75 protein-coding genes and 1 pseudogene are annotated in these 91,326 nt (G+C 47.8%); 68 read left to right on the plus strand and 8 right to left on the minus strand.

Features of this window, described 5'->3' with window-relative positions; translation table 11 throughout:
* Positions 1-495 precede the first annotated feature (495 nt).
* From clpB to B5G11_RS11885, 13 genes are all read left to right on the plus strand, one after another.
* Positions 496-3,111: an ATP-dependent chaperone ClpB gene (clpB, locus tag B5G11_RS11825; RefSeq protein ID WP_087253956.1), complete on the plus strand. Its 2,616-nt coding sequence runs from the start codon at positions 496-498 to the stop codon at positions 3,109-3,111.
* Positions 3,112-3,242: 131 nt separating this feature from the next.
* On the plus strand, positions 3,243-4,124 hold the full coding sequence (locus B5G11_RS11830) for a uroporphyrinogen decarboxylase family protein (protein ID WP_087253959.1): 882 nt from the start codon (positions 3,243-3,245) through the stop codon (positions 4,122-4,124).
* A gap of 36 nt (positions 4,125-4,160) precedes the next feature.
* The gene (locus tag B5G11_RS11835; protein ID WP_087169274.1) at positions 4,161-4,811 is read left to right on the plus strand and encodes a corrinoid protein; all 651 of its coding nucleotides are present in this window, start codon (positions 4,161-4,163) and stop codon (positions 4,809-4,811) included.
* A 21-nt stretch (positions 4,812-4,832) separates the two neighbouring features.
* Positions 4,833-5,858: a methylcobamide:CoM methyltransferase MtbA gene (locus B5G11_RS11840; RefSeq protein ID WP_087253962.1), complete on the plus strand. Its 1,026-nt coding sequence runs from the start codon at positions 4,833-4,835 to the stop codon at positions 5,856-5,858.
* Positions 5,851-7,395 carry an ASKHA domain-containing protein gene (locus B5G11_RS11845; protein WP_087253966.1) on the plus strand — a complete coding sequence of 515 codons (1,545 nt, stop codon included), beginning with the start codon at positions 5,851-5,853 and terminating at the stop codon, positions 7,393-7,395. Before B5G11_RS11840 ends, B5G11_RS11845 begins: the two co-directional genes overlap by 8 nt.
* A 16-nt stretch (positions 7,396-7,411) precedes the next feature.
* Entirely contained in the window at positions 7,412-8,467 is a 1,056-nt protein-coding gene (locus B5G11_RS11850) for a uroporphyrinogen decarboxylase family protein (RefSeq protein ID WP_087253969.1), read from the plus strand.
* 111 nt (positions 8,468-8,578) lie between these two features.
* Complete coding sequence (locus B5G11_RS11855; RefSeq protein ID WP_087169278.1) at positions 8,579-9,883, plus strand: sugar ABC transporter substrate-binding protein; 1,305 nt, start codon at positions 8,579-8,581, stop codon at positions 9,881-9,883.
* Positions 9,884-9,916: 33 nt separating this feature from the next.
* Positions 9,917-10,804 carry a sugar ABC transporter permease gene (locus B5G11_RS11860; RefSeq protein ID WP_087253972.1) on the plus strand — a complete coding sequence of 296 codons (888 nt, stop codon included), beginning with the start codon at positions 9,917-9,919 and terminating at the stop codon, positions 10,802-10,804.
* Positions 10,805-10,818: 14 nt separating this feature from the next.
* Positions 10,819-11,637 (plus strand): carbohydrate ABC transporter permease, encoded by an 819-nt coding sequence (locus B5G11_RS11865; RefSeq protein WP_087253975.1) that lies wholly within the window; start codon positions 10,819-10,821, stop codon positions 11,635-11,637.
* 96 nt (positions 11,638-11,733) lie between these two features.
* Positions 11,734-12,984, plus strand: coding sequence for a DNA polymerase IV (locus B5G11_RS11870; RefSeq protein WP_087253978.1), 1,251 nt, complete (start codon positions 11,734-11,736; stop codon positions 12,982-12,984).
* A gap of 68 nt (positions 12,985-13,052) precedes the next feature.
* Entirely contained in the window at positions 13,053-14,264 is a 1,212-nt protein-coding gene (locus B5G11_RS11875) for an ATP-grasp domain-containing protein (RefSeq protein ID WP_087169282.1), read from the plus strand.
* Between the two features lie 25 nt (positions 14,265-14,289).
* On the plus strand, positions 14,290-14,991 hold the full coding sequence (locus tag B5G11_RS11880; protein ID WP_087169283.1) for an amino acid racemase: 702 nt from the start codon (positions 14,290-14,292) through the stop codon (positions 14,989-14,991).
* Between the two features lie 17 nt (positions 14,992-15,008).
* The gene (locus B5G11_RS11885) at positions 15,009-16,532 is read left to right on the plus strand and encodes a UDP-N-acetylmuramoyl-L-alanyl-D-glutamate--2,6-diaminopimelate ligase (protein WP_087253980.1); all 1,524 of its coding nucleotides are present in this window, start codon (positions 15,009-15,011) and stop codon (positions 16,530-16,532) included.
* 38 nt (positions 16,533-16,570) lie between these two features.
* Here the strand turns inward: B5G11_RS11885 and B5G11_RS11890 are convergent, their stop codons facing one another.
* The gene (locus B5G11_RS11890) at positions 16,571-17,446 is read right to left on the minus strand and encodes an arginase (protein WP_087253983.1); all 876 of its coding nucleotides are present in this window, start codon (positions 17,444-17,446) and stop codon (positions 16,571-16,573) included.
* An 84-nt stretch (positions 17,447-17,530) separates the two neighbouring features.
* Between B5G11_RS11890 and B5G11_RS11895 the strand changes: the two genes are divergently transcribed.
* From B5G11_RS11895 to nifJ, 14 genes are all read left to right on the plus strand, one after another.
* Complete coding sequence (locus B5G11_RS11895) at positions 17,531-19,090, plus strand: UDP-N-acetylmuramoyl-L-alanyl-D-glutamate--2,6-diaminopimelate ligase (RefSeq protein WP_087253988.1); 1,560 nt, start codon at positions 17,531-17,533, stop codon at positions 19,088-19,090.
* Entirely contained in the window at positions 19,069-21,297 is a 2,229-nt protein-coding gene (priA, locus tag B5G11_RS11900; protein WP_087253991.1) for a primosomal protein N', read from the plus strand. The genes B5G11_RS11895 and priA overlap by 22 nt, the downstream gene beginning before the upstream one ends.
* Before the next feature lie 21 nt (positions 21,298-21,318).
* Positions 21,319-21,789 carry a peptide deformylase gene (def, locus tag B5G11_RS11905; RefSeq protein WP_087169288.1) on the plus strand — a complete coding sequence of 157 codons (471 nt, stop codon included), beginning with the start codon at positions 21,319-21,321 and terminating at the stop codon, positions 21,787-21,789.
* Between the two features lie 18 nt (positions 21,790-21,807).
* Positions 21,808-22,752 (plus strand): methionyl-tRNA formyltransferase, encoded by a 945-nt coding sequence (gene fmt / locus B5G11_RS11910; protein WP_087253994.1) that lies wholly within the window; start codon positions 21,808-21,810, stop codon positions 22,750-22,752.
* A 27-nt stretch (positions 22,753-22,779) separates the two neighbouring features.
* Entirely contained in the window at positions 22,780-23,484 is a 705-nt protein-coding gene (locus B5G11_RS11915; RefSeq protein WP_087253997.1) for a zinc metallopeptidase, read from the plus strand.
* The gene (gene rsmB, locus B5G11_RS11920) at positions 23,477-24,787 is read left to right on the plus strand and encodes a 16S rRNA (cytosine(967)-C(5))-methyltransferase RsmB (RefSeq protein ID WP_087169291.1); all 1,311 of its coding nucleotides are present in this window, start codon (positions 23,477-23,479) and stop codon (positions 24,785-24,787) included. The genes B5G11_RS11915 and rsmB overlap by 8 nt, the downstream gene beginning before the upstream one ends.
* Positions 24,788-25,858 (plus strand): 23S rRNA (adenine(2503)-C(2))-methyltransferase RlmN, encoded by a 1,071-nt coding sequence (gene rlmN, locus B5G11_RS11925; RefSeq protein WP_087254000.1) that lies wholly within the window; start codon positions 24,788-24,790, stop codon positions 25,856-25,858.
* Positions 25,836-26,579, plus strand: a complete 744-nt coding sequence (locus tag B5G11_RS11930; RefSeq protein WP_087254003.1) for a Stp1/IreP family PP2C-type Ser/Thr phosphatase — start codon at positions 25,836-25,838, stop codon at positions 26,577-26,579. Before rlmN ends, B5G11_RS11930 begins: the two co-directional genes overlap by 23 nt.
* On the plus strand, positions 26,573-28,678 hold the full coding sequence (gene pknB, locus B5G11_RS11935) for a Stk1 family PASTA domain-containing Ser/Thr kinase (protein WP_087254007.1): 2,106 nt from the start codon (positions 26,573-26,575) through the stop codon (positions 28,676-28,678). The genes B5G11_RS11930 and pknB overlap by 7 nt, the downstream gene beginning before the upstream one ends.
* A gap of 35 nt (positions 28,679-28,713) precedes the next feature.
* The gene (gene rsgA / locus B5G11_RS11940; protein WP_087254010.1) at positions 28,714-29,592 is read left to right on the plus strand and encodes a ribosome small subunit-dependent GTPase A; all 879 of its coding nucleotides are present in this window, start codon (positions 28,714-28,716) and stop codon (positions 29,590-29,592) included.
* A gap of 11 nt (positions 29,593-29,603) precedes the next feature.
* Positions 29,604-30,266, plus strand: coding sequence for a ribulose-phosphate 3-epimerase (gene rpe, locus B5G11_RS11945; RefSeq protein ID WP_087169296.1), 663 nt, complete (start codon positions 29,604-29,606; stop codon positions 30,264-30,266).
* Positions 30,259-30,915: a thiamine diphosphokinase gene (locus B5G11_RS11950; protein ID WP_087169297.1), complete on the plus strand. Its 657-nt coding sequence runs from the start codon at positions 30,259-30,261 to the stop codon at positions 30,913-30,915. The genes rpe and B5G11_RS11950 overlap by 8 nt, the downstream gene beginning before the upstream one ends.
* A gap of 31 nt (positions 30,916-30,946) precedes the next feature.
* Complete coding sequence (gene ychF, locus B5G11_RS11955) at positions 30,947-32,047, plus strand: redox-regulated ATPase YchF (RefSeq protein ID WP_087254013.1); 1,101 nt, start codon at positions 30,947-30,949, stop codon at positions 32,045-32,047.
* A gap of 182 nt (positions 32,048-32,229) precedes the next feature.
* Positions 32,230-35,763, plus strand: coding sequence for a pyruvate:ferredoxin (flavodoxin) oxidoreductase (gene nifJ, locus B5G11_RS11960; RefSeq protein ID WP_087254014.1), 3,534 nt, complete (start codon positions 32,230-32,232; stop codon positions 35,761-35,763).
* A gap of 690 nt (positions 35,764-36,453) precedes the next feature.
* Here nifJ and B5G11_RS11965 read toward each other — a convergent pair.
* Positions 36,454-38,169, minus strand: a complete 1,716-nt coding sequence (locus B5G11_RS11965; RefSeq protein ID WP_087254017.1) for an IS1634 family transposase — start codon at positions 38,167-38,169, stop codon at positions 36,454-36,456.
* 171 nt (positions 38,170-38,340) lie between these two features.
* Between B5G11_RS11965 and B5G11_RS11970 the strand changes: the two genes are divergently transcribed.
* The 6 genes from B5G11_RS11970 to B5G11_RS11995 all read left to right on the plus strand — a co-directional run bounded on the left by B5G11_RS11970 (position 38,341) and on the right by B5G11_RS11995 (position 45,103).
* On the plus strand, positions 38,341-39,411 hold the full coding sequence (locus B5G11_RS11970) for a Xaa-Pro peptidase family protein (protein ID WP_087254021.1): 1,071 nt from the start codon (positions 38,341-38,343) through the stop codon (positions 39,409-39,411).
* A gap of 16 nt (positions 39,412-39,427) precedes the next feature.
* Positions 39,428-41,065: a peptide ABC transporter substrate-binding protein gene (locus tag B5G11_RS11975; RefSeq protein ID WP_087254024.1), complete on the plus strand. Its 1,638-nt coding sequence runs from the start codon at positions 39,428-39,430 to the stop codon at positions 41,063-41,065.
* 149 nt (positions 41,066-41,214) lie between these two features.
* Positions 41,215-42,135, plus strand: a complete 921-nt coding sequence (locus B5G11_RS11980) for an ABC transporter permease (RefSeq protein ID WP_087254027.1) — start codon at positions 41,215-41,217, stop codon at positions 42,133-42,135.
* A 14-nt stretch (positions 42,136-42,149) separates the two neighbouring features.
* Entirely contained in the window at positions 42,150-43,073 is a 924-nt protein-coding gene (locus B5G11_RS11985; protein ID WP_087254030.1) for an ABC transporter permease, read from the plus strand.
* A 13-nt stretch (positions 43,074-43,086) separates the two neighbouring features.
* A complete protein-coding gene (locus tag B5G11_RS11990; protein ID WP_087254035.1) occupies positions 43,087-44,142 on the plus strand; it encodes an ABC transporter ATP-binding protein in 1,056 nt (351 codons plus the stop codon).
* Positions 44,132-45,103, plus strand: coding sequence for an ABC transporter ATP-binding protein (locus B5G11_RS11995; protein ID WP_087254038.1), 972 nt, complete (start codon positions 44,132-44,134; stop codon positions 45,101-45,103). Before B5G11_RS11990 ends, B5G11_RS11995 begins: the two co-directional genes overlap by 11 nt.
* 126 nt (positions 45,104-45,229) lie before the next feature.
* On the opposite strand, the gene B5G11_RS12000 is transcribed toward B5G11_RS11995, so the two are convergent.
* Positions 45,230-45,898 (minus strand): cupin domain-containing protein, encoded by a 669-nt coding sequence (locus B5G11_RS12000; protein ID WP_087254041.1) that lies wholly within the window; start codon positions 45,896-45,898, stop codon positions 45,230-45,232.
* A gap of 305 nt (positions 45,899-46,203) precedes the next feature.
* On the opposite strand from B5G11_RS12000, the gene B5G11_RS12005 reads away from it, so the two are divergent.
* The 8 genes from B5G11_RS12005 (at position 46,204) to B5G11_RS12040 (ending at position 54,160) form a co-directional block, all read left to right on the plus strand.
* Positions 46,204-47,211, plus strand: coding sequence for a proline racemase family protein (locus B5G11_RS12005; protein ID WP_087169475.1), 1,008 nt, complete (start codon positions 46,204-46,206; stop codon positions 47,209-47,211).
* A gap of 36 nt (positions 47,212-47,247) precedes the next feature.
* Complete coding sequence (locus B5G11_RS12010; protein WP_087169487.1) at positions 47,248-47,565, plus strand: (2Fe-2S)-binding protein; 318 nt, start codon at positions 47,248-47,250, stop codon at positions 47,563-47,565.
* The gene (locus B5G11_RS12015) at positions 47,562-48,641 is read left to right on the plus strand and encodes an NAD(P)/FAD-dependent oxidoreductase (protein WP_087169474.1); all 1,080 of its coding nucleotides are present in this window, start codon (positions 47,562-47,564) and stop codon (positions 48,639-48,641) included. Before B5G11_RS12010 ends, B5G11_RS12015 begins: the two co-directional genes overlap by 4 nt.
* Positions 48,642-48,646: 5 nt before the next feature.
* On the plus strand, positions 48,647-49,480 hold the full coding sequence (locus B5G11_RS17015; protein ID WP_204229606.1) for a (2Fe-2S)-binding protein: 834 nt from the start codon (positions 48,647-48,649) through the stop codon (positions 49,478-49,480).
* Positions 49,481-49,484: 4 nt separating this feature from the next.
* On the plus strand, positions 49,485-50,660 hold the full coding sequence (locus B5G11_RS12025) for an FAD-dependent oxidoreductase (RefSeq protein WP_158099278.1): 1,176 nt from the start codon (positions 49,485-49,487) through the stop codon (positions 50,658-50,660).
* A 28-nt stretch (positions 50,661-50,688) separates the two neighbouring features.
* Positions 50,689-51,579 carry a dihydrodipicolinate synthase family protein gene (locus B5G11_RS12030; protein ID WP_087169471.1) on the plus strand — a complete coding sequence of 297 codons (891 nt, stop codon included), beginning with the start codon at positions 50,689-50,691 and terminating at the stop codon, positions 51,577-51,579.
* Between the two features lie 45 nt (positions 51,580-51,624).
* Positions 51,625-53,031 (plus strand): aldehyde dehydrogenase family protein, encoded by a 1,407-nt coding sequence (locus B5G11_RS12035; RefSeq protein ID WP_087254044.1) that lies wholly within the window; start codon positions 51,625-51,627, stop codon positions 53,029-53,031.
* Positions 53,032-53,416: 385 nt separating this feature from the next.
* Positions 53,417-54,160 (plus strand): Rpn family recombination-promoting nuclease/putative transposase, encoded by a 744-nt coding sequence (locus B5G11_RS12040; RefSeq protein WP_204229608.1) that lies wholly within the window; start codon positions 53,417-53,419, stop codon positions 54,158-54,160.
* Positions 54,161-54,226: 66 nt separating this feature from the next.
* Here B5G11_RS12040 and B5G11_RS12045 read toward each other — a convergent pair whose 3' ends face one another.
* Positions 54,227-55,069 carry a glycerophosphodiester phosphodiesterase gene (locus B5G11_RS12045; RefSeq protein WP_087254050.1) on the minus strand — a complete coding sequence of 281 codons (843 nt, stop codon included), beginning with the start codon at positions 55,067-55,069 and terminating at the stop codon, positions 54,227-54,229.
* A 166-nt stretch (positions 55,070-55,235) separates the two neighbouring features.
* On the opposite strand from B5G11_RS12045, the gene B5G11_RS12050 reads away from it, so the two are divergent.
* From B5G11_RS12050 to ppdK, 16 genes and pseudogenes are all read left to right on the plus strand, one after another.
* The gene (locus B5G11_RS12050) at positions 55,236-55,922 is read left to right on the plus strand and encodes a GTP pyrophosphokinase family protein (protein WP_087254053.1); all 687 of its coding nucleotides are present in this window, start codon (positions 55,236-55,238) and stop codon (positions 55,920-55,922) included.
* Positions 55,923-56,005: 83 nt separating this feature from the next.
* The gene (locus B5G11_RS12055; RefSeq protein WP_087254056.1) at positions 56,006-58,930 is read left to right on the plus strand and encodes an insulinase family protein; all 2,925 of its coding nucleotides are present in this window, start codon (positions 56,006-56,008) and stop codon (positions 58,928-58,930) included.
* A gap of 51 nt (positions 58,931-58,981) precedes the next feature.
* On the plus strand, positions 58,982-59,896 hold the full coding sequence (gene era / locus B5G11_RS12060) for a GTPase Era (protein ID WP_087254058.1): 915 nt from the start codon (positions 58,982-58,984) through the stop codon (positions 59,894-59,896).
* A gap of 54 nt (positions 59,897-59,950) precedes the next feature.
* Entirely contained in the window at positions 59,951-60,145 is a 195-nt protein-coding gene (locus tag B5G11_RS16215) for a hypothetical protein (protein ID WP_138372364.1), read from the plus strand.
* Positions 60,072-60,821: a DNA repair protein RecO gene (gene recO, locus B5G11_RS12065; RefSeq protein WP_087169465.1), complete on the plus strand. Its 750-nt coding sequence runs from the start codon at positions 60,072-60,074 to the stop codon at positions 60,819-60,821. The genes B5G11_RS16215 and recO overlap by 74 nt, the downstream gene beginning before the upstream one ends.
* Positions 60,822-60,952: 131 nt before the next feature.
* The gene (locus B5G11_RS12070) at positions 60,953-62,344 is read left to right on the plus strand and encodes a glycine--tRNA ligase (protein ID WP_087169464.1); all 1,392 of its coding nucleotides are present in this window, start codon (positions 60,953-60,955) and stop codon (positions 62,342-62,344) included.
* A gap of 69 nt (positions 62,345-62,413) precedes the next feature.
* The gene (locus B5G11_RS12075) at positions 62,414-63,376 is read left to right on the plus strand and encodes a leucine-rich repeat domain-containing protein (protein WP_087254061.1); all 963 of its coding nucleotides are present in this window, start codon (positions 62,414-62,416) and stop codon (positions 63,374-63,376) included.
* Positions 63,377-63,388: 12 nt separating this feature from the next.
* Positions 63,389-64,741 carry a VWA-like domain-containing protein gene (locus B5G11_RS12080; RefSeq protein WP_242959053.1) on the plus strand — a complete coding sequence of 451 codons (1,353 nt, stop codon included), beginning with the start codon at positions 63,389-63,391 and terminating at the stop codon, positions 64,739-64,741.
* Between the two features lie 3 nt (positions 64,742-64,744).
* Positions 64,745-66,277, plus strand: a complete 1,533-nt coding sequence (locus B5G11_RS12085) for an AAA family ATPase (protein ID WP_087169462.1) — start codon at positions 64,745-64,747, stop codon at positions 66,275-66,277.
* Positions 66,278-66,678: 401 nt separating this feature from the next.
* A pseudogene (locus B5G11_RS12090) lies at positions 66,679-67,490 on the plus strand (anthranilate phosphoribosyltransferase).
* Positions 67,487-68,281 (plus strand): indole-3-glycerol phosphate synthase TrpC, encoded by a 795-nt coding sequence (gene trpC / locus B5G11_RS12095; protein ID WP_087169460.1) that lies wholly within the window; start codon positions 67,487-67,489, stop codon positions 68,279-68,281. Before B5G11_RS12090 ends, trpC begins: the two are co-directional and overlap by 4 nt.
* Entirely contained in the window at positions 68,278-68,889 is a 612-nt protein-coding gene (locus B5G11_RS12100) for a phosphoribosylanthranilate isomerase (RefSeq protein WP_087254062.1), read from the plus strand. Before trpC ends, B5G11_RS12100 begins: the two co-directional genes overlap by 4 nt.
* Positions 68,890-68,923: 34 nt before the next feature.
* Complete coding sequence (gene trpB / locus B5G11_RS12105) at positions 68,924-70,108, plus strand: tryptophan synthase subunit beta (RefSeq protein WP_087254065.1); 1,185 nt, start codon at positions 68,924-68,926, stop codon at positions 70,106-70,108.
* On the plus strand, positions 70,101-70,868 hold the full coding sequence (gene trpA / locus B5G11_RS12110) for a tryptophan synthase subunit alpha (protein ID WP_087254068.1): 768 nt from the start codon (positions 70,101-70,103) through the stop codon (positions 70,866-70,868). Before trpB ends, trpA begins: the two co-directional genes overlap by 8 nt.
* 84 nt (positions 70,869-70,952) lie before the next feature.
* Positions 70,953-72,359: an aminopeptidase gene (locus B5G11_RS12115; protein ID WP_087254072.1), complete on the plus strand. Its 1,407-nt coding sequence runs from the start codon at positions 70,953-70,955 to the stop codon at positions 72,357-72,359.
* A 267-nt stretch (positions 72,360-72,626) separates the two neighbouring features.
* Positions 72,627-75,254, plus strand: coding sequence for a pyruvate, phosphate dikinase (gene ppdK, locus B5G11_RS12120; RefSeq protein ID WP_087169455.1), 2,628 nt, complete (start codon positions 72,627-72,629; stop codon positions 75,252-75,254).
* Between the two features lie 445 nt (positions 75,255-75,699).
* Here the strand turns inward: ppdK and B5G11_RS12125 are convergent, their stop codons facing one another.
* The gene (locus tag B5G11_RS12125) at positions 75,700-76,440 is read right to left on the minus strand and encodes a DUF3592 domain-containing protein (RefSeq protein WP_087169454.1); all 741 of its coding nucleotides are present in this window, start codon (positions 76,438-76,440) and stop codon (positions 75,700-75,702) included.
* Between the two features lie 251 nt (positions 76,441-76,691).
* Here B5G11_RS12125 and B5G11_RS12130 point away from each other — a divergent pair, with 251 nt between their 5' ends.
* Together B5G11_RS12130 and B5G11_RS12135 are read left to right on the plus strand one after the other, a co-directional pair.
* The gene (locus B5G11_RS12130) at positions 76,692-78,065 is read left to right on the plus strand and encodes a PhoH family protein (RefSeq protein ID WP_087254077.1); all 1,374 of its coding nucleotides are present in this window, start codon (positions 76,692-76,694) and stop codon (positions 78,063-78,065) included.
* Between the two features lie 23 nt (positions 78,066-78,088).
* Positions 78,089-78,769 carry an HD domain-containing protein gene (locus B5G11_RS12135; RefSeq protein ID WP_087254079.1) on the plus strand — a complete coding sequence of 227 codons (681 nt, stop codon included), beginning with the start codon at positions 78,089-78,091 and terminating at the stop codon, positions 78,767-78,769.
* Between the two features lie 48 nt (positions 78,770-78,817).
* Here the strand turns inward: B5G11_RS12135 and B5G11_RS12140 are convergent, their stop codons facing one another.
* From B5G11_RS12140 to B5G11_RS12150, 3 genes are all read right to left on the minus strand, one after another.
* Positions 78,818-80,200 carry a VWA domain-containing protein gene (locus B5G11_RS12140; RefSeq protein WP_087169451.1) on the minus strand — a complete coding sequence of 461 codons (1,383 nt, stop codon included), beginning with the start codon at positions 80,198-80,200 and terminating at the stop codon, positions 78,818-78,820.
* A gap of 138 nt (positions 80,201-80,338) precedes the next feature.
* Positions 80,339-81,100: an ABC transporter permease gene (locus tag B5G11_RS12145; RefSeq protein WP_087169450.1), complete on the minus strand. Its 762-nt coding sequence runs from the start codon at positions 81,098-81,100 to the stop codon at positions 80,339-80,341.
* Positions 81,097-81,789, minus strand: coding sequence for an ABC transporter ATP-binding protein (locus B5G11_RS12150; protein WP_087254082.1), 693 nt, complete (start codon positions 81,787-81,789; stop codon positions 81,097-81,099). Before B5G11_RS12150 ends, B5G11_RS12145 begins: the two co-directional genes overlap by 4 nt.
* A 298-nt stretch (positions 81,790-82,087) precedes the next feature.
* Between B5G11_RS12150 and B5G11_RS12155 the strand changes: the two genes are divergently transcribed.
* The 9 genes from B5G11_RS12155 (at position 82,088) to B5G11_RS12195 (ending at position 91,072) form a co-directional block, all read left to right on the plus strand.
* A complete protein-coding gene (locus tag B5G11_RS12155; RefSeq protein ID WP_087254086.1) occupies positions 82,088-83,353 on the plus strand; it encodes an extracellular solute-binding protein in 1,266 nt (421 codons plus the stop codon).
* Positions 83,354-83,385: 32 nt separating this feature from the next.
* On the plus strand, positions 83,386-84,672 hold the full coding sequence (locus B5G11_RS12160; protein ID WP_087254089.1) for an extracellular solute-binding protein: 1,287 nt from the start codon (positions 83,386-83,388) through the stop codon (positions 84,670-84,672).
* Positions 84,673-84,703: 31 nt separating this feature from the next.
* Positions 84,704-85,990: an extracellular solute-binding protein gene (locus B5G11_RS12165; protein WP_087254091.1), complete on the plus strand. Its 1,287-nt coding sequence runs from the start codon at positions 84,704-84,706 to the stop codon at positions 85,988-85,990.
* Between the two features lie 37 nt (positions 85,991-86,027).
* Positions 86,028-86,885, plus strand: a complete 858-nt coding sequence (locus B5G11_RS12170) for a sugar ABC transporter permease (RefSeq protein WP_087254094.1) — start codon at positions 86,028-86,030, stop codon at positions 86,883-86,885.
* Positions 86,878-87,654 (plus strand): carbohydrate ABC transporter permease, encoded by a 777-nt coding sequence (locus B5G11_RS12175; protein WP_087169443.1) that lies wholly within the window; start codon positions 86,878-86,880, stop codon positions 87,652-87,654. Before B5G11_RS12170 ends, B5G11_RS12175 begins: the two co-directional genes overlap by 8 nt.
* Positions 87,655-87,659: 5 nt before the next feature.
* Positions 87,660-88,073, plus strand: coding sequence for a hypothetical protein (locus tag B5G11_RS12180; RefSeq protein WP_144289696.1), 414 nt, complete (start codon positions 87,660-87,662; stop codon positions 88,071-88,073).
* Positions 88,073-88,882 (plus strand): hypothetical protein, encoded by an 810-nt coding sequence (locus tag B5G11_RS12185; RefSeq protein ID WP_087254101.1) that lies wholly within the window; start codon positions 88,073-88,075, stop codon positions 88,880-88,882. Before B5G11_RS12180 ends, B5G11_RS12185 begins: the two co-directional genes overlap by 1 nt.
* 20 nt (positions 88,883-88,902) lie before the next feature.
* Positions 88,903-89,781 (plus strand): DMT family transporter, encoded by an 879-nt coding sequence (locus B5G11_RS12190; protein WP_087254104.1) that lies wholly within the window; start codon positions 88,903-88,905, stop codon positions 89,779-89,781.
* Between the two features lie 64 nt (positions 89,782-89,845).
* Positions 89,846-91,072 (plus strand): MFS transporter, encoded by a 1,227-nt coding sequence (locus B5G11_RS12195; protein ID WP_158099279.1) that lies wholly within the window; start codon positions 89,846-89,848, stop codon positions 91,070-91,072.
* The last annotated feature ends 254 nt before the right edge of the window (positions 91,073-91,326 follow it).

Consider the following 91,326-nt stretch of genomic DNA (forward strand, 5'->3'; position numbering starts at 1 on the left):
GTTTTCAAAGCTATCAACATAATAACAGCAGTCAAATCTGTGTCCACAATATAGGATTAAATCTCAAAATACGTACAAAAAGGATTTTACCCGTGTCCTCTTTATAGGGCTCATTTTAAGGGGGTTAGTACGGTTCCCGGGGCAATTTTCGTTGTAAGCACCGTAGTCATGAGCGATTTAGTACGGTTAGCCGGTCAATTTTTGTTGTAAGCACCGTAGTCACCCACATTTTACTACGGTTCTAAAAGAGAGTTCCCTTGACAGAACCGTAGTTTTATCGCACAGGCGGATAACTGGCGATGATCTTCTAAGTCAGGTAAGAACTAGATAGTGAAAGAGCAGGAAATATAGAAAATTGAAACGAGAAAATTCAGAAAATTAGCACTCAAGTGTTGACAGTGCTAATAAAAAATGCTATTGTTATATCGTCGATAGAACAGACAAACAGAAACTGGAAATAGATTAAGAGAATCATTCGTAAGGAGGAAGAAAGGTATGAATATTAACAAATTCACACAAAATTCTATGCTTGCGGTACAGGGATGCGAGAAGATCGCAGATGATTACGGAAATCAGGAGATCGAGCAGGAGCATCTGCTTTATTCCCTGCTGACACAGGATGGGAGCCTGATTCTGAAGCTGATGGAAAAGCTCGGGATTCAGAAAGAACTGCTGATTGAGCGTGTAGAGCAGGCGCTCAGGAAGCGTCCGAAGGTACAGGGCGGACAGCTCTATATCGGTCAGAATCTGAATAAGGTGCTAATCCATGCGGAGGATGAGGCAAAGCAGATGGGGGACGAATATGTTTCAGTAGAGCATATTTTCCTGGCACTTCTGAAGTACGCAAACCGTGAGGTAAAAGAGATTTTTAAAGAGTTCAGCATCAATCGGGAGAATTTTCTGCGGGTGCTTTCCGAAGTCAGAGGAAACCAGAGAGTAACAAGTGACAATCCGGAAGCAACCTATGATACGCTGAACAAATACGGGTATGATCTGGTGGAACGAGCCAGAGAGCAGAAACTGGATCCGGTCATCGGACGTGACGCCGAGATCCGGAATGTAGTCCGGATTCTTTCCCGTAAAACGAAGAATAACCCGGTACTCATCGGTGAGCCGGGTGTCGGAAAGACCGCAGTTGTCGAAGGGCTGGCACAGCGGATCGTCCGGGGCGATGTTCCGGAAGGACTGAAAAATAAGCAGCTGTTTGCACTGGATATGGGTGCGTTGGTAGCAGGAGCAAAATACAGAGGTGAATTTGAGGAACGTTTAAAAGCGGTTCTCGAGGAAGTCAAAAACAGCGACGGAGAGATCATTCTCTTCATCGATGAGCTGCACACGATCGTGGGAGCAGGAAAGACGGAAGGCTCCATGGATGCCGGCAATATGTTAAAGCCGATGCTGGCAAGAGGCGAGCTTCACTGTATCGGAGCCACCACGCTGGATGAATATCGGGAGTACATTGAAAAAGACGCTGCTCTGGAGCGGCGGTTCCAGCCGGTAATGGTAGATGAGCCGACAGTGGAGGATGCCATTTCCATTCTTCGTGGACTGAAAGAGCGGTATGAAGTCTTCCATGGTGTAAAGATTACAGACAGTGCCTTGGTAGCGGCGGCAACCTTGTCAAATCGTTATATCTCCGACCGTTTCCTGCCGGACAAGGCGATCGACCTGGTGGATGAGGCATGTGCATTGATCAAGACAGAACTGGATTCCATGCCGACCGAGCTTGACGAGCTTAGAAGAAGGACGATGCAGCTGGAGATCGAGGAAGCAGCTCTTAAGAAAGAAGACGACCGGTTAAGTCAGGAGCGTCTTGTAAAACTGCAGCAAGAGCTGGCGGAAAACAGAGAAGAATTTGCCAAACAGAAAGCCCAGTGGGATAATGAAAAATCATCTCTGGAGCGGGTACACCGTCTCCGTGAAGAGATTGAAAGTGTCAACCAGGAGATTCAGAAAGCACAGAGCAGCTACGATCTGGAGAAGGCGGCAGAGCTTCAGTACGGCCGTCTCCCGCAGCTGAAAAAACAGCTGGAGGAAGAAGAAGCAAAGGTCAAAGATGAAGACATGTCCCTGGTACACGAAAGTGTGACAGAAGAAGAAATTGCGAAGATTGTTTCCAGATGGACCGGAATTCCGGTAGCCAAGTTAAATGAAAGTGAGCGGAGCAAGACTCTTCACCTGGATGAGCAGCTTCATAAACGGGTGATCGGACAGGACGAAGGTGTTACCAAAGTGACAGAAGCTATCATCCGTTCCAAAGCGGGTATCAAAGACCCGACAAAGCCGATCGGATCCTTCCTGTTCCTTGGACCTACCGGAGTCGGAAAGACGGAGCTTGCCAAGGCACTGGCGGAAAGCCTGTTTGACGATGAAAAGAACATGGTTCGTATTGATATGAGTGAGTATATGGAGAAATATTCCGTGTCCAGACTGATCGGAGCACCTCCGGGATATGTCGGATATGACGAAGGCGGACAGCTCACAGAGGCAGTCCGGAGAAAACCGTATTCGGTTGTCCTCTTTGATGAGGTGGAAAAGGCACATCCGGATGTATTCAACGTCCTCCTGCAGGTACTGGATGACGGGCGGATCACGGACTCTCAGGGACGGACGGTAGACTTTAAGAATACCATCCTGATCATGACATCCAATATCGGTTCTGCCCACCTGCTGGAAGGAATCGATGAGAACGGAAATATCCGCCCGGAAAATGAAGAGCTTGTTATGAACGAACTGAAAGCGCATTTCCGTCCGGAATTTCTGAACCGTCTGGATGAGATCATCATGTTCCGTCCGCTGACGAAAGAAAACATTACCGGAATTGTTGATCTGCTTGTCAAAGATGTCAATAAACGTCTGGCAGACCGGGATCTGCACATTGAACTGACAAAGGATGCCAAGAAGCACATTGTCGAGGGCGGCTACGATCCGATGTACGGCGCAAGACCGCTGAAACGGTATCTGCAGAAATATGTGGAAACCCTTGCAGCCAAGCTGATCCTGGAAGGAAATGTCGGATCCGGCGATACGATCATTATCGATGAAAAGGACGGAGAACTGATTGCCAGCACCGGCGGACGGGTGCCGATGGAATATCAGGAAACAGAATAATAAAAGAAACCGGGTAGTACTCATAGAGCACTGCCCTGTTTTTTTGCTTTTTTATAGAAAATATCTATTAGAGCAGAAGACATATTTATGATACTTTAAAATAGATACTTAGAAAGCGAGTACGGGAAACGATGATACAGGATTACATGTGCAGACCGGAAGCATCGGATCAGGGGATTGCCGGTCTGATCCGGGAATACGATCTTCCGGTTCCGGAAATATATAAAAAGAGAGAACAGATGATCAAAGCTGCAGTGCTGGAAAGAGAGAAACGGAAGAAACCATTCTGTACGTTGCCTTTTGACCATACGCTGGAGGCAGAGAATATGGGCGGGAGCATCCGTTATGGAAATGAGAAAGCAGGACCGAGGGCGGCTGCCCCGGTCTGCAGTTCTTTGGAGGAACTTTCTTTTCTCTCCCGGATGGATCCGGAAAGCGGCAGAATGGCAGAAACACTGGCGGCGTGCCGAATGCTCAGAGAGCAGGGAGAGGAAGTGGTATTTCAGATGTCCGGACCTTACACGATCTGGAATACGCTGATTGAACTGAAACAGGTCTTTAAGGCCGCCAGAAAAACACCGGAACAGGTGGAAGCGCTGTTTCAGAAGCTGGAGGAGGATCTGCTCGGCCTGCTTCTGGAAGTGAAGAAAAACGGTGTACGGATGGTCAGTTACGCAGATTCCGCAGGAGGGCTTTCTATTCTTGGCCCCCGTATGTTAGAATGGACGACAGACGTGTTTACGGCACCATTTCTGCGAAAAGCAGAGCACATCCTTGGACAGGAGATGGTGATGATTCTTTGTCCGAAGACAGCCTGTGCGCTGGAAGACACCGGATCTGCGGTGAGAGAGGAGATTGCCCTGCCGGAAGAGATGACGTATCAGAAAGCCTGCATCTATGCAGCAGGGAAAGCCCGGTTTCCGGCTCAGATGTGTATCAATGGCGGCGGGAGCGTGCTGAAAAACAAAACATTACAGGTGATCAGGCTTTGCCGGAATGAAATAGAGGAGTAATAGCGAAGACGCCGGGAGGCGAAAAGGAGGAACAACATGAGTTCAAAGGAAGAATTATTAAAACGGATGTCCGACGGCGTGGTGGACATGGAAGAAGATGATGTGGCTGAGGCCGCGCAGGAATTTATCGATGCGGGATACCCGGCACTGGAAGGAATCATGGACGGGCTGATTGACGGAATGAACCGGACAAGCGTTCTGTTTGAAGAGGAAGAGTATTTCGTGACCGATGTCCTGCTCTGCTCGGACGCCATGTACGCAGGATTAAACGTATTAAAACCGCATCTCCCGGAGGAAGACCCGGAGAGCAAAAAGAAAGCGGTGATCGGTGTTGTAGAAGGAGATACCCACGATATTGGAAAAAATCTGGTTAAGATTATGATGGAGACGGCCGGTTTTGAGATGGTGGATCTTGGAAGAGACGTGCCGCTCCAGAAGTTTGTGGATACGGCAAAGGAGACCCGCGCGGATCTGGTCTGTCTGTCCACGCTGATGACAACGACCATGAGCGGAATGAAGACAGTTATTGATCTGCTCAAAGAGGCCGGTATCCGGGATGAGGTCAAAGTAATGATCGGAGGGGGACCGGTATCCAAGAACTTCGCGGATAAAATCGGTGCCGACGGCTATTCGCAGAATGCAGTGGAGGCAGTGCGCCTTGCGAAAAGTCTGCTCAACATCGCATAACAGAAAGAAGAGGGAAAAGAAATGCTGACACCAAAAGAACGACTGAAAACGGTACTTTCCGGAAAGAAGGCGGACCGTACGCCGTGTATCTGCCCGGGCGGTATGATGAATATGATTACCGAAGAGCTGATGAAAACGGTTCAGATCTATCTGCCGCAGGCGCATACAGATGCCAGGATGATGGCGGGTCTTGCAAAGGCGGTCTACGAACAGGGATGCTTTGAAAATTACGGCGTGCCGTTCTGTATGACGATTGAGGCGGAGGAGCTGGGGGCCGGGGTGGATATGGGATCCAGTGCCTACGAGCCGCATGTGACAGAATACGTGATCGGGACAGTGAGTGACTGGGAAAAGCTCCCAAAACTCGATGTGACGAAAGGAAGGGCAAAGGTAGTTCTGGATGCTCTGGGGATTCTGAAAGAAGAGGGAGACGCTGTGCCGATCGTAGGAAATCTCACCGGTCCGGTCAGTACGGCAAGCTCGGTGATGGAACCGGTCGTCTTTTATAAAGAACTTCGGAAAAAGAACGCGGACGCGCATGCGTTCATGCAGTTTGTGACAGACCAGCTGATCCGGTTCGGGCAGGCACAGATTGAAGCGGGGGCGGACGTGATTGCCATTTCCGACCCAAGCGCAACCGGGGAAATTCTGGGGCCAAAATATTTTCGGGAATTTACAGTCCGGTACGTAAACCAGATTGTGGATGCCATGAAGGAGGCAGGTGCGCAGACGATTGTGCATATCTGCGGCCACATGAATCCGGTGTACAAAGAGGTGGACGAAATCCACAGCGATGCACTGAGCTTTGATTCCGTCGTACCGATGAAAGAAGCAAGAGAAGAGCTGAAAGGCCGGACACTGATGGGAAATGTCAGCACCTACACACTGGAATTCGGGGATCCGGACAAGGTGGAGACACTGGCGAAAAACTGTGTCAAAAACGGATCTGACATCATTGCCCCGGCATGCGGACTGGGAATGCGCTCACCCCTTGTCAACATCCGCGCCATCCTCCAGGCGGTGAGAGAGGAGGAGAATCATGCCTGAAATCAGAGTAAAAGGAAGCGAAAAAGCCATTCTTTGTGAGAACGGAGCCAATCTGTTACAGACCCTCTTAAAGGAGGGCTTTTTTGTGGACAATCCATGCAACGGAAATGGGACATGTGGAAAGTGTAAAGTCAGAATCCTTTCCGGAGACGAGCCTGGCATCCGGCTTTCCTGCCTGGTAGAGGTGACGGAAGATATGGAGGTGGAGCTTCTTGGAACAGAAAAGGAAGGAAAGGTGCTCACTTCCGGCTATGTTCCGGAATTTGAAAAGGAATTCCGGGACGGATACGGAATTGCGATGGATATCGGTACGACAACGGCGGCGTTGGATCTGGTGAGACTCTCCGATGGAGAAGTACTGGGCCAGGCGTCCATGCTGAATGCCCAGAAGCAGTTTGGCCAGGACGTGCTGACACGGATCACCTATGAGTACGACCACCCGGATACCGGGATTGCGGACCTTCAGCGGGCAGTCGTGGAGTCTTTGAATGAAGAGATCCGGCAGCTCTGCGAAAAAGCCGGTATCGAAAAAGAGGAGATCCGGGAGATAGATGTGGCGGCAAACTGTACGATGATGCATATGCTGCTCGGAGTAGATGCAAGATCCATCGGACGCGCGCCGTACCGGCCGGAATTTACAAAAGCACAGAAATTAAAGGCGGCCGGGATCGGCCTGTGGGCAGGGGAAGAGACCATGCTCTACTGCCTGCCGTCGGTTTCTGCCTATATCGGTGCGGATATCGTGGCAGGCGTGCGGGTCTGCGGCCTGCATGAGGAAACGGAGAAGGTGCTTTTTATCGATATCGGCACGAACGGAGAGATTGTCCTTGCAGGCGGAGGACATCTGCTCAGCTGTTCCTGCGCGGCGGGGCCTGCGCTGGAAGGAATGAATATCAGCTGCGGAATGAGGGCGGCGGACGGAGCGGTGGAGGATGTCCGGATCACCGAAGACGGAATCCGGCTTACTACAATCGGAGACGGAGAGCCGGAAGGACTTTGCGGAAGCGGAATCCTGGCAGCGGTCAAAGAGCTTCTCCGTACCGGACTTGTCAAAAAGACCGGAGTTTTTGTCAAAAAGGATGCTCTGGATCCGGAAGATTACCGCTATGATCTGATCCGTCTGAACGGTACCAAACGGGAGCTGATTCTTGATGACGAACGGGATCTGTTCATCACACAGGGGGATGTCCGCCAGGTACAGCTTGCAAAAGGAGCGATTCTCTCCGGGTTTACCGCCCTTTTGAAAAAGGCGGGGATCGAGATGAAGGATCTGCAAAAAGTACTGATTGCCGGGCAGTTCGGAGCCCATCTTCCGGCAGAGTTCCTCACCGGTGTGGGAATCCTGCCAGAAGAGGTGGAGGACCGCCTTGTCTATGTGGGCAATTCTTCCAAGACCGGAGCCTACATGACATTGATGTCAGAGACGATGAAGCAGGAGATGGAAGCACTGGCGGAGAAAATCGAATATATGGAACTTGCCGAGACAGAAAATTACGAACGGATTTTTACGGAAAGCATGATCTTTCCGGGAAACTGACGGAGGTGAAAAGCAGATGAAAGCAGAACCGAACAGACGGGATCAGATGACACCCCATGAAAGAAGGCTTGCCATGGAGAAAGGGGAAAGGACAGACCGGATTCCGGTGATTCCTTTTATCGGAGAGATTTCCGGCCGCCTGACAGGGACATCGAGCCGGGAGTACTGGCACGATGCAGGGAAAATGGTGGAGGCGGAGATTGCGGCCTTTAACCGGCTGGGACACGACGAACTCAGCCTCGGCCCGAATACGTGCGGGATTCTGGAGGCCCTTGGAGGGAACGTTGTCTACCCGGAGGAGGGAATGCCTTACTTTGAAGGAAGATATCTGACAGACTACCGGATGCTGGACGGGATGGAGCCGGTACGTCCGGAACAGTCGAAGCGCCTGCTGTTTTTCCGGGAGGCGCTGGAACGGATGAAAAAGGCGGCGGACGGAGTCGTGGATGTGGCCCCGAGTATCGGCGGCCCGTTTACGATTGCTGCCAATTTACGAGGCGTGGAATATTTTCTTCGTGATTTGAGAAAGGAGCCGGAACAGGTGAAGCGTCTGCTGCGCCTTGTGACCGATTCCATGAAGAACTGCGTGGACATGATCGCGCCTTATGCAGACGGTCTTCGGATGGCAGATCCGGTGGCATCCCCGGCACTGATCTCTCCGAAATATTTCCGGGAGATGGTTTATCCTTATCTTGTAGAGATCATGGAGTATGCCGACGGGAAAATCGGGCAAAAGCCGTCCCTTCACATCTGCGGAAATACGAGAAAAGTATGGGATTATTTCCGGGAGATGCCGATCCGTGCCATCAGTCTTGACAACATTATGGATCTGGAAGAAGCAAAACAGGAACTGGGCGGCCGGATGACGATTGTAGGAAATATCCCTCCGGTGGAATGTCTCCTGCATGGCTCGGAAGAGGAACTTCGTAAAGAAATCCGGGAAGAGGTACAAAAAGCAGCGGGAAGTTCGAAAGGATATATCAGTGCCAGCGGATGCGATGTGCCGTACCAGACCGATTTTGCCATGCTGGATAGCTGGATGGATGAAATCCGTAAGATTTCCGGCTTATAGAAAATGCCTATGTCCATATAGACATTATTGATTTGTGGAAATAACAAACTGCGTGATATAATAAACGATGATATATATTGTAACTTTTTATAAGATACAGGAGGAGAGAACATGAAAAAGAAATTAGTGAGTGTACTGCTTTGTACAGCCATGGTCACAGGACTTCTCGCAGGATGCGGAGGGGGATCCGATGATAAGGGCGGAAGCAGCGACGGAGGAAAAGAGACGATCACCATGTGGTGCCCTCCGCTTGATGACAACATGCTGGAAAATTGGGAGCCGCTTTTAGAAGACTTCAAAGAGGAAAATAACTGTGAAATCGATATCCAGATTCAGCCTTGGGAAAACTATGAAGAAAAATGGTCCACAGGCGCGGCATCAGGTGAACTGCCGGACATCGGATATATGTATGCGGAGATGTTCCCTACTTACATTGATTCCGGAGCCGTGGCGGACATGAGTGAATACATTACGGATGAAGACAGAGAAGAATATCTCTATCTGGATCATGGGTATATGATGGACGGACAGTACGGATTTCCGATTGTAACAGGAGTACCGTTTGTTCTTTACTATAACGAAGACATTCTGAATTCCCTTGGCGAACAGCCGCCGGAGACATGGGAAGACTTCGCGCGCATCTGTGAAAAAGCAACACAGGATACAGACGGTGACGGCAAGGTTGATCAGTACGGATATGCAGTCGGATTCAATAATGGAAGCATGAACATGCTTTACCTTCTGAACGCATATTTTTACAGCTTATTGTGGCAGGCAGGAACAGATATCTACAACGATGACTATAAGACTGTGAAATTCAACGATGAAGCAGGTGTAGAGGCAGCGGAATTCTTTTACAGCCTGAAAGACTATATGCCGGAGAACATGATGTCTCTTGCGGCTGAGGATGCATTTTCTACAATCTTCGGACAGGGGAAAGCGGCGTTCGGAGTAACACGTTCTTCCGCAATTCAGGAGACACTGTTTGCAGAGTCCTATCCGGATCTGAACTGGAACTATGTTACATCCTTAAAGAATAAAGATTATGGTACATTCGGAGCAACAGACTGTCTGACTTTATCTTCACAGGCGGAAAATCCGGAACTTTGCATGAAGCTGATCAAGTACATCACAGGATCCGAGTTCATGACAGAGTACCACAAGATTGCTTCCGGCGCTCCGCTGACAAAGAGTGAGCAGTACCAGGGAGATCCGAAGATGGAACGAATTGTAACTGAAGACAGAGATAAATACCGTCCGCTTCAGGTAGGACCTTGCGGAAGCGATATTCTTCAGAACCTTGCAAGCGAGCTTCAGGGAATGATGGAAGGAAGCAAGAGCCCTCAGGAAGCAATGGACGATGCTGCCCAGTACGCGAATCAGGCTCTGGATGAATATTGGGCTGATAAAGAATAAACCGGCTTTGGCGGTTACAGAAAAGGAGCAGAGATGAAAAAAAGGAGAAAGTTTTTATCCACCATCGCGCCCTACGGGTACGTGATGCCGATCAGCCTGATTCTTCTGACCTTCGTGGTCGGATCTGTCGTGATCTCTCTGATCTTCAGTTTTACAAAATACAACCTGCTTCTGGATCCGGAGTTCATTCAGTTTGATAATTATAAAAGGATGCTGACAGATCCGAAGATGCATCTGGCTGTTATAAATACACTGAAAGTCATGGTACTGGTAGTTCCTCTGCAGGTAGTATTATCTGTACTGTTTTCCGTGCTGGTAGCATCCAGAAAGCATACTCTGATCGGTAAAATTGCCAAGGCGGCAATCTTTATTCCGGTGATTTCATCCAATGCGGTCGTCGGTACTGTATGGAAAACAATGTTGAATGCAAGAATTCCGGTACTTTCGGATCTGCTGGATCTTTTCGGTATCGATACCGCAATGCTTCTTGGAAGCAGTACCACTGCAATCGTTACGGTGTCAATGATCATGGTGTGGAAAAGCTTTGGATACTATATGGTACTGAATCTCGCGACACTTCTGTCCATACCGGACAGTTACTATGAGGCTGCAAAGGTGGATGGAGGCGGAACACTTCAGCGGTTCCGGTACATTACTCTTCCACTGATGAAACCGGCGATTATCATGGATGTATTTTTAAGCGTGGTCAGCTCACTGCAGAGCTTTGAACTGATTTATACAATGACCGGAGGCGGTCCGGCAAATTCCACTATGACGATGGTATTTTATGCGTACAATCTGACATTTAAAACCGGAAAGGCCGGATATGCCATGGCGGTATCCAATGTGCTGTTCCTGCTTGTTCTGGCAGTCATGGTGCTGCAAAAAGGATTCATGAAGCGGGAAGCTTCGGAAATATAGAGGGGAGGAAGAGCATGAAAGGAAAGAAAAAAATACCGGGATTTCTTGGTGATCTTCTTCTGCTTGCGACAGCGGTGTTCTGTGTGCTTCCATTTATCTACATGATTCTGATGTCATTGAAAAGCACGGTGAATGCCTATGATTTCAGTTTCAGTTTGTCCGAAGCAACACTGGAACAGTATATTAAGATTTTTACCAAAAACAATTTTTTGCAGTATCTGACTAACAGTGTGATTGTGTCATTTGGGGGAGTTGCCCTGACACTGCTCTGCAGCTGTCTGGCTGGATATTCATTTGCAAAGCTGAAGTTTAGAGGAAATGACAAGATTTTCTTTTTTCTGATGATGACGATGGTTGTACCTTCGGAAGTGATTATTGTACCACTGTACCTGATTGTCCGTGGATTTGACTGGATTAATACATTCCGGGCACTGATCCTGCCGCTCCCGACGGCGTTTGGGGTTTTTATCATGCGGCAGGCAATCATCGGGGTTCCAAAAGAGCTGATTGAGTCTGCAAAACTGGACGGCGCCGGTGATATGAAGATTTTATGGAGAGTGATCCTTCCGCTTGTGAAGTCTTCCATGATGACACTTGCCATTTTCACTTTTGTAGGTGCATGGAATAACTTTATCTGGCCGCTGGTTGCAACAACGGAGGATTCCATGCGGACGCTGCCTCTTGCCATCAGCACGATGAAAACAGCCTATGATTCGGATGTAGGGCTGACTATGGCAGGTGCAGCAGTGACCTTCCTTCCGCCGTTTATCTTTTATCTGATTTTACAGTCGAAATTCGAAGAGGGAATCACCATCAGCGGAATGAAGGGATAACCGCCTGGGAAAAGAATAGAAAAGAAGCAGGATTTTGCTGGAATCCTGCTTCTTTTGCTGTTACCATAGAAGCAGAAGAGAAAGGCGGCGAAGAGGATGAGACGGATTATTTTTCATATTGATGTGAATTCCGCGTATTTAAGCTGGACGGCAATCGAATACTTAAAAAGAGGGGATGAGGAGGATATCCGCGATATTCCGTGCATCATCGGAGGCGACAGAAAGTCAAGGCACGGGGTTGTCCTCGCCAAGTCCATCCCGGCAAAGGCCTACGGCATCCGCACCGGGGAGCCGGTCGTATCAGCCATCAAAAAATGTCCGACCCTTCGGATGGAGCCGCCGGATCACAAGATGTACGCAAGGTACAGCAGGAAGCTGATGGATCTTCTGCGAAGCTACACGCCGGACATCGAGCAGCTCAGCATCGACGAATGTTTCCTCGATTTTACCGGCATCGCCCACCGGTTTGCCACACCGATTGACGCGGCTTTTGAGATCAAGAACCGGATCCGGGAGGAATTTGGATTTACCGTGAATATTGGGATTTCCACCAACAAGCTGCTGGCAAAAATGGCCTCGGATTTTGAAAAACCGGACCGGGTGCACACTCTGTTCCCGGAGGAGATCGAGGAGAAAATGTGGCCGCTTTCCGTTTCGGAGCTTTACATGGCGGGAAAGGCAAGCGTGGAAGTGCTGAAAAAGCTGGAAATCCGTACTATCGGGGAGCTGGCTCATGCGGATCCGGATTATCTGGAGATCCATCTGAAAAGCCACGGCAGGCTTCTGTGGGAATTTGCGAACGGACAGGGGGATGACGTTGTCCGGTCCGAAGGGGAAGAGGCAAAGGGGATCGGAAATTCCACCACCCTTTCCGAGGATGTCGAGACAGAAGAAGAGGCGAGGAAAGTACTTCTGATGCTTTCCGAAAGTGTCGGAGGGAGACTGCGGAAGGCAGGAAAGAAGGCCGGAAGCATCACTGTGGAAATCCGGTATGCCACCTTTCAGAATGTCTCCCATCAGATGCAGATTTCACCACCCACACAGTCGGATTCCATTCTCTATCAGAAAGCGTGCGTTCTTTTTCATGAGCTGTGGAACGGGATGCCCATCCGTCTGCTTGGAATCCGGACTGCAAAACTGGAAGAAGAGAGCGCTCCGCAGCAGATGAATCTTTTCGATTATCTGGAGACGATACAGGAAACACAGAAACAGCCAAAGAGGAAGGACGAAAAGCATCAGAAGCTGGATCAGGCCCTGGATCAGATCCGGAAGAAATTCGGTGACGATGCGGTGATGCGTGCCGCTTTTCTGAAAAAAGAGGAAAAGGACCCGAAAGAGCAGGGATAGCGTTTGACAGCGGTTTCCTGGAGGGTTATAATAAAACGACGTGAAACAGGAGAAAAGAGGAAAAAACTATGGAATTTGTGTCAAGAGAATTCATACCGGTTCTGCTTGGCGGTGACATCAACACGTACAGTGTGGCGCGCGCCTTCTATGAGCAGTATCAGGTAAAGACGTATATTTTTGGAAAATATCCGACCGGACCGAGCTACCAGAGCAGGATGATCGAGTACCGGGCCAATCCAAAGATTGATACGGATGACTATTTTCTGAAAACCGTACATGCCTTTGCACGGAAACATAAAGATAAAAAGATTGTACTGATCGGCTGCGGAGACAGCTATGTAGCGCTGATCAGTAAGCATAAAGCGGAGCTTGACGATAACATTATTGCCCCGTATATTGATTTTGACCTGATGAACAGCCTTCAGCAGAAGGAGACCTTCTATAAGCTTTGTGAGAAGCACGGGGTAGACTATCCTGGAACCTTTGTTTATAAGAACGGCATGTCTATGGATTTTACCATCGACTTCCCGTACCCGGTGATCTTAAAGCCGTCCGACAGTATCAAATACTGGGAGCATCCGTTTGACACCCAGAAGAAGGTTTACACGATCCGGTCCAGACAGGAGTTAAACAGCGTCATCAAAGAGATCTACGATGCGGGATATGATGATGACCTGATTATCCAGGATATGATTCCGGGAAATGACGAGTACATGCGTGTGCTGACTTCCTATTCCGACAAAAACGGAAAGGTGAAAATGATGTGTCTGGGACATGTACTGTTAGAGGAGCACACACCGCACGGACTTGGAAATCATGCGGTGATCATCACCGAGCCGAATCAGGAGCTGATGAAGCGGGTAAGAAATCTTCTGGAGGATCTGCACTATGTAGGATTTTCCAATTTCGATATCAAGTACGACAGACGGGACGGAAAGTACAAGTTTTTCGAGATCAACACAAGACAGGGACGGAGTAACTACTATGTGACCGGTTCCGGGTTCAATGTTGCAAAATATATTGTAGAAGAATATGTGTACGGAAAAGAACTGAAGTTTGAGACTGCAAAGGAAGAGCACCTCTGGATGGTTGTTCCGAAGGCGGTCGCATTCAAATATGTCAAAGATCCGGAGTCAAAAGCGAAGATGAAGAAACTGATCAAAGCAGGAAAGATGGTCAACCCGGTCTTCAAGAAGGGAGATCTTGGATGGCCGAGACTTTACCGGATGCTGCGGACACATTTCAGCCACTTTATCAAATTCAGGAAGTACTACAGCTAGAAGGCTGGAAATGACAGGAGGAGCCATGAAGAAAAAATTAGGGGTAATCGGCGGCATGGGACCGGAGGCAACCGCATATTTTTACGAGGAAGTGATCCGGCATACGAAAGCGGACTGTGACCAGGACCATCTGGACATGACCATCTTAAGCCATGCTTCCATGCCGGACCGGACGAAAGCGATCCAGACGGGAGAAAGCCGGAAGCTTCTGCAGGCGATGGCAGAAGATATCCGGATCATGGAAGCGGTCGGTGCGGCCAATCTTGCAATTCCATGCAACACCTCGCATTATTTTTATGACCAGATTCAGGAAATGACAGACATTCCGATCATCCACATGCCGAGGGAGACGATCCGTTACGCAAAAAGCCATTATGAAAATGTAAAGCGGATCGGAATCATGGGGACGGACGGAACGGTATCTGCCGGTATTTACCGGAAAGAGTGCGAAGCTTTGGGAATCGAGGAGATTGTGCCGTCGGAAAAAAGACAAAAAGACGTCATGTCTCTGATCTACGATGATGTCAAAGCCGGAAAAAAAGGAGATTATCAGAAGTTTGAGCGGGTGATGGAAGAGTTCATCAAAAAGGACTGCGATGTGGTGATTCTGGCATGTACCGAGATTTCGGTCTTTAAAAAAGATCACGTGCTGCCGGAGATCTGCCTGGATGCCATGGATGTGCTGATCCGGGAGTCCATCATGAGGTCCGGGGCCTGCTATCAATAAAGAAAAGGAGAAAATGTATGTCACAGAGGAAAAGCGATACCTTGAAAACATATGCGGATCTGATGGAGGAGTGCGGTCTTCTTGTAAAAGCAGAGTTCTTCGGACAGGAAGACACTCATCCGGAAGTGCTGACCTATGACTCACGGGAAGTGACGGAAAATACGATGTTCATCTGCAAAGGTGCGGCATTTAAGGAAGAGTATCTGACTTCCGCCGTGGAAAAGGGAGCAATCCTTTATATCAGTGAGAAAGAGTACGATACCGGAAAGGACATTCCGCATATCCTTGTAAAAGATATCCGTAAGGCGATGGCGGTACTGGCAGATGTCTTCTACGGTTCCGCATGGAAAGAGCTTACCGTGACCGGAATCGGCGGAACAAAAGGAAAATCCACTTCCGCATATTACATGAAATCGGTTGTAGATGATTATATGAAAGAGACTGGAAAGCCTGAGAGCGCCGTGATTTCCTCCATCGATATCTATGACGGTGTCAGCAGAGTGGAGTCCCACATCACAACACCGGAGGCGGTAGAGCTTCAGCGCCATTTCCGGAACGCGGTGGACAGCGGAATTACTTTTGCGGAGATGGAAGTATCCAGCCAGGCGCTCAAATACAACCGGGTGGACAGGATGCGCTTTGATGTTGGAATCTTTTTGAATATTTCAGAAGACCATATCAGTCCGATTGAGCATCCGGATTTTGAGGATTACTTTACATCCAAGATGAAAATGTTTGCCCAGACCGATCATGCGGTAGTCAACCTGGACGCGGACTTTTCAGACCGGATTCTGGAAGCTGCCAGGGCGGCAGGTGACCTGACCACGTTCAGCCAGAAGGACGAGGGGGCAGACTACTTTGCGTACAACATCCGGAAAGACGGACATGAGACGAAGTTTTCCGTACGTTCCAAAGACGGGGAGGAAGATTATGTCCTGACCATGCCGGGCCTGTTTAATGTGGAAAACGCGGTGGCGGTCATTGCGGCGGCAAAGATTCTTGGCATTCCGGATTCCTGCATTCATTCAGGACTGGAAAAAGCAAGGTCCAGCGGACGGATGGAGCTTTACGCAAGCAGGGACAAAAAGATCATTGCCATTGTCGATTATGCCCACAACAAGCTCAGCTTTGAAAAGCTGTTCTCCTCTACGAAGGAGGAATATCCGGACTACGCCATCAAGTCGGTGTTCGGATGCCCGGGAAAGAAAGCCTACATCCGGAGAAAGGATCTGGGAACTATCGCGGGACAGTATTCCGAAAAGGTGTATCTGGCGGCGGAAGATCCGGGATATGAGCCGGTGGAAGAGATTTCCGGCGATATCGCCCAGTATGTGAAAGCCCAGAACTGTCCGTATGTGATGATCGAAGACCGCGGGGAAGCCATCCGTACAGCGATCGAGGAGTCAGAGGACAAGACCGTGATCCTTGTGACAGGAAAGGGAAATGAGACACGTCAGAAGTACGGAAGTGAGTACATCGACTGCCCGTCCGATGTGGAATATGTGAAAAAATATCTGGAGATTTACGACCAGACTCATTAAAGAAAAATGCCGGGGATGTGCTTCCCCGGCATCATTTGTCAGAAGGTCTCTTTTCGTTCGGCGTTTGTGATAAAGTCAACCAGCTCGGAGACAAAGTCGGCGGTCCGGTTATCGCGGTCAAACTCCTGGTTGAACTCGACGATCTCATATGATATAATCGGCAGTTCTTTCATCAGAGTTCCCATCATTTCATAGACTTCTTCTTCCGTAAACCCGCTTTTGACAGGAACAGACACTCCCGGCATCAGGGCCGGATCCATGGAGTCAATGTCAAAGCTCAGATGGAAGTAGTTCAGGCGGGAGAGATACTGTACCGCCTCGGAGAGACACGAAGCCAGTCCCTTTTTGCAGATCTCCGGATAGGTATAGAAGCGGATCCCAAGATCTTTCATGATCGTAAGCTCCGGCGGATCGATATCCCGAAGTCCAAGATATACAATGTTCTCAGGGCGGATCTTGGCACCCGGGTGTAAGAATCCGGTGAGTTTAGGATCGCCAAGTCCCAGAAGAGAAGCTACCGGCACACCGTGAATATTTCCGGTTACCGTCGTGGCATCCGTATTGATATCCGCATGGGCATCGATATAGATCAGTCCGATTTCCTCTTGAAAGTGATCCTTTACATAGACACTGGCAGCCGAGGCAGAGCCCATCACTACACTGTGGTCACCGCCCAGAAACAAAGGAGTCTTTCCCGTCTCAAATACAGAATACATATACTGGGCAATGCTCTGACAGGTAGCAGCCACGGTATTCCGGTTTTTTAATACGCAGTCCGGATCTTCCTCCATGATGATTTCCGGAAGCTTTACAATTCTTAAATTTTCGTAACGATTTCTCAGATAATCCAGACTATATTTCAGTCCTGGTGCGCCAACCCCAAAGTGCATCGGACATCCAAAAATACTGAACATAGCAACCTCCAATGATATAGTTTTTGTGCCTAACCAGTATAACATGAGGGTATGGAAAAGACAAGGAGGGCTCTAAGATGACGGTTGGCGAAAAGTAACAATTATGCTATGATTACTTATATTGATAGTAAGAACTGTCAGAAAGTATGCGGGCTTATGAGAGCAGTTGAGCTTTTACAGGCAGTCCGGTATGAGCCGGCAGGAGAGAAGATCCGGTTTCCGGACAGAGAGATTTCCGGAGTCAGCATCGATTCCAGAGACTGCCGGGAGGGTTCGGTGTTTGTATGCATCCGGGGAAGCGTATGCAACGGGAGCCGCTATGCAAAAGAAGCGGTCCGGCATGGAGCAAAGGTTCTGGTGGCAGCAAAAGAAGAGCAGGAACTGATCGGTAAGATACTTGGGCAATTCCCGGAATGTGAAGGAGTCCTTGTAGAGGATGAGCGGGAGGCAGCGGCCCTTCTGGCGGCAAGGTACGAAGGAGAACCGTCGAGATCCATGACGATGATCGGCGTGACAGGAACCAAGGGAAAGACGACGACAGTCAGCATGATCCGGAAGATCTTGTCGGAGGCCGGAATCCGGACCGGAATGATCGGAACGACCGGGCAGTTTGACGGGAAGGAGCATCTGCCGTCCGAACATACGACGCCGGATGCGGTGACCTTGCAGAGAAGCCTTGCAAGAATGAGGAAAAATGCCTGTCGTGCCTGTGTGATGGAAGTATCCTCCCAGGCATTGAAGCTTCAGAGAACGAAGGGGATCTGCTTTGATACCGGCGTGTTTTTGAATCTGGGGGATGATCATATCGGGAGATTTGAGCACGCGGACAAAGAGGAATATCTGGCATGCAAGAGGAAACTGTTTTTGCAGAGCCGGGAGGCAGTGGTCAATGCGGATGATCCGGCATGGAAGCAGATGCTTGCGGGAACGGAATGCCCGTTTCAGACCTTTGGTATCCGAAATGGAGACTTCCGGGCAGAGCAGATCCGGACGGAAGGATTTGTCCAGGGGCATCCGGGGGTGGAGTTTGACATCGGGAAGGTGCATTTTCAGATCCCGGCACCCGGAATCTTTACCGTATACAATGCGCTGGCCGCTGTCCGTGTCTGTATGCGGTACGGCGTGACGCCGGAGACGGCAGCCGGATCTCTTCTTGATTTTCAGGTAAAGGGACGGATGCAGTTTTTCTCCATCCCGGGAGGAGGAGAGGCGGTCATCGATTACGCGCACAATGCCATGAGCCTTGAAAGTGTGCTTACGACACTTCGGGCATACCGACCGGCCCGGCTGATTACGGTGTTTGGCTGCGGAGGCCAGAGGGCGAAGGAACGTAGATTTCAGATGGGCGAAGTCTCGGGAAGACTGTCGGATCTGACGGTGATTACATCTGACAATCCAAGATGGGAGGCCCCGGAGGCGATTATGGATGACATCGAGACCGGAGTACGAAAGACAGACGGGAAGTATCTTCGGATCACGGACCGGAAAGAAGCAGTGAAACAGGCGGTGGAGATGGCAGGACCGGGCGATCTGGTTGTGATCGCGGGAAAAGGCCACGAGAATACCCAGGAGATTCAGGGTGTTTTCTATCGGATGGATGAACAGGAATTGGTAGAGGAAGCATGTACGCAGAAATTATTATAGATATCACACATGAAAAACTGGACCGGACCTTTGAGTATGAGGTGCCGGAAGAACTGGAAGGGACACTTGCCGTCGGAAGCAGCGTTCTGGTTCCGTTTGGAAACGGGGACAAAGTCCGAACAGGTTTTATCATCGGATTTTCGGAAAAGAGCAGCTTTGACCCGGAAAAGATCAAAGAGATCAGGGGAAAAGCTCCGAAAAGTGTCCGGATCGAGGAGAATCTGGTAGCGCTGGCAGCCTGGATGAAAGAGCATTACGGCGGTACGATGATCCAGGCGCTTAAGACGGTCTGGCCGGTAAAGAAACAGGAGCGTCCAAAAGAAAAGCGGATCATCCGCCGGACTGTCACAGAGGAAGAAGGAAGAGAGTGGCTTGCTCTGTTCCAAAGGAAGAATCAGAAGGCAAGGGCAAGGCTTTTGGAGGCGCTTCTGGAAAATGAGGAGCTGGATTACGGCTGGATTTTGAGAAAGCTTGGTCTGACCGCTTCGGTTGTCCGGGCACTGGAGGAAATGCAGATTCTTACCGTGGATACAGAAACGGTATGGAGAAATCCGGTCAAGGCATCCGAAGAGCAGACGAAGCAGATCGAATATACAACAGAGCAGAAAGAAGCAATCCGGATTTTCAAGGAGGATTTCCAGCGGGGAAATCCGGGGACTTATCTTCTGTACGGCGTGACAGGAAGCGGGAAGACGGAAGTTTACATGGAGATGATCCAAAGCGTTGTACAAAGCGGCAGGCAGGCGATTGTCCTGATCCCGGAGATAGCATTGACCTATCAGACGGTCATGCGGTTTGTGCGGGTATTTGGAAACCGGGTGTCCATTATGAATTCCAGACTGTCTGCCGGGGAACGCTATGACCAGATGATGCGGGCGAAGAATGGTGAGATCGATGTGATGATCGGCCCAAGGTCGGCGCTTTTTACCCCGTTTGAGCATTTGGGTCTGATTGTGATTGACGAAGAGCATGAAACGACCTATAAAAGCGAGCAGGTGCCAAGGTATCATGCAAGGGAGACCGCGATCGAGCGGGCCAGAATCGAAGGGGCGGGCGTGGTGCTCGGATCGGCGACACCGTCGCTGGAAGCCTTTGAAGGATGCAGGAGAGGGCAGTACCGCCTGCTCCGCCTGACCCAAAGGGTGAAGAAGCAGAAGATGGCCGAGGTGTCCGTGATCGATATGCGAAAGGAACTGCAAAAAGGAAACCGCTCCATTTTAAGTGACTGTTTACGGGAGAAGATCGAGGACCGGCTGAAGCGGCGGGAACAGGTTATGCTTTTCCTGAACCGGAGGGGATTTGCGGGCTTCCTGTCTTGCAGGTCCTGCGGATATGTAGTAAAATGTCCTCATTGCGACGTGTCTTTATCCTGGCACAGAGGGGGACGGATGGTCTGCCATTACTGCGGGTATGAGGAACCGATGATTCATACCTGCCCGTCCTGCGGTTCCCCTCACATCGGAGCTTTTAAGGCAGGGACGCAGCAGGTGGAAGATCTGATCCAGAAAGAGTTTCCGGAGGCAAAGGTGCTTCGGATGGATCTGGATACGACAAGAGGGAAGGAAAGCTACGAGACTATTCTCTCGTCGTTTGCAGATCAGGAGGCCGATATTCTGATCGGTACCCAGATGATCGTAAAGGGACATGATTTTCCAAATGTCACCCTGGTCGGGGTGCTGGCGGCGGATCTTTCCCTTTATATCAGTGACTACCGGGCGGCAGAGCGGACTTTTGCGCTTCTTTGTCAGGCGGCAGGCCGTGCAGGCCGGGGGGATCTGCCGGGAGAAGCGGTGATCCAGAGCTACAATCCGGAGCATTACAGCATACAGGCCGCGGCAAGGCAGGACTACGAGGCGTTCTTTGCGGAGGAGATGAAGTTCAGGACGCTGATGGGATATCCGCCGGCGGCTCACCTGATGGCGGTGCTGATGACGAGCGAAGATGAGGCGCTTTTAAATAAAGGGGCCTACTATCTAAAGCTGTTTGCGGGCAGGATCCGGACGGATGCAGGGCTTGAGATCATCGGGCCTGCCAGTCCTGCCATCGGAAAGGTGAAGGATCAGTACCGGAAAGTGCTTTATCTGAAGCATGAGGATTACCGCGTGCTGACAGAGGCAAAGGATAAGATGGAACAATATATTGAGATTAATGAAGGATTTCAAAACATCCGGATCCAGTTTGACTTTGATCCGGTTCAGACATTTTAATAGTAAAGAGAGGGATTCATTATGGCAATCAGAAAGATACGGGAAGTTGGAGATGACGTACTGGAAAAGCAGTGCAAAAAGGTGGACAAGATGACACTTCGGACGAAGATCCTCATTCAGGATATGTTCGATACGATGTATGACGCAATGGGAGTCGGACTTGCGGCTCCGCAGGTTGGCATCTTAAAGCAGATCATCACCATTGATGTAGGAGATCAGCCGATCGTGCTGATCAACCCGGAAATCATTGAATCGGACGGCACGCAGACCGGGGAGGAAGGATGTTTAAGTCTTCCGGGCAAATACGGCATTGTAACCCGTCCGAACCATGTCAAAGTGCGGGCGCTCAACGAGGACATGGAAGAAGTCATCTGGGAGGGAGAAGGCCTCCTTGCAAGAGCATTCTGTCATGAGATTGATCATCTCTCCGGCCTGATGTACATGCGTCTTGCAGAAGACGGCATCCATGACAATGCAGCGGAAGAAGAATAGAAAGGACTGTGACAGAGTATGAAAGTCATTTTTATGGGAACACCGGATTTTTCCGTCGGAACACTGGAGGCGCTTCTTGAGGCAGGACATGAGGTTGTCCTTGCGGTGACACAGCCGGACAAGCCGAAGGGAAGAGGAAAGGAAATGCAGTTTCCTCCGGTCAAGGAGACGGCTCTTCGGCATGGAATTGAGGTTTACCAGCCAAGACGGATCCGGGAAAAAGAATGTATCGAGAAACTTGCCGCCTATCAGGCGGACATCATGGTTGTCATCGCTTTTGGACAGATTCTGCCAAAAGCGATTCTGGAGATGACGCCGTATGGCTGTGTCAATGTTCATGCATCCCTGCTTCCGAAGTACCGGGGCGCGGCGCCGATTCAGTGGGCCGTGATCAACGGGGAAAAGGAAAGCGGCGTGACGACCATGCAGATGGACGAAGGACTGGATACCGGAGATATGCTGTTAAAGACAACGATTGTTCTGGATGAAAAGGAGACGGGAGGAAGCCTTCACGACAAACTTTCAGATGCCGGGGCAAAGCTCTGTGTTGAAACATTAAAACGTCTGGAGGAAGGAAGCATCCAGCCGGAAAAGCAGGGAGAAAGCCCGACGGAATATGCCCGGATGCTGAATAAAGCGATGGGAGCCATTGACTGGAATCAGGATGCGGTTTCTATTGAACGACTGATCCGTGGTTTAAATCCATGGCCAAGTGCATATACTACATGGGACAACAAGACAATGAAAATCTGGGATGCGGATGTGACAGAAGATGTGCCGGGAACGGAAGATGCCGGACCGGGAGAGATCACGGCAGTGTCCAAAAAGGATTTCACAATAAAGACCGGAGAGAAGAGTCTGGTGATCCGGGAGCTTCAGATTCCGGGGAAAAAACGGATGGACGCGGGCGCGTTTCTGCGTGGATATCCGCTGGAAACAGGAATGAGTTTAGGGGAGAACTGATCTGAATAAAGAAAGGGAGAGGTAGAAATGCCATTTTACTATTACTATGATCCGACGTACAGCCTTGTACTGATCGGGCTCCTGCTCTGCCTTGCGGCATCGGCGCGGGTCCGTTCTACCTATGCAAAGTACGGGAGAGTGCGGAGCCGTTCCGGACTTACCGGCCGGGAGGCTGCCGAGCAGATTTTGCGAAGTGCAGGGATCTACGATGTGCGGATCGAGCATGTGAGCGGAAATCTGACGGATCACTTTGATCCAAGGAACAGGGTACTGCGTCTGTCAGATGCCACGTATCAGTCTGCTTCCGTAGCTGCGGTTGGAGTGGCGGCCCACGAGTGCGGACACGCGATCCAGCATTCACGGGGATATGCGCCGTTGAAAATCAGAAGCGCTATCGTTCCGGTGGCGAATTTTGGATCGGCCATCGCATGGCCATTGATCCTTCTGGGACTGTTATTCAACAGCCGTTCTTCGTATCTGCTGATCCAGATCGGGATTCTGGCATTTTCGTTTGCCGTTTTGTTTCAGCTTGTTACCCTTCCGGTGGAGTTCAACGCATCGAGAAGGGCAGTGCAGATTCTGGGAGAGAGCGGGATGCTGCTTCCGGATGAGCTCTCCATGACGAAGAAAGTATTACGGGCTGCGGCGCTGACCTATGTGGCAGGAGCTGCCTCGGCGATTCTGCAGCTTCTGCGTATCATTCTGCTGACAGGAGGAAGACGGCGTGAATAAACCGATCGAAGAAAGAGAACTGATTCTTGCCATTTTGCTGGAAGTGACAAGAGACAAGGTGCCGGGACACCTGGCCCTGTCAAGAGTCCTTAGCAAGTATCAGTATCTGGATAAAAGAGAACGTGCCTTCATCACAAGGGTGACGGAAGGAACGCTGGAGCATATGATCGAGATTGATTACATCATCGATCAGTTTTCCAAAACAAAAACAGCAAAAATGAAGCCGGTTATCCGTATTATTTTAAGAAGCGCGGTCTACCAGCTGAAGTATATGGATCAGGTACCGGCCTCCGCAGTCTGCAATGAGGCGGTAAGACTTGCAAAGAAGAGAGGATTTCAGAATCTTTCCGGATTTGTCAATGGAGTACTTAGGACCATCGCAAGACAGATGGATCAGGTGAAGCTTCCGGAGCATCCTCTTTCCAGACGTCTTTCTGTGCAGTATTCCATTCCGGAATGGATGGTGGAAACGTGGCTTTCGAGCTATCCGGAAGAGACGGTGGAGAAGATGCTTTCCTTTATGATGGAAGAGCATCCGACCTGTATCCGGTTTGACCCGGAACGGATCACCAAAGAGGAAATCAAAGCCCGCCTGAAAGAAGACGGAGTGGAAAAAGTGGAGGATCATCCGGTTCTCCCGTATGCGCTGTGGATTTCCGGATACGATTATCTGGGCGGCCTGGAAACATTTGAAGAAGGACTGTTTTATGTGCAGGATGCAAGTTCCATGATGGCGGTGGAAAGCCTGCCGGTCAAGAAAGGCGATTCGATTATCGATGTCTGTGCCGCGCCGGGCGGGAAAGCGCTCCATGCGGCGGAAAAGCTTGCGGGAACCGGGCATGTGGACGCCAGAGACCTGACGGAATATAAAGTGGGTCTTATCGAAGAGAATATCGGGCGCAGCGGGCTTACCAATATCAGCGCGCGGCAGCAGGACGCAAGAGTGTGCGATGAGGCTTCGGTTGAAACGGCGGACATCGTCATTGCCGATCTTCCATGTTCCGGCCTTGGCGTACTTGCCACAAAGAAAGATATCCGTTACAATATGACGCCGGAGACACAAAAAGAGCTTGCCGCGCTTCAGCGGGAGATCTTGTCCGTGGTGCATCGTTATGTGAAGCCGGGCGGAACGCTTCTTTACAGCACCTGCACCATCAACCGGGAGGAGAACGAGGAAAATACAGCCTGGTTTCTGGAACAGCACAGGGAGTTTGCACTTAATAAGGAAAAACAGTTTCTTCCGGGCATTGATCCGTGCGACGGATTTTACATAGCAGTTATGAAAAAACAGGAGTCGAAATAGATGGAAAAGAAAGATATTGCGTCCTATACTCTTCAGGAACTGGAAGACGAGATGAAAGCCATCGGTGAAAAGCCGTTCCGGGCAAAGCAGATTTACGAGTGGATCCATGTAAAACTGGTGGAATCCTTTGATGAGATGACCAACGTATCCAAAGCTCTCCGGGAAAAGCTGGACCGGGAGTATGAGATCGCGACGGTAAGTCTGGTGGAACGGCAGATTTCCGGAATCGACGGAACGAACAAATATCTCTTTGAGCTTTCGGACGGAAACATGATTGAGAGTGTCCTGATGAAATATAAACACGGAAACAGCATCTGCATTTCCTCCCAGGTAGGATGCAGGATGGGGTGCCGCTTCTGCGCGTCAACCATCGGCGGACTGGTGCGAAACCTCACCGCGTCAGAGATGCTGAGAGAAGTGTATGAAGTGCAGAAAATCAGCGGGGAGCGGATTTCCAACATCGTTGTGATGGGAACGGGCGAACCCCTTGACAATTATGAGAATTTCGTCCGGTTTATCCGGATGGTCAGCGACGGGCACGGGCTTCACATCAGCCAGAGAAACATCACCGCATCCACCTGCGGGATTGTGCCGAATATCCGGCGCCTGGCGGATGAGAAATTTCAGATCACGCTGGCGCTTTCCCTTCACGGATCCAACCAGGAGAAGCGGAAATCACTTATGCCCGTGGCAAATAAATATGAGCTGTCTGAAGTCCTTGAGGCGTGTGACGAGTACTTTGAAAAGACCGGAAGAAGGATCACGTTTGAGTACAGTCTGGTGCACGGTGTCAACGATACAGAAGAAGACATCCGGGAGCTGACGGCCCTTTTGAAGCATAGAAACTGCCACCTGAATCTGATTCCGGTCAACCCGGTAAGGGAAAATAATTTCAAAAGACCGGATAAAAAAACTGCAGGGATTTTTCAAAATAAACTTGAAAAAAATGGGATTAATGTTACTATAAGAAGAGAAATGGGCTCTGATATTGACGGAGCCTGTGGTCAGCTCAGAATAAAACACAGAGACAATAATAAGGAGAATGAAAATGAAAACATTTTCAATGACTGATATTGGAAGAAAAAGAGAGGTCAATCAGGACTACGTGTTCGCTACAGATGAAACGATCGGGAATCTCCCGAATCTTCTTGTGGTAGCTGACGGAATGGGCGGACATCGTGCGGGTGACTTTGCTTCCAGGTTTACCGTGGAGGTTCTGGCCGAAGAGGTACAGAACTGCAAAGAGACCCATCCTGAGACGATTCTTGGAAACTCGATCCAGGCGGCAAACGAGCGGCTTTTAGAAGAGGCCGAAAAGGACAACAGGCTGGAGGGCATGGGAACGACTCTGGTTGCTGCCACGATAATGGATCATGTACTTTATTTTGCAAATGTCGGAGACAGCAGACTCTATCTGATCAACAAGGAGATCCGACAGCTTTCCAAAGACCATTCCATGGTGGAAGAGATGGTAAGGCTTGGAGGACTGACAGAAGAGGAGGCAAAGCATCATCCGGATAAAAATATCATCACACGTGCGATCGGGGTGAAGCAGAAAGTAGAGCCGGACTTTTTTGAGTACCGCTTAAAGGGCGGAGACATCATACTGATGTGCAGCGACGGCCTCACGAATATGGTAGATGACGATGAAATTTTTCAGATTGTAAAGAGCGCACGTGATATAGTGGAAGCAGTGGAAAGTCTAATTCAAAGAGCAAATGAAAACGGCGGCTCGGATAATATTGGAGTAGTACTGGCGCAGCCGTATGCAGATGAGGTGAGTGTATGGTAAAAGATGGTATTGTATTAGGGGAGCGGTATGAGATCCTCAGTAAGATCGGTGCCGGAGGCATGGCCGATGTTTACAAAGGACGCGACAATGTACTGAATCGTTATGTTGCCGTCAAAGTACTGAAAAAAGAATACCGGGAAGATGAAACCTATGTGAAGAAGTTCCGGTCGGAGGCTCAGGCCGCAGCCGGAATCATGAATCCGAATATTGTCAATGTCTATGATGTAGGCGTGGACCGCGGACTTTATTATATGGTAATGGAGCTAGTAGAGGGAATCACGCTGAAAGAATATATCGCAAAGAAAGAAAAGCTGACACCGAAAGAGGTAATCAGCATCACACTTCAGGTATGTGCCGGCATGGAGGCGGTACATAAAGGCCACATCATTCATCGTGATATCAAACCGCAGAATATTATTATTTCAAATGAAGGAAAGGTAAAAGTAACCGACTTCGGTATTGCCAAGGCGGCAAGCTCTAATACAACGAGTTCCAATGCCATGGGATCGGTCCACTATACTTCACCGGAACAGGCAAGAGGGGGCTTTTCCGATGAAAAGAGCGACATCTATTCCATCGGTATTACGATGTATGAAATGGTGACCGGTCGCGTGCCGTTTGACGGAGATTCCACAGTTGCGATTGCCATGAAGCATCTCCAGGAAGAGATCGTGCCGCCGTCAGAGTACGTGCCGATGCCGTACAGTCTTGAGCAGATCATCTTAAAATGTACCCAGAAGAATCCGGATCTGAGATATCCAAACGTGACACTGCTCGCACAGGATCTTAGAAGATCACTTTCCGATCCGAATGGTGATTTCGTGAAGAACGGCGCTGCCGCATACGGTGCAGGCGCTGATACTGTCATGATTTCCGAGTCAGACAGAAGGAAACTTCAGAATCAGTACGATGACGAGTATGATGATGACGACAGATACGACGATGAGTACGATGACGGATACGACGATGACCATGACGATGGTTACGACGATGACGATTACGATACAAGAAACCTGAAAACCCACAGGAACAAAGAGGAACACACCGGCAAGAAGCCGAAGATGAGCAATATGATGAAGATCATTATTGCGCTGGTGGCAGTCCTTGTTGTCTGTGCGGCAGCTTACGGAATCGGAAGCGCGGTAGGCCTTTTTGGAGGAGGCTCCGGCAGTCAGGAAGAGGAAGAAGTCCGTATGGCGGACGTTCCGAATCTTGCCAACCTTGGCCTGACAGAAGACCAGGCAAGAGAAGCTGCCGAGAAAGCAGGATTCAAGCTGGAAGTATCCGGCACCGAAGCGTCTGACCAGGACGAAGGTACTGTCATCGATCAGGATCCGGAATATGGAGAAGAGGCTGAGAGAGGAAGCACGATCAATGTTGTTTTAAGTGCAGGACCGTCGACCGTGACTGTTCCGGATGTAACCGGTGATGATGTCAGCACGGCAACCGAGAAGATTGAGGCCGAAGGACTCAGCGTGGGTTCCACAAGTGAAGAGTACAGCGATGAGTACGATGAAGGAGAAGTGATCCGGACGACACCGTCTTCCGGCAGTGAGGTGGAAGAAGGCTCCACAGTTAATCTGGTAGTCAGCCAGGGAGTAAATCCGGAGGATGAGATGGTGACAGTTCAGAGCTTTGTCGGCATGCCGGAGAGAAATCTGACATCCTGGGCGGAAGATAATGGCATCAACGTAGACCGGTCCGAGGACTACAGTGATGATGTGGGCGTAGGAAGAATCATTTCCCAGTCTCTGACATCCGGCACTGTGGCAAAAGGCACGACCATCAGCTACGTGGTGAGCCTTGGAGGAGAGCCGGACGAAGAAGAACCGTCGGACAGCAGTAATAACAATGACAACAACAGCAGTGACAATACCAATAATGGAGGAAGCGATTCCTCATCCGGAAACGATTCCGGATCTTCTACATCTTCGGATGGACCGGTCTGGGAGAGTAACATCGCATCCTGGGTACAGGAAAACGGAAATCCGAAATATAATGTGGAATACGAGGAAAATTCTTCAGTAAGCCGCGGACAGGTGATCCGTTACGAACAGAATTCTGACGGAAGCTACACCTTTTATGTCAGCCTCGGCTAAGGACAGGATGCGGACAAACATACAAGGAGACTTTCATGAAGGGTAAGATTGTGAAAGGAATTGCCGGATTCTACTACGTTCACGTAGTAGAATCCGGTGTTTATGAATGTAAGGCAAAAGGGATCTTCCGAAAGGAGAAGATCAAACCGCTTGTAGGAGACAATGTCGAAATTGATGTGATCAATGAGTCGGAGAAAACGGGGAATATCACAGAAATCCTGCCAAGGAAAAATGAACTGATCCGTCCGGCGGTCGCAAATATCGATCAGGCACTGATTGTATTCGCGGTGACAAGCCCCAAACCCCATCTGAATCTGCTGGACAGGTTTCTGATTATGATGGAGAGTAAATCCATTCCGGTGACGCTCTGCTTTAATAAAAAGGATCTGGCAGACGAAAAAGAATGGGAACTGTTAAAAGAGACTTATGAAGCCTGCGGCTATCCGGTTATATTTACCAGCGCTGCAAAAGAGGAGAATATCGATCAGGTAAGGAAGATCCTGGAAGGAAAGACGACTGCCCTTGCGGGACCGTCCGGTGTGGGAAAATCCTCACTGATCAATCTGCTGGATCCGGATGCCAATATGGAGACCGGAGAAATCAGCAGGAAGATTGAACGGGGACGCCACACAACGAGACATTCCGAACTGTTTTCCATTGGCGGGGAGACCTATATCATGGATACGCCGGGATTTGGTTCGCTGTATGTGAATGATTTTGAAAAAGAAGATCTGAAGGATTATTTCCGTGAATTCAGACCTTACGAGGGAAGCTGCCGTTTTCAGGGATGCAGCCACATCCATGAACCGGGATGCGAGGTAAAGGAGGCACTTTCAGAAGGATTCATTCCGAAGAGCAGATATGAAAATTATCTGGAGATGTACCGCGAACTGGAGCAGAAAAAGCGATATTGAGGAGGAAAAGCATGAAATATATTTTGGCGCCGTCTCTTTTGGCGGCAGATTTTAAATGTCTTGCCGGGCAGATGAAAATGACAGAGGAAAACGGGGCTGAGTACCTGCACTTTGATGTAATGGACGGGATGTTTGTACCAAGTATCTCTTTCGGGATGCCGGTATTAAAGTCCATCAAAGGAGCTACAGAGCAGGTGATGGACGTGCATCTGATGGTTCAGGAACCGGTCCGCTATGTGACAGATTTTGCAGATGCAGGCGCGGATATCATTACGATCCATCTGGAAGCATGTCAGGATGTGAAGGAAACGATTCAGAAAATTAAGAACTGCGGGAAGAAGGCAGGGATTTCCATCTGTCCGCAGACGGATGCGGATCAGCTGCTCCCGTATATGGAGCTTGTGGACATGATTCTTGTCATGAGTGTACAGCCTGGATTTGGAGGACAGAAGTTTATTCCGGAATCCATTGAAAAGATCAGGAAGGTACGCCGGATGATTACGGAATGCGGCCGGGACATTGATCTGGAAGTGGATGGAGGAATCTATCAGGACAATGTAGAGGAAGTGCTGAAAGCAGGGGCGAATGTAATTGTTGCAGGATCCGCGGTATTTGGCGGAGATCCGGGACAAAATACAAAGGCTATGATGGAGAGATTAAGACAATATGAGTAGAGTGACAATCATCATCAGCGGAGGCGCGATTAACGATAATTTCGCACTTTCCGTACTGGAATCTTACGAATCGAAACGTATCATCGGAGTGGATAAAGGAGTGGAGTTTCTGTACAGGCACAAAATTGAGCCGGAGTACATTGTAGGGGATTTTGACAGTATCTCAGAAGAAGTAATCCGCTATTACCGGGAGGAGACGAAAATTCCGATCCGGGAGTATAATCCGGTCAAGGATGCATCGGATACAGAGATCGCAATCCGGCTTGCCATTACACTTGGCTGCGACCGGATGATTATTCTGGGAGCAACGGGATGCAGGATTGACCATGTCTGGGCCAATGTACAGTCTCTGGAAATTGCCAGAAAGGCAGGAATACAGGCGGAGATTCTGGATTCATGCAACAGGATCCGGCTCTGCGACCGGGAAGTGCGCCTGAAACGGCGCAATGCATTCGGGAAATATTTTTCCCTGTTCCCGTTTGGGGGAGAGGTGGAGGATCTCACGATCCGTGGAGCGAAATATCCGCTGAACCATCATCACCTGCTCCCGAACGACAGTCTCTGTGTCAGCAATGAGATCGCGGAAGACGAGCTTGTGATCACGTTTGCATACGGAACACTGATTTTGATGGAAACAAAAGACGAGTAAGAAATTTACAAAGAGAATGGAGAGAAATTAAATGAAACTTGGAATCGTAGGATTACCGAACGTAGGGAAGAGTACGCTGTTTAATTCCCTGACAAAGGCAGGAGCGGAATCAGCCAACTACCCGTTCTGTACCATTGACCCGAATGTGGGCGTCGTAACTGTACCGGACGAGAGATTGAATGTGCTGGCGGACATGTACCAGACAAAAAAGATCGTTCCGGCTGTCATTGAATTCGTAGATATTGCGGGACTTGTAAAAGGTGCATCCAAAGGAGAGGGGCTTGGCAACCAGTTCCTTGCCAATATTAGGGAAGTGGACGCCATCGTCCATGTGGTAAGATGCTTTGAGAACAGCAATATCGTTCACGTAGATGGAAGCATCAATCCGCTCCGTGATATAGAGACCATCAATCTGGAGCTGATCTTCTCCGATCTGGAAGTGCTGGAACGCCGTATCAGCAAGCAGATCCGGGCGGCAAGAAACGACAAGGCGGCAGCAAAAGAAGTGGACCTGATGCAGAGAATCAAGGCGCATCTGGAAGACGGAAAAATGGCAGGAAGCTTTACGGATATCCGGGATGAAGAGGAAGAAGAGTGGATGAACAGCTACAATCTCCTCACAGCAAAACCGGTGATCTTTGCGGCCAACGTATCGGAAGACGATCTGGCAGATGACGGCGCCTCCAATGAGGGGGTACAGAAGGTCAGAGAATTTGCCAAAGAAGCAGGTTATGAAGTCTTTGTGGTCTGCGCTGAGATCGAGCAGGAGATCGCAGAGCTTGAGGACGACGAAAAGCAGATGTTCCTCGAGGATCTTGGCCTGAAAGAATCCGGACTGGAAAAACTGATCAAGGCAAGCTACAGTCTCCTTGGCCTGATCAGCTACCTGACAGCAGGAGAGCCGGAAGTCCGTGCATGGACGATCAAGAAAGGGACAAAGGCACCTCAGGCAGCCGGAAAGATTCATTCTGATTTCGAAAGAGGATTTATCCGCGCGGAAGTAGTTGCATACGATGACCTGATTGCCTGCGGCAACATGACAGCCGCAAAAGAGAAAGGCCTCGTCCGTTCCGAAGGAAAAGAATATGTCGTAAAAGACGGGGACGTAGTACTGTTCCGGTTTAACGTATAACAACTTCAAAAACAACAGGGAAGCCGTACAGCTGTCGGGAAACGACGGCTGTGCGGCTTTTTGTTCAGAAAAAGGTGCAAAAATCTGGGACAAGTATACTGGACTTTTACAGGTAATGGCGATATAATATGAATATCTATGAATTTAGAAACATTTTTTGAAACTTAAGGAGGAATAAAGAAATGGGAAGATCAATGAAAACCATGGATGGTAACCATGCTGCTGCTCATGCTTCTTATGCATACAGCGATGTAGCTGCGATCTATCCGATTACCCCTTCATCTGTTATGGCAGAAGCTACAGATGAGTGGGCTACCCAGGGAAGAAAGAACATTTTTGGACAGGAAGTTCAGGTTACGGAGATGCAGTCCGAGGCCGGAGCAGCAGGTGCCGTACACGGCTCTCTTGCAGCAGGTGCCCTGACAACTACATACACAGCATCTCAGGGACTCCTTCTGATGATCCCGAACCTGTACAAGATTGCAGGCGAACAGCTTCCGGGTGTGTTCAATGTATCTGCCCGTGCGCTTGCAAGCCACGCGCTCTCCATCTTCGGAGATCATTCCGACGTATACGCATGCCGTCAGACAGGATGCGCAATGCTTTGTGAATCAAGCGTTCAGGAAGTTATGGACCTGACACCGGTTGCTCACTGTGCGGCAATCAAAGGACGCCTTCCGTTCATCAACTTCTTCGACGGATTCCGTACATCTCACGAAATCCAGAAGATCGAGACATGGGATTACGAAGATCTGAAAGATCTCGTTGACATGGATGCGATCGATGCATTCCGTAAGCACGCGTTAAATCCAAATCATCCTTGCGAAAGAGGATCCGCTCAGAACCCTGACGTATTCTTCCAGGCAAGAGAAGCATGTAATCCGTACTATGACGCAATGCCGGCCATCGTTCAGGAATACATGGACAAAGTAAACGCAAAGATCGGAACAAACTACAAACTGTTCAACTACCACGGAGCAGAGGATGCTGAGCATGTAATCATTGCTATGGGATCTGTATGTGAGACAATCGATGAGACTGTTGACTACCTGCTTGCAAAAGGACAGAAAGTCGGAGTCGTAAAAGTACGTCTTTACAGACCATTCAGCGCTGAAGCACTTGTAAATGCAATTCCGGAAAGCGTAAAAGTGATCTCCGTTCTTGACAGAACAAAAGAGCCGGGAGCACAGGGCGAGCCGCTTTACCTTGACGTTGTTGCAGCATTAAAAGGAACAAAATTCGACGGCGTGAAGATCCTCACAGGACGTTACGGATTAGGTTCCAAAGATACGACACCGGCTCAGATCGTTGCCGTATACAACAACACAGAAAAAGAAAAATTCACAATCGGTATCGTTGATGATGTGACACACCTGTCACTGGACGAAGGTGAACCGCTTGTTACAACACCGGAAGGAACAATCAACTGCAAATTCTGGGGACTTGGAGCAGACGGTACTGTCGGAGCTAACAAGAACTCCATCAAGATCATCGGTGATAATACAGATATGTATGCGCAGGCATACTTTGATTATGACTCCAAGAAATCAGGCGGTGTGACAATGTCTCACTTACGTTTCGGTAAGAAACCGATCAAGTCCACTTACCTGATCAAGAAAGCAAACTTTGTTGCATGCCACAACCCGTCCTATATCAACAAATACAACATGGTACAGGAACTCGTTGACGGAGGAACATTCCTTCTGAACTGTCCATGGGATATGGAAGGACTGGAGAAACACCTTCCGGGACAGGTAAAAGCATTTATTGCAAACCACAACATCAAGTTCTACGTAATCGATGGTATCAAGATCGGTAAGGAGATCGGACTTGGCGGACGTATCAACACAATCCTTCAGTCTGCATTCTTCAAACTGGCAGCCATCATTCCGGAGGAAGAAGCGATCGACCTGATGAAGAAAGCAGCAAAAGCTACTTACGGAAGAAAAGGTGACAAGATCGTTCAGATGAACTATGACGCAATCGATGCAGGTGCAAAACAGGTTGTTGAAGTAACTGTACCGGAAAGCTGGAAAGATGCAGCTGACGAAGGTTTATTCACACCGGAAGTAAAAGGCGGAAGAAAAGAAGTTGTAGACTTCGTTAAGAATATCCAGGCAAAAGTAAACGCTCAGGAAGGTAACTCTCTGCCGGTATCTGCATTTACAGAATACGTAGATGGTACAACACCGTCAGGAACAGCTGCTTACGAAAAACGTGGTATCGCAGTGGATATCCCGATCTGGCAGCCGGAGAACTGTATCCAGTGTAACCGTTGTGCGTATGTATGTCCGCACGCAGTTATCCGTCCGGTAGCTCTGACAGAGGAAGAAGCTGCAAACGCACCGGAAGGAATTCAGACAATTCCGATGATCGGTATGCCGGATATGAAGTTTACCATGACAGTCTCCGCTTACGACTGTACAGGATGTGGCTCCTGCGCAAATGTATGTCCGGGAAAGAAGGGCGAAAAAGCTCTCGTTATGGGCAACATGGAAGCAAATGCGGGCGAGCAGGTATACTTCGATTTCGGAAGAGAAATTCCGGTAAAACCAGAAGTAGTAGCAAAATTCAAAGAAAATACTGTAAAGGGAAGCCAGTTCAAACAGCCGCTGCTTGAGTTCTCAGGCGCATGTGCAGGATGTGGTGAGACACCTTACGCAAAACTTGTTACACAGTTATTCGGTGACAGAATGTACATCGCAAACGCAACAGGATGTTCTTCTATCTGGGGTAACTCCTCACCGTCCACACCATACACAGTAAACGCAGAAGGCAAGGGACCTGCATGGTCTAACTCCCTCTTCGAAGATAACGCTGAGTTTGGATATGGTATGCTTCTTGCAAACAAGGCAATCAGAAATGGATTAAAGACAAAAGTAGAGTCTGTTGCAGCATCTGAAAACGCTTCTGAAGAAGTAAAAGCAGCATGTCAGGAATGGATTGATACATTCTCCTGCGGCGCAACAAACGGAACAGCTACAGACAAACTGGTAGAAGTTCTTTCAGGATGCGACTGCGAAGTATGCAAAGACATCGTAAACAATAAAGATTTCCTCGCTAAGAAGTCACAGTGGATCTTCGGCGGAGACGGATGGGCATATGACATCGGATTCGGCGGACTTGACCACGTACTTGCAAGCGGACAGGATATCAACATCATGGTATTCGATACAGAGGTTTACTCCAACACAGGCGGACAGTCCTCCAAGGCTACAAAGACAGGTGCGGTAGCACAGTTTGCAGCAGGCGGAAAAGAAACCAAGAAGAAAGACCTTGCAGGTATCGCGATGAGCTACGGCTATGTATACGTTGCTCAGATCGCAATGGGAGCTGACTTCAATCAGACAGTAAAAGCGATCTCCGAGGCTGAGGCTTATCCGGGACCGTCACTGATCATTGCTTACGCTCCATGTATCAACCATGGTATCAAGAAGGGTATGAGCAAAGCTCAGACAGAAGAACAGCTCGCAGTAGAGTGCGGATACTGGAACAACTTCCGCTTCAACCCGGCTGCAGAGAACAAGTTCACACTTGACAGCAAGGCTCCGACAGGAGACTACCAGGAATTCCTCAACGGAGAAGTTCGTTACAACTCTCTTGTAAGACAGGATCCGGAAAAAGCAAAAGTGTTATTTGCAAAGAACGAACAGGAAGCAAAGGAAAGATACGAATATCTGAACAAACTTGTTACACTGTACGGCAAAACAGAATAATTGAATGTCATAGAATGACAGATCATAATCGATACAGGGACGTATTAATGGTACGTCCCTGTATTTTGTTTAAGAGGAAACTTTGTTCCCTGCTAAACAAAAACGCTCCGCTTTTTTGAAAATCGATGTCGTTTTGGCAGATTGACATATTCTATAAACTGGTTTTCTGCATAAACTTTCTCTATAGATAAAATATATATGGGATAATGATTGAAATTCACACAACGAACGAATAGAAATGCATTAAAATGAATAAATATTCAAAAAGTGACAACTTGCATAAAATCGTAGGTTTTCAATTATGTGAAAAACTAGACAAAAACTGTACTTGGTTCTAGTATAATCTACACAAGTGTGTTTTTTATACGAACAAATTGAGCGACAATAATGGTCTTGCATAAGAAAATAAGCGAAAATGATAAAAAAGTAACAAATAAAATAAAAAAATATCGAAAAATATAAAAAAACATGACAAAATGTTTGTTGTCAGGTTGACAATCTTAAACCAAAGGTGATAATATAAATATACATTTTAGATAGGGGGGGGGGTAACACCAGATGGATACAATCCAGAAGCTGAGAATATATATCCTGACTTTTGCAGATAAAGAGAATTAAAAATGGCCGTAATCCCAGTATTTATGCGGGACTACGGCCTTGTTATTTTGTCATTTTTTCATGGTGTTTTTTCTATTTTTTTGTCTTTGCCAAAATTTTTTTTATTTCTCCCAGCGTACGGATACGTTTTCCGAAATCAATATCCATAATCGATCCAATCTCTTTTAGTACCTCATCATAGTAATCGAATAGATAATAGTTTTGCTGGAGCAGGCTGCATTCTGCTTTTGACAGGGAGTCCAGGATTCTTCCGACACTGTATTTTCGTTCCAACTTATTTTCCAGTATCCTTGCTATCGTCAAGGCTACAAAACAGGTCAGGAAATGTGCTTCGATATGTTCTTTTGTCCAGACGTATACGGGTCTGGCTTCCAGTTCGCTTTTGGTCACCTTAAAAGACTCTTCGATCCGCCATAGCCCCCGGTACATGTCGATGATTTCATCATCCGATGTCTCCATTTCACTGGTCAGGAGCATATAGTAACCGTCCAGTGCTTCCTCTTCACGGATCTTTTCTTCATCAATATCCAGTATGGATGAGGAGGTAAGGATCTCACCGGTCTCCTTGTCGTAGTCTATTTTTTTGACATATTTTGCTGCCCCATAGGAAGTGGCTCTTGTGTAGTTCCCCGGGTTTTGTGCCAGATCTCTGGCCTTTGCCAGTGCGGTTTCCCGTTCGGCTTTTGCCCGCCGGGCATATTTTTCACTCCAGAAGACGACCTGTTTCTCGTCCACCTGCTTTTTCATCTTTTTGCCGGTGACAGAAGTAACCAGGATCGTTCTTGGGGATTTTCGGGATTTTCGTTTATATTCCGTGCCAAGCCACTCGTAGCCCTCTTCTTTGAGGACATAGTCTTTGATCCCTTTTTCAGCTCCTCTGATGGACATGCTGAAAACATATCCATCATGAGTAGGGGTATTGATCGTGTACCAGATGTTATCGCCTGTCGTCATGCCTTTGTCAGCAACGGAGATCAGCCGTCCAAGGTCAAACTGTTTTTTGATGCGCCCGAAGTTTGGCCGGTAGGTCAGGCAGTCATTGGTATTGCCGGGAAAGAGTTCGTAAGTAATGGGGATTCCTCTGTTATCCATGAAAAGGCCCATCTGTATAATCGGGTTTGGCCGGTGCTCTTTGGAAATGCCTTTGTGAAGGAAGTCGTTTTGTTCATCTGTTTCGAAATAGTAGTTTGTAACATCATAATAGATCAGGCTGGTATCCCTGCCATAATTCTTTTTAATCCTGTCATTCATCCATATCTGCAGGTTTTCCCTGTGTTTGTCCAGAAAAGAAAGGCAGCGGTAGACATCATCCAGGGAGTAATCCGATCTTTCAAAAAAACGTTCCCGGCCGTCATAAGAAGATTTCTTTGAAGCAGGAAAAAGGAGTCGGGAATAAACAAGCATCTTCATAATGGCGTTGGCATCATACTGTTCTTTCGAGTGGCGCTGCCGGTTGGTCAGGAAGGTATGGATGCCGAGTTCATGATAGATCCGGCTCAATGCGGCATAGCCGAAGTTTTTCCGCAGGTCATCATCAATGCGAAGCCTGTCGGAATCGTAGAAAGTAAAGTGAATCGGGGCTTGCTTTTTCTTTTTTTCCTCATTAAGTTGCGCTACACGTTTTGTGAAATGAGCAATCGGATCCTCATACTGCTTTTCCAGTTCATCGAGCCAGCCGATAGATTCTACGGTTTTCTGGCGGGAGCATTTCTTAACTTTATCGTAATAAGTATCAACAATAGAAAGCCGGATGCGGCCATGAGAGTTCGGTGTTTTTTTAAGATACATAATAAGCACTCCATTTCATATAATACTTATTATACCACAAAACGTTACAAAACGCTAGTAAAATATGACAAATTTAAAAAATAAAAAAAGCTTGTAAGCCGCCATACAAAAGGATTTCAAGCTATAAGCGAACATATGTTACTGCAAAACTGTGGGGGGGGGTAACACCAGATGGATACAATCCAGAAGCTGAGAATATATATGGAAGAGAAGAAGGTAGATTCTTTCTTTATCGCAAAGCCGGCCAATGTACGCTACATCAGTTCCTACACCGGTGAAGATTCCTATCTGTTCATTACACAGAAAAAACAGTTCTTCATCACAGATCCACGTTACACGGAACAGGCATCCTATGAATGTCCGGACTACGAAGTAGTCAACTGGCGGACACCGAACAATACGATCGGGATGACCGTTCAGAGGCTGGCCTCCGAAGAAGGAGCAAAGACGATTGTGTTCGAGGAAGATCATCTTACCTTTTCTTTTTATGAATCGATCCGCAGCCAGGGCGAGGCGGAGATGGTGCCGACGGTCAATGTGATCGAGGAGTTCCGTTCTGTTAAGAACAGTGAAGAAGAAGGATATTTAAGAGCAGCATGCGAGATCGCATCCCGGGCATTTGACAAGATCATCAAAGATATCCGCGTTGGAATGACAGAGAAGGAACTTGCTTCCAGACTTTCACATTACATGGTAATGGAGGGAGCAGACACAAAGCCGTACGGCGGAATATTGATATCAGGAGCAAGGACATCACTTCTTCACGGCATTCCGTCCAGCAAAGCCATCGAATACGGTGACTTCGTCCTGATGGATTACGGATGCCAGTTCAATGGTTATCTTTCTGACATGACAAGAACTGTTGTAGTCGGAAAGGCGACAGAGAAGCAGAAAGAAGTCTACAATCTCTGCCGTCAGATGACCGAAGATGTAGAGGCGGCGATTAAGCCGGGAGTGACAGGTACCGAGTGTTATGAGGCATCACTGAAAGCGATCAAGGACACAGAGTATCTGCAATACAATTACGGAGGGATCGGCCATGGCGTCGGCCTGTTCGTACATGAGCTTCCATTTATCGGAAGCAACAGCAAAGATGTTCTCCAAGAGGGGAACATTATGACGGTAGAACCGGGGATTTATATACCGGGATGGGGCGGTGTCCGGGTCGAAGATCAGGGACTTGTCACAGCAAAGGGATATGAAAACCTGATAAGTGCTACACATGAGTTAATAGAGCTTTAAAAAAGGAGGACACATTATGAAGAGAAAAGTATTTGCAGCGCTGCTTGCAACAGCGATGGTAGGAACCATGCTTGCCGGATGCGGCACACCTGGAAGCGGCGGAAGCGACGGCGGCGGGACCAGTGATGAAAAAGTGTTCCGTTATTCCACATCCACAGAGCCGACTACACTGGACCCGACAAAAGGTAACTGTATCCCTGACAACGAGATTGCACATGCTCTGACAGAGAGTCTTGTTCGTAATACAGGCGGAGAGATTGAACCGGGTGTTGCTGAGAGCTGGGAAGTTTCCGAAGACGGACTGACTTATACATTCCATCTGAATCCGGATGCAAAATGGAGTGATGGAGAACAGATTAAAGCACAGGATTTTGTTTACAGCTGGCAGAGGCTGATGAATCCGGATACAGCGGCACCGTACGCATTCATCGGTGAATACCTGAAAAACGGTCTTGCTGTAGAAAAAGGTCAGATGGATCCATCTCAGCTTGGCGTAGTGGCACAGGACGATACGACACTTGTTGTTACTCTGGAGCGCCCGACGGCTTACTTTTTAAGTCTGATTGGTTCTTCTGCACAGTATGCACCGCTCCGTCAGGATATCGTAGAACAGTACGGCAGTGATTTCGCAGCTGACTACGAGAAGAATGTATACTCCGGACCATTTGTTCTGACAAAATCTTCTGACAACCAGTGGTTCTTCGAGCCAAACGAAGAGTACTGGAACAGAGATGCAATTAAACTGGATCGCGTAGAATTAAACTATGTACAGAATCCAGATACCGCTCTTGCAATGTATGAAGATGGTGAACTGGATTATGTTTCCATCCCGACAGCGGCAATTTCTACATATGAAGGAAAAGACAATACTTTCCTTAATGGTAACGTAGACTACTTCTACTTCAACATGGACGGAAGCTGTCCGGAACTTGCTAATAAAAATATGCGTCTCGCATTAAACTATGCACTGAATAGAAATGAATACAATGAGCTTGTAAACTATGGATACTATAAACCAAGCAACGGTCTTGTATTCAGCGGACTTACCGGAGTGGAATCCACATATGGTGAAGAGTCCAATCTGAACTCTTATCCGCTTGACGGCGATGATGCAAAGGCAAAAGAATATCTGAATGCAGCATTATCTGAACTTGGATATTCTGATCCTTCTGAAGTGACGCTGACACTGACCACATCTGACAATGAAAGCTCCAAGAAACAGGCTGAGGTTTGTCAGGAAATGTGGAACAGTACACTTGGCATCAACGTTGAAATTGAACAGGTTACATACAATGAAGTACTGACACGTCAGGCAGATGGCGAATATGAAATTATCTGGGCAGGCTGGGGATCTGACTATGATGACCCGTACAGCTATCTGGAGCTCTTTATGTCCAGCAGTGCTTATAACTACAGTGGATTTAAAAATGACCAGTATGATCAGCTGATGACAGCTACTCAGACAGAAGTTGATACAGCAAAACGTATGGACATGATGCATCAGGCAGAGCAGATCCTGATTGATGAAGGAGCATTCCTTCCGCAGGCAGAACGTGAAATTCATTATCTGATCGATGATGATGTGAAAGATGTAACATTCTTCTATTGTGCAATTAATATCGACTGGGTATATGCAGATATTGCAGCCGAATAATTCTGATCAATATCAATAATTAAGACAAATTCCGCTGCCCGGAAAAACCGGGCAGCGGATTCTTGAAAAGACAGGGATGACCCAGGAAAGCCCAAAGGTGGGGATCTGATCTTTCCTGGGCCATCTCGCTAACAACAGGAGGAAGAAGGATGGCAAAATATATTTTAAAACGAGTGGTGGCAGCCATTCTGACGATCTGGGTACTGATCACCATCGTATTTTTCCTTGTACGTCTGATGCCGGGTGAACCGTTTACGAGCGCGAAACTGACACCGGAAGTAAAGGCAAACATGGAAGCATACTACGGATTTGACAAGCCGATGATCGTACAGTATGGAACCTATATGGCAAATCTGCTTCAAGGAGATTTTGGATACTCTATGAAGTACACAAACAGAACAGTAAACGACCTGATCGGTGAGACGTTCCCGTACTCTGCAGATCTTGGTATCCGCGGTCTTGTGATGGCGGTTTCGATCGGTTTGATTCTGGGAATTATTTCGGCAAGAAACAGAGGAAAGAAAATCGACTTCTTCTGTGTTATTGTCGCCGTGCTGGGAACCAGTATCCCCGATTTTATCATGGGAGCTGTACTCCAGTATTTCTTCGGAATCAAATGGGGACTGTTCCCGGTGGCGAGATATGAAGGAATCGAGTATACGATTCTCCCGGCGTTCGCGCTTTCGTTCTACACGCTGGCATCTGTCTCACGTATCATGCGTGCAAGTATGCTGGAGGTAACATCACAGGATTATATTAAGACAGCACGTTCCAAAGGAGTATCGGAGCTTCGGATTACATGCAAACATCAGATCCGGAATGCAATCATGCCGGTTATGACTGTTATGGGTCCGACAGTTGCATCTGTGCTGACCGGTACATTCGTAATCGAATCTATTTTCGCAATTCCTGGAATGGGACGTCACTATGTACAGAGTGTATCCAACAACGACTATTCCATGGTGCTTGGAATGACTGTGTTCTATGGTATCTTCCTTGTATTGTGTAACCTGATTGTCGATGTATTATACGGCGTTGCTGACCCACGTGTACGTATCGGAAAGAAATAAGGTAGGTGAGAGACATGGCAGAATTAAAAAAAGATCAATTTATAATTAAAGGAAAAGATACGGTCCGTATGGAAAGTATCAGCCGCCCGTCTCTTTCCTTCTGGCAGGATGCGTGGAGACGGCTTCGGAAAAATAAAAGTGCGGTTGTCGGGCTTTGTATCGTAGTGTTGTATGCACTGCTTGCGATTTTTGCTCCGATTTTCAGCCCGTATACACAGTCTGAGATGGACGTGAGTTCGCAGAATGCATTTATTTCGGCAGCACACTGGCTGGGATGTGATTCCACCGGACGTGACCTCTGGACACGTATCTGGATGGGAGCCCGTGTATCCCTTTCCATCGGTCTGATTTCCGCAGTACTGAATATGTGTGTGGGAGCAGTCATCGGAGGGCTCTGCGGTTTCTACGGCGGCAAGCTTGATATGATCGTCATGCGTATTGTCGATCTTCTCTATGGTATTCCGAGTCTTATCATTACCATCCTTGTCATGATGGTACTTGGTAAAGGAATCACTCCATTGATCGTGGCAATGTGTGTTGTTGGATGGATCGGCACATGCCGTTTCGTTCGTGGTGAAGTTTACCGGATCAAAGAGCAGGATTTCGTTATGGCAGCGAAAGTGCTTGGAGTACCGGATTTTACAATTATTATCAGACATATTATTCCGAATATCCTTGGTATGCTGATTACCAACCTTTGTATGGCAATCCCGGGAGCAATTTTCCAGGAAGCGTTCCTTTCCTATATCGGACTTGGTATTACGCCTCCGGACTGCAGCTGGGGTGTTATCTGTAAAGAGGGAATTCAGTTCCTGCGCTATTATCCGCATCAGATCCTGATTCCGGCATTCTTTGTCTGCACGACAATGCTGGCGCTGAACCTTCTTGGCAACGGACTTAGAGACGCGGTTGACCCGAAACTGCGTGGAACGGAATAGGAGGAACAGATAAATGGCAGAAAAAGAGAAACTTCTTGAATTAAAAAATGTCGTGTACTCTTTCCATACCTATGGTGGGGAAGTAAAGGCTGTCCGTGACGTCAGCTTTGAAGTACGCAAAGGGGAGATCCTCGGAATCGTAGGAGAGTCCGGATGCGGAAAATCCGTTACGGCGCAGTGTATCATGCGTCTGAATCCGGAACCGCCTGGATTCTTTGAAGGCGGGGAAATCCTGTTTAACGGAAAAGATGTCCTGAAGATGGACAAAAAAGAGCTTAGACAGCTTCGTGGAGGAGATATCGGATTTGTATTTCAGGATCCGATGACATCCTTGAACCCGACAATGAGAGTCGGCGCACAGATCGAAGAGGTGTTCATTGGCCGGGCAGGTGTTTCAAAAAAGGAAGTTAAGGAAAAGGCACTGGAGATTATGAAACTGGTAGGTATCTCTGATGTTGAGAAACGTTACCGCCAGTATCCGCATGAGCTTTCCGGCGGTATGAAACAGCGTGTCATGATCGCGATCGCTCTTGTAAGCAGGCCGAGCCTTGTTATCTGTGATGAGCCGACGACATCTCTGGATGTTACAATCGAGGCACAGATCCTGGATCTGCTTCTTGAGCTGAGAGAAAAGCTTGGAACATCCATTATCATGATTACCCATGACCTTGGTGTTATTGCCCGTATGTGTGACCGCGTCGTTGTTATGTACGGCGGAAAGGTTGTAGAGCAGGGAACTGCACAGGAAATCTTTTACAATACGGCTCATCCGTATACAAAAGGACTGATGGATTCTATCGCAAAACTGGATACGAAGAAAGGTCAGAGACTGAAACCGATTGAAGGTACGCCTCCGGATCTGTTCTTCCCGCCGAAAGGATGTCCGTTTGCGGCAAGATGTGAGTATGCGATGGATGTATGCAAGGACAATCCGCCGTATACATATCAGTTATCAGCTGAACATATTACAAACTGCTGGTTGCAGCATGAATATGCTCCGGACACAGACTTCAAGAAAGAAGGAGCCGTAGCAGTAGAGAAAGGAGAGGTGGCAGAAGATGGAAAATAAGGAAAAACAGCCTCTCGTTCAGGTAAAGCATTTATGTAAATATTTCAAAGTGGGAAGACATGCCGAACTGAAAGCAGTAGACGATGTTTCTTTTGATATCTATAAAGGAGAGACGGTCGGACTGGTAGGAGAGTCTGGATGTGGAAAATCCACGACGGGACGTTGCATGATCCGTCTGTACGAACCGACCAAAGGTGAAGTCATTTACGATGGAAAAGATATTACAAAGCTTTCCAAAGCAGAGCAGAAAGAGTTCTGTCAGAAAGTACAGATGATCTTTCAGAACCCGTATGCATCTTTGAATTCCCGTATGACGGTAAAAGAAATCGTAGGAGAGGGATTAAAGCAGCATGGAACCCCGAAGAATGAGATTGACAAAAAAGTAGAGGCATTGCTGGAAACTGTCGGATTGAACAAGGACCATATGTCCCGTTTCCCGCACGAGTTCTCAGGTGGACAGAGACAGCGTATCGGTATCGCGAGAGCCCTTTCGGTAGATCCGGAGTTCATTATCTGTGATGAACCGATCTCCGCTCTGGATGTATCTATTCAGGCTCAGGTTATCAATATGCTGAAAGATCTTCAGGAACAGCGGGGACTGACATATCTGTTTGTTGCCCATGACTTAAGTGTCGTTAAATACATTTCCGACCGCGTGGTTGTTATGTATCTTGGAATGATTGTGGAACAGGCAGAGACAGAAGAGCTTTACAGCAATCCGCAGCATCCGTACACGAAAGCACTGCTTTCCGCGATTCCGGAGGCAGATCCGGATAAGGCAAAAGCAAACCGCCGTATCCCGATCAAAGGAGAGATCCCAAGCCCGATCAATCCGAAACAGTGCTGCCGTTTCGCAGAACGTTGTGAATTTGCAACGGACCGCTGCTTTAATGAAGTGCCGGAGTTAAGAGAAGTATGTCCGGGACACAAGGTAGCGTGCCATCTGATGGATGAAAAATAAAATCAGAATAATGAAGAATTAAAAGCCGGGAGAAATCCGCAGTATATGTGGATTTCTCCCGGCTTTTTGATGCAAAGGCGTCTGCGCCCGTGTAAGAGTTTGGTTATTGGAATGCTGTGTTCCGGTCTAATATTCCGGATAATCGGCTGCTGTCTGATACTGCCGCAGAAAATCCGGGGTCTGCCCATGTGGATCATCCGGCATAATATGTCCGCTTTCGGCATGACGAAATGGATTGGGTACGTTGACAGTAAGAAGCCGAACGACCTTGTTTGTGTGATTCATCCAGTTATGACTTTCGTTGGAATGAATCTGGATACTGTCACCCGGATACAGCGTATATTGGGAAGAACCCACCTGAATGGTGGCAATGCCTTCCAGAATATAGATGAACTCCTCGCCGTTATGCGTATACATTTCCAGATTTTCTTCTGCTGTGTTGGCAAGTGGAAGCAGGGTAAAAATTCTTGGAAGAAAATCGAAGGAAGAAACATCGTGGCTTAAAATATGCTGGATGATCTGAGGCCCGACCTGTACTGCCGGAAGGGCAAAACTGTGTACAACAGGATCTGAAATATCCTTTACCGGTTCCTCGTCGAAAAAGCTGGTAAGACTTACGCCGAGAACTCCGGCTATGTTTTCCAGTGTGTCGATTGCTATAGATGACATGCCCCGTTCCATCTGGGAGAGAAATCCGGTGGACAGGTTCGTCTTTTCGCTGAGCTGCTTCAGCGTCATATTCTGTGAGGTACGTAATGCTTTGATTTTTTCTCCGATACTTGCGTTCTGGTTCATAATATAACCCCCATTCTTTGGTAATAACAGTATATTGACTTTTTTTTGTCAAGTCAACCTTTTTCACGCCGCCCGTCTATTCATAAAAATGAAATGTTAAATGTAAAATATTTCACAAAGTTCACAAATGATAAAAATGTGACAATAATTTCTGATAAAAGCTTCACAATCGAATAAAAATATTCATAAATATGAACAAAAGGATTGACGAAAATGAAAACTATGCTATAATAAAAGCATAAACTAGAACGCGGTCTAACAAGCAAACAGAAAAAGTGCACAAGAACAAGAAGGAGGATACTGGGGTGAAAATCAGAAAAACATTTCATACGATAGACACACATACCTGTGGTGAGCCAACGAGAAATGTGATTGGTGGAATCCCGAACATACCGGGTAAGACGATGCAGGAAAAGCTGGAGTATATGTCCACAGAAGGAGACTGGCTCAGAAAGCTTCTGACATTTGAACCAAGAGGAAATGAAGTAATGTCAGGAACACTGATCATGGAGCCGTGCAATCCGGAGGCGGATTTCGGAGTGCTGTATTTTGAGGTCGGCGGATGGATGCCGATGTGCGGACACGATACGATCGGAGTCGGAACCGCACTTGTGGAAGCCGGCATGGTTGATGTGCAGGAGCCTTACACCTATGTAACTCTTGATACCGCGGCAGGTCTTGTAAAGCTTCAGATTGAAGTGCGCGACTGCTCGGCTGTAAACGTTACTTTCGTGAATGCACCGGCATTTGTTATGGTTCGGGATGCGGAAATCACAACAAGCAAGTACGGAACAGTAAAAGCGGATATCGCATACGGCGGAAATATTTACGCGATTCTTCCGGCTGCATCCGTAGGACTTCACATCAATCCGCAAAGTTCTTCACTTTTGATTCAGGCGGGCAATTACCTGAAGCAGCGGATCAATGAACAGATTGCTGTGCAGCATCCTACGATTCCGTTTGAGCATCATGTGACACATGTTGAGTTTTATGAGCCGACAGATCAGGAAGACGGAGCAATCAAAAATGCAGTTATTATCCCGCCGGGAGCGATTGACCGTTCACCGTGCGGAACCGGAACATCGGCCAAGCTTTCTGTCCTGGCGGCAAAGGGAGAAATCAAAAAGGGCGAGAGCTTCATTCACCAGAGCATCATCGGCAGCCAGTTCAAATGTAAATACCTGGATGATGCAGAGGTGGCCGGCATACCGGCGGTGATTCCGCAGGTGACAGGAAGAGCCTGGGTGACAGGAATCCATACATTCCTTCTGGATCCGGAAGACATTTTCCAGGAGGGTTATCAGCTGGCATAAGGGCGGAAAGGAGACAAAAAGATGGAAACAGATACAATGAGAGTATTACATCATCCGATCCTGGGAGAACTCGGTCAGGATGACTATGTGGAGATTATCGTGGATGGAAAAAAGCTTCAGGCAAAGAGCGGCGAGACGATCGCAGCGGCGCTGATGGCAAACGGAATCCACATTCACAGATATACAACGAAAAAGCATGAGCCGAGAGGTGTGTTCTGCGGCATCGGACAGTGTACGGACTGCGTCATGACAGTGAACGGGAAACCGAATGTCCGTACCTGCATCACTCCGGTGGAAGACGGTATGGTAATTGAGACACAACAGGGATTCGGAAAGAGAGGCACGAAAGAATGAAAAGAGAAGTAGTAATCATCGGCGGCGGCCCGGCAGGGCTTGCGGCGGCAATCGAAGCAAAAAAAGACGGCTGTGACGTGCTTCTCGTAGATGAGAACAGACGTGCCGGCGGTCAGCTTTTCAAACAGCTTCACAAATTCTTTGGTTCCAGGGCACACCGTGCCGGCGTCAGAGGAATCGATATCGGAAAACAGCTCCTTCAGGAGACGGAAGAACTTGGAATTGACTTCTGGCTGAACAGCGCCTGCATCGGAATTTTCCCGGACAAGAGAGCAGCAGTATTGAGAGATGGAAAAACAGAAATCATAGAGGCGGAGAAACTTCTTCTTTGCACAGGCGGCGCGGAGAATCCGCTCCGGTTCCCGGGATGGACTCTTCCGGGTGTCATGGGAGCAGGTGCGGCACAGACGATGGCAAACGTACAGAGAGTGCTTCCGGGCAAGAGGATTCTGATGATCGGATCCGGAAATGTAGGTGTGATCGTTGCCTACCAGCTCCTTCAGGCAGGGGCGGACGTAGTCGGAATCGTGGAAGGAATGCCGAAGATCGGTGCTTACGGTGTGCACGCGGCGAAAATCCGCCGTGCGGGAATTCCGTTCTATCTTGGCAGCACCATTGCAGAGGCTAAGGGAACGGACCATGTAGAAAAAGCAGTGATCGCAAAATTTGAAAACGGACAGATTGTAAAGGGCACGGAGATGGAAACCGATGTGGACGTCATCTGTGTGGCAGTCGGACTCCGTCCGCTTTCCGAACTGGCACAGATGGCAGGAGTACAGCATGATTTCATTCCGGAAATGGGCGGATGGATGCCGCTTCACAACGCGGATATGGAGACGAGCGTGCCGGGAATCTACGTTGCCGGAGATACGGCGGGAGTGGAAGAGGCCAGCACAGCGATGGATGAAGGAAGACTTGCGGCGGCAGCAGCTGCGGAAGCACTTGGACATCTGACGAAAGAACAGGCAGAAGAGAAAAAGGCCGAAATCAGAGAGAGGCTGGATTCCCTGAGGCAGGGACCGTTCGGAGACCGGAGAATGGCGGCAAAAGAACGGATCATCAAGAAGGGGGTTTAATAGAGATGGCAACAGGAATCATTTATGATGGATACCCGTCTATGGACGAAATCAAAGAGGCAAATGGATGGCCGGACGAAGAACGCTTCGCGAAAGGCCCGGTGGCAGTGGTTGAGTGTGTACAGCAGATTCCGTGTAATCCTTGCGAATCCGCATGCCCGCTTCATGCAATTCATATCGGGGAACCGATTACCAATACGCCTCAGGTAGACAGAGAAAAATGTATCGGATGCGGCATGTGCGTTGCAGCCTGTCCGGGACTTGCGATTTTCCTTGTAGATAAGAGCTATTCCGAGACAGAAGCCACAGTCAGCTTCCCGTTTGAATACGATCCGCTTCCGGAAAAAGGAGCAGAAATAGACGCCCTTTCCCGTGCGGGAGAGTATGTCTGCAAAGGACGTGTGATCAAGGTAATGAATCCGAAAAAGAACGACCACACACCGGTTGTAACCATTGCGATTCCAAAGGAGCATGCGGACACTGTCCGGACAATGAGAAGACTGAAACTTCCGGAAGCACACGAAGGATTCCGCCCGGTAGAACCGGAAGGACCGCTGGATGACGATGTGATCGTATGCCGCTGTGAGGAAATTACAGCAGGAGAAATCAGAAAAGCGATCCGGGAATACCATGCGACAACTGTGACGGAAGTCAAGAGAAGAGTCCGTGCCGGAATGGGACTCTGCCAGGGCAGAACATGCGGCAAACTGGTGAGCCGGATTATCGCAGAAGAAACAGGCAAAAAGATGAATGAAATTCAGGGAAGCACGGACCGGCCTCCGGTACGCCCTGTAACATTTGGAGAACTTGCAGAAGATGGAGAAGATCAGGAGGGATAAAAACATGGGCAAAGCATATGATGTAGCGGTCATCGGGGCCGGTGCCATCGGATCATCCGTGGCATACTTTAACGCAAAAAAGGGAGCCTCTGTCGTCCTGATTGACGCCGGGGACATTGCACAGTCCACAAGCAGCAGAAGTGATGGAAATGTTCTTGTCTGTGACAAACAGCCGGGATTTGACGCTCTGTTTGCAAAGGCCAGCCAGGATATGTTCGAAGGCTTAAGCAAAGAGCTGGATTATGATTTTGAGTGGAGACAAAGGGGAAGTCTCTTTCTCACAGAGACGGAAGAAGAATTTCAGATGGCGTCCGAGTTCTGTGAATCTATGAAGAAATGCGGAATTCCGATGCGGATGATGGACAGACAGGAAGTTCAGGATGATGAACCGTATCTTGCAAAAGATGTCTATGGGGGACTGGAAACCATGTCGGACGGCTCGGTTTATCCGATTGGACTGACTTATGGTATGGCATTGGGAGCAGAGAAAAAAGGCGCGGTGCTTTCTTTACATAACCGTGTCAAAGGAATCCGCCGGGACGGAAACGCATTTGTCATTGAAACAGAAAACGGGGAAATCGCAGCGAAGAATATTGTGGACGCCTGCGGAGTATGGGCCCCGGTGATCGGAAAGATGGTAGGACTTGACATTCCGATTCAGGCCCGCCAGGGACAGATCCTGGTTTCCGAGCAGACCTTCCAGGTGGCAAGAAGAAAAGTACATGAATTCGGATATATGTCCACAAAGTTCCAGAGCGACGGATACAAGCGTCCGGTATCGGAACGGGTGGAAAAATACGGAGTTGCTTTCGTATTTGAGCCGACAGCATCCAACAACTTCCTCATCGGTTCTTCCAGAACCTTTGCAGGAGAAGATACAAGAAGCAGCATTGAAGTCATGAAGGCAATGGCAGAGCGTGCGATCCGTTTCTTCCCTGTAATCGCAGATATCAAAGTGATCCGTTCCTACAGTGGACTTAGACCTTACACGCCGGACCACATGCCGATCGTATCCGGCACTCCGGTAGAAGGCTTCTACATTGCGGCCGGACACGAAGGAGACGGAATCGGACTTTCCCCGATCACAGGAAAAGTCATGGCAGATATGATTGCGGGAGAAGAACCGTTTATGGATTTAAGCCCGCTGAAATTTGACCGGTTTGCAGCCGGACAGGCATAGAGAGACGACAAAGTCAAGGAGGTAAAACATGAACACACAGTTTCAGGGCATTTATGCCGTAGTAGTCACACCATTCCACGAGGACGGAACATTTGATTTCGAGTCAGCAAAGAAAAATCTGGACTGGCTGATCGAACAGGGCGTGCAGGGAGTCTGCATCCTTGGAGCAACAGGTGAATATCAGAGTATTTCCGATGAAGAACATATGGCATATGTAAAAGAGATCGTTCCATATGTAAAGGACCGTGTCAGCGTTATTGTAGGGGCTTCCAGAGAACGCCCGGAAGACGTGGTCAAACTTGTCAACAACATCAAGGAATGCGGCGCTCATGCGGCAATGGTGCTTCCATCCTTCTACTGCCATCCGGCACAGGACGAGATCGTTGAGCACTACCGTTATATTGAAGAGCAGACTCAGTTCCCGATCGTGGCATATAACAATCCGGGATCTGCCGGAATCGAAATTGGCCAGGAAGCATTCCGGGAGATCATGGCACTTCCATACACAGCGATCGTAAAAGAGTCCAGCGGAAGCATGCAGAAGCTGACAGAAGTCCTGATGGATGCTCCGGAAAAGGTATCTGTATTCTGCGGATGCGACAATCTTGCATATGAAAGCTTTGCCGACGGTGCCTGCGGATGGATCTGCATGCTTGCAAATGTAGCTCCGAAACAGTGCGTGGAACTTTACGAGGCGGTTTATGTAGAAGGAGATCTGAAAAAAGGAAAAGAAATCTACAAAGAGATTCTGCCGGCGCTGAATGTGCTGGAGTCATTCCCGAAGCCGGTGCAGGCGTTAAAATACGGCCTTGGCAAAAAGGGATTAAACGGTGGATATGTCAGAAGACCGCGTATGGAATTAAATGATGAAGAAAAAGCATATCTTTCCGAAGCAATGAAATTTGAAACACTTCGATAGGTTATAGAACAGGCATAAAATTTCAGAAAGAGAGGTAAGAGCAGTATGGAAATCCGTAAACTGTACATCAATGGAGAATGGGTAGATTCATCACAGGACGAGTGGATTGAGATCGAGAATCCGGCTACGCACGAAATCATCGCCAAAGTACCAAGAGGAAACAAAGACGATGTAGACAGGGCAGTAAAGGCTGCAAGAGCAGCATTTGAAACATGGCAGTACACTCCTCTGGAAGAAAGAGTGGAGCTGATGAAAAAAGTTGTGGCCGGTCTGGAAGAAAGACGCCAGGAACTGATCGAGACCATCACCAAAGAACTTGGTTCTCCGTACAAGGTTTCCGCGGAAGTACATACGGATCCGTTTATTCTGGAAGCAAAACATTATATCAAGACCGCTTCTGAATTCCCGTATGAGCAGAGAAGACTGACTTCTGTCGTAAGAAGAGAACCGGTGGGCGTTGTCGGAGGACTGACTCCGTGGAATTTCCCTCTGGAGCAGATTGAAAAGAAAGTTGTGCCGGCGCTTCTGGCAGGAAACTGTGTTGTATTAAAACCAAGCCAGTACACTCCGCTGACCGCATACATTCTCGCAGAAGAAATTGACAAGGCAGGATATCCGGCAGGTGTCTTCAACCTGGTAACAGGACGGGGCGGAGAAGTCGGAAATGCCCTTTCCACACATGAAGACGTGGACATGATTTCCTTTACAGGATCTACAGGAGCAGGCCGGGAAGTGGCAAGAATGGCTCTTGGCAATATCAAAAAGATTGCACTGGAACTCGGAGGAAAATCCGCTGCCATCCTTCTGGACGGCGGAGACTGGGAAAATGGAATTCATTCTGTACTGGAGACTGTCGTACCGAACGCAGGACAGACATGCAACGCGCTGACAAGACTTCTGGTGCCGAAGGACGGACTTGCACGCGCAGAGGAAATCATCAAAAAACAGCTGGAAGAATACAAATACGGACCGGCCGATGATCCGACGGTAACACAGGGACCGCTTTCATCCAAAAAGCAGTTTGACCGTGTCAAAGGCTACATTGAACTTGGATTACAGGAAGGTGCCAGAATGGTAGCCGGAGAAGTGCCGGAAGATAACGGAAGCTATTATGTAAAACCGGTGATCTTCAGTGATGTAAAACCGGATATGAGAATCGCACAGGAAGAGATCTTCGGACCGGTACTGGTAGTGATCCCTTATGAGACACAGGAAGAAGCGGTTCAGATTGCAAACGACAGCATCTACGGACTGGCAGGCGCTGTATTTGGCCCGGAAGAAGAGGCAAACAAAGTTGCACGCCAGATGAAGACAGGAACTGTTTACGTAAACGAAGGACAGTGGGACCCGACATCCCCGTTCGGCGGATACAAACAGTCCGGACTTGGAAGAGAAGGCGGTGTAGAGGGATACGAAGAATTCCTCGAAATCAAGACAATCTACGACAAGTAGGATAAAACATGCCATAATAACCTCACGAAGCACGGGGCAGCGGCTCGTAAAGAGCTGCTGCCTCTTGTGCTTTTTAGAATATTCTGCTATGATGAAGAAGACTTCTCTTTTTCTGTGTTCATTCTGAAAATGCAGTCTGATTTCATATCCGTGTTCTAATCTTTTGTCAAATTTATCATCAAATCTATCATCAAATCAAAGGAGGCTTCTGCCTATGAGTAAAAAACAAAGAAAACCAATATCCAAAAAGAAAAACACATCTTCGAATCATCATGTCAATTCTAAATATAAAGATACACTTTTCCGAATGATATTCCGTGACAAGAAAAATCTGCTCTCTCTTTATAATGCTTTAAACAAAACATCTTATACAAATCCCGATGATATGAAAATTACAACACTGGAAGATGTGATTTATGTGGGAATGAAAAACGATGTGTCCTTTTTATTCTCAAGTATCATGAATCTCTTCGAGCATCAAAGCACATTCAATCCGAATATGCCAGTTCGCGGACTGCTTTATCTGGCACGGATTTATCAGAATTACATCCGGGAGAATGGGCTGAATATATACAGTTCTACCCAGATTTCTTTACCAGTACCGGTATATGTGGTATTCTATAATGGACGAAAAGAAGAAGCTGAATACCAGGAATTAAAACTTTCGGATGCTTTTAAAAAGTCAGAATTTTCCGGACAGGCGGCTCTGGAATGTCGCGTCATCATGCTGAATATCAATCTTGGACACAACAAAGAACTGTTCGAGGATTGTAGAATCCTCTGGGAATATGCATATTTTATCAATGAAGTCAGGGAGAATCAGAAAAAAGGTAGTTCCATAGAAGTAGCAGTCCGGCAGGCACAGAAGAGCTGTATCGAACAGGACATTCTGAAAGAATTTCTGGAGAAGAACAGTGCGGAGGTGAGCGATGTGATTCTGGAAGAATTTAATGAGGAACAATACGCCGAAGGGCTTAGGGAAGAGGGACGCCAAAAAGGACAGGAAGAAGGAAAAGCGAAAACATTAATCAGCCTTTATCAGAAAAATCTGTTGACGCTTGAGCAGGCAGCGGAAGAGTATGGAACGACAGTAGAGGAATTCCAGAAGCTTTTAGCTAGGAAAGTCTGAAAAGAAGATGGAAAATAAAGTACGGGGCAGCAGTTCTTTACGAGCCGATGCCCCGTTTTGTACAGATCAGGAGCAATTCCGGATATCCGATTCTTCCGGAAGAAAGCCCTCGAAAATAAAGTAGTCAAAAACATGCTCGCAGGCATAATATTCCCGCGGGGATTTTACTGTCCAGGCGAAACATGGAATGCCAAAAACCACCCGGCAGATCGTCAGGGAAAGGGCGCTTCTTGCATGGTGGTCGTAGGCAATGAAGTCCGGCTTTGTCAGAAAGTTGGTCAGCAGATGCCGCGGGAAATAATAGACAGGGTGCACCCGTCCGTCATCCTTGTGAAAATTCATTCCCAGCTGGCCTCTGACGGTATACGGCCGGTATTTCCGAAACCACATCAAAGCCACCGGATGGAAAGATTCGATGCAGTAAGAACCACTGTAATGATCCAGAAGCTCCGCGGCCTTCCGGCAGATGGAACTTCCCACATGTTTATATTTAATCTCCACAAGGAGCGGCACTTTGCCATCTACCAGATCCAGCACATCCTGAAACAGCGGAATGTGCTCAGCCGTATCAAGAACAGGAAGAGCTTTCAGCTCTTCATAAGTCAGCTCATCCACATCTTTTTCAACTCCGCAGATGCGCTTCAGATCAAAATCGTGTGCGGCAACAACCTGACCGTCTTTTGTCAGCTGGACATCCAGTTCGATTCCGTATCCGTGCTCTACAGCGCGCCGGAAAGCGGCCATGGTATTTTCCGGAATTCCGAGACTTAAGTCATGAAGCCCACGGTGGGCATAAAATTTCCCGGGCATCCGCTTCGGACGTCCGATCAATCTTGGCGCGATGGAAAGCAGGTAAAAAAGCCCTGCGGTCAGTCCTCTTTTTATCCATGAATGTCTATTATCTGTCATGATACACTCCTCCTCGACAAAACCATTGCTTTCTTTTATGATAGCACAAATCCGGCAAAGGGGCAGAAAAATGTTTATAGTTTTTTCATTGGAGTTTCCATGTGCGCTTTGTTATACTATAGTGAGGAATCAATGTTCCATATTGATACAAGAAGAGGTGCGACTAATGAAAGAAAACTTGAAAGAGGTCTATACACAGCGTACGGACAGCTGTGATATGGCAAACAGCGTGGAATTCACAGCACTGATGAATAAATATAAATGTGCGATCATGGAAGTTGAGACAAAACTGAACGTACTGGATGCCGAGTTCTCGCTGAATTATGATCGAAATCCGTTTGAATCCATAGAGACGAGGCTGAAGTCTCCGGCCAGTATCATGGAGAAGCTGAAAAGAAAAGGGTTTGAGCCGACTTTGGAAAATATCGAGAAGAATCTTTTTGACGTGGCGGGCATCCGTGTTGTCTGCGCGTTTCAGGAGGACATTTACAAACTGGCGGAGCTTCTCACAGGGCAGGATGACATCCGGCTTCTGCGGACAAAAGATTACATACAGCATCCAAAGGAGAATGGATACCGGAGCCTGCATCTGATTCTGGAGGTCCCGATCTTTCTGGCAGACGGAAAGGAATATATGAAAGTGGAGGTGCAGTTCCGTACGATCGCCATGGATTTCTGGGCAAGCGTGGATCACCGTCTCCGTTACAAAAAGGAGATCGATGATGAGGGAGAGATCCAGAAGAAGCTGAAACGGTGCGCTACAGTGATCTCCGAGCTGGATCAGGAAATGCAGGATATCCGGAACATGATCGAAAAGAGCAACGGACAGAAACAAAAGCCAAGATATACCTGATTTGCGGTCGGAATGTTTTACGAACCCGGAAAACATGGTATACTATAGAACAGGAAAATTTGAATCGAAATGAGGAGATTGGAATGGACAGTAAGAAATTACAGGCATATGAGCTGATACAGGAGAGAGACCTGAGCGGGATCAAGGCAAAAGGGACGCTTCTCCGTCATAAAAAAAGCGGGGCAAGGATTGCCCTGATCGAAAACGATGATGATAACAAAGTGTTTTCGATCGCATTCCGTACGCCTCCTGAGGACAGTACGGGACTGCCGCATATTCTGGAGCATTCGGTACTCTGCGGATCAAAGGAGTTTCCGGCAAAGGACCCGTTCGTGGAGCTGGTGAAAGGATCGTTAAATACATTCTTAAATGCGATGACTTATCCGGACAAGACCGTATATCCGATCGCAAGCTGCAATGACCAGGATTTCCAGAACCTGATGCATGTTTACATGGATGCGGTATTCTATCCGAATATTTATGAGAGTGACAAGACATTCCGTCAGGAGGGATGGAGCTACGAGCTGGAAGATCCGGACGGAGAGCTGAAATACAACGGCGTTGTCTACAATGAGATGAAGGGAGCGTTTTCCTCCCCGGACGGCGTACTGGACCGGATGATTTTAAATTCGCTTTTCCCGGACACTTCCTATTCCAATGAGTCAGGTGGAGATCCGGATGCGATCCCGTCACTGACATACGAAGACTTCCTGAATTTCCACCGGAAATATTACCATCCGTCCAACAGTTATATTTATCTGTACGGCGATATGGATATGGAAGAAAAGCTCCAGTGGCTGGATGAGAAATATCTGAGCAGATTTGAAAAAGCCGAAATCGATTCGGAGATCCGCCTGCAGAAGCCGTTTAATGAGCCGGTAGAGTGGAAGCGGTATTATTCCATCGCAGCAAACGAGTCTGAGGAGATGAATACCTATCTGTCCTACAACAAGGTAATCGGCACCAGTCTGGACGAGAAGCTTTACCTTGCATTTTCCATTCTGGACTATGCATTGTTGTCCGCACCGGGTGCGCCGTTAAAGAAAGCGCTGACAGATGCAGGAATCGGACATGATATTCTGGGATCCTATGATAACGGAATTTACCAGCCGACATTCTCCGTGATTGCAAAGAATGCCGAAGAGTCACAGAAAGAAGAATTTGTACGTGTGATTGAATCCACTCTGGAAAAGATTGTCAAAGAGGGAATAGATCCGGACGCTTTGACAGCAGGCATCAATTATCATGAGTTCCGCTACCGGGAGGCGGATTTTGGCAGCTACCCGAAGGGGCTGATGTACGGACTTCAGATGTTCGACAGCTGGCTGTATGATGAAGAAAGTCCGTTCCTTCACATCGAGGCACTGGACACGTTTGCATTTTTGAAAGAGCAGATCAGTACTTCCTACTATGAAGATCTGATTCAGAAGTACCTTCTTGATAACACCCATGCTTCCATTGTCATGATCTGTCCGAAGAAAGGACTGACAGCGGAAGCAGACCAGAAGCTCCATCAGAAGCTTCAGGACTATAAGGCGGGTCTCTCCAGAGAAGAAGTGGAGAAGCTTGTGCAGGATACGAAAGATCTGAGAGCGTACCAGGAGGAGCCGACTCCGCCGGAAATTCTGGAGAAGATTCCGGTGCTGAAAGTCAGTGATATTTCCGAAGACATTGCTCCGATTTATAACGAAGAGCAAAAAGCCGGGGATGTTCCATGTATCTGTCATCCGATCGATACAAACGGAATCGGCTATCTGACACTGATCTTTGATCTTCGGACATTAAGCGAGAAAGAGATCCCGTATGCAGGACTTCTGCAGGCAGTGCTCGGCATTATCGATACCGAACATTACGAGTACGGCAAACTGTTCAATGAGATCAACCGACGCACGGGAGGCATTGAGACATCCCTTGAAATGTACACCGACGTCACAAAAGTGAAGGAGAAAGAATTCCGCCCGACGTTTGAGATCAAGACGAAAGCGATGTACGGCCAGCTTCCGTTTGCCCTCTCTATGATGGAGGAAATTCTGATGCGGTCGGTGCTTACAGATGAGAAGAGGATCAAAGAGATTCTGGACATGCTGAAATCCAGACTTCAGATGAAGTTCCTCTCTGCGGGACACAGTTCCGCCGTGCTGCGTGCCATGTCCTACAGTTCGCCGCTTGCGCGCTTTAAAGACATGACAAACGGAATTGAGTACTACGAGACCGTCAGCCGGATCGCAGACCATTTTGAGGAAGAAAAGGATCGTCTCATGGAGATGCTGCAGACGATCAGCCGCAAGGTATTCCGGAAAGATCGGATGATCGTAAGCTATACGGGAGAACCGGAAAGCAAAGAACCGGTACTTCAGGAGATCGAGAAGTTCTCAGGATGTCTGCACACGGAAGAAGTGGAAGAGTCCGGTTTCCAGCTCGCATGCGCGAAGAAAAACGAAGGATTCCAGACTTCCTCCAAGGTACAGTATGTGGCAATGGCAGGAAACTTTATCGATGCCGGAGCAGAGTACCACGGGGCGCTTCAGATTCTGAAAGTTATCATGGGATACGAATACCTCTGGCAGAATATTCGTGTCAAAGGCGGCGCCTATGGATGCATGAGCAGCTTTAACAAGCTGGGAGAAGGCTATTTTGTCTCCTACCGGGATCCGCACCTGAAAAATACGCTGGAAATTTACCAGGGTGTGACCGAATATCTGAGAAACTTTGATGTCAGTGACCGGGATATGACAAAATTCATCATCGGTACCATCAGCAATATGGATCAGCCGATGACTCCGGCTACCAAGGGCGACCGTTCCATGAATCTTTACATGAATCATGTGACGGAAGAGATGATCAGAAAAGAAAGGCTGGAAGTTCTCCGTGCAACGCAGCAGGATATCCGGAATCTGGCGGATATCGTGGAGAAAGTATTACAGGCAGACCAGATCTGTGTCATCGGAAATGAAGACAAGATTGAGCAGGAAAAAGAAATCTTTACCGAGGTGAAGGCGCTGTTTTAGGTGCCAGGTCCTCCGGTTCGGAGAGTTTACAAAGGAAAGAGGAACGGGATTTTGACAGAGAATAAGCAGTATAAATCAGGATTTGTGACACTGATCGGGCGGCCGAATGTGGGAAAATCCACGCTGATGAATCAGCTGATCGGGCAGAAGATCGCCATCACATCCAATAAACCACAGACAACGAGAAACCGGATTCAGACCGTACTCACAACGGACGAGGGACAGATCGTCTTTGTGGACACGCCGGGAATCCACAAGGCAAAAAACAAGCTTGGCACCTATATGGTGAATGTGGCGGAGCGGACACTCAATGAGGTGGATGTCGTACTCTGGCTTGTGGAGCCGTCCACTTTTATCGGTGCGGGAGAGCAGCACATTGCAGAGCAGCTGAAGAAAGTACACACACCGGTGATTCTTGTTATCAACAAGGTGGATAAAGTAAAGCGGGAAGAGCTTCTTCCGTGCATCGCAAAGTATAAAGATATCTACGATTTTGCGGAGATTGTTCCGGTCTGCGCAAGAAACGGAGAGAATACAGACGAACTGGTAAAGGTGATTCTGCAGTATCTGCCGTACGGACCACAGTTTTACGATGAGGATACGGTGACGGACCAGCCGGAGCGCCAGATTGTGGCGGAACTGATCCGGGAGAAGGCACTGCACAGCTTAAACGAGGAGATTCCGCATGGAATCGCGGTAGTGATCGACCGGATGAAATTCCGCAGGGGACAAAAAGGAACCATCGCGGATATCGATGCGACGATCATCTGTGAGCGGGATTCCCACAAAGGAATTATCATCGGAAAACAGGGCAGCATGCTTAAAAAGATCGGCAGTACCGCCAGATTCGAGATTGAGCGGATGCTGGACTGCAAGGTCAATTTAAAGCTGTGGGTGAAGGTGAAAAAAGACTGGAGAGACAGCGAATTTCTGATGAGAAATTTTGGATACCGGGAAGAAGAATAACAAAAGAAAAATCGGAGAACCTAATTTTATTCCAAAAGATGAAGAGGTGATCCGATGAATGAAGACTACTGGGCACGGTTTGAGATGACCGGAAAAGTAGAAGACTATCTGACCTACAAAGGGATAACGGCTCATAAGGCCGAAAAAGACCGGGATCAGAACGAAAGCCGGAAGGATGAAGAAAGTGAGCCAGACGATTACCGTGACAGGAATGATTCTGTCAGCGCTTCCGATTGGAGAATACGATAAAAGAGTGGTGATCCTCTCCCGTGAGCGGGGGAAGATCTCCGCTTTTGCCAGAGGTGCAAGGCGGCCGAACAGTATGCTTGTCGGGACGACGGGCCCGTTTCTGTTCGGCACCTTTACGCTTTACGAAGGAAGATCTTCGTATACGCTACAGCAGGCGGAGATTCAGAATTATTTCGGAGAGCTTAGAACTGATATCGAAGCCGTGACATACGGGTTTTATTTCCTGGAATTTGCCGAATACTGTACAAGAGAGAATAATGACGAGACGGAAATTTTAAAGCTTCTCTATCAGACGATGCGGATTGTCGTAAAGAGAAGCATTTCTCTTCCCCTGATCCGGTGCATCTTTGAACTGAAGATGATCTGCCTCGAAGGGGAGGCGCCGCAGGCCTTTGCCTGCGCCGGATGCGGCAGGACGGAGGAGCTTTCCCGGTTCAGCGCGTCGAGGGGCGGCATGCTCTGCCCGGACTGTGCCGGACAGGCGGCGGATGTACTTCCGTTTGGACAGTCTGCGCTTTACGCCCTGCAATTTATTGAGGGGACGCCGGTGGAGAAACTTTACACCTTTACGGTGAGTGATGATGTGCTGGCGCAGCTGAAAAAGGCAGCAAAGCGGTGCGTAGATGTGTACATAGGACATACATTCCGGTCGCTGGAGATGCTGGAAATGATTTAAGCAGGGCTCCGGGCCGGAAGAACGGCCGAATTGTCAGGAAAACAGGACGCAAAAACAGGGGATGTGCTTGCAAAAGCGGGCGAATTACCGTATAATGGAAACAATTTTAGAAGAATGTGAGGTAAAAGACGATGGTAGAAAAAACAATGGACAAAATCGTAGCTCTTGCCAAAACCAGGGGGTTTGTATATCCGGGATCCGAAATCTATGGTGGACTTGCTAATACATGGGATTACGGAAATCTCGGCGTAGAACTGAAAAACAATGTGAAGAAAGCATGGTGGAAGAAATTTATTCAGGAAAATCCTTACAATGTCGGCGTAGACTGTGCGATTCTGATGAATCCGCAGACATGGGTTGCTTCCGGACATCTCGGAAACTTCAGCGACCCGCTGATGGACTGTAAAGAGTGTAAGGAGCGTTTCCGTGCAGATAAACTGATTGAAGATTATGCGGCAGAACACGGGATTGAGCTGAAAGAAAGCGTAGACGCATGGTCCCATGAGAAGATGATGGATTTCATCAATGAACACCAGGTTCCGTGTCCGAGCTGCGGCAAGCACAATTTCACGGACATCCGGGAATTCAATCTGATGTTCAAGACATTCCAGGGAGTTACAGAGGATGCGAAAAACGTCGTTTACCTCCGTCCGGAGACTGCTCAGGGTATTTTCGTCAACTTTAAGAATGTACAGCGTACTTCCAGAAAGAAGATCCCGTTTGGAATCGGACAGATCGGAAAATCTTTCCGTAACGAAATTACACCAGGTAACTTTACCTTCCGTACAAGAGAGTTCGAGCAGATGGAGCTGGAATTCTTCTGTGAGCCGGGAACAGACCTGGAGTGGTTTAAATACTGGAAAGATTTCTGCTACAACTGGCTGAGAGATCTTGGTATGACAGAAGACGAGCTGCGCGCACGTGACCATGAGCCGGAAGAGCTTTCCCACTACAGCCGTGCGACAACAGACCTCGAGTTCTTATTCCCGTTCGGATGGGGCGAGCTTTGGGGTATTGCAGACCGTACCGATTACGACCTGACACAGCATCAGGAAGTATCCAAGCAGGATATGACATACTTTGACGATGAGAAGAAGGAAAAATACCTGCCATACGTCATCGAGCCGTCACTTGGAGCAGACCGTGTCGTACTTGCGTTCCTCTGCGCAGCATACGATGAGGAAGAACTGGAAGGAGGAGATACAAGAACAGTCCTTCACTTCCATCCGGCTTTAGCTCCGGTGAAGATCGGTATCCTTCCGCTCTCCAAAAAGTTAAACGAGGGTGCGGAGAAGATTTATGCCGAGCTCAGCAAATATTACAACTGTGAGTACGACGACCGTGGAAACATCGGAAAACGGTACCGCCGTCAGGATGAGATCGGTACACCATTCTGTGTGACCTATGATTTTGAATCCGAGGAAGATGGCGCAGTAACTGTACGTGACCGTGACACGATGGAGCAGGAGCGTGTAAAGATCGAAGATCTGAAAGCTTATTTTGAAAAGAAGTTTGAATATTAAAAAACGAGGCCGGGAGCAGTTGTCTTCCGGCCGCTGTTATGCAGTGATTTATTCTGGCAGGAGGGAGTCATGTATCCGGAAATACATTATAAAACAGAATCAAAAGAATTTAAGACCGTCACCATCTTCGGATGCTACGGGGAGAGTCCGGAGGTCTTCCTTCCGGATACCATCGATGGCCTTCCGGTAACAAGAATTGCAGACTATGGATTTGCGCAGACAGAGGAAGAGGAAGGCATGGCAGTCTTTTTGCCGGACGGGGAGCGAAAATCAGAAGCGCGGAAGCGGCTCTGCGGCGGACAGGTGGAGGAGATCCATCTGCCGGAGGAGCTTGGTGAAGTAGGGCGCTACGCCTTTTACCGCTGCTTTCGGTTAAAACGACTGTCCTTTACGGACAGCCTGACCAGTATCGGCGGAGGTGCCTTTACCGGATGCCAGTTAAGCCATGTGGAAATCCGCTGCAGAAAGTCGCGCCAGACCTGTCTGAGACAGATTCTGGAGGAACAACGGTTTGAACTTGCGGTCCATATCTCCTATGAGGATCAGGAACAGATCGAGACAGCCAGTCTGATCTTTCCGGAGCACTACGAAGAGGCGGTGGAGAATACGCCGGCCCGGATCGTGGAGACGCACTACCACGGATCCGGCGGAGACTACCGGCAGTGTGTCTATCATAAGGAGATCGATTATGAGGAGTACGATTCCCTTTTTGTAAAGGCAAAAGCAAGAGAGGATGTCCGCACTCTGATCCGGATTGCGCTGGCCAGACTTCGGGAGCCGTACCGGCTTACCGGACAGGCAGAAGAAGAGTACGCAGATTTCCTGAGGGGCTGTGCCGGGGAGACCGCCGGATTTCTGCTTGAGGCGGATGATATGAAGACGGTACGATTTCTTCTGGATCAGAAGATATGGAAAGGTGAGGCACTGGAGACGGCGCTTACTGTTGCAGAGAAAAAAGGACATGCTGAAATGTCAGCCCTTCTCCTGCAGGCCGGAAGGAAACGGAGTGGAAAGAAAACGTTTGATCTGTAATCAGAAAAATGTATGAAGATGGATAAGGAGGAAGAGATGGCAGAGACGATCAGCGAAGAGCAGGCCGCGCGAATGAATGCCCTGGGAAAGGAAATTCTGCGGACAGCGAGAAATGAGTTATATTTGAAAATGCGGTACCTGGACGTGGCGCTTTCCAGCCTGCGGTTCCAGATGGACGGGGAGATTGGCTCCATCGGAACAGACGGGCAGGGGCTTTACTTTCATCCGGGATGGCTTGGCGGAGCTTACCGGGAAGACCGGAAGAATGTCAACCGGGCCTATCTCCACATCGTCCTGCACTGTCTGTTCGGGCATCTTTATCTGAGAGGTAAACGGGATCCCCTCTTCTGGGATCTGGCCTGCAATATCGCAGTGGAGTCCATTATCGACAGCCTTTCCTGCCCTTGTGTCAGACGGGCACCATCCTGGCTGAGAAAGGACGTATACCGCAGACTGAAAAACAGCACGAAGGTGCTGACAGCACAAAAAATCTATAAAAGTCTGACAGCATGGGGAATGAGTGAGAAGAAGCGGATGGAACTGGAAGCCGAGTTCGGGGCGGACAGCCATCTTTACTGGCCGGACCCGGAGGAAAATAAAAAGCGGCCGCCAAATGAGACAGAGAATAACTGGAAACAGATCAGCGAGCAGATGGAACTGAATCTGGATACTTTCGCGCAGGAAGAGGCAAGTGCTTCCGGAGACCTTCTGGAAGAGCTTCGGGTCGCCAACAAGAAGCGCTACGACTACCGGGAATTTCTGAGAAAGTTTTCCGTGTGGCGGGAAGAGATCGGTGTGGATGACGACAGCTTTGACTACGCCTTTTATCATTACGGACTGTCCATGTACGGCAATATGCCGTTGATCGAGCCGCAGGAGACAAAGGAAGTCAAAAAGATTGAAGAATTTGTCATTGTGGTGGATACGTCCATGTCCTGCTCCGGAGACCTGGTGCGGAAATTTCTGGAAGAAACGTATGATGTCCTGAGCGAAAATGAGAGCTTCTTCCGAAAAGTTCATATCCGGATTCTTCAGTGCGATGAACAGGTGCAGGAGGATGTGAGGATCGAGAGACAGGAAGACTGGGAACGCTATATGCAGGAGCTGAAACTCTATGGCGGCGGCGGAACCGATTTCCGTCCGGCCTTTGCCTATATTGACAGCCTGATTGAACAGGGAGCGTTCCAGAATCTGCGGGGCGTGATTTATTTTACAGACGGATACGGCACCTACCCATCCCGGATGCCATCCTACGAGACGGCGTTCGTCTTTATCGACGACGGATCGAGGGACATCCGGACACCGGCATGGGCAATCCGGCTTGTGCTGGATGAAGCGATATTTATGGAAAGCGAGGAAGAATAGAGGATGCATATCAAACGAGCAAAGCAGGAAATCAGGGATTCCATCGAGGCTTATCTGCAAAAAGACGCGGACGGACATTACCTGATCCCGTCGATCCGGCAGCGGCCGATCCTTCTCATGGGGCCTCCGGGAATCGGGAAGACCCAGATCATGGAACAGGTCGCAAGAGAATGTGGAATCGGCCTGGTTTCCTATACGATTACACACCATACCCGGCAGAGTGCGGTAGGACTTCCGTTTATCCGGGAGCGCAGCTATGGCGGGGAAGTCTGTTCCGTCACGGAGTATACGATGAGCGAGATTATTGCGTCAGTTTACGAGAAGATGGAGGAGACCGGGTTAAAAGAAGGCATCCTCTTTCTGGACGAGATCAACTGCGTCTCGGAGACACTGGCGCCGACCATGCTGCAGTTCCTTCAGTGCAAGATGTTCGGAAACCACAAAGTACCGGAAGGATGGATCATTGTGGCGGCAGGCAACCCGCCGGAATACAATAAGTCCGTGCGGGAATTCGACATTGTGACACTGGACCGGCTGAAACGGATTGACATCGAGGAAAATTATGACGTATGGCGGGAGTACGCCTACGAGGCACAGATCGATCCGGCGATTCTTGCTTATCTGGAAATCCGGAAGGATCATTTCTACAGGGTAGAAAATACGGTGGATGGAAAGCAGTTTGTGACGGCCAGAGGATGGGAGGATCTCTCAGAACTTCTCCGCGTATACCGGATGCTTGGTAAGAAAGTGGACCGGGAAGTAGCGCACCAGTATTTACAGAACTGGGAAATAGCAAAGGAATTTGCCAATTATCTGGAACTGTACGAGAAATACAAGAAAGACTACGGTCTGGAAAAGATTGTACAGGGCATTTACGGGGAGGATGTTCTCGAAAAGCTGAAATTCGCCGCCTTTGATGAACGGTTCAGCATTGTAGGCATGTTAAACGGAAAGCTTGCCGAGTATTTCCGGGCGTACCAAGAGGAAGATGCCAGAACAGAACGGCTGTTTGCGGAATTAAAAGTATACAAAGAGGAGCACAGCCTGTCAGCAGTGATTGAACGACTTCGGGCAGAACTGGCGTCGAAAAAGAAGGCAGGGCTTCTGACCGGAGCCATGGAAAAACTGGAAACTTCGGTGATTACAGAGCTGGAATCCTATGAGCAGCGGTGGAAGCTGACCGAAGCGGCGGCAAAAGGCGCCGGATGGGACGAGGAGTTTGCTTTTGTCAAGGAAGCATTTTCCGGACAGGTGGAGAAGCGGCAGACAGTTACGGATCAGGCGATGGAAGCACTGGAAAACACATTCCGGTTTCTGGAGGACGCCTTTGGCGAAAGTCAGGAGATGGCGGCCTTTCTGGCAGAACTCAACACCAACGGGGACAGTATCCGGTTCCTGAGGGATAATGACTGCCCGTATTTCTACAAGTACAATAAAGGACTTTTGTTTGATGAGAGACAGAAGGAGATTCTGACAGAGATGGAAAATCTTGAAAAAAGTATTGACACATCTGCGCTTTCATCCTATAATGAGTAAAAATTGAATTTAGCCAGATAAACCGTTGAAGTGGAGATCAAAGTTGCCGTGCACCCACAGAGAGTCCGGGAAGGTGAGAGCCGGATGGAACGCAGTCAGCCAAATGGACCACGGAGGGCGCAGTCAAAAGCAGGAATTCCTGCCCAGTACTCTGCGACGTAGGGCATACGTCAGTTGCCGGAGATATGTTGGTATCTCGCTAAGCGCATGGAAGATTTTTTCCGTGAATCAAGGTGGCACCGCGGTATGTAGATATCGTCCTTGATACAGATGTTATGGATTGTCTGTATCAGGGGCGTTTTTTTGTTGTCGGAATGCTGATCCGGCTGATAGTACACAATGCTCTTTGATCAGACCGGAAGGGAAAAAGATGATTCAGAATTTTGTGGAGGTTTACAGACATGATTAAAGAAGCAATATTAAAACTGGCACAAAGAAACGATCTGACAGCAGAAGAAGCACTGGAAGTCATGAATGAGATCATGGACGGCAAGGCAAGCCCGGTTCAGATGAGCTCTTATCTGACCGCTCTTTCCCTGAAAGGGGAGCACATCGAAGAGATTACCGGTTCAGCCAAAGGAATGCGGGATCACTGTATCCGTCTCCTTCATGAGATGGACGTACTGGAGATTGTCGGAACAGGAGGAGACGGAGCAAATTCGTTTAATATTTCCACCACATCTTCTCTGGTCATCGCGGCGGGCGGCGTTCCGGTTGCAAAACACGGGAACCGGGCGGCATCCAGCAAAAGCGGGGCGGCCGATGTTCTGGAAGCGCTGGGAGTCCGGATCACGGCCTCGCCGGAAGAAAGTGCGGGATGGTGGTTTATGGGATGGACCGGCTGGATGAGATTTCCATGAGTGCGCCGACAAAGGTCTGTGAGATCAAAGGCGGAACCTATCATACTTACGAGATTACTCCGGAAGATTTCGGATTTATCCGGTGCGAAAAAGAGGAACTGACAGGAGGAACACCGGAGGAAAATGCACAGATCACACTGGAGATTTTAAATGGAAAGAAAGGACCAAAACGGGATGCTGTGGCGCTGAATTCCGGAGCTGCCCTTTATCTGGCCGGAAAGGCACCGAATCTGGAGGCCGGCGTACGGATGGCGGAAGGAATCATCGACAGCGGGGCAGCCAGAAAGAAACTGGAAGAATTCATTCGGGAATCGAACGGCTGGAAACCGGAAGTACAGGAGGAACGGGTATGAAAACCATACTGGATGAAATCGCTGAAAAGACAAGGGAGCGGATTGCAAAGAAAAAGAGGGAGATTCCGACAGGCCGGCTTCTGGAGAGAATCGAAAGCCGGAAGGAGCAAAAAGAACCGTTTCTTTTTCAGAAGAGCCTTTCCAGGGAAGGACTTTCGTTCATCTGCGAGGTGAAGAAAGCTTCCCCGTCCAAAGGGGTGATTGCGGAAACATTTCCATATCTGGACATTGCAAAAGACTATGAAAAGGCTGGAGCGGCAGCCATCTCCTGTCTGACCGAACCATTCTATTTTCAGGGGAGCGATGCTTATCTGGAAGCAATTGCCAGGGAAGTACAGATCCCTGTTTTGAGGAAAGATTTTACTGTGGATCCGTACATGATCTACGAGGCAAAAGCCATGGGAGCCGATGCAGTGCTTCTTATCTGTGCGATTTTGACGGAAGAGGAATTACGGTCTGATCTGGAACTTGCAGAGCATCTTGGACTTTCCGCTTTGGTGGAAACACATTCTGAGGAAGAGATAGAGATGGCAAAGCGGTGCCAGGCAAAGATCATCGGTGTCAACAACCGGGATCTTCATACGTTTCAGGTAGATCTTCAGACAAGCGCCAGTCTGCGCAGACTGGTGCCGCCAGAAATCATCTTTGTATCAGAGAGCGGCATCCGCACTCCGGAGGACATACGGCTTTTAAAAGAAAACGGAACGGACGCGGTGCTGATCGGCGAAACACTGATGCGGGAACCGGACAAAAGGAAAGCGCTTACCTGTCTTGGGGGAATGGACCAATGAAAACGAAGATCAAAATCTGCGGATTGAGGCGAAAAGAAGACATTGTATATGTGAACGCGGCAAGGCCGGACTACTGTGGATTTATTCTAAACGTGCCGCAAAGCCGGAGAAATATGGATCCGGAAGGACTGAAAGGGCTTTTGGAAGAGCTGGATCCGGGGATTGTGCCTGTAGGAGTCTTTGTCAATGAGGATACAAATACGATTCTACGCATTGTGAGGGAAAGCGGGCTTAAAATGATTCAGCTCCACGGACAGGAAGGAGAAGAGATGGTCCGGACGATTCGGGAGACAGCCGGCGTGCCGGTGATCAAAGCTGTTTCCGTAAAGAGCAGAGAAGATGTAGAAAGAGCAGCGGGATTTCCGGCAGACTATCTGCTGTTTGACTGTGGAACCGGCGGAACAGGAAGAAGTTTCGACTGGTCATGCCTGGAGGAAGCAAAACAGCCGTACTTTCTTGCCGGAGGAATCGGCATTCATAATATGAAAGAAGCCGTGGAAAGGTTTCATCCGTTTGCTGTCGACTTGAGCAGCAGCGTTGAGACAGACGGAGTGAAAGACGAAAAAAAGATCGCGGACGCAGTACACATGCTGCGGTCGCTGACTTGAGATATCAGATAAGAGAAAGAAAGGAAGGAATCAGATGTCAAAGGGAAGATTCGGAGCCCATGGAGGGCAGTATATACCGGAAACGTTGATGAATGCGGTTATTGAACTGGAAGAGGCCTACAATCATTATAAGAACGATCCGGAATTTCAGAAGGAACTTACAACACTATTAAATGATTATGCAGGGAGACCATCCAGACTCTACTATGCGGAGCATATGACGAAGGATCTGGGCGGGGCTAAAATTTATCTGAAAAGGGAAGACTTAAATCACACCGGCGCTCATAAAATCAACAATGTCCTTGGTCAGGTTCTGCTTGCAAAAAAGATGGGGAAGACCCGTGTGATTGCGGAGACAGGAGCAGGGCAGCACGGAGTTGCAACCGCAACTGCAGCCGCTCTGATGGGGATGGAGTGTGAAGTGTTCATGGGAGAGGAGGACACAAAACGTCAGGCACTGAACGTGTATAAGATGCGCCTTCTCGGAGCCAGGGTACATCCGGTCACTACCGGAACGGCAACTTTAAAAGACGCGGTGTCCGAAACCATGAGGGAGTGGACGAACCGGATCGATGATACCCACTACGTCCTTGGATCTGTCATGGGGCCCCACCCGTTCCCAACCATCGTACGGGATTTCCAGGCAGTGATTTCCAAAGAAATCAAAGAGCAGATCCTGGAGGCGGAAGGAAAACTTCCGGACGCGGTGCTGGCCTGTGTCGGCGGCGGCTCCAATGCGATCGGAGCGTTTTACCATTTTATCGAAGAGAAAGACGTTCGGCTTATCGGATGTGAAGCGGCGGGCCGCGGCATCCACACGAAAGAGACGGCAGCAACCATTGCTACAGGAAAGCCCGGTATCTTCCACGGAATGAAATCCTATTTCTGCCAGGATGAGTACGGACAGATTGCTCCGGTATACTCCATCTCAGCCGGACTGGACTATCCGGGAATCGGTCCGGAACACGCGGATCTTTATGATAAGAAACGGGCTGAATATGTGGCGGTGACAGATGACGAGGCAGTGGACGCCTTTGAATATCTGTCCAGGACGGAAGGAATTATTCCGGCCATCGAAAGCGCCCATGCCGTAGCCTATGCCATGAAACTTGCAAAAGAGATGAGACCGGACCAGTGTATCGTCGTCAATCTGTCAGGAAGAGGCGACAAGGACTGCGCGGCCATCGCCAGATACAGAGGGGAGGATATTTATGAGTAGGATCAGAGAAGCATTTACACATGGAAAAGCATTTATTCCATTTATCACCTGCGGTGATCCGTCCGTCGAGGTGACAGAGAAGATCGTCTATGCCATGGAGGAGGCGGGAGCAGACCTGATTGAGCTTGGAATTCCGTTTTCCGATCCGACGGCGGAAGGACCGGTGATTCAGGATGCGAATTTACGTGCTCTCTCCGGAGGAATTACGACGGATGCGGTCTTTGAGATGGTCCGGCGGATCCGAAGAAACACCAGTATTCCTATGGCCTTTATGACTTATGCCAATGTGGTATTCTCCTACGGGACGGAACGTTTTATACGGACTGCATCGGAAATCGGCATGGACGGTCTGATTCTTCCGGATGTTCCGTTTGAAGAGAAGGAAGAGTTTGACAGCGTGTGCAGGAAGTATGGGCTGGACTTTATTTCGCTGATCGCACCGACATCCAGAGACCGGATCCAGATGATTGCAAAAGAGGCAGCCGGTTTTGTCTACTGCGTCTCCTCGCTCGGGGTAACGGGTGTACGTTCAGAGATCACAACGGATGTGGGAAAAATGGTGCAGCTGGTGAAAGAAGAACAAGATATCCCGTGTGCGGTCGGATTCGGAATATCGACAGAAGAACAGGCAGGGAAGATGGCGGAAGTTTCGGACGGCGTGATCGTAGGTTCGGCCATTGTGAAGCTCTGCGGGCGGTACAAAGAGCAGTGTGTGCCGTATATAAAAGAATATGTAAAGAAAATGAAAGAAGCACTGTGACTTTTGGCAAAAGTGATGTATAATAAGAGTACTTGAGGGCATTTGAGCCTGAAAATATCTCATGTCAGAAGGAGGAACAAAACAGTGGACAGAAGAAATGTATGGAAGACCTACACACAGGCAGAATTAAAAGAGATGGAAGACATCAGCGCACGTTATAAACGTTGCCTGGATGAAGGAAAGACAGAAAGAGAATGCGTAGAGGTCGCAGAGCGCCTGGCAAAAGAAGCAGGATACCGCTGCCTGTGCTCTTACAAAGAGGCAGGAGAACCATTAAAGGAAGGCGACAAGATTTACGCATCTTTCATGGGCAAGATGATTCTTCTTTTCCAGATCGGTAAAGAACCGCTGGAAAACGGAATGAATATTCTTGGAGCTCACATTGATTCTCCACGAATCGATATCAAACAGAATCCGCTCTATGAGACGGATGAGATGGCATATCTCGATACTCATTACTATGGAGGCATCAAGAAATATCAGTGGCTTGCTTCCCCGCTCTCTCTTCACGGAGTGATCGTAAAGAAAGACGGAACCAAAGTCCGTGTTAATATCGGAGAAAATGAAAATGATCCGGTATTTGTAATCACAGACCTGCTTGTACATCTGGCTGGAAAACAGATGTCACAGAAAGCATCTGAAGTGATTGAAGGCGACAATCTGGATCTTCTGATCGGAAGCCGTCCGCTCACAGAGGCAGAGGGACTCAAAGAAGACGAAAAAGAAGCAGTAAAAGCAGGCGTTCTTCGTCTTATGGAAGAAACATACGGAATCGGAGAAGAAGATTTCGTATCTGCAGAGCTTGAAATCGTTCCGGCAGGAAAAGCAAGAGACTGCGGTATTGACAGAAGCATGATCTTATCCTACGGACAGGACGACAGAGTCTGCGCATTCACATCTCTGTTTGCAATGCTGGACAACCCGCAGATCAGCCGTACCGCATGCTGCATCCTGGTAGATAAAGAAGAAATCGGAAGCGTCGGAGCAACCGGCATGCATTCCAGATTCTTTGAAAATACGATAGCAGAGCTCATTGCACTGACAGGTGAAGAGTCCGAATTAAAAGTAAGACGTGCCCTTCAGAATTCCAAGATGCTTTCCTCAGACGTAAGTGCTGCTTACGATCCGATGTTTGCAGCAGCATTTGAAAAGAGAAGCTCCGCATTCTTCGGAAAAGGACTTGTATTCAACAAGTTCACAGGAAGCCGTGGAAAGAACGGCTCCAACGATGCGAACGCAGAGTATCTCGCAGAAATCCGCAGCGTCATGGATGAGGCAGGAGTCGGATATCAGTATGCAGAACTTGGTAAAGTAGATGTCGGCGGCGGCGGAACGATCGCATACATCATGGCACAGTACGGCATGGAAGTGATCGACAGCGGTGTTGCAGTTCTCTGTATGCATGCAATGTATGAGATCTCCAGTAAGGCAGATGTATACGAAGCTGTGAAAGGCTATAAAGCATTTATTGAAAAAATCGGACAGAAATAAAACGAGAGTGACAATCCGGCCATAAGACATGACCGGATTGTCGCATAAACTGTGACATAATTGCCATACGAGGCATGACAGAATTGTTGCAGAAAATACGATAAATTTCTTGACGAACTATGTTAAAACATTTACAATATTACCAGCGGGAAACTGCAAAAGAACGTAATATTCCGGGCACAGAAGTACGACTTTACATAAGAGAAACGCAAAGTCGTGTTTTTCGTGTCAAATATTACAAATATATTATTAGGAGGACATTGAAACATGGCTACGAAATGGGTGTATATGTTTACAGAAGGTAACGCTACAATGAGAAACCTTCTGGGTGGTAAAGGTGCGAACCTTGCTGAAATGACAGGCCTTGGACTCCCGGTACCTCAGGGATTCACTGTAACAACAGAGGCTTGTACCCAGTATTATGAGGACGGCAGACAGATCAATGACGAAATCATGAGTCAGATCATGGAAGCTATGACAAAACTGGAAGAGATCACAGGAAAGAAATTCGGAGATAAAGAGAATCCGCTTCTCGTTTCCGTTCGTTCCGGTGCAAGAGCTTCCATGCCGGGTATGATGGATACTATCCTGAACCTTGGTCTGAATGAAGAAGTTGTTGAAACTCTGGCAGAAGCTTCCGGAAACCCGCGTTGGGCATGGGACTGCTACAGAAGATTTATCCAGATGTATTCCGACGTTGTTATGGAAGTCGGCAAAAAATATTTTGAAGAACTCATCGACAAGATGAAAGAAGAAAAAGGCGTGAAGCTGGACGTTGAACTGACAGCAGAAGACCTCAAGGCTCTTGCAGGACAGTTCAAAGCTGAATACAAAGAGAAGATCGGATCCGACTTCCCGGCTGACGCAAAAGAACAGCTCATCGGCGCTGTAAAGGCTGTATTCCGTTCATGGGACAACCCGCGTGCCAATGTATACCGTCGTGACAACGATATCCCGTATTCATGGGGAACAGCTGTCAACGTACAGATGATGGCATTCGGTAACATGGGAGATGACTGTGGTACAGGTGTTGCATTTACACGTGACCCGGCTACAGGAGAAAACGGTCTGTTCGGAGAATTCCTTACAAACGCACAGGGCGAAGACGTTGTTGCCGGTGTTCGTACTCCAATGCACATTTCCGAAATGGAAGACAAATTCCCGGAAGCATTCAAACAGTTCAAAGAAGTATGCAGCACTCTGGAAAACCACTACAGAGATATGCAGGACATGGAGTTTACTGTAGAACATGGTAAACTGTACATGCTTCAGACACGTAACGGAAAGAGAACAGCACAGGCTGCTCTGAAGATCGCATGCGACCTTGTTGACGAAGGCATGAGAACAGAAGAAGAAGCAGTTGCTATGATCGATCCTCGTAACCTTGATACATTACTTCACCCACAGTTCGACGCTGCTGCACTGAAAGCAGCTACACCGATGGGCAAAGGTCTTGGAGCATCTCCGGGAGCTGCCTGCGGTAAAGTTGTATTCACAGCTGATGACGCTGTAGAGTGGGCTGAAAGAGGAGAAAAAGTCGTTCTGGTTCGTCTTGAAACATCACCGGAAGATATCACAGGTATGAAGAGCGCTCAGGGTATCCTGACAGTTCGCGGTGGTATGACATCTCACGCAGCAGTTGTTGCCCGTGGTATGGGTGAATGCTGTGTATCCGGATGCGGCGACATCGTAATGGATGAAGCAAACAAGAAATTCACACTTGGCGGAAAAGAATTCCACGAAGGAGACTTCATCTCCATTGATGGTACAACAGGTAACATCTACGACGGAGTAATCCCGACAGTAGACGCTACAATCGCTGGTGAGTTCGAACGTATCATGAACTGGGCTGACAAATACAGAACATTAAAAGTTCGTACAAACGCAGATACACCGGAAGACGCTAAGAAAGCTGTAGAACTTGGCGCAGAAGGTATCGGACTTTGCCGTACAGAGCATATGTTCTTCGGTGAAGGAAGAATCGACGCGTTCCGTGAAATGATCTGTTCTGAAACAGAAGAAGAAAGAGAAACAGCTCTTGAAAAAGTTCTTCCATATCAGCAGGGAGACTTCGAAGCTCTCTACGAAGCTCTGGAAGGTAACCCGGTAACAATCCGTTTCCTGGATCCGCCGCTTCATGAGTTCGTTCCAACAGAGGAAGAAGATATCAAGAAACTTGCAGAAGCTCAGGGCAAGACTGTAGAGCAGATCAAAGCAATCATCGACAGCCTGCACGAGTTCAACCCGATGATGGGTCATCGTGGATGCCGTCTTGCAGTTACTTATCCGGAAATTGCAAAGATGCAGACAAAAGCTGTTATCCGTGCAGCTATCAACGTAAAGAAAGCTCATCCGGACTGGAACATCAAACCGGAAATCATGATTCCGCTTGTTGGAGAAGTAAAAGAGCTTAAATACGTGAAGAACTTCGTTGTTGAAACAGCTGACGCTGAAATCGCAGCAGCTGGTATCGACCTTGAATACGAAGTTGGTACAATGATCGAGATCCCGAGAGCTGCTCTTACAGCTGACGAGATCGCAAAAGAAGCTGACTTCTTCTGCTTCGGTACAAACGACCTGACACAGATGACATTCGGATTCTCCCGTGACGACGCTGGTAAGTTCCTCAACGCTTACTATGACGCTAAGATCTACGAGAACGATCCATTTGCAAAACTTGACCAGGTTGGTGTCGGCAAACTGATGAAGATGGCTATCGATTTAGGAAAACCGGCTAACCCGAACCTGCATGTAGGAATCTGTGGAGAGCACGGTGGAGATCCAAGCTCCGTAGAATTCTGCCATAAACTTGGCCTGAACTACGTATCCTGCTCACCATTCCGTGTACCGATCGCTAGACTTGCAGCAGCACAGGCAGCTATCAACAACAAATAATAAATAAAGATTTTAATCTATATTTATGACAAAAAAGGGAAGCGTATGCTTCCCTTTTTTCCTTACCCTTATGTTTGTTTTACCAGCCCATCATGAAGGCCCCTCTTAAAGAACCCTCACGAAGAAAGGTCCTCTTTAAATTTAGATACCCGAATTCTTCTCCATTTATGGTTTTAAAACTTTCATGGATTGTTCTATTCTTTTCAATTAATCACAGCCAAAATCTTGGAGTCTGCTTTGCGATATAGATCCAAATAAGAGCTTGTAAAAATGAAGTTTTTTGCATTCCCATTTTCGTCCGTAAGTGAATTCTTAAGATCTTCAATTATTTTGTAATAAGATTCCACCTTTTCTTGGTCCTTTAAAATGATTATGAAGTAGATCTAATGCAAAATGTGGATTTAACTAATCCGGATATTGAAAACGTCCTCTGGAATGTCTATACCTACCTTCGGATTCGATGAATAAGAACATACAATCCAAACAGGGCGAATACTGCCATTGCCAGTTTCAGACCGGCCAAGACAATCCAGACCCCTGCAATCAAAAGCCCGATTAGAAGCACGCAGATCCGTCCCATAATCCGGTTCCTGGTGTCCTGATTATGGACCAACAGTTTCAGGGCGAAGAAAATAAGAACAAGAATAGATACCGTGAAACCAAACAGAAAAAATCCGAATCCCATTTTGAAACCGACGGATAAACCGTTGCCTTCTATAGAGACGATATCGGTCTGATCCGGGTTGTAGCGGATGGTAATCTGTTCTCCGATTTCAAAGGAGCGTCTGGAGCTCCAGACATTTCCTGTACCCATGCAGATCCCGTTTCCTTCTGCCTGATAGCGGACTACAGGGGCGTAGAGATAGCCGGAAGTTTCGCCTGTAGTATCCCATTTCCGGGTATATTCTACTACAGTTCCATTCGCTTCGCCGGAATATCTCAGATCTTCCTGACAGGAAGAATATAGGAAATAAACGCCGACTGACATAAATCCAACTGTGAAAACAAGAAGAAACAGTGCTGTCCCAAGTCTGGTAAAAATGGATATGTGCGCCGGAACAGTTGTATTTTCTGTATTGATATCTTCTGGAACATTTCGATTCTGTCTCCACCGGAAAAAGAAAAATACAGTTATGCCTGCGCTAAGTATGCCTAGAATAAGAATCATGATCGTATAGAAAAGCATAAGACAGCCCTCCAATCTTTACTGTCATTATAAAAGAAAGAACCGGTATGAACTACTGGCTTTCTGTCAAGTCTAAGTAAAATCCTGATAAAAAGGAAATGGCAATGTTTATCTGCATGCCTGCTTTAACCCAAATTTAACCCAAATCTGAGCAAAGTTAAAATACAGGGAAGCTATAATTTCCATAAAGGGGAAGAACAGCTTTCCTTTTATGTTTTATGAAAAGTCTATATGGTAAAGGAGACCTGCATATGGTAAAAATCTATGTCATCGACACCAACATTCTCATTCAGAATCCACAGGCACTGCTCAGTTTTGAGGATAATCAGGTGATTCTGCCTGTTGTTGTACTGGAAGAGCTGGATAATCTCAAGAAAGCAGATGGCGAGAAAGGAAGAAATGCCAGGACAGCGATCCGGATTCTGGAAGAACTCCGGCAAAAAGGAGATCTGCTGGAAGGAATTCCGCTGGAATCGGGAGGCATGCTCCGGGTGGAGAAAAATTTTGTAAACGTGACGCTCCCTGAGGATCTGCCGGAAGAGAAGATGGATAACCGGATTTTGAAAGTCTGCAAGGGATTGGCGGAGTCCTGTGAGGAACAGGTGGTTCTTGTGACAAAAGACATTTTGCTCAGAATTAAGGCACAGATCATCGGAATCCGGGCAGAAGATTATACGACAGAGCAGGTTGTAGAGTATGAAGGGCAGTACAGGGGAAGGATAGAAGTGTATGTGCCGGAAGAAAAGTTCAAAGAGTTTAAGAAAAAGGGTGTTCCGGTGGAGGATGTCTACCTTTCGGACGAACAGGGTAACCGGATCGTGCCAAAGCTGGAAGAAAATGAATTTGTGATTTTAAAGGCGGATCAGTCTGCAAAGAAAACCCAGCTCGGTCGGGTGGAAAAGGGAGTGATTAAAAAGCTGGAATACCGGAAAACCCAGCCTTACGGTGTTTCTCCAAGAAATGCAGGACAATATTTCGTACAGGAAGCATTGATGCAGCCGGCCGAAAAGGCACCGCTTGTTATTATCAAAGGCAGGGCAGGGACCAGTAAGACTTTCTATACGCTGGCGGTCGGCCTGGAAAAAATCCTGAATCATCCAACGGGAGAATACCGGAGAATTCTGATTTCCAGGCCAAACGCACAGTTTGACTCGGACATCGGTTTTCTCCCGGGAGACGAACAGGAGAAGATTTCTCCGCTAATGCGTCCTGTCATTGACAATCTGGAACAGCTGATCGATTCCAACGAGGAAGAACGCTATAAAGATGAGCGGGAATTACAGGGGAAGATCGATGAAATCTTCGACCGCGGGCTGATTCAGACGGAAGCGTTAAATTATATCCGCGGGCGCTCCATTATGAAGACGTATCTGATTATCGATGAAGCACAGAACATGACACCGAATCAGGTAAAAGGAATCATTACGAGAGCAGGAAAAGGAACCAAAATCATTCTGCTGGGTGATACGAACCAGATTGACCGCCCGATGCTGGATGAGCGGACGAATGGTCTCAGTTATGCGTCCGAATATATGAAAGGCAGCCCGCTCTGCTGGCAGGTGACTTTCGCACCGGAGGAATGTGAACGCTCCGCCCTTGCCATGGACGCAATTACAAGATTATAAGAAGAGGAGATACGACAGAATATATGGCAGAAAAGAAACAAGACATCATTACTTACAGAAAGGTAAAGGAAAATGAAGAGATAAATCTTTTGATAGAGAAAGGAAATGAGGTGCTGGACGTTCTCGGATTTACGGAACATTCCCGAAAACATGCTGCCAAGGTGGCAGAAACCGCCGGAAAGATTCTCAAAGATCTTGGGTATGGGCCAAAAGAAATCCGGCTCAGCAAAATTGCAGGGTACATGCATGATATCGGCAACAGCATCAACCGGCACGACCACGCCCATACCGGAGCATTGTTGGCTTACGGAATTTTAAAGGGAATGGGGATGCCTCTCCGGGATGTGATGACTGTGACGACCGCGATTGGAAACCATGATGAATCCACGGGCACTGCCGTGGACATCGTCTCTGCGGCGCTGATTCTGGCGGATAAAACCGATGTGCGAAGAAACCGGGTGCAGAATCCGACCATTGCCAATTTTGATATCCACGACCGGGTTAACTATGCGGTGCTGGCCTCCAGTCTGGAAGTCAAAAAAGAGAAGAGAGTGATTCAGATGAATCTGGAGCTGGATGACGAGATGTGTACGGTGATGGATTATTTTGAAATTTTTCTGGAACGGATGATCATGTGCCGGAGAGCCGCCGAGGTTCTGGGATGCAAGTTCAAGCTTGTGGCAAATGGCAATAAGATTTGTTAGATATAGAAAGAAAAAGGGGGAGAGACGAAATGCTCTCCCTGTTATACGTTAGAAGGTTACTGTAGAATCGCAGCAGCGGAAGTCGGTATCGATATAATGCGCGATAATCCGCACTTTCAGATGCCGTTCACAGCACAGCGACTGGCACGGACAGCCGGATACATTCAGGTCTTCCGGAAGAACAAACTTGATGCATTTTACTTCTACATCCTGACAGTTCTTCTGATTATGGGCCGGTACGGTGATGGCCTTCATGCCGCGCTGATATTCGCTTCCGTAGTTATCGGTTTCGGTCAGAATAATTCCGAGAGCAACCCGTTTGTGAGGGCAGACATTTTTCAGTTTGACATTGAGCTGTACGATCCGGCCGGAAGATTCCAGATACGCATCTCCCAGATCAACGACCAGAGAGTCCTGGCATTTTCCGATTGTAAAATCGACCGGGACCGGACAAGGCTCCGGGTCTACCGAAACGCCGCATTCAACCTGAACGGAAGGTTCAGGGAAGGATACGGTATTACCTTCCGTATCCGAGTAGAAAATGGACTGGTTGACAGGAAGATTTCCGGAAGTCTGGCCGGTGTGCTGCACATAGAATTCCAAAGACGCACCCTCGTTTCCAGAGACTCCGAGTGATGGAATTTTCCATTGCAGAGACTGAGAGTCAATGGCAGCAGCAGTACCGGAAGATGGCATGCCAATGCTTACAATAGTGAAATCCGGATTGAGAGTTTCATTAATGACAATATTTGTTGCTCCCGGTTTGGAAATGTTGGCCGCCAGATCCGCAAACAAGTCCTCCAGTTCAGAATCATCCGGGGTGACAGCAACATGAGATGCATCCGGATCTGTTGCCCAGTCATTGAGTACATCCACATCAATTCCTGTGTCTCCAATCAGACCGATACAGTAAATAATGATCCCCGAATCACGGATCGTCTCCGCGACCGGTGCAGGAGGAATTCCGGAAGTCGTTTTCCCGTCTGTAAACATGACAATGACCTTTTCGTTGGAAGAAGAAGGGTCAAAAAGGGATGCAGCAGTGGAAAATGCGTCTGCATGGTTGGTGGATCCACCTGCAGAAAGCGCAGCTACCGCCGCCTTTAAGTCAGTAACCGAAGTAATCAGCTGTGTGTCTGCTGATGCGTTGCTGGAAAAGCTGACGATACCGATATGGCTTCCCGAGCCGATCTGTCCATCCTGAGTACTGTCGGTAGTTTCATTGATAATGTCAATAAAGGTGTCCGCCCCAAGCTTCAGATTTTCGAGCGGGCTTCCGGCCATACTGCCGGAGCGGTCGAGAACAAGAACAATATCCACCGGATTTTCCAAAATATCCGGAGCTGCCGAAAGACCAAGTGTTACCTGGAAGGTTCCGCCGCAGGTGATCTGTGAGACATTGACCTCTTTGTTAGAGTTTGTAATGCCCATGAAAGTGCCTCCTGTTTTTTATTTTAGAGGAAATAAATCCTTCACTATCAGGGTATGAAAAGGGAGAGAAATGGTTCCTTTTGTCGAATAGGAAACCAGTTCTCTCCCGGAGAAAGAAAGGGCTGCAAAAACAGTATATCAGTATAAAAGAAGATTACCTTTTTTCTTGGCCTGCTTCATAAAACAGTCAAAGACTACATATCCCGCCACAAACCAGAGAAGGCTGACGGCGCATAGCAAAAGGAACGTCATTCCCAGATCTTTGTGAACAAAGCTGTTCCGGATCACGGTATTACACATCGTAAGCGGAAGCACGCTGGAAACTTCTGTGATGACGGGTGACGTCGGAATGGTATCCGTAACAAAAAGAAGAAATAACTGTACCAGAAGCACAATAGCGCCGATCCGTTTGTAATACAGAGAAAGCCCTGCGATCATCAGCCCGATTCCGTACATGCCGAGGATGGAAATTAAGAATGCGGCTACGATCGGAAGTGTTACTGTATACCGTACCCCGAAAAAGAAATATGTTACAACAGAATAAATGATCACAACAATAGTCTGGACGAGCACCGAGGAAAGCAGGTCTCCCAGATAGAGAATCTGAAGCGGAAGACGGGAGTGAAGCTTGAAAAAGAGGGTGCCGCGCTGAAGCTCTGCCAGAAGCTGGGAAGCAATAGTGGAAATTGCTGTGACAGAAAAGGTCCATGCCACGTAGCCCAGAAGAAGCAGTGCCTGATAATTTTCTACGCCATACAGTTCTTGAAAGGACTGCCCTGTATTAGACCAAAAGAAAAAACAGAGAAGTAATGTATAAATCACCAGGTCAGAAACCAGTCCCATCTTATAGCGGAACGTCCTTAACACATCCATTTTACATTCATACCAGATTATTCTCATAACGATTCCCCCTGCAAATATAATGCTTCATAAATTTCCAGAAATTCCTCTGTATCAAGATGTTCTTTTTCGACTGAGATCTGCCCGTCTTTCAGAAACAGAAACCGTTCGGCGGCCGACGTAATAAAGTCCGAATCATGGGACGTGATCAAAATGGTCTTCGCATTTCGGATGGAAGAAACAGCGTGAAGCAGTGCCCGTTTGTGATCCAGATCCAGTCCTTCGGTCGGTTCGTCTAAAATCAGATACCGGGAATTCGTCACCAGAGCCGCAAGCAGAATCATCAGCTGTTTCTGACCGGTAGAGAGCTCCTCAAACAGTTTGTTTTTTACGGAGTCATACAGCGGGAAAGAAGGCAGGTACCGGTCCAGGTTCTGCCGGATATCCGAGTTGGAAAGGCCCCGCAGCACCGCAAGGAATTCGATGTTTTCTTTCACTGTATTTTTCGCATACAGCTGATGGGAACCCGACAGAACGGTAAAAATTTCTCTTTGAAAATCAGGAGTTTCGGAGGTGACTTCTCCAGAATCCGGTACCAGAGATCCGCACAGAATATTCAAAAGCGTTGTTTTTCCGATTCCATTTGGTCCGATCAGCGCCGTGGCTGTCTGATCCGGGATTTCAAAGCTGATGTGATCCAGAACACAATTACCATGAAAAGATTTACTAACTTGTTTTACAGATATCATACCTTTGCCCTCACATAAATTGTATTTCCCTTATTATATCAACAAATAAAATGTGTGTCAATTTAATTGGGGTGGGGGTAAAATTTTGGAATATTTTATATAAAAGAAAATAATCAGAATAAACATTAAGGGAAGATTACAGAATATTCCAAATGAAAATATTGACAAATAATGTTGATGATTAAATATTATCACAAAAAAATGAATTTAAATCTATAATGATAGACAAGTATTTTTGACAATGATATAATTTAGACAATAATAGCCGGATAATTGAACGGGAGGAGGGGGAAAAAGTATGAGAAAGCAAAGTATGATTCGGAAGGGAATGTCAGTGTTATGTGTATGCGCTCTGGCAGCAGGACTTTGCAGCTGTGGAACGGAAGAGAAAAGTGAAGAAGAGAAAATCCTGCGGGTCGTGGCAGATGGAAGATTGTATAAGAAAGCAGAGGCTGCAGCAGGTTTTACAGAAGGAACGAATAGCGAGATAGAGGTGGAAATTCAGCAACTTCCAGAAAAGAAAGAGGAGCGGGAGAATGAGATTCAGAAACTGAGGACAGAGATTATGGCGGGAAAGGGACCGGATGTGTATTTGCTGGATGGAAACCAGGAAAATGGAGAAGAGTTTCTTCCACTGTTGGAAAATCCATATCAGACGATGCAGAGCGGGGCCTTGGCATCTTTGGATGAGTTCATGGAGAAGGATTCTTATTGGGAGGACAATACCTATCATGAAGCAATTTTGAAAGAGGGACAGTATGATGGGCGGCAGTACATCATTCCGATGTCTGTGATGTATTATGTACTGCCAAGAACAGAGGATATGGAAGAAATGACCGGAGATACCTTGGGAGAATGGGTAGAGCAGGTAGCAAATTCGGAGGATGTAAGGTTAAAAAAATATTTTATCACATTAATGAGTCAGGGAGCACGGTGGATACAGCCTGCAGCAGATTATGAATCCGGAGAAGTCCTTTTCGATCAGAAAAAATGGTGCGAATTTGCTGACAAGTTCATTCGGTTTGGGAAAGCAGCCCAAGAAGAGCTTGCTTTGGTGGAAGAACACTATTTTTTTGAAAATGGGAGAGCTGCTGATAAGAATGAGAAAGTAGACTTGCAGATTGTTCCGGATATTGATGGCAGGAAGATGGCATCGATTATGTCTTACGCAGCAGTAGGAATGTCCAGTGATCTGAAGCAGGAAGCGTACGATTATCTGATGCTGTTTTTGAATGATCAAACAAAACAATATAATAAAGAACATCCGGATATAAGGCTTCCAGAGTTTTATGGATATCTAAGCCATATAGGAAATGTTCCGGTACAGGAAAGTGCTTTTGAAGTCTGGATGGGATATCCTGATGATGAAGTGCTTCAGGAAACCATAAATACTTTCCGTGAACTAGACGGTACATATTTCCTGACCAGTGCAGAAAGAACCCTTTTTACAGAAGCAAGCGACATTTGCTCTGAAGCCATCTATTCGGACTACGACTGGACTCAGGCTCTTCCAAAGGCTGCTGACAGCGCATGGAATACTTATAAGATGATGGTGTCGGAATAAAGTTGAAAGCGCAGAGAGGAGGGGAAAGGATTATGAGAAAACAAAATATGATTCGGAAAGGAATGTCAGTGTTATGTGTATGCGCTCTGGCAGCAGGACTTTGCAGCTGCGGGACTGAAGAGAAAAGTGAAGAAGAGAAAATCCTGCGGGTCGTGACGGATGGAACACTGTATACAGATGTAGAATTCGCTGCTAGATTTTTGGAAGGTGTGGATGGCGAAATAGAGGTGAGAATCCAAAGGCTCCCGGATGACAAGGAGAAACGGGAGATAGAAATTCAGAAACTGAGGACAAAGATTATGGCAGGGAAAGGACCGGATGTCTATTTACTGGAGAGCGTTCGGGAAAATGCAGCAGAAGCTGTTATGCCACTGTTAGAAAACCCATATCAAACAATGCAGAGTGGGGCATTAGCGTCTTTGGATGAATTCATGGAGAAGGATTCTTATTGGGAGGACAATACCTATCATGAAGCAATTTTGAAAGCGGGACAGTATGATGGACGCCAGTATATCATTCCGATGTCTGTGATGTATTATGTACTGCCAAGACCGGATGATATGGAAAAAATGAAAGGAGACACATTGCAGGAATGGATGCAGCAGGCTGTTTCCTCTGACGATTTTCGCTTGAAACAGGCTTTTTATGGATTGACATTGCAAACAGCGAGGTGGATACAGCCAGCAGCAGATTATGAAAAAGCAGAAGTAAAATTTGATAAAGAAAGATGGAAAGAACTGGCTCAGGACTGCATTCAGTTTGATATTGACGTGCAGGATGAAGTCATAAACTCAGACATAGACAGCCGATTCGTATTTAAAGATTCAATGGAAGTGTTGTACTATAACGAGCAATCCCCATTAGGGCTACAAGTGGTTCCTGATATCGAAGGAAGGAAAATGGCATCGATCATGTCTTATGGAGCTGTCGGAATGTCCAGTGATCTGAAACAGGAGGCTTACGATTTCCTGATGCTGTTTTTAAATGACAGGACTCAAAAGTATCAAAAAGAACATTCGGAAGATTCCATGAAATTACCAGCTTTTTATGGGTATCTTGATAAGAGTTTTACCCCGGTACAGGAGAACGCATTTGAAGTATGGATGAATTATCCATCTGAGGAAGTTCTACAAGAAATGCAGCAATCTTTCCGTGAACTTGACGGAGCCTATTTTCTGACCGGAGCAGAAAGGGAACTGTTTGAAGGATTGGATCAGATAGCCGGGAATTGTTCACGCCCGGGTTATGACTGGAGTGCAGAAATTGACAAGCTTGTCGACAGCGTATGGAACACTTATAAGATGATGGTGTCAGAATAAAGCCGGAAGCGCAGAGAGGCGGGGAAGGATTATGAAAAAACAAGATGTGATCCGGAAAGGAATAGCAGTTTTATGTATATGTACCCTGACGGCAGGACTTTGGGGCTGCGGAACGGAAGAAAAAAGCGAAGAAGAGAAAATCCTGCGGGTCGTGGCAGATGGAAGATTGTATAAGAAAGCAGAGGCTGCAGCAGGTTTTACAGAAGGAACGAATAGCGAGATAGAGGTGAGAATCCAAAGACTTCCGGATGAAAAAGAAACACGGGAAAACGAGATTCAAAAACTACGGACGGAGATTATGGCGGGAAAGGGACCGGATCTTTTTTTACTGGAATGTATTCCGGAGAATGCGGAAATAGAAGGTGGATTTCTGATAGATAACCCGTACAAAACGATGCAGAGCGGAGCATTAGCGTCTCTGGATACATTCATGGAAAAAGATTCCTACTGGGAGGACGGCAATTATAATAAAACATTTCTGAAAGCAGGACAGTATGACGGACGTCAGTATATTATTCCAATGTCAGTATGTTACTATGTACTGCCAAGATCAGAGGACATAGAAGAGATGACGGGAGATACTTTGGAAGAATGGCTGGAACAGATCCGTGCTTCTGATGACATCCGTTTGAAACAGGCACTTTGTACATTCGGCTCCACCCATAGTGCGCGGTGGATGCAGCCGGCGGCGGATTATGAGAGGAAAGAAGTACTGCTTGATAAAGATAAGTGGGTTGAATTTTCAGAGAAGTATTTCCAATTTAGGAAAGAAGCATATGAAGAAATAAGCGGAAAAGAAAATGAACTATACTTTAGACCGTTGAACAAAACCCTGCTCACACTTTATGAATCTCAAATAGATCTGCAGGTTGTTCCTGATATCGAAGGAAGGAAAATGGCATCGATCATGTCTTATGGAGCAGTATCTATGTCCAGCGATCGAAAGAAAGAAGCTTATGATTTTCTCATGTTGTTCTTAAATGACCGGACGGAACAGTACAGAAAAAAACATGCAGATGATTCCAGCATGGGATTGCCGAGTTTATATGGATATCTGGACGGTAATTATATGCCGGTTCAGAAGACCGCTTTTGAGCAATGGGGAGAATTCCCGTCGGAAGAAATGATTCAGGAAATGCAGGAGAGCTTTCGTGAGATCGACGGTGCTTATTTCCTGACAGAAGGAGAAAGAGCACTGAATTTCGATGTTATGTCGGGGAATTCCAGGGTTACGAATCTAAATTGTGATATAGAAACGGAGTTTTCCAAGATTGCCGACACCGCTATTGATATTTACAAAATGCTGGTGGAGGAGTAAGTGAACAGGAGCTGAAAGAAGAGAGGAGGGAGAAGTGATGAGAAAGAGAAACAGCGGTCTTCTGCTTGCGTTTCCGGCGCTGGCAGGCTTCCTTGTATTTTATTTCATCCCGTTTCTGATTACGGGATGGTATTCGGTTTCTTTCGGGATCGGAAAAAGGGAATTTGTCGGAATGGCCAATTTTCAGGATTTGTTTGAAAATGAGATGTTTCTGCTGGCGGTAAAAAATACACTTCGTTATATGATTGTGACTGTTCCGGTGACACTTTTTGGGGCCATAGTGCTTTCGATACTGCTTCAGAATACGGTAAGAGGAGTGCGGTTTTTCCAGCTTTCCTTCCTTTACCCGATGATTCTGCCGATTGCATCGGTGGTACTTGGGGTACAGTTTCTCTGGGGCGAGTCCGGCATCTGGAATAAGGTGATGGAACTGCTTGGAGGAGAGGCAAAAGACTGGCTGAACTCTTCGGCGGCGTTCTGGGTGCTCTGCATTTTGTACTGCTGGCGGTTTACCGGCTACTATGTGCTCATTTATTTCGCAAGGCTTCAGATGATTCCAAAAGAGTATTATGAGTATGCAATGTTGTTTGGAGCCGGAAAGTTTCAGTCCTTCCGGCACATCACCTGGCCGATGCTGATCCCGACCTTTTTGTTTACAATTGTTCTTTCCGTGATGAACGCGTTCAAGTGCTACAGGGAAGCATTCCTCCTTGGAGGCAATTATCCGAATGACAGTATTTATTTGTTACAGCATTTTATGAATAACAATTTTCAGAACCTGAATTACCAGAAGATCTCCACGGCTGCAGTCAGTATTGTCGCGGCGCTGCTTCTGGCTGCCGGAGTTGTGTATGTGCTGTATCTGATTATGAGGAGGGGGAAGAAGTATGGCTAAAAAGAAACAAAAACGGATTCTTTTTCTGGGAATTCTCTCTCTGGTCTTTCTCTATCCGGTGATCTATATGCTGGTCTGCTCGGTCTGGGAAGGAAGAAATGCGGGAATTTCCCTGATGGGATATTATGAGGTACTGCTGGAAAGTCCGGGATATCTGATCAAATTCTGGAGAAGTCTTGGCATGTGCCTTTTGATTGCGGGAGGACAGACGGTGCTTGCGTGCATGGCAGGTACGGCGTTTGCAAAATACCGGTTTATCGGGAAGAAGTTCTGGCTGTTTGTCATGGCGCTTTTTATGATTCTTCCGGTACAGGTGACCCTGCTTCCAAATTATATTCTGATGGAGAAACTGGGCTTTTTGAACAGCTGGAAGTCTCTGATTATTCCGGGAATCTTTTCGCCGTTCGGAACAGTGTGGCTGACATTTATCTTTCAATCGATTCCGGATGAATGGCTGGAGGCGGCGAGGCTGGACCGTGCAAATCAGCTTCAGATTGTCCGCTATATTGTAGTGCCGGCCTCAAAGCCTGCTGTGGTGACCTTGTTTGTGCTCACCTTTGTGGAGAGCTGGAACATGGTGGAACAGCCGATCATTTTCCTGGAAGGAGAACTGGATTATCCGCTTTCGGTATTTCTCGCAAGCGTGATGGAAAACAGCATGGCAGTACAGTCGGTATGCGGACTGCTGTGTCTGATCCCGGTTACATTCTTCTTCCTGTATTATCATAAAGAGTTGACAGATGGTTTAAGAGATATTCTATGGAGTTGATGAGTATGAGGAAAAAGAAAGTTTGGATTGCCGGATGTACGGTGTTTCTTCTGCTTCTGATCTGCACAGTACTGTCTCTTAGGGTGGAGAAGATGATGCGGATCGAAGTGGAAACAGTCAGTCCGATCCAATGTACCGAGGAAGAACTGATAGACATGTTTACCCTTCCGGTGTCCTGTTTTAAAGAAGATGAGTTCGGGACAGCTCTTTACTATGTGGAAGAGCGGGAAGGGCTGTTTGGAAAGGAACTGTATGTTGTAAAGGACGAGAATGCTGCTGTAATGTGGGAAGAGGGAAATAAGGCGTATATCCTTTCTCAGTCGGCGAGGAATGATCAGGGAAAACTGAGAAAAATTGTGGATTATTCCGCGTGGCCGCTGGAAGACGGTGACGCAGTGGTGATTGCGGGGGAAGAATGATGGAAAAGGAGAGAAAAAAGAGTAGTAGAGGAATTGTTCTGTTTCTTACAGCATTGATTCTGCTTGCAGGATTGTTGGCTTTTCATATGTTGATTGGACGGGGTATGGAAAAGCAGATCGAAAAGCTTCCGGAAGGAATCCTGCTGAAACTTGCGGAGCCTTTGGAGGCCGGGGAGATTATGAAGGCAGAAACTGCCGGATACGAAATAAAACACATAGAGAAGGGTTCGGGAGAGATTTCGATTTATACTGTCAGAAAGACGAATGAGAAGCCGCTCCATGTCAATCAGGTGTCTGACTTTACATGGAATGTTTTTGGCAGACAGATCGAAGGAGAGAGTCTGAATCTGTCCTCACACAGAACAATGGCTTCGCAGGCAGTGTATCTGTCATGGCTGATTGCATTGCTTCCGATGAGCGTGATCCTTCTGTTTGTCGGTATCCGAAAACTCGGGGCACTGCAGGAGAAGCAGTGGAGACAGGGAGTCGAAGGCGTACTGATGATTGGAGCATGGCTTGTGGTGATTTATTTTCTGACAGGAAAACTTGAGATACCGAGAGAATTTCTGCCGCCGGAACAGATCCTGGATATCCGGTTTTATGTGGATGGAATCCGGGGATTCTTTGCGGATGATAGATGGACCGATCTGGAACTGTACCAGACGCTCCGGGCATGTTATAATCAGGAGGTGGAAATTTATGGAGCCTGGGTTATATGCGGATGGATCGGTACACTGATTTTCTGGATAGCCGCAGGTGTGGAAAGCCGTAATCAAAAGAAAAGAGAAAGAAGACGGCAATACGGATAGACAAAGGAGAAACGATCGGCATGCACGACGAAGAGCAGTCAGTTCAGTCAGAAGAATATAGAAAAAGTCTGATATCATTACATATTGCAGTCATGCTGTTTGGGCTGTCTGCTGTCCTTGGACAGTTTGTGACAGCTCCGGCAGTGATTGTAGCAGGAGGGCGGGTCATCTGTTCCTCCCTTTTGCTTTTCCTGCTTTCTATAGCAGGCCGAGCCTCCCTGAAACTTAAATCGAGGAAAGACTACGGAATCGCGGTGTTTGCAGGAATCATTCTGGCAGTCCACTGGACGACCTTTTTCCAGGCGATTCAAAGTTCCTCTGTGGCGATCGGGACCATTACCTTTTCTACGTTCCCGCTGTTTTTGACATTTCTGGAACCACTTTTGTTCCGGGAAAAATTGAAGGTGACAAGTGTGTTGAGCGCGGCGGTCCTGCTTCTTGGCGTCTTTATTACGATACCGGAATTTTCACTGGAGAATCAGATTACCATCGGGATCCTTTGGGGAATGGTGTCCAGTCTGTCGTATGCGGTTCTGTCTCTGGCAAACCGGTATCTATCCCGCAGTTATGCGGCAAGAACAGTCTGCCTGTACGAACAGGGAACGGCAGCGGTTGTCCTGCTTCCGGCAATATTTTTTGTCAAAACAAGCTGGACAACACAGAATATTTTTTGTATTGCCGCAATCGGTTTTATCTGTACCGCATTCGCCCATTCCCTGTATGTGGCTGCACAGCGGAAAGTAAAAGCTCAGACGGCTGGTATTATCTCCGGTATGGAAACAGTTTACGGAATCGTGTATGCACTTCTCTTTCTCGGAGAAGTGCCGGGGATCCGGGAACTGATCGGAGGCGCGGTGATTCTTGGAGTGGCGCTGGTAATTTCCTTGAGAAAAGAATAGCATCTTTTGTGTCGGTGATATAATCGAAACAATATATTTCTAAAATGGAAATGGGATGAAGAGTATGAGAAAAGGAAGCATGATTGACGCTTCGGAAAGCATAAGAAGGAAGAAAGTCAGAAGAACTTTTCTGTTATTGAATTGTCTGTTTGAGTTTTATGCGGGAATTACAGGGGCGACATTTGTTCTGTTTCTGTACAGCAAGGGACTGAATACGATGGAGGCAAATCTTGTCATCGCCATGTCCCTGATTGTTTCGTTTTTTATGGAGATCCCGACTGGCGCGCTGGCGGATTCAATTGGATATGTCGGGACGACTGTACTCAGCGGAATTCTGATGGCTGTGACCAATGTGTTGTTTTTCTTCTGTGATACAATGCCGGTATTTCTGGCAGCACAGATTTCTCTTGGAATTGCCTGTGCTTTTGAGTCCGGGACACTGGATGCATGGGTTATCGACAATACGTCGACAGAAGAAAGCAGAACGGTCTTTATTTTGAAAAACAAAGGGGTTTCTGTCATGATGATCCTGTCCGGCCTGTTAGGAGGTCTGGTTGCGGATTTTTATCTCGAAGGAATTTTCCTGCTTGCTTTTGTGGCAGCGGTGATTTACATAGGGATCAGTCTTGTAGTGATGCCGAAGGTGGAGACGGTCAGAAAGACGAGAACACAAAGGCAGATTTCAGAAGCAGCGTCTGGTGTAAAAAAAGTCATAAAAGAGAGCGTGCAGTACTGTATGAAAGACAAAAATGTCTGGAATGTGATTTTGTTTAACAGTATTCTGACCTTTGCGTTTTCACCGGTATTTGTATTCTGGTCGCCGGTGCTGCACAGTTTTGAACGCGTTAATTATACGGTGATCGGGCTGGCGTGGGTATTGATGCGGGCTGCGATGCTGGCCGGCAATGCAGTGCTGGAACGAAGAAAAGAGAGATCGTTTTCAGCACTTGCAGTGATCAGTGCAGTATGCGGAATCAGTGTGTTTGCGCTGGCATATCTGCATACATTCTGGAGTCTGATGCTTGGAATCCTTCTGTTTGAGTTTTTCCTGGGGATCATATATCCGCTCAAGGAGACCGTATTAAATGCGGGGATCAGCCATGAAAACAGGGCCACAGTTCTGTCCTTTCACTCAATGATTGTGAGTATTTTTAATTATGTTTCCATGCTGGTCATGGGAAAGATTGCGGAGATCTGGTCGATCGAAACGACATGGAAGATCAGCGGCCTGCTTTTGGTGATTGCAGGGATAGTTACCGTTATAAATAAAAGAGAGAAACTCCTTTCCTGAAATCAGATTTCAGGAAAAGAGAGTTCTCCCTTTTTTGTTTATGTGGCTTTAGCTGGTTAAGTGATTCGTTATATACAACATCATAATATACGGTTAACAACCTGAAAAGTAAGGGCCTTAACCGCAAACTTTAGTTAAAGTGAGCCCCTTGTCAAGGACATCCGAAAAATTTTTTGTCTGGATTTTATAACAGCTTAAATGCTGATGGTAACTCGTTGGTTTTAATATATTTATAGTACTCGTTTGGAGACATT

This window comes from Drancourtella sp. An57 (genome assembly GCF_002161525.1).
In the GTDB taxonomy this organism is placed as follows: Bacteria; Bacillota; Clostridia; order Lachnospirales; family Lachnospiraceae; genus Sellimonas; species Sellimonas catena.

Bases quoted from the DNA above. Each gene is read 5' to 3' on its own strand.
- clpB (WP_087253956.1), top strand. From the start codon at position 496: ATGAATATTAACAAATTCACACAAAATTCTATGCTTGCGGTACAGGGA.
- B5G11_RS11830 (WP_087253959.1), top strand. From the start codon at position 3,243: ATGATACAGGATTACATGTGCAGACCGGAAGCATCGGATCAGGGGATT.
- B5G11_RS11835 (WP_087169274.1), top strand. From the start codon at position 4,161: ATGAGTTCAAAGGAAGAATTATTAAAACGGATGTCCGACGGCGTGGTG.
- B5G11_RS11840 (WP_087253962.1), top strand. From the start codon at position 4,833: ATGCTGACACCAAAAGAACGACTGAAAACGGTACTTTCCGGAAAGAAG.
- B5G11_RS11845 (WP_087253966.1), top strand. From the start codon at position 5,851: ATGCCTGAAATCAGAGTAAAAGGAAGCGAAAAAGCCATTCTTTGTGAG.
- B5G11_RS11850 (WP_087253969.1), top strand. From the start codon at position 7,412: ATGAAAGCAGAACCGAACAGACGGGATCAGATGACACCCCATGAAAGA.
- B5G11_RS11855 (WP_087169278.1), top strand. From the start codon at position 8,579: ATGAAAAAGAAATTAGTGAGTGTACTGCTTTGTACAGCCATGGTCACA.
- B5G11_RS11860 (WP_087253972.1), top strand. From the start codon at position 9,917: ATGAAAAAAAGGAGAAAGTTTTTATCCACCATCGCGCCCTACGGGTAC.
- B5G11_RS11865 (WP_087253975.1), top strand. From the start codon at position 10,819: ATGAAAGGAAAGAAAAAAATACCGGGATTTCTTGGTGATCTTCTTCTG.
- B5G11_RS11870 (WP_087253978.1), top strand. From the start codon at position 11,734: ATGAGACGGATTATTTTTCATATTGATGTGAATTCCGCGTATTTAAGC.
- B5G11_RS11875 (WP_087169282.1), top strand. From the start codon at position 13,053: ATGGAATTTGTGTCAAGAGAATTCATACCGGTTCTGCTTGGCGGTGAC.
- B5G11_RS11880 (WP_087169283.1), top strand. From the start codon at position 14,290: ATGAAGAAAAAATTAGGGGTAATCGGCGGCATGGGACCGGAGGCAACC.
- B5G11_RS11885 (WP_087253980.1), top strand. From the start codon at position 15,009: ATGTCACAGAGGAAAAGCGATACCTTGAAAACATATGCGGATCTGATG.
- B5G11_RS11890 (WP_087253983.1), bottom strand. From the start codon at position 17,446: ATGTTCAGTATTTTTGGATGTCCGATGCACTTTGGGGTTGGCGCACCA.
- priA (WP_087253991.1), top strand. From the start codon at position 19,069: ATGTACGCAGAAATTATTATAGATATCACACATGAAAAACTGGACCGG.
- def (WP_087169288.1), top strand. From the start codon at position 21,319: ATGGCAATCAGAAAGATACGGGAAGTTGGAGATGACGTACTGGAAAAG.
- fmt (WP_087253994.1), top strand. From the start codon at position 21,808: ATGAAAGTCATTTTTATGGGAACACCGGATTTTTCCGTCGGAACACTG.
- B5G11_RS11915 (WP_087253997.1), top strand. From the start codon at position 22,780: ATGCCATTTTACTATTACTATGATCCGACGTACAGCCTTGTACTGATC.
- rlmN (WP_087254000.1), top strand. From the start codon at position 24,788: ATGGAAAAGAAAGATATTGCGTCCTATACTCTTCAGGAACTGGAAGAC.
- B5G11_RS11930 (WP_087254003.1), top strand. From the start codon at position 25,836: ATGAAAACATTTTCAATGACTGATATTGGAAGAAAAAGAGAGGTCAAT.
- pknB (WP_087254007.1), top strand. From the start codon at position 26,573: ATGGTAAAAGATGGTATTGTATTAGGGGAGCGGTATGAGATCCTCAGT.
- rsgA (WP_087254010.1), top strand. From the start codon at position 28,714: ATGAAGGGTAAGATTGTGAAAGGAATTGCCGGATTCTACTACGTTCAC.
- rpe (WP_087169296.1), top strand. From the start codon at position 29,604: ATGAAATATATTTTGGCGCCGTCTCTTTTGGCGGCAGATTTTAAATGT.
- B5G11_RS11950 (WP_087169297.1), top strand. From the start codon at position 30,259: ATGAGTAGAGTGACAATCATCATCAGCGGAGGCGCGATTAACGATAAT.
- ychF (WP_087254013.1), top strand. From the start codon at position 30,947: ATGAAACTTGGAATCGTAGGATTACCGAACGTAGGGAAGAGTACGCTG.
- nifJ (WP_087254014.1), top strand. From the start codon at position 32,230: ATGGGAAGATCAATGAAAACCATGGATGGTAACCATGCTGCTGCTCAT.
- B5G11_RS11965 (WP_087254017.1), bottom strand. From the start codon at position 38,169: ATGTATCTTAAAAAAACACCGAACTCTCATGGCCGCATCCGGCTTTCT.
- B5G11_RS11970 (WP_087254021.1), top strand. From the start codon at position 38,341: ATGGATACAATCCAGAAGCTGAGAATATATATGGAAGAGAAGAAGGTA.
- B5G11_RS11975 (WP_087254024.1), top strand. From the start codon at position 39,428: ATGAAGAGAAAAGTATTTGCAGCGCTGCTTGCAACAGCGATGGTAGGA.
- B5G11_RS11980 (WP_087254027.1), top strand. From the start codon at position 41,215: ATGGCAAAATATATTTTAAAACGAGTGGTGGCAGCCATTCTGACGATC.
- B5G11_RS11985 (WP_087254030.1), top strand. From the start codon at position 42,150: ATGGCAGAATTAAAAAAAGATCAATTTATAATTAAAGGAAAAGATACG.
- B5G11_RS11990 (WP_087254035.1), top strand. From the start codon at position 43,087: ATGGCAGAAAAAGAGAAACTTCTTGAATTAAAAAATGTCGTGTACTCT.
- B5G11_RS11995 (WP_087254038.1), top strand. From the start codon at position 44,132: ATGGAAAATAAGGAAAAACAGCCTCTCGTTCAGGTAAAGCATTTATGT.
- B5G11_RS12000 (WP_087254041.1), bottom strand. From the start codon at position 45,898: ATGAACCAGAACGCAAGTATCGGAGAAAAAATCAAAGCATTACGTACC.
- B5G11_RS12010 (WP_087169487.1), top strand. From the start codon at position 47,248: ATGAGAGTATTACATCATCCGATCCTGGGAGAACTCGGTCAGGATGAC.
- B5G11_RS12015 (WP_087169474.1), top strand. From the start codon at position 47,562: ATGAAAAGAGAAGTAGTAATCATCGGCGGCGGCCCGGCAGGGCTTGCG.
- B5G11_RS17015 (WP_204229606.1), top strand. From the start codon at position 48,647: ATGGCAACAGGAATCATTTATGATGGATACCCGTCTATGGACGAAATC.
- B5G11_RS12025 (WP_158099278.1), top strand. From the start codon at position 49,485: ATGGGCAAAGCATATGATGTAGCGGTCATCGGGGCCGGTGCCATCGGA.
- B5G11_RS12030 (WP_087169471.1), top strand. From the start codon at position 50,689: ATGAACACACAGTTTCAGGGCATTTATGCCGTAGTAGTCACACCATTC.
- B5G11_RS12035 (WP_087254044.1), top strand. From the start codon at position 51,625: ATGGAAATCCGTAAACTGTACATCAATGGAGAATGGGTAGATTCATCA.
- B5G11_RS12040 (WP_204229608.1), top strand. From the start codon at position 53,417: ATGAAAATTACAACACTGGAAGATGTGATTTATGTGGGAATGAAAAAC.
- B5G11_RS12045 (WP_087254050.1), bottom strand. From the start codon at position 55,069: ATGACAGATAATAGACATTCATGGATAAAAAGAGGACTGACCGCAGGG.
- B5G11_RS12050 (WP_087254053.1), top strand. From the start codon at position 55,236: ATGAAAGAAAACTTGAAAGAGGTCTATACACAGCGTACGGACAGCTGT.
- B5G11_RS12055 (WP_087254056.1), top strand. From the start codon at position 56,006: ATGGACAGTAAGAAATTACAGGCATATGAGCTGATACAGGAGAGAGAC.
- B5G11_RS16215 (WP_138372364.1), top strand. From the start codon at position 59,951: ATGAATGAAGACTACTGGGCACGGTTTGAGATGACCGGAAAAGTAGAA.
- recO (WP_087169465.1), top strand. From the start codon at position 60,072: ATGAAGAAAGTGAGCCAGACGATTACCGTGACAGGAATGATTCTGTCA.
- B5G11_RS12070 (WP_087169464.1), top strand. From the start codon at position 60,953: ATGGTAGAAAAAACAATGGACAAAATCGTAGCTCTTGCCAAAACCAGG.
- B5G11_RS12075 (WP_087254061.1), top strand. From the start codon at position 62,414: ATGTATCCGGAAATACATTATAAAACAGAATCAAAAGAATTTAAGACC.
- B5G11_RS12080 (WP_242959053.1), top strand. From the start codon at position 63,389: ATGAAGATGGATAAGGAGGAAGAGATGGCAGAGACGATCAGCGAAGAG.
- B5G11_RS12085 (WP_087169462.1), top strand. From the start codon at position 64,745: ATGCATATCAAACGAGCAAAGCAGGAAATCAGGGATTCCATCGAGGCT.
- trpC (WP_087169460.1), top strand. From the start codon at position 67,487: ATGAAAACCATACTGGATGAAATCGCTGAAAAGACAAGGGAGCGGATT.
- B5G11_RS12100 (WP_087254062.1), top strand. From the start codon at position 68,278: ATGAAAACGAAGATCAAAATCTGCGGATTGAGGCGAAAAGAAGACATT.
- trpB (WP_087254065.1), top strand. From the start codon at position 68,924: ATGTCAAAGGGAAGATTCGGAGCCCATGGAGGGCAGTATATACCGGAA.
- trpA (WP_087254068.1), top strand. From the start codon at position 70,101: ATGAGTAGGATCAGAGAAGCATTTACACATGGAAAAGCATTTATTCCA.
- ppdK (WP_087169455.1), top strand. From the start codon at position 72,627: ATGGCTACGAAATGGGTGTATATGTTTACAGAAGGTAACGCTACAATG.
- B5G11_RS12125 (WP_087169454.1), bottom strand. From the start codon at position 76,440: ATGCTTTTCTATACGATCATGATTCTTATTCTAGGCATACTTAGCGCA.
- B5G11_RS12130 (WP_087254077.1), top strand. From the start codon at position 76,692: ATGGTAAAAATCTATGTCATCGACACCAACATTCTCATTCAGAATCCA.
- B5G11_RS12135 (WP_087254079.1), top strand. From the start codon at position 78,089: ATGGCAGAAAAGAAACAAGACATCATTACTTACAGAAAGGTAAAGGAA.
- B5G11_RS12140 (WP_087169451.1), bottom strand. From the start codon at position 80,200: ATGGGCATTACAAACTCTAACAAAGAGGTCAATGTCTCACAGATCACC.
- B5G11_RS12145 (WP_087169450.1), bottom strand. From the start codon at position 81,100: ATGAGAATAATCTGGTATGAATGTAAAATGGATGTGTTAAGGACGTTC.
- B5G11_RS12150 (WP_087254082.1), bottom strand. From the start codon at position 81,789: ATGATATCTGTAAAACAAGTTAGTAAATCTTTTCATGGTAATTGTGTT.
- B5G11_RS12155 (WP_087254086.1), top strand. From the start codon at position 82,088: ATGAGAAAGCAAAGTATGATTCGGAAGGGAATGTCAGTGTTATGTGTA.
- B5G11_RS12160 (WP_087254089.1), top strand. From the start codon at position 83,386: ATGAGAAAACAAAATATGATTCGGAAAGGAATGTCAGTGTTATGTGTA.
- B5G11_RS12165 (WP_087254091.1), top strand. From the start codon at position 84,704: ATGAAAAAACAAGATGTGATCCGGAAAGGAATAGCAGTTTTATGTATA.
- B5G11_RS12170 (WP_087254094.1), top strand. From the start codon at position 86,028: ATGAGAAAGAGAAACAGCGGTCTTCTGCTTGCGTTTCCGGCGCTGGCA.
- B5G11_RS12175 (WP_087169443.1), top strand. From the start codon at position 86,878: ATGGCTAAAAAGAAACAAAAACGGATTCTTTTTCTGGGAATTCTCTCT.
- B5G11_RS12180 (WP_144289696.1), top strand. From the start codon at position 87,660: ATGAGGAAAAAGAAAGTTTGGATTGCCGGATGTACGGTGTTTCTTCTG.
- B5G11_RS12185 (WP_087254101.1), top strand. From the start codon at position 88,073: ATGGAAAAGGAGAGAAAAAAGAGTAGTAGAGGAATTGTTCTGTTTCTT.
- B5G11_RS12190 (WP_087254104.1), top strand. From the start codon at position 88,903: ATGCACGACGAAGAGCAGTCAGTTCAGTCAGAAGAATATAGAAAAAGT.
- B5G11_RS12195 (WP_158099279.1), top strand. From the start codon at position 89,846: ATGAGAAAAGGAAGCATGATTGACGCTTCGGAAAGCATAAGAAGGAAG.